The sequence below is a fragment of the Bradyrhizobium sp. CCBAU 51745 genome (assembly GCF_028128715.1).
Taxonomy (GTDB): Bacteria; Pseudomonadota; Alphaproteobacteria; order Rhizobiales; family Xanthobacteraceae; genus Bradyrhizobium; species Bradyrhizobium manausense.
The window spans coordinates 230687-342035 of the sequence record NZ_LBJP01000091.1 but is presented as its reverse complement, the minus strand read 5'-3'; the positions used below and the strand labels follow the sequence as shown (position 1 = coordinate 342035).

116 protein-coding genes and 2 pseudogenes (2 of these 118 cut by a window edge) are annotated in these 111349 nt (G+C 64.6%); 45 read left to right on the top strand and 73 right to left on the bottom strand.

All coding sequences use genetic code 11. The annotated features are described in order from the left end of the window. The 7 genes from der to XH98_RS34465 all read right to left on the bottom strand — a co-directional run. A protein-coding gene (gene der / locus XH98_RS34495) for a ribosome biogenesis GTPase Der (RefSeq protein ID WP_271621220.1) crosses the window boundary here: on the bottom strand, positions 1-174 show its 5' portion. The gene continues 1209 nt to the left of window position 1, outside the view; only the first 174 of its 1383 coding nucleotides appear in the window; the start codon lies at positions 172-174; its stop codon lies beyond the left edge, outside the window. A 52-nt stretch (positions 175-226) separates the two neighbouring features. Then, the gene (locus XH98_RS34490) at positions 227-787 is read right to left on the bottom strand and encodes a hypothetical protein (RefSeq protein ID WP_271621219.1); all 561 of its coding nucleotides are present in this window, start codon (positions 785-787) and stop codon (positions 227-229) included. Positions 788-837: 50 nt separating this feature from the next. Further along, complete coding sequence (locus XH98_RS34485) at positions 838-1491, bottom strand: tetratricopeptide repeat protein (protein ID WP_271603048.1); 654 nt, start codon at positions 1489-1491, stop codon at positions 838-840. Between the two features lie 168 nt (positions 1492-1659). Next, the gene (locus tag XH98_RS34480; protein ID WP_271621218.1) at positions 1660-3246 is read right to left on the bottom strand and encodes a class I adenylate-forming enzyme family protein; all 1587 of its coding nucleotides are present in this window, start codon (positions 3244-3246) and stop codon (positions 1660-1662) included. Positions 3247-3319: 73 nt separating this feature from the next. After that, positions 3320-3901, bottom strand: coding sequence for an NnrU family protein (locus XH98_RS34475; protein WP_271621217.1), 582 nt, complete (start codon positions 3899-3901; stop codon positions 3320-3322). Positions 3902-3971: 70 nt separating this feature from the next. Next, a complete protein-coding gene (locus tag XH98_RS34470) occupies positions 3972-4550 on the bottom strand; it encodes a hypothetical protein (protein ID WP_057758028.1) in 579 nt (192 codons plus the stop codon). A 253-nt stretch (positions 4551-4803) separates the two neighbouring features. Next, entirely contained in the window at positions 4804-6426 is a 1623-nt protein-coding gene (locus XH98_RS34465; RefSeq protein ID WP_220006322.1) for a peptide chain release factor 3, read from the bottom strand. A gap of 166 nt (positions 6427-6592) precedes the next feature. On the opposite strand from XH98_RS34465, the gene sugE reads away from it, so the two are divergent. Continuing rightward, complete coding sequence (gene sugE / locus XH98_RS34460) at positions 6593-6907, top strand: quaternary ammonium compound efflux SMR transporter SugE (protein WP_057758032.1); 315 nt, start codon at positions 6593-6595, stop codon at positions 6905-6907. Here sugE and XH98_RS34455 read toward each other — a convergent pair. The 7 genes from XH98_RS34455 to XH98_RS34425 all read right to left on the bottom strand — a co-directional run bounded on the left by XH98_RS34455 (position 6900) and on the right by XH98_RS34425 (position 13531). Next, positions 6900-7916: an inorganic phosphate transporter gene (locus XH98_RS34455; RefSeq protein ID WP_271603051.1), complete on the bottom strand. Its 1017-nt coding sequence runs from the start codon at positions 7914-7916 to the stop codon at positions 6900-6902. The genes sugE and XH98_RS34455 overlap by 8 nt on opposite strands. A gap of 99 nt (positions 7917-8015) precedes the next feature. Further along, positions 8016-8660, bottom strand: coding sequence for a DUF47 domain-containing protein (locus XH98_RS34450; RefSeq protein WP_271621216.1), 645 nt, complete (start codon positions 8658-8660; stop codon positions 8016-8018). Positions 8661-8817: 157 nt separating this feature from the next. Next, on the bottom strand, positions 8818-9786 hold the full coding sequence (locus XH98_RS34445) for a branched-chain amino acid ABC transporter permease (RefSeq protein ID WP_271621215.1): 969 nt from the start codon (positions 9784-9786) through the stop codon (positions 8818-8820). 1 nt (position 9787) lies between these two features. Beyond that, positions 9788-10651 carry a branched-chain amino acid ABC transporter permease gene (locus XH98_RS34440; protein WP_057758041.1) on the bottom strand — a complete coding sequence of 288 codons (864 nt, stop codon included), beginning with the start codon at positions 10649-10651 and terminating at the stop codon, positions 9788-9790. A 72-nt stretch (positions 10652-10723) separates the two neighbouring features. Further along, positions 10724-11947: an ABC transporter substrate-binding protein gene (locus XH98_RS34435; RefSeq protein ID WP_271603053.1), complete on the bottom strand. Its 1224-nt coding sequence runs from the start codon at positions 11945-11947 to the stop codon at positions 10724-10726. A gap of 89 nt (positions 11948-12036) precedes the next feature. Further along, positions 12037-12783 carry an ABC transporter ATP-binding protein gene (locus XH98_RS34430; protein ID WP_220006316.1) on the bottom strand — a complete coding sequence of 249 codons (747 nt, stop codon included), beginning with the start codon at positions 12781-12783 and terminating at the stop codon, positions 12037-12039. Then, positions 12776-13531, bottom strand: coding sequence for an ABC transporter ATP-binding protein (locus XH98_RS34425; protein WP_063983735.1), 756 nt, complete (start codon positions 13529-13531; stop codon positions 12776-12778). Before XH98_RS34425 ends, XH98_RS34430 begins: the two co-directional genes overlap by 8 nt. Positions 13532-13839: 308 nt before the next feature. On the opposite strand from XH98_RS34425, the gene XH98_RS34420 reads away from it, so the two are divergent. After that, on the top strand, positions 13840-14520 hold the full coding sequence (locus tag XH98_RS34420) for a hypothetical protein (RefSeq protein ID WP_271621214.1): 681 nt from the start codon (positions 13840-13842) through the stop codon (positions 14518-14520). On the opposite strand, the gene XH98_RS34415 is transcribed toward XH98_RS34420, so the two are convergent. Next, positions 14517-14882, bottom strand: coding sequence for an ArsC family reductase (locus tag XH98_RS34415; RefSeq protein ID WP_271603055.1), 366 nt, complete (start codon positions 14880-14882; stop codon positions 14517-14519). The two genes, XH98_RS34420 and XH98_RS34415, sit on opposite strands and share 4 nt — an antisense overlap. 107 nt (positions 14883-14989) lie before the next feature. Between XH98_RS34415 and XH98_RS34410 the strand changes: the two genes are divergently transcribed. The 3 genes from XH98_RS34410 to XH98_RS34400 all read left to right on the top strand — a co-directional run bounded on the left by XH98_RS34410 (position 14990) and on the right by XH98_RS34400 (position 16967). Further along, a complete protein-coding gene (locus XH98_RS34410) occupies positions 14990-15361 on the top strand; it encodes a tRNA-binding protein (protein ID WP_271621213.1) in 372 nt (123 codons plus the stop codon). Between the two features lie 193 nt (positions 15362-15554). After that, positions 15555-16187 carry a TetR/AcrR family transcriptional regulator gene (locus XH98_RS34405; protein ID WP_271603057.1) on the top strand — a complete coding sequence of 211 codons (633 nt, stop codon included), beginning with the start codon at positions 15555-15557 and terminating at the stop codon, positions 16185-16187. A gap of 3 nt (positions 16188-16190) precedes the next feature. Further along, positions 16191-16967, top strand: coding sequence for a sulfite exporter TauE/SafE family protein (locus XH98_RS34400; RefSeq protein ID WP_271603058.1), 777 nt, complete (start codon positions 16191-16193; stop codon positions 16965-16967). A gap of 2 nt (positions 16968-16969) precedes the next feature. On the opposite strand, the gene XH98_RS34395 is transcribed toward XH98_RS34400, so the two are convergent. The 3 genes from XH98_RS34395 to XH98_RS34385 form a co-directional block, all read right to left on the bottom strand. Continuing rightward, the gene (locus XH98_RS34395; protein ID WP_271603059.1) at positions 16970-17674 is read right to left on the bottom strand and encodes a glutathione S-transferase family protein; all 705 of its coding nucleotides are present in this window, start codon (positions 17672-17674) and stop codon (positions 16970-16972) included. Between the two features lie 103 nt (positions 17675-17777). Next, entirely contained in the window at positions 17778-17921 is a 144-nt protein-coding gene (locus XH98_RS34390) for a hypothetical protein (RefSeq protein WP_164934179.1), read from the bottom strand. Between the two features lie 115 nt (positions 17922-18036). Next, positions 18037-18702 (bottom strand): DUF429 domain-containing protein, encoded by a 666-nt coding sequence (locus XH98_RS34385; RefSeq protein WP_271621212.1) that lies wholly within the window; start codon positions 18700-18702, stop codon positions 18037-18039. A 1154-nt stretch (positions 18703-19856) separates the two neighbouring features. Here XH98_RS34385 and XH98_RS34380 point away from each other — a divergent pair. Further along, positions 19857-21182: a TROVE domain-containing protein gene (locus XH98_RS34380; protein ID WP_271621211.1), complete on the top strand. Its 1326-nt coding sequence runs from the start codon at positions 19857-19859 to the stop codon at positions 21180-21182. 106 nt (positions 21183-21288) lie between these two features. Here the strand turns inward: XH98_RS34380 and XH98_RS34375 are convergent, their stop codons facing one another. From XH98_RS34375 to XH98_RS34335, 9 genes are all read right to left on the bottom strand, one after another. Continuing rightward, positions 21289-21636: a carboxymuconolactone decarboxylase family protein gene (locus XH98_RS34375; protein WP_271603062.1), complete on the bottom strand. Its 348-nt coding sequence runs from the start codon at positions 21634-21636 to the stop codon at positions 21289-21291. A gap of 3 nt (positions 21637-21639) precedes the next feature. After that, entirely contained in the window at positions 21640-22161 is a 522-nt protein-coding gene (locus XH98_RS34370) for an RNA polymerase sigma factor (RefSeq protein ID WP_271621210.1), read from the bottom strand. Continuing rightward, on the bottom strand, positions 22158-22367 hold the full coding sequence (locus XH98_RS34365; RefSeq protein WP_271621209.1) for a YgaP family membrane protein: 210 nt from the start codon (positions 22365-22367) through the stop codon (positions 22158-22160). Before XH98_RS34365 ends, XH98_RS34370 begins: the two co-directional genes overlap by 4 nt. A 177-nt stretch (positions 22368-22544) precedes the next feature. Beyond that, a complete protein-coding gene (locus tag XH98_RS34360) occupies positions 22545-23237 on the bottom strand; it encodes a GNAT family N-acetyltransferase (RefSeq protein ID WP_271621208.1) in 693 nt (230 codons plus the stop codon). A gap of 4 nt (positions 23238-23241) precedes the next feature. Beyond that, entirely contained in the window at positions 23242-23589 is a 348-nt protein-coding gene (locus tag XH98_RS34355) for a Lin0512 family protein (RefSeq protein ID WP_271621207.1), read from the bottom strand. Between the two features lie 207 nt (positions 23590-23796). Next, a complete protein-coding gene (locus XH98_RS34350) occupies positions 23797-25461 on the bottom strand; it encodes an acetolactate synthase large subunit (protein ID WP_271603067.1) in 1665 nt (554 codons plus the stop codon). Positions 25462-26279: 818 nt separating this feature from the next. Further along, positions 26280-26951 (bottom strand): O-methyltransferase, encoded by a 672-nt coding sequence (locus tag XH98_RS34345; RefSeq protein ID WP_271621206.1) that lies wholly within the window; start codon positions 26949-26951, stop codon positions 26280-26282. Positions 26952-26967: 16 nt separating this feature from the next. Next, positions 26968-27594, bottom strand: a complete 627-nt coding sequence (locus XH98_RS34340; RefSeq protein ID WP_271621205.1) for a PadR family transcriptional regulator — start codon at positions 27592-27594, stop codon at positions 26968-26970. A gap of 166 nt (positions 27595-27760) precedes the next feature. Further along, on the bottom strand, positions 27761-28654 hold the full coding sequence (locus XH98_RS34335; RefSeq protein ID WP_271621204.1) for a LysR family transcriptional regulator: 894 nt from the start codon (positions 28652-28654) through the stop codon (positions 27761-27763). Positions 28655-28756: 102 nt separating this feature from the next. On the opposite strand from XH98_RS34335, the gene XH98_RS34330 reads away from it, so the two are divergent. The 3 genes from XH98_RS34330 (at position 28757) to XH98_RS34320 (ending at position 30684) form a co-directional block, all read left to right on the top strand. After that, positions 28757-29497 (top strand): SDR family oxidoreductase, encoded by a 741-nt coding sequence (locus tag XH98_RS34330; RefSeq protein ID WP_271621203.1) that lies wholly within the window; start codon positions 28757-28759, stop codon positions 29495-29497. Between the two features lie 32 nt (positions 29498-29529). Then, positions 29530-29745, top strand: coding sequence for a tautomerase family protein (locus tag XH98_RS34325; protein ID WP_271603072.1), 216 nt, complete (start codon positions 29530-29532; stop codon positions 29743-29745). 66 nt (positions 29746-29811) lie between these two features. After that, the gene (locus tag XH98_RS34320) at positions 29812-30684 is read left to right on the top strand and encodes a bifunctional helix-turn-helix transcriptional regulator/GNAT family N-acetyltransferase (protein ID WP_271621202.1); all 873 of its coding nucleotides are present in this window, start codon (positions 29812-29814) and stop codon (positions 30682-30684) included. A 14-nt stretch (positions 30685-30698) separates the two neighbouring features. On the opposite strand, the gene XH98_RS34315 is transcribed toward XH98_RS34320, so the two are convergent. Then, entirely contained in the window at positions 30699-31424 is a 726-nt protein-coding gene (locus XH98_RS34315; protein WP_271621201.1) for an SDR family oxidoreductase, read from the bottom strand. 106 nt (positions 31425-31530) lie between these two features. On the opposite strand from XH98_RS34315, the gene XH98_RS34310 reads away from it, so the two are divergent. Both XH98_RS34310 and XH98_RS34305 read left to right on the top strand, forming a co-directional pair. Then, a complete protein-coding gene (locus XH98_RS34310; protein WP_220006301.1) occupies positions 31531-32421 on the top strand; it encodes a LysR family transcriptional regulator in 891 nt (296 codons plus the stop codon). Between the two features lie 17 nt (positions 32422-32438). Then, positions 32439-32825: an ester cyclase gene (locus XH98_RS34305; protein ID WP_271621200.1), complete on the top strand. Its 387-nt coding sequence runs from the start codon at positions 32439-32441 to the stop codon at positions 32823-32825. 18 nt (positions 32826-32843) lie between these two features. Here the strand turns inward: XH98_RS34305 and XH98_RS34300 are convergent, their stop codons facing one another. Together XH98_RS34300 and XH98_RS34295 are read right to left on the bottom strand one after the other, a co-directional pair. Further along, entirely contained in the window at positions 32844-34070 is a 1227-nt protein-coding gene (locus XH98_RS34300) for an MFS transporter (protein WP_271621199.1), read from the bottom strand. A 236-nt stretch (positions 34071-34306) separates the two neighbouring features. Beyond that, positions 34307-34450, bottom strand: coding sequence for an alpha/beta hydrolase (locus tag XH98_RS34295; RefSeq protein ID WP_333932793.1), 144 nt, complete (start codon positions 34448-34450; stop codon positions 34307-34309). Here XH98_RS34295 and XH98_RS34290 point away from each other — a divergent pair. After that, positions 34429-34841, top strand: a pseudogene (locus XH98_RS34290) (Lrp/AsnC family transcriptional regulator). The gene XH98_RS34295 and the pseudogene XH98_RS34290 overlap by 22 nt on opposite strands. Before the next feature lie 20 nt (positions 34842-34861). Here the strand turns inward: XH98_RS34290 and XH98_RS34285 are convergent. Beyond that, on the bottom strand, positions 34862-35449 hold the full coding sequence (locus tag XH98_RS34285) for a DUF308 domain-containing protein (protein WP_271621198.1): 588 nt from the start codon (positions 35447-35449) through the stop codon (positions 34862-34864). Positions 35450-35549: 100 nt separating this feature from the next. Continuing rightward, the gene (locus XH98_RS34280; RefSeq protein ID WP_271621197.1) at positions 35550-36134 is read right to left on the bottom strand and encodes a TetR/AcrR family transcriptional regulator; all 585 of its coding nucleotides are present in this window, start codon (positions 36132-36134) and stop codon (positions 35550-35552) included. A gap of 77 nt (positions 36135-36211) precedes the next feature. On the opposite strand from XH98_RS34280, the gene XH98_RS34275 reads away from it, so the two are divergent. Beyond that, the gene (locus tag XH98_RS34275) at positions 36212-36709 is read left to right on the top strand and encodes a peptide deformylase (protein ID WP_271621196.1); all 498 of its coding nucleotides are present in this window, start codon (positions 36212-36214) and stop codon (positions 36707-36709) included. Positions 36710-36822: 113 nt separating this feature from the next. After that, positions 36823-37236 carry a GFA family protein gene (locus tag XH98_RS34270; RefSeq protein WP_271603078.1) on the top strand — a complete coding sequence of 138 codons (414 nt, stop codon included), beginning with the start codon at positions 36823-36825 and terminating at the stop codon, positions 37234-37236. Between the two features lie 72 nt (positions 37237-37308). Here the strand turns inward: XH98_RS34270 and XH98_RS34265 are convergent, their stop codons facing one another. Genes XH98_RS34265 through XH98_RS34255 form a run of 3 tightly spaced genes read right to left on the bottom strand, consistent with a single transcriptional unit; the run spans position 37309 to position 39138 of the window. Continuing rightward, on the bottom strand, positions 37309-37827 hold the full coding sequence (locus XH98_RS34265; protein ID WP_271621195.1) for a hypothetical protein: 519 nt from the start codon (positions 37825-37827) through the stop codon (positions 37309-37311). Positions 37828-37839: 12 nt separating this feature from the next. After that, the gene (locus XH98_RS34260) at positions 37840-38685 is read right to left on the bottom strand and encodes an MFS transporter (RefSeq protein WP_271621194.1); all 846 of its coding nucleotides are present in this window, start codon (positions 38683-38685) and stop codon (positions 37840-37842) included. Between the two features lie 27 nt (positions 38686-38712). Then, a complete protein-coding gene (locus XH98_RS34255; RefSeq protein ID WP_271621193.1) occupies positions 38713-39138 on the bottom strand; it encodes a hypothetical protein in 426 nt (141 codons plus the stop codon). Between the two features lie 92 nt (positions 39139-39230). Between XH98_RS34255 and XH98_RS34250 the strand changes: the two genes are divergently transcribed. Then, the gene (locus XH98_RS34250) at positions 39231-40202 is read left to right on the top strand and encodes a LysR family transcriptional regulator (RefSeq protein WP_271621192.1); all 972 of its coding nucleotides are present in this window, start codon (positions 39231-39233) and stop codon (positions 40200-40202) included. A gap of 14 nt (positions 40203-40216) precedes the next feature. On the opposite strand, the gene XH98_RS34245 is transcribed toward XH98_RS34250, so the two are convergent. Further along, entirely contained in the window at positions 40217-41098 is an 882-nt protein-coding gene (locus tag XH98_RS34245; protein WP_271621191.1) for an AraC family transcriptional regulator, read from the bottom strand. Positions 41099-41372: 274 nt separating this feature from the next. Between XH98_RS34245 and XH98_RS34240 the strand changes: the two genes are divergently transcribed. After that, positions 41373-41765, top strand: a complete 393-nt coding sequence (locus tag XH98_RS34240; protein WP_057758091.1) for a VOC family protein — start codon at positions 41373-41375, stop codon at positions 41763-41765. Between the two features lie 50 nt (positions 41766-41815). Here XH98_RS34240 and XH98_RS34235 read toward each other — a convergent pair whose 3' ends face one another. The 3 genes from XH98_RS34235 to guaA all read right to left on the bottom strand — a co-directional run bounded on the left by XH98_RS34235 (position 41816) and on the right by guaA (position 44200). Continuing rightward, entirely contained in the window at positions 41816-42253 is a 438-nt protein-coding gene (locus XH98_RS34235) for a type II toxin-antitoxin system VapC family toxin (protein WP_271621190.1), read from the bottom strand. 3 nt (positions 42254-42256) lie between these two features. Then, a complete protein-coding gene (locus XH98_RS34230) occupies positions 42257-42499 on the bottom strand; it encodes a type II toxin-antitoxin system Phd/YefM family antitoxin (protein WP_271621189.1) in 243 nt (80 codons plus the stop codon). Between the two features lie 102 nt (positions 42500-42601). Beyond that, positions 42602-44200, bottom strand: a complete 1599-nt coding sequence (gene guaA, locus XH98_RS34225; protein ID WP_271621188.1) for a glutamine-hydrolyzing GMP synthase — start codon at positions 44198-44200, stop codon at positions 42602-42604. Positions 44201-44348: 148 nt separating this feature from the next. Between guaA and XH98_RS34220 the strand changes: the two genes are divergently transcribed. From XH98_RS34220 to XH98_RS34210, 3 genes are all read left to right on the top strand, one after another. Beyond that, the gene (locus XH98_RS34220; protein WP_271621187.1) at positions 44349-44720 is read left to right on the top strand and encodes a nuclear transport factor 2 family protein; all 372 of its coding nucleotides are present in this window, start codon (positions 44349-44351) and stop codon (positions 44718-44720) included. A gap of 169 nt (positions 44721-44889) precedes the next feature. Beyond that, on the top strand, positions 44890-45222 hold the full coding sequence (locus tag XH98_RS34215; protein ID WP_271603092.1) for a DHCW motif cupin fold protein: 333 nt from the start codon (positions 44890-44892) through the stop codon (positions 45220-45222). 262 nt (positions 45223-45484) lie between these two features. Next, positions 45485-45694 carry a cold-shock protein gene (locus XH98_RS34210; protein ID WP_027532363.1) on the top strand — a complete coding sequence of 70 codons (210 nt, stop codon included), beginning with the start codon at positions 45485-45487 and terminating at the stop codon, positions 45692-45694. A 212-nt stretch (positions 45695-45906) separates the two neighbouring features. Here the strand turns inward: XH98_RS34210 and XH98_RS34205 are convergent, their stop codons facing one another. Both XH98_RS34205 and XH98_RS34200 read right to left on the bottom strand, forming a co-directional pair. After that, positions 45907-47208: an RsmB/NOP family class I SAM-dependent RNA methyltransferase gene (locus XH98_RS34205; protein WP_271621186.1), complete on the bottom strand. Its 1302-nt coding sequence runs from the start codon at positions 47206-47208 to the stop codon at positions 45907-45909. A 34-nt stretch (positions 47209-47242) separates the two neighbouring features. Next, positions 47243-47665: an MAPEG family protein gene (locus XH98_RS34200; RefSeq protein ID WP_271621185.1), complete on the bottom strand. Its 423-nt coding sequence runs from the start codon at positions 47663-47665 to the stop codon at positions 47243-47245. Positions 47666-47823: 158 nt separating this feature from the next. Here XH98_RS34200 and XH98_RS34195 point away from each other — a divergent pair, with 158 nt between their 5' ends. From XH98_RS34195 to XH98_RS34150, 10 genes are all read left to right on the top strand, one after another. After that, positions 47824-48441: an acriflavin resistance protein gene (locus tag XH98_RS34195; protein ID WP_271603094.1), complete on the top strand. Its 618-nt coding sequence runs from the start codon at positions 47824-47826 to the stop codon at positions 48439-48441. Between the two features lie 68 nt (positions 48442-48509). Beyond that, positions 48510-49352, top strand: a complete 843-nt coding sequence (locus tag XH98_RS34190) for a metallophosphoesterase family protein (protein WP_271621184.1) — start codon at positions 48510-48512, stop codon at positions 49350-49352. Positions 49353-49495: 143 nt separating this feature from the next. After that, positions 49496-50791: an amino acid deaminase gene (locus XH98_RS34185; RefSeq protein WP_271621183.1), complete on the top strand. Its 1296-nt coding sequence runs from the start codon at positions 49496-49498 to the stop codon at positions 50789-50791. A gap of 10 nt (positions 50792-50801) precedes the next feature. Further along, entirely contained in the window at positions 50802-51461 is a 660-nt protein-coding gene (locus XH98_RS34180) for an amino acid ABC transporter permease (protein ID WP_271621182.1), read from the top strand. Between the two features lie 10 nt (positions 51462-51471). After that, the gene (locus XH98_RS34175; protein ID WP_271621181.1) at positions 51472-52122 is read left to right on the top strand and encodes an amino acid ABC transporter permease; all 651 of its coding nucleotides are present in this window, start codon (positions 51472-51474) and stop codon (positions 52120-52122) included. After that, the gene (locus XH98_RS34170) at positions 52109-52837 is read left to right on the top strand and encodes an amino acid ABC transporter ATP-binding protein (RefSeq protein WP_271621180.1); all 729 of its coding nucleotides are present in this window, start codon (positions 52109-52111) and stop codon (positions 52835-52837) included. Before XH98_RS34175 ends, XH98_RS34170 begins: the two co-directional genes overlap by 14 nt. Positions 52838-52884: 47 nt before the next feature. Continuing rightward, complete coding sequence (locus XH98_RS34165; RefSeq protein WP_271621179.1) at positions 52885-53682, top strand: transporter substrate-binding domain-containing protein; 798 nt, start codon at positions 52885-52887, stop codon at positions 53680-53682. 52 nt (positions 53683-53734) lie between these two features. Continuing rightward, entirely contained in the window at positions 53735-54079 is a 345-nt protein-coding gene (locus XH98_RS34160; RefSeq protein ID WP_057758116.1) for a RidA family protein, read from the top strand. Between the two features lie 61 nt (positions 54080-54140). After that, positions 54141-55166, top strand: a complete 1026-nt coding sequence (locus XH98_RS34155) for a succinylglutamate desuccinylase/aspartoacylase family protein (protein ID WP_271603101.1) — start codon at positions 54141-54143, stop codon at positions 55164-55166. A gap of 41 nt (positions 55167-55207) precedes the next feature. Further along, positions 55208-56272 carry a LacI family DNA-binding transcriptional regulator gene (locus XH98_RS34150; RefSeq protein WP_271621178.1) on the top strand — a complete coding sequence of 355 codons (1065 nt, stop codon included), beginning with the start codon at positions 55208-55210 and terminating at the stop codon, positions 56270-56272. 9 nt (positions 56273-56281) lie between these two features. Here XH98_RS34150 and XH98_RS34145 read toward each other — a convergent pair whose 3' ends face one another. From XH98_RS34145 to guaB, 3 genes are all read right to left on the bottom strand, one after another. After that, positions 56282-56581, bottom strand: coding sequence for a hypothetical protein (locus XH98_RS34145; RefSeq protein ID WP_271621177.1), 300 nt, complete (start codon positions 56579-56581; stop codon positions 56282-56284). A 194-nt stretch (positions 56582-56775) separates the two neighbouring features. Further along, positions 56776-57798, bottom strand: coding sequence for an NADP-dependent oxidoreductase (locus tag XH98_RS34140; RefSeq protein ID WP_271603104.1), 1023 nt, complete (start codon positions 57796-57798; stop codon positions 56776-56778). A gap of 243 nt (positions 57799-58041) precedes the next feature. Then, positions 58042-59535 carry an IMP dehydrogenase gene (guaB, locus tag XH98_RS34135; protein WP_271621176.1) on the bottom strand — a complete coding sequence of 498 codons (1494 nt, stop codon included), beginning with the start codon at positions 59533-59535 and terminating at the stop codon, positions 58042-58044. Between the two features lie 371 nt (positions 59536-59906). Between guaB and XH98_RS34130 the strand changes: the two genes are divergently transcribed. After that, entirely contained in the window at positions 59907-61397 is a 1491-nt protein-coding gene (locus XH98_RS34130) for an MFS transporter (RefSeq protein WP_057758124.1), read from the top strand. 4 nt (positions 61398-61401) lie between these two features. On the opposite strand, the gene XH98_RS34125 is transcribed toward XH98_RS34130, so the two are convergent. Together XH98_RS34125 and XH98_RS34120 are read right to left on the bottom strand one after the other, a co-directional pair. After that, the gene (locus XH98_RS34125; RefSeq protein ID WP_271603106.1) at positions 61402-62079 is read right to left on the bottom strand and encodes a response regulator transcription factor; all 678 of its coding nucleotides are present in this window, start codon (positions 62077-62079) and stop codon (positions 61402-61404) included. Further along, entirely contained in the window at positions 62054-64618 is a 2565-nt protein-coding gene (locus tag XH98_RS34120) for an ATP-binding protein (RefSeq protein WP_271621175.1), read from the bottom strand. Before XH98_RS34120 ends, XH98_RS34125 begins: the two co-directional genes overlap by 26 nt. Positions 64619-64936: 318 nt before the next feature. Here XH98_RS34120 and XH98_RS34115 point away from each other — a divergent pair, with 318 nt between their 5' ends. From XH98_RS34115 to XH98_RS34105, 3 genes are all read left to right on the top strand, one after another. Beyond that, positions 64937-66751 (top strand): autotransporter family protein, encoded by a 1815-nt coding sequence (locus XH98_RS34115; RefSeq protein WP_271621174.1) that lies wholly within the window; start codon positions 64937-64939, stop codon positions 66749-66751. Positions 66752-66826: 75 nt separating this feature from the next. Continuing rightward, positions 66827-67018: a hypothetical protein gene (locus XH98_RS34110; RefSeq protein ID WP_271621173.1), complete on the top strand. Its 192-nt coding sequence runs from the start codon at positions 66827-66829 to the stop codon at positions 67016-67018. A gap of 228 nt (positions 67019-67246) precedes the next feature. Continuing rightward, positions 67247-69724: an autotransporter family protein gene (locus tag XH98_RS34105; protein WP_271621172.1), complete on the top strand. Its 2478-nt coding sequence runs from the start codon at positions 67247-67249 to the stop codon at positions 69722-69724. 20 nt (positions 69725-69744) lie between these two features. Here the strand turns inward: XH98_RS34105 and XH98_RS34100 are convergent, their stop codons facing one another. Next, entirely contained in the window at positions 69745-70437 is a 693-nt protein-coding gene (locus XH98_RS34100) for an RlmE family RNA methyltransferase (RefSeq protein WP_271603112.1), read from the bottom strand. Position 70438: 1 nt separating this feature from the next. Continuing rightward, positions 70439-71524, bottom strand: coding sequence for a Ppx/GppA phosphatase family protein (locus tag XH98_RS34095; RefSeq protein WP_271603113.1), 1086 nt, complete (start codon positions 71522-71524; stop codon positions 70439-70441). Positions 71525-71738: 214 nt separating this feature from the next. Between XH98_RS34095 and XH98_RS34090 the strand changes: the two genes are divergently transcribed. Continuing rightward, a complete protein-coding gene (locus XH98_RS34090; protein WP_271621171.1) occupies positions 71739-74111 on the top strand; it encodes a xanthine dehydrogenase family protein molybdopterin-binding subunit in 2373 nt (790 codons plus the stop codon). 165 nt (positions 74112-74276) lie between these two features. On the opposite strand, the gene XH98_RS34085 is transcribed toward XH98_RS34090, so the two are convergent. Further along, positions 74277-75077, bottom strand: coding sequence for a hypothetical protein (locus XH98_RS34085; RefSeq protein ID WP_271621170.1), 801 nt, complete (start codon positions 75075-75077; stop codon positions 74277-74279). 106 nt (positions 75078-75183) lie between these two features. Here XH98_RS34085 and XH98_RS34080 point away from each other — a divergent pair, with 106 nt between their 5' ends. From XH98_RS34080 to XH98_RS34070, 3 genes are read left to right on the top strand one after another with little or no spacing between them, the layout of a single operon-like run. Further along, on the top strand, positions 75184-75675 hold the full coding sequence (locus XH98_RS34080) for a YaiI/YqxD family protein (protein WP_271621169.1): 492 nt from the start codon (positions 75184-75186) through the stop codon (positions 75673-75675). A gap of 2 nt (positions 75676-75677) precedes the next feature. Beyond that, a complete protein-coding gene (locus XH98_RS34075) occupies positions 75678-77489 on the top strand; it encodes an ABC-F family ATP-binding cassette domain-containing protein (RefSeq protein WP_271621168.1) in 1812 nt (603 codons plus the stop codon). 3 nt (positions 77490-77492) lie between these two features. Continuing rightward, positions 77493-78572 carry a D-TA family PLP-dependent enzyme gene (locus XH98_RS34070; protein WP_271603117.1) on the top strand — a complete coding sequence of 360 codons (1080 nt, stop codon included), beginning with the start codon at positions 77493-77495 and terminating at the stop codon, positions 78570-78572. Positions 78573-78669: 97 nt separating this feature from the next. Here XH98_RS34070 and XH98_RS34065 read toward each other — a convergent pair whose 3' ends face one another. The 8 genes from XH98_RS34065 to XH98_RS34030 all read right to left on the bottom strand — a co-directional run bounded on the left by XH98_RS34065 (position 78670) and on the right by XH98_RS34030 (position 87904). Beyond that, entirely contained in the window at positions 78670-79899 is a 1230-nt protein-coding gene (locus tag XH98_RS34065) for an NAD(P)/FAD-dependent oxidoreductase (RefSeq protein ID WP_271621236.1), read from the bottom strand. Continuing rightward, positions 79896-80813 carry an SDR family NAD(P)-dependent oxidoreductase gene (locus XH98_RS34060; protein ID WP_271621167.1) on the bottom strand — a complete coding sequence of 306 codons (918 nt, stop codon included), beginning with the start codon at positions 80811-80813 and terminating at the stop codon, positions 79896-79898. Before XH98_RS34060 ends, XH98_RS34065 begins: the two co-directional genes overlap by 4 nt. A gap of 119 nt (positions 80814-80932) precedes the next feature. Further along, on the bottom strand, positions 80933-81412 hold the full coding sequence (locus XH98_RS34055) for a MaoC family dehydratase (RefSeq protein ID WP_271621166.1): 480 nt from the start codon (positions 81410-81412) through the stop codon (positions 80933-80935). A 128-nt stretch (positions 81413-81540) separates the two neighbouring features. Continuing rightward, positions 81541-83259 carry an AMP-binding protein gene (locus XH98_RS34050; RefSeq protein ID WP_271621165.1) on the bottom strand — a complete coding sequence of 573 codons (1719 nt, stop codon included), beginning with the start codon at positions 83257-83259 and terminating at the stop codon, positions 81541-81543. Then, complete coding sequence (gene mmsB / locus XH98_RS34045; protein ID WP_271621164.1) at positions 83259-84149, bottom strand: 3-hydroxyisobutyrate dehydrogenase; 891 nt, start codon at positions 84147-84149, stop codon at positions 83259-83261. The genes XH98_RS34050 and mmsB overlap by 1 nt, the downstream gene beginning before the upstream one ends. A gap of 23 nt (positions 84150-84172) precedes the next feature. Continuing rightward, positions 84173-85243, bottom strand: coding sequence for an enoyl-CoA hydratase/isomerase family protein (locus XH98_RS34040; RefSeq protein ID WP_271621163.1), 1071 nt, complete (start codon positions 85241-85243; stop codon positions 84173-84175). After that, on the bottom strand, positions 85240-86385 hold the full coding sequence (locus XH98_RS34035; RefSeq protein ID WP_271603123.1) for an isobutyryl-CoA dehydrogenase: 1146 nt from the start codon (positions 86383-86385) through the stop codon (positions 85240-85242). Before XH98_RS34035 ends, XH98_RS34040 begins: the two co-directional genes overlap by 4 nt. Before the next feature lie 22 nt (positions 86386-86407). Then, positions 86408-87904, bottom strand: a complete 1497-nt coding sequence (locus tag XH98_RS34030) for a CoA-acylating methylmalonate-semialdehyde dehydrogenase (RefSeq protein WP_271603124.1) — start codon at positions 87902-87904, stop codon at positions 86408-86410. Positions 87905-88006: 102 nt separating this feature from the next. On the opposite strand from XH98_RS34030, the gene XH98_RS34025 reads away from it, so the two are divergent. Further along, entirely contained in the window at positions 88007-88915 is a 909-nt protein-coding gene (locus XH98_RS34025; RefSeq protein ID WP_057758154.1) for a LysR family transcriptional regulator, read from the top strand. Positions 88916-89025: 110 nt separating this feature from the next. On the opposite strand, the gene XH98_RS34020 is transcribed toward XH98_RS34025, so the two are convergent. Then, positions 89026-89646 (bottom strand): TetR/AcrR family transcriptional regulator, encoded by a 621-nt coding sequence (locus tag XH98_RS34020; RefSeq protein ID WP_271603126.1) that lies wholly within the window; start codon positions 89644-89646, stop codon positions 89026-89028. Between the two features lie 59 nt (positions 89647-89705). Further along, positions 89706-90245: a PaaI family thioesterase gene (locus tag XH98_RS34015; RefSeq protein ID WP_271621162.1), complete on the bottom strand. Its 540-nt coding sequence runs from the start codon at positions 90243-90245 to the stop codon at positions 89706-89708. Between the two features lie 153 nt (positions 90246-90398). Here XH98_RS34015 and XH98_RS34010 point away from each other — a divergent pair, with 153 nt between their 5' ends. The 3 genes from XH98_RS34010 to XH98_RS34000 all read left to right on the top strand — a co-directional run bounded on the left by XH98_RS34010 (position 90399) and on the right by XH98_RS34000 (position 94062). Then, the gene (locus XH98_RS34010; protein WP_271621161.1) at positions 90399-91169 is read left to right on the top strand and encodes an enoyl-CoA hydratase; all 771 of its coding nucleotides are present in this window, start codon (positions 90399-90401) and stop codon (positions 91167-91169) included. A gap of 285 nt (positions 91170-91454) precedes the next feature. Continuing rightward, positions 91455-92651 (top strand): acetyl-CoA C-acyltransferase, encoded by a 1197-nt coding sequence (locus tag XH98_RS34005; RefSeq protein ID WP_271621160.1) that lies wholly within the window; start codon positions 91455-91457, stop codon positions 92649-92651. 115 nt (positions 92652-92766) lie between these two features. Beyond that, positions 92767-94062 carry an MFS transporter gene (locus XH98_RS34000; protein ID WP_271603130.1) on the top strand — a complete coding sequence of 432 codons (1296 nt, stop codon included), beginning with the start codon at positions 92767-92769 and terminating at the stop codon, positions 94060-94062. A 95-nt stretch (positions 94063-94157) separates the two neighbouring features. On the opposite strand, the gene XH98_RS33995 is transcribed toward XH98_RS34000, so the two are convergent. Next, positions 94158-94463 (bottom strand): hypothetical protein, encoded by a 306-nt coding sequence (locus tag XH98_RS33995; protein ID WP_271603131.1) that lies wholly within the window; start codon positions 94461-94463, stop codon positions 94158-94160. Positions 94464-94489: 26 nt separating this feature from the next. Beyond that, entirely contained in the window at positions 94490-95584 is a 1095-nt protein-coding gene (locus tag XH98_RS33990; protein ID WP_271603132.1) for an alpha/beta hydrolase, read from the bottom strand. Positions 95585-95885: 301 nt separating this feature from the next. On the opposite strand from XH98_RS33990, the gene XH98_RS33985 reads away from it, so the two are divergent. Continuing rightward, complete coding sequence (locus tag XH98_RS33985) at positions 95886-96335, top strand: c-type cytochrome (RefSeq protein WP_271603133.1); 450 nt, start codon at positions 95886-95888, stop codon at positions 96333-96335. Positions 96336-96522: 187 nt separating this feature from the next. Continuing rightward, positions 96523-97998 carry an FAD-binding oxidoreductase gene (locus tag XH98_RS33980; RefSeq protein ID WP_271621159.1) on the top strand — a complete coding sequence of 492 codons (1476 nt, stop codon included), beginning with the start codon at positions 96523-96525 and terminating at the stop codon, positions 97996-97998. Positions 97999-98022: 24 nt separating this feature from the next. Here the strand turns inward: XH98_RS33980 and XH98_RS33975 are convergent, their stop codons facing one another. From XH98_RS33975 to XH98_RS33965, 3 genes are all read right to left on the bottom strand, one after another. Next, entirely contained in the window at positions 98023-98373 is a 351-nt protein-coding gene (locus tag XH98_RS33975) for a hypothetical protein (RefSeq protein ID WP_333932792.1), read from the bottom strand. A gap of 537 nt (positions 98374-98910) precedes the next feature. Next, positions 98911-100470 (bottom strand): acyl-CoA carboxylase subunit beta, encoded by a 1560-nt coding sequence (locus XH98_RS33970; RefSeq protein WP_271621158.1) that lies wholly within the window; start codon positions 100468-100470, stop codon positions 98911-98913. Further along, entirely contained in the window at positions 100400-101374 is a 975-nt protein-coding gene (locus XH98_RS33965; RefSeq protein ID WP_271603136.1) for an IclR family transcriptional regulator, read from the bottom strand. The genes XH98_RS33970 and XH98_RS33965 overlap by 71 nt, the downstream gene beginning before the upstream one ends. A gap of 95 nt (positions 101375-101469) precedes the next feature. Between XH98_RS33965 and XH98_RS33960 the strand changes: the two are divergent. Together XH98_RS33960 and glsA are read left to right on the top strand one after the other, a co-directional pair. Further along, a pseudogene (locus tag XH98_RS33960) lies at positions 101470-101690 on the top strand (acetyl-CoA carboxylase biotin carboxyl carrier protein subunit). Between the two features lie 138 nt (positions 101691-101828). After that, complete coding sequence (gene glsA, locus XH98_RS33955; protein WP_271621157.1) at positions 101829-103676, top strand: glutaminase A; 1848 nt, start codon at positions 101829-101831, stop codon at positions 103674-103676. A gap of 143 nt (positions 103677-103819) precedes the next feature. On the opposite strand, the gene XH98_RS33950 is transcribed toward glsA, so the two are convergent. The 9 genes from XH98_RS33950 to XH98_RS33910 all read right to left on the bottom strand — a co-directional run. Beyond that, entirely contained in the window at positions 103820-104122 is a 303-nt protein-coding gene (locus tag XH98_RS33950) for a nucleoside triphosphate pyrophosphohydrolase family protein (protein WP_057759035.1), read from the bottom strand. Between the two features lie 26 nt (positions 104123-104148). Then, positions 104149-104676 carry a carboxymuconolactone decarboxylase family protein gene (locus tag XH98_RS33945; protein WP_271621156.1) on the bottom strand — a complete coding sequence of 176 codons (528 nt, stop codon included), beginning with the start codon at positions 104674-104676 and terminating at the stop codon, positions 104149-104151. Positions 104677-105332: 656 nt separating this feature from the next. Beyond that, positions 105333-105692: a Zn-ribbon domain-containing OB-fold protein gene (locus XH98_RS33940; protein WP_271603140.1), complete on the bottom strand. Its 360-nt coding sequence runs from the start codon at positions 105690-105692 to the stop codon at positions 105333-105335. Next, a complete protein-coding gene (locus XH98_RS33935) occupies positions 105689-106825 on the bottom strand; it encodes a thiolase family protein (RefSeq protein ID WP_271621155.1) in 1137 nt (378 codons plus the stop codon). Before XH98_RS33935 ends, XH98_RS33940 begins: the two co-directional genes overlap by 4 nt. A gap of 122 nt (positions 106826-106947) precedes the next feature. Continuing rightward, positions 106948-108147 carry a CaiB/BaiF CoA transferase family protein gene (locus XH98_RS33930; protein ID WP_271603142.1) on the bottom strand — a complete coding sequence of 400 codons (1200 nt, stop codon included), beginning with the start codon at positions 108145-108147 and terminating at the stop codon, positions 106948-106950. A 112-nt stretch (positions 108148-108259) separates the two neighbouring features. Next, positions 108260-108466: a hypothetical protein gene (locus XH98_RS33925; protein ID WP_057758191.1), complete on the bottom strand. Its 207-nt coding sequence runs from the start codon at positions 108464-108466 to the stop codon at positions 108260-108262. A 129-nt stretch (positions 108467-108595) separates the two neighbouring features. Then, positions 108596-109765, bottom strand: a complete 1170-nt coding sequence (locus tag XH98_RS33920) for an acetyl-CoA acetyltransferase (protein ID WP_271603143.1) — start codon at positions 109763-109765, stop codon at positions 108596-108598. A gap of 60 nt (positions 109766-109825) precedes the next feature. Further along, positions 109826-110476, bottom strand: coding sequence for a bifunctional 4-hydroxy-2-oxoglutarate aldolase/2-dehydro-3-deoxy-phosphogluconate aldolase (gene eda, locus XH98_RS33915; protein ID WP_271603144.1), 651 nt, complete (start codon positions 110474-110476; stop codon positions 109826-109828). 40 nt (positions 110477-110516) lie between these two features. Then, positions 110517-111349 carry the 3' portion of a sugar kinase gene (locus tag XH98_RS33910; protein ID WP_271603145.1) on the bottom strand. Its footprint extends 133 nt past the window's final position, so 833 of the gene's 966 nt are visible here — the last part of the coding sequence; the start codon falls outside the window, past its right edge; it ends in the stop codon at positions 110517-110519.

Genomic DNA, 111349 nt, shown 5'->3' with positions numbered 1-111349 from the left:
GGCGGTGTCGATGATGGTGAATTCGAGATCGCCGAGCCTGGCCTCACCCTCGCGGCGGTCGCGGGTGACGCCGGGCAGATCATCGACGAGCGCGAGCTTCTGTCCGACCAGGCGGTTGAACAGCGTCGATTTGCCGACATTGGGCCGGCCGATGATGGCGATTGTAAAGGACATCGATCATTCGTGCGCCGCGGAGGCTGCGCCTGTCAATTCAGGGAAACAAATATCAGCGCGAGAAAGCGCCGCTGGGCAGCGGAGCCGGGAACGCTCCCTGCGTCTGCTGTTGCTGGGTGGTCTGCTGCGCCGGTGGCGCCGGCTGCTGGGCGGATTGCTGGTCCGGCGGCGGCGCGGTGGTGCGCTTGCGGACGATCTTGTGCTTGGGCGCCGGAGCAGCGGGCGCCGGCGCAGCATCGGGCTGGACCTCGCCGTCGACCTCGCCGGCCGGCGCAGCAGCGCTGGGGGCCGACTGCCTGGTCTTCTTGCCCTTGGCGGACTTCGCCGATTTCGGTGCCTCGGCGGGCGCCGGCTCAGCCGGCAGCGCCGCGACGGCCGGCGCATTCGGGTCCTGCTGCTGCTGCGCTCCCTTGTACATCTCCTTCGGCACGCCCTGCTCGAGGCCAGGCACGCCCTCGGGGAAAACAGGCTTGCGCTCGCCCGGCAGCTTCTTCTTCGTATCGAGGAAGTCCATCAGGTCGCTCGGATCGAATCCGCCGCTGGAGCAGCCGCCCAGGAGGCCCGTGAAGGCGATCAGGACGGCGACTGCAATCAAACGTGGCGTGCGGCGCATATCGATATCTCGTCTAAGCTCTCAGGACCGTCAGCTCGGCTGTTCTCAGTTCAGCTTTTGGCGACGGGCGGCAGCAGGGCCTGGAGCGCCTCGGCGCGCGAGCGCAGGCTAGGCGGCGTTTCGCCGTCCTCGGCGATCGCGTCGACCCATTTGCGGGCTGCGGTCATGTCGTTGTTGCGCCAGGCCGACAGCGCCAGCAATTCGCGGGCGCTGTGGCGGAAGGTCGATTTGGGCTCGGCGGACGTTTCCAGCCGCTGCTGGATATCAGCGTAGCTTGCGCTGTCCACCAGCAGGCTCGCCGCGCGGATCTTCGCCAGATCCTGCCACTCGCTGCCGACGCTGCGGTCGGCGACGATGTCGTCATACATCTTTGCCGCAGCCTTGGGATCGCGGGCCGATGTCTCCGCCGCGGCGCGGAGGCGCGCCAGGGTGCGGTAGCCAAACGGGGCCTTGGCAGCGAGATCGGCAAAGGCCGACTCGGCCTCGGCGTGCTTGCCCTGCTCCGACAGTTCGACGGCCTTTTCGAACGTGGCGCCCGCCTCGGCGGCCTTCTTGGCCTCCAGGTACTGGTAGCCGCGCCAGCCGCCCACGGCCGCCACGATCAGCACCATCAGGGCGATGAAGTAGAGCGAATATTTGTCCCACAGCTTTTTGAGCTGTTCGCGACGTACTTCCTCGTCGACTTCGTCAAATAATTCAGACACTTAAGATAATCCCATGCCCGGCCGGGAGCACGCGCCAGATCGCGCGCGTCGAAAACCCGTCCCCATTTGGCGGCGGCGATACCCTATCGATATGGCGGTGGCAAGGCAAAGCAAGGCCGATCAAGGCGTTAACGGCCAATCCGGGATAGTCCGGAGCTGCGGGAGACCCTACCAGAGCTCCCGCAGATGTCGCTTCAGGACCTTTCCGTTGGCGTTGCGCGGCAGGGGCTCGGCGGTGATCACCATTGTCTCCGGCACCTTGTAATCAGACAGTCGCTCGGCGCACCAGGCCCGCAAGTCGTCGCTGCCGACCTGTGCGCGCGTGACCACGACCGCGTGGACGCGCTCGCCCAGCACCGGGCATGGCTTTGCGATGATCGCGCTCTCGACCACGGCGGGATGGCCCGCCAGCACGGATTCCACCTCGGCCGAATAGATCTTGAGGCCGCCGCGATTGATCATGTCCTTCTGCCGGTCGAACACGCGGACGAACCCATCGGCATCGACCGAACCCAGATCGCCCGAATGCCAGAAGCCGGCGGTAAAGCTTTCGGCCGTGGCCTTCGGATTGTTCCAGTAGCCCTTGATGACAGAGGCACTCTGAATCCAGAGCTCGCCGATCTGGCCGGGTGGAAGCTCGCGGCCATCCGTCCCCATCGCGATGATCCGCGCACCCGGACACGGCAGGCCGACGCTGTCGAGATGGCTCGCCGTCAGCTCGCCCGGCATGATGGTCGACGGCGACGTCGTCTCGGTCGCGCCGTAGCAATTTGCGAGCTTCAGGCCAGGAATTGTTGCCTTGAGCCTCTCGATGGTCGCGACCGGCATCGGCGCGCCGCCGAAGCCGCCAATGCGCCAGCTCGAGAGATCATAGCTGTCGAAATCCGGCTGCAGCAGACAGAGATTGTACATCGCCGGCACCATTACGGTGTAGGTGACGCGCTCGCGCGCCGCGAGCTTGAGGTAATCGGCCGCCTTGAATTCCGGCATGATGATCAGAGCGCCGCCGCAGCAGATCATCGTCGTGATGTTGGCGACGACGCCGGTGACGTGACCGAGCGGGACGGCTGCGATCGAGCGGTCGGCCGCCGTCAATTCCAGGCAGGAGACGAACACCATCGAGGAATGCACGATGTTGCAATGGGCGAGCATGGCGCCTTTCGGCTTGCCCGTTGTGCCCGAGGTATAGAGGATCATCGCGGTGTCCTCCTCGTTCGTCTCGATCGGCGTTGGAGCCGGCGCGTTGTCGGAGAGCAAGGAGAAGCGCGAAAGCTTGGTGTCATCATCGATCGCGATGCGGTGGATCACTTCAGGGACATCGCGCGCATCCGGCAGCCGTTCGGTGAGCGCCGCCTCGTGGATCAGGATCGTGGCGCCGCAATCAGCGAGCACATAAGCGATCTCGGGTTTCTGCTGGCGCGTGCTGAGCAGCACCGTAACCAGCCCCTCATGCGCGGCGGCGAACAGCAACAACGGAAATTCGATGCGGTTGCCGAGCAGGATCGCAACGCGCTCACCGCGTTGCAGGCCGAGCTTGCGAAAACCTGATGCAATCCGCGCGGCCTGCTCCGCCGTTTGCCGCCAGCTCAGCCGGACATTGCCGCAGACGAGCGCTTCGCTGTCGCCGTTGCGCGCGGCGGTCTCCGCAATCATTGCCCACAAGCTCGAAGGCCGATCGACGAAGGCCGGCACCACCCGATCGCCAAAGCGCGCCTCGAGGTGCATCGGCGGAATCTGAGATTGCGACCAGTCCATCGGCAGACCCTCATCTTCTTGCTTTTGTCTCCTTCCGCGCATGAGCACGGAGGCGATGTCTTGCGTTGACCGGCTATCCCATCACGGGAACACCGATCACGACAGGATGGAATGCAAAGGCCAGCGCCAGATAGGCGACAATGCCGACGGCGACTGCAATCAGATCGTTGGTGACACCGCCCACCGGAATCGGCGGCCCGCCGCTATCGGTGCGATGCTTCAGCGAGATACGGTCATACACGCCCCAGCCCAGGAACGAACCGAACAGGATGATGGAGCCGAGATCGCCGTTGGCGAGCAGATGCGCAAACGCCCAAAGCTTCACGCCGGCGAGCATCGGATGCTTCAGCGTCGCATAGATGCGCCCGCGCAAATAGGAGGCGACCACCAGGATGACGGCAGGCAGCATCAGCGCGACCGTAATGTGCTTTAGCGCCCTGGGCGGATACCAGACGTCGATCCAGCCGGTCGAACGATAATGGCCAAAGCCCCAGACGATCAGCGCCAGCCCTGCAAGCGAGACGACCGAATAGAGGATCTTGTAGGTCCCCTCACCCAGCTGCGCGATCGCCTGCGCGCGTGCGTCTCGCTTCGTTGTGAAAACATGGGCGGCGAAAAACAGCACCAGCCCCAGGATCATGACCAGCAGACCCACGACATCCTCCCCTTAACCAGCGTCCCGCCTCTGAGGTATCATCCATTGGCCGCCGATCGCAACTGACGCGCTACTTTCCGGGCTCTCGATTGTCGACGTAGCGGATTGCAATTGGCCGTCCGGCCAAAGCACCACCGAGGCCGCTGGTGAACTTCAGCGGCAGACAGGCGTTCAGAGACGAATTGATCGCGTTGAGGTAGGTGGTTCTGATATCGGCGGGGACGCCAGCGGTCGCAAAGGTCAGCCGCGGCGGGCCGATCAGGCCGCCGGCTTTGTTGAAACTGAAGCGGACGGCCATCTGCATGCCTGCGCGCACATTGTCGGACGGCGGCGACCAGCACGTGCGCAGCTCGGCAAAGAGGTCGCCGATCGTATCGAGATCGTGATCCGGCTTTTGATACTTGGCCCGCTCAGCCTCCGCCGGCACGCTCTCGATCGTGAGCTGAAGGTTCTCGCCGTAGGGATAGTCGATCTCGGGAATGCAGGGACCAGGCTCGAGCGGACTGCAATAGGACGGCGTGCAGGGCCTGAAATCGAGCACACTGCACGGCTCATGCGCAAACGGAACTGGATTGATCCGGCGACGCTGCGCGTCAGCGGCAACGGTCGATATCGCCAACAGCAGGAAAAGGAGGATGCCGCGCCACATGCTTTAGGCCCGCGAGGTCATGTGAGCGAAACGTGGCACCGTCTGTGGGACCGTCAAGCCCGCGGGCGTTCACATGCTCGCGTGTGCCCCGCTGTCGTCGTCCGGCTCGACCGGGCGACCCAGTACTCCGAGACGGCAGTGATTGAATCGATGGGCTGCGGCCTACTGGATGCCCCGGTCAAGCCGGGGCATGACAGCGGAGGGTGTGGCTGCGCAGTGTGTGTCCCCCCGCGGCGGTGGGCGCAGGAGCACCCTACCCCTTCTTCTTGACGTCCTTGACGTTGGTGAACTCGATGCCCTCGGCACGCTCCTTGGTGTAGCCGAGATAGAACTCGTTCCGGGCGAGGTACACGGGATCGCCGTCGACGTCATCGGCGATGCTGGAGGTATTGGCGGCGATGAAGGCGTCGAGTTTCTTGCGATCCTCCGAGGAGACCCAGCGCGCGAGCTGGAACTCGCTGACCTCGAACTCGACCGGCAATGAATATTCCGCCTCCAACCGCGCCTTGAGCACGTCGAGCTGCAGCGCGCCGACCACCCCGACCAGCGCCGGTGCGCCGTCGCGCGGACGGAACACCTGCACGACGCCCTCTTCCGACATCTGCTGAAGCGCTTCCTTCAGCTTCTTCGCCTTCATCGCGTCGGTGAGACGGACGCGGCGAACGATTTCGGGTGCGAAGCTCGGCACGCCGACGAAATTGAAGTCCTCGCCTTCGGTCAGCGTATCGCCGATGCGCAGCGTGCCGTGATTGGGAATGCCGACGACGTCGCCGGCAAAGGCCTCGTCCGCCACCGAACGGTCCTGGGCAAAGAAGAATTGCGGGCTCGACAGCGGCATGCTCTTGCCGGTGCGTACCAGCTTTGCCTTCATACCGCGACTGAGCTTGCCGGAGCAGAGGCGCGCGAACGCGATGCGGTCGCGGTGGTTCGGATCCATGTTCGCCTGGATCTTGAACACGAAGGCGCTCATGCGCGGATCGGTCGCCTCGACCTTGCGCTGGTCGCTGTCCTGCGCGCGTGGCTCGGGAGCGAACTTGCCAAGACCTTCGAGCAGGTCGCCGACGCCGAAATTGCGCAGCGCGCTGCCGAAATAGACCGGCGTCAGATGGCCCTCGCGGAATGCCTCGAGCTCGAACGGCTTCGAGGCCTCGGTGACGAGCTCAAGCTCCTCCTTCACCGCAGACGCATCGAGATTGGCGTTGAGCTTGGCGAGCTCGGCAATCTCGATCTGCTGCGCAGCGCCAGTCTTGGCGCCCCCGCCTTCGAGCAGACGCACACCGCCGTTGATGACGTCATAGGTACCGAGGAAGTCGCGTCCCCGGCCGACCGGCCAGGTCATCGGCGTGGTGTCGAGCGCCAGCGTCTTCTCGATCTCGTCGAGCAGCTCGAACACGTCGCGGCTCTCGCGATCCATCTTGTTGATGAAGGTGATGATCGGGATATCGCGAAGGCGACAGACCTCGAACAGTTTTCGCGTCCGCGCCTCGATGCCTTTGGCGGCGTCGATCACCATGACCGCGGAATCCACCGCGGTGAGCGTACGGTAGGTGTCTTCCGAAAAGTCTTCGTGGCCTGGCGTGTCCAGCAGGTTGAACACGAGGCCCTCGAACTCGAAGGTCATGACCGAGGTCACGACCGAGATGCCGCGCTCGCGCTCAATCTTCATCCAGTCCGAGCGGGTGTTGCGGCGCTCACCCTTGGCCTTGACCTGGCCGGCGAGATTAATGGCGCCGCCAAACAGCAGCAGCTTTTCGGTCAGCGTGGTCTTACCGGCGTCCGGATGCGAGATGATCGCAAAGGTGCGCCGCCGCGATACTTCAGCGGCAAGCGGGGAACGGGCCGGCGATTCGGCTGCGGTGGCGGCAATGTCGGACATGGCGGGAGCGTTTGGCAGGGAAAATGGCCCGGATCAAGCCTGATGTGGTGATTGCGCAGCCCTTCGGCCAGCCCCATATCGGCCCTGGCCAAATTGGTTTGGGGGAGGACGGCCTTCCTGCTCATCAGCCTAGCGGGGACGGCCCTGCCGTGAATGGAGGGTCGTCATGGCCTGGAGCATCCTGTTCGTCGCCGGTCTTCTCGAGATCACCTGGGCGATCGGCCTCAAATACACCGAGGGTTTTACCAGATTGGTTCCCTCCGTCATCACGCTCGCGGCCATGGCCGGCAGCGTGATCCTGCTCGGCATCGCCCTGAAGTCGCTGCCCGTTGGAACTGCCTATGCGGTCTGGACCGGCATCGGCGCGGTCGGCACGGCAACGCTTGGCATCTTCCTGTTCGGCGAGCCGGCCACGGCGCTTCGCCTCGGCAGCATCGGGCTGATCGTGGCGGGCATCGCCGGGCTGAAGCTCGTTACTTGAAGAGCTGGACCGCCCACCAGCTCAGTGCCGCGACGACGGCTGAGGCCGGGATCGTGATGACCCAGGCATAGACGATCGAGCTCGCCACGTTCCAGCGCACCGCCGAGACGCGGCGCGCTGCACCGACGCCGACGATGGCGCCGGTGATGGTGTGGGTGGTCGAGACCGGCACGCCGAGGAACGTCGCCATGAACAGCGTCGCCGCGCCGCCAGTCTCGGCGCAAAAGCCCTGCATCGGCGTCAGCTTGGTGATGCGCAAGCCCATGGTGCGGACGATACGCCAGCCGCCCATCAGCGTGCCGAGAGCCATCGCGGCCTGGCAGGACAGCACCACCCAGAACGGCACCGAGAATTCGCTGCCGAGTTGACCCTGCGAATACAGCAGCACGGCGATGATGCCCATCGTCTTCTGCGCGTCATTGCCGCCGTGGCCGAGCGAATAGAGCGAGGCCGAGGCGAATTGCAGAATGCGGAAGGCGCGGTCGACCGCGAACGGCGTCGAGCGTACCGAGAGCCATGACACGACCGCGACCAACATCATTGCGAGCAGAAAGCCCACCAGCGGCGATAGCACGATCGCAAGCACGGCCTTGGACAGACCGCTCCACACCGCCGCCGAGATTCCCGCCTTGGCCATGCCGCCGCCGACAAGGCCGCCGATCAGCGCATGCGAGGACGAGGAGGGAATGCCGAGCCCCCAGGTCACGAGATTCCAGACAATGGCGCCGACCAGCGCCGCAAAGATCACCTGGGCGTCGACGATGGCGGGATCGATGATGCCGGTACCGATGGTTTGGGCGACGTGCAGGCCGAACACCATGAAGGCGACGAAATTGAAAAACGCGGCCCAAAACACCGCGAATTGCGGCCGCAGCACCCGGGTCGAGACGATGGTCGCGATCGAATTGGCGGCGTCGTGCAGGCCGTTCAGGAAGTCGAACAGCAGCGCGACGGCGATCAGTCCGACCAGGACGGGAAGACCCAGAGGGCCCAAGACGGCAGCATCCACGGCGCGGCCCCTGCTCTAAGCTTTGCACATGATCTCCGCGCAAACGCATTCCGCGTTTGTCGCGAAGGAAAACCGCTGCACACTTTTCCGGATCATGCGCTACACTTGCTCAATGACGATGCTGTTGATCTCGTTCGCGACATCGTCGAAGCGATCGGCCACTTTTTCAAGGTGATCATAAATCTCGACGCCGACGATGAAATCCATCGCGTTACCGGTGCGATGCTTGAGGAACAGCTCCTTCAGGCCGATGTCGTGGAGATCGTCGACACGGCCCTCGAGCTTGGTCAGTTCCTCCGTGATCGCGGTCAGCATTGCCACGTTCTTGCCGATCTGCTGCATCAGCGGCAGCGCGCGGCCGACCAGATTGGCGCATTCGATCAGCAGCGCGCCGATCTCGCGCATCGGCGGCTCGAAGATGCGGACCTCGAACAGCATCACGGCCTTGGCCGTTTGCTGCATCTGGTCGATGGCATCGTCCAGCGAGGTAATGAGGTTCTTGATGTCGCCCCGGTCGAACGGCGTAATGAAGGTGCGGCGCACCGCCGTCAGCACCTCGCGGGTGATGTTGTCGGCATCGTTCTCGAACTGGCTGACGCGCTGGCAATAGACCGGCGTCTCCTCGCCGCCGTTCAGCACGCCCTGGAGCGCGATGGCGCCCTGGATAACGGTCTGGGCATGGCGGTCGAACAGGTCGAAGAACCGTTCTTCCTTGGGCAGGAAAGCGCGAAACCAACGCATCATGGGGATAGTCTACCTGGTGCAAATGACCCGGTCCGGGCGGACCGTCACGCAACCGTCATAGACCATTTTCGCCTCGTGCGCGTGTCATCTCACGCCCGCCAGGCGGGATCATCCACCGGATTTACTTCCACATGAAAACTTATGTTATATCAGTATCTTAGAGAGATCTCCGAAAGTAATGCGCGATTTCGCCGATGACGCCACGGCGGAAGGTGAGCACGCAGATCACGAAGATCGAGCCTTGGATCACCGTCACCCACTGGCCGAAGCCGGCCAGATATTGCTGCATGGCGATGATGACGAAGGCGCCGACCACGGGACCGAAAATGGTCCCGAGACCGCCGACAAGCGTCATCAGCACGACCTCGCCGGACATCGACCAGTGCACGTCGGTGAGCGAGGCGTTCTGCGCCACGAACACTTTCAGTGCACCGGCGAAACCCGCCAGCGTCCCCGACAGGACGAACGCCAGGAACTTGTACTGGTCGGTCCGATAGCCCAGTGAGATCGCACGCGGCTCGTTCTCGCGGATCGACTTCAGGACCTCGCCGAAGGGCGAGTTGATGATGCGGTAGATCAGCAGGAAGCCGGCGAGGAAGCCGACCAGCACGACATAGTAGAGCACGGTCGGCTTGGACAAATCGAGCACGCCGAACATGTGCCCCTGCGGGATGCCCTGGATGCCGTCCTCGCCATGGGTGAACGGCGCCTGGAGGTAGATGAAATACAGCAGTTGCGACAGCGCCAGCGTGATCATCGAGAAGTAGATGCCCTGGCGGCGGATCGAGATATAGCCCGTGACGAGCGAGAGCGCGAAGGCCGCGACAATGCCGACGAGGATGCCGAGTTCCGGCGGCAGTGCCCACACCTTCAGGGCGTGCGCGCTGCAATATCCGGCGGTGCCGAGGAACATCGCGTGTCCGAAGGACAGCAAGCCGCCGTAGCCGATCAACAGGTTGAAAGCGCAGGCGAGCAGCGCAAAGCACAGCGCCTGCATCACGAAGAACGGATACACGCCCGTAAACGGCACCGCAGCCAGCAGCAGCGCCATCACCGCGAACAAGACCATCTCGTCACGCATGGCGCGCGGCGTGACCCGCAGTGTATCGTCCGTCAAGGCTGTCATGTCAGGCTGCCCTTCCCGTCAATCCCGTTGGCTTCACCAGGAGCACAAGCACCATCAGCACGAACACGACGGTGTTGGAGGCCTCGGGGTAAAAATACTTGGTCAGGCCCTCGATCACACCGAGCGCAAAACCGGTGATGATGGAGCCCATGATCGATCCCATGCCGCCGATCACCACCACCGCAAACACAACGATGATGAGGTCGGCGCCCATCAGCGGCCGCACCTGGTTGATCGGCGCCGAGAGCACGCCGGCGAGCGCGGCAAGGCCGACGCCGAGGCCGTAGGTGAGCGTGATCATGCGCGGCACGTTGATGCCGAAGGCGCGGACCAGCGTCGGATTTTCGGTTGCGGCGCGCAGGTAAGCGCCAAGCCGCGTCTTCTCGATCAGGAACCAGGTGGCCAGACACACCACCAGCGAGAAGATGACGACCCAGCCGCGATAAACGGGTAGGAACATGAAGCCGAGATTCATGCCGCCCTTGAGCTGGTCCGGAATGGCGTAAGGCAGGCCGGAGGAGCCGAAATAGTTCTGGAACACGCCCTGCACGATCAGCGCGATGCCGAAGGTCAGCAGCAGGCCGTAGAGGTGATCGAGCCCGGTCAACCACTGCAGCATGGTCCGTTCCAGGATCATGCCGAAGATGCCGACGATGACCGGCGCCAGCAGCAGCGCCCACCAGTAACTGATGCCGCCGATGTTCAGCAGGAAATAGGCGACGAAGGCGCCCATCATGTAGAGCGCGCCGTGGGCGAAATTGATGATGTTGAGCATGCCGAAGATCACGGCAAGCCCGAGACTGAGCAGCGCGTAGAACGAGCCGTTGATCAGTCCCACCAGTAGCTGTGCGTAAAGAGCCTGCATCGATCTCGCACCCGGTCCCTTCGGCGTTCCCAAAGTAGCGCCCGCCGGCTTACGGCCGGCGAGCTGTTGGTCTTACTTCTTGAGCAGCGCGCACTTGCTCTCGGAGAGCGGCGTGAAGGCCTGATCGCCCGACACCGTGCCGACGAGCTTGTAGAAGTCCCACGGTCCCTTGGACTCGGAGGGCTTCTTCACCTCGAACAGATAGGCGTTGTGGATGGTGCGGCCGTTGGGCTGGATCTCGCCCTTGCCGAACAGATCGTCCTCGGTCGGCATCGACTTCATCTTCTCGACGACCTTGACGCCGTCATGCGGATTACCGCCAAGCGCCTCCAGCGCCTTGAGATAGTGGCGTACGCCGGCATAGACGCCTGCCTGCACCATGGTCGGCGGAGCGCTGTTCTTCATCTTTGCGGCAAAGCGCTTGGAGAAGGCGCGGGTCTTGTCGTCCATGTCCCAGTAGAACGTCTCGGTGAAGTTCAGGCCCTGCGCGGTCTCCAGACCAAGCGCCTTGACGTCGGTGAGGAACAGCAGCAGCGCTGCGAGCTTCTGGCCGCCCTTGCCGATACCGAACTCGGCAGCCTGCTTGATCGTGTTGGTGGTATCACCGCCGGCATTGGCAAGGCCGATGATCTTGGCCTTGGAGGCCTGCGCCTGGAGCAGGAACGAGGAGAAGTCCGGCGTGTTGAGCGGATGCTTGACCCCGCCGACCACCTTGCCGCCATTGGCGGTGACGACCGAGGTGGTATCGCGCTCCAGCGCCGCACCGAAGGCGTAGTCCGCGGTCAGGAAGAACCAGGTGTCGCCACCGGCCTTCACCAGCGCCTGGCCCGTGGTGTGGGCGAGCATGTAGGTGTCGTAGGTCCAGTGCACGGTGTTCGGCGAGCACTGCGCGTTGGTGAGGTCCGAGGTCGCCGCACCGGAATTGATGTAGACGCCGTTCTTTTCCTTGACGACGTTGTTGACGGCGAGCGCCACGCCCGAATTCGGCACGTCGACGATGACGTCGACCTTGTCGACGTCGAACCACTGCCGCGCGATCGCGGTGCCGATGTCCGGCTTGTTCTGGTGATCGCCCGAGATCACGTCGATCTTCCAGCCCTTCGCGGCGAGGCCGGAATCCTCAACTGCCATCTGCGCGGCGAGCGTCGAGCCGGGGCCGCCGAGGTCGGCGTACAGGCCGGACTGATCGGACAGCGCGCCGATCTTGACGGCCTTGTCCTGCGCGGACGCTTCGCCTGCTGCGGCGAAGGTGAGCGCGGTGGTCAGCAGCAATGACGCAATCGACCTGGTCTTCATGCAACTTTCCTTTTTGAATTTTCTCGTTGGCAGTTCTTCGGCTTCAGCATGGTCTCTTCGGAGAACGCTACGCACTTCCTGATCATGCCCTAAACACCGAGATAGGCGTGGAGCTTGTCCATGTTGGCGGCAAGCTCCGAATTGGAAAATCCGTCAATGATCTTGCCGTGCTCGACCACATAATAACGGTCGGCGACGGTGGACGCGAAGCGGAAGTTCTGCTCGACCAGAAGGATCGTGAAGCCTTCCTTCTTGAGCCGCGCAATGGTGTGACCGATCTGCTGGATAATGACGGGTGCCAGGCCTTCGGTCGGCTCATCCAGCATCAGAAAGCTTGCGCCCGTGCGCAGGATGCGCGCGATCGCAAGCATCTGCTGCTCGCCGCCGGACAGCTTGGTGCCCTGGCTGCTCAGCCGCTCCTTCAGGTTCGGAAACAGGTCAAAGATCTGCTCGAGCGGCAATCCGCCTGCTCGAACCACCGGCGGCAGCAGCAGGTTCTCCTTCACGTCGAGGCTGGAGAAAATTCCCCGCTCCTCCGGGCAAAACGCGATTCCCATGCGCGCGATCTTGTCGGAGGTCGCGCGGATGATCTCCTGATTGTTGAATTTGATCGAGCCGGTCCGCTTGCCGATGATGCCCATGATCGACTTCAGCGTGGTGGTCTTGCCGGCGCCGTTGCGCCCGAGCAGCGTGACGACCTCGCCCGCGTTCACGTCGAAATTGATCCCGTGCAGGATGTGGGACTCGCCGTACCAGGCCTCCAAGTTGCGGACCTGGAGGATATTGCCGCCGGTTGCACCCTTCATTGGGGCCTCGGCCATTGCAGTCTCAGGCATGACCGGCCCCCAGATAGGCTTCCTTGACGCGCTCGTCCTTGGTGAGCTCGGAATAATGCCCCTGCGCGAGCACCTGCCCGCGCGTCAGCACGGTGATGATGTCGGAGAGATTGGCGACGACGCTCAAATTATGCTCGACCATCAGGATGGTATATTTCGCCGAGATACGCTTGATCAGCGCCGCGATCTTGTCGATGTCCTCGTGGCCCATGCCGGCCATCGGCTCGTCCAGAAGCATCATTTCCGGATCAAGCGCGAGCGTGGTTGCGATCTCGAGCGCGCGCTTGCGCCCATAGGCCATCTCGACCGCAGGCGTATTGGCGAACTCGCTGAGGCCGACATCGTTCAACAGCTCGCGCGCCCGGTCATTGAAGCGGTTGAGCACGGACTTGGAGCGCCAGAAATCGAAGGACGAGCCATGCTGGCGCTGAAGCGCGACACGAACATTCTCCAGCGCGGTGAGATGCGGAAACACCGCCGAGATCTGGAACGAACGCACCAGCCCCAGGCGTGCCACGTCGGCGGGCGCCATCGCCGTGATGTCCTGTCCCTTGTACAGGATTTTTCCGGCAGACGGTTTCAGGAACTTGGTCAGAAGATTGAAGCACGTCGTCTTGCCCGCACCGTTCGGGCCGATCAACGCGTGGATACTGCCACGGCGAACCTTGAGCGCAACGTCGCGGACGGCGAAGAAGCCCGCGAACTCCTTGGTCAAGCCTTCCGTTTCGAGAATGAACTCATCGGCCAAACAGATTTCCCCCTGCCCGCACAATGCGCGTGGCTATCCTTGTTGCTTCGGCTTTCCGGAGGCCTTGGAGCCCGTCCCGGAACGCCGCCTCCGGGCGCGGAATATGCCGGAGGTGACGGGGGTTAGGCAAGGCGGAAAGCTGAGCAGATCAGGCCTTTGGCGGGGAGCCTTATGCTCCCTTAGTTGGAGGCTTGGTGTTGTCGCCCTGCCGGCTTCCCGGCTCGCAAGACACCGGTCATCAAGTCGTCGTTAACGGTCTTTGCTTCCGCGCGCCAGCCTTCATCAAAAATTTTCCCGCGAGCGAGATCATGCGCCGGTTCATTCGCCGGACTATTGTTTTGGATTTCTCCAGCGCTGCTCCCTCCGTCGTCAAGTCAATCAAGCAACGTGACCTGCTCAACACGTGGCTGCGACTTTATCCGCGCCATCGGACTGCCCCTGCGATCTGGGAGTATCAGCCCGCGCGGCTCGAGGAAGAACTGTCCGATCTCATCTACTACACGGTGGACCATTCGACGTCGACGCCGCGCCTGACCATCCAGAGCGAAGGCACGCGGATCTCCTGCGCCTATGGCCATACCGGCAAGGGAGTTCTGCTCGACGACTATGTCGGGCCCCGTCTCGCGCCATTCGTGATGCCGGTCTATCACGAATGCGTCGCGCGCGGACTTCCAGTCTACAGCATCGCCGATGTCGAGGATATCTACGGCCGCGTCGTGGCCTATGAGCGGCTGCTGCTGCCTTTCCTGACCGACGACAAGGTCAGCCACGTCATCGCCTCGCTCAAGACCTTCTGCGAGGACGGCGGCTTCGAGATCAAGAATCTGATGCGCGGAAATGACGCGCCACCGCGGCCGAAACTGGGCACGGTGATCGACCACGACCTGTTTCACCGCGCCCCTGGCCGCATCGCGGCCGCCGACGTCGTGGAATTTGCCGATCAGCCCGGTGCGCCCGGAGTTACCGGCGAGATCATCGAGCTGAACTAGCTCTTGCGCGCCTTTGCGCCGACTTCCTTGTCGTAAATGTCAGGCTTGAACCCGACCAGGAGCTTGCCGCCGATTTCGAGCACCGGTCGCTTGATCATCGATGGTTGCGCTAGCATCAGCGCCAACGCCTTCTTTTCCGTCAGGTCCTCCTTATCGGCGTCCGGCAACTTCTTGAAGGTCGTGCCGGCGCGATTGAGCAATGTCTCCCAGCCGAGCTTGTCGCTCCATTGCTTGAGCTTGTCCTTCTCGACGCCTGCGGCCTTGTAGTCGTGGAACTCGTAGGCGACGCCATGGCTGTCGAGCCAGCTTCGCGCTTTCTTCATGGTGTCGCAGTTCTTGATGCCGTAGATGATGTTGGGCAAGACGGTCCTCGCGCATGTGTCGTGACGTGCTGTGGCGTTGTACGCAACTCCTGATCGCGCGACAATGTTGCGAACGACGCTTTCGACCTCTTCCCAATGGATACACCATGCACGTCACGCACGATCTCACTGCTGCCGCCGCGCCGACCATCGACTTCAATACGTTCCTCGCAGTCGATATCCGCGTCGGCACCATCGTCGACGCTAAACCGTTTCCTGAGGCACGCAAGCCGGCCTGGCGGCTGTGGATCGACTTCGGCGCGGCCATCGGCGTGCGCAAGAGCTCAGCGCAGATCACCGAAAACCATCCGCTCGAAACGCTGGTCGGGCAGCAGGTCGCTGCCGTCGTCAATTTCCCACCGCGCCAGATCGGACCTGTGGTGTCCGAGGTGCTGACGCTCGGCTTCCCCGATGCCGACGGCAAGGTCGTGCTGATGCAGCCGAGCAAGCCGGTGCCGAACGGCGGACGGCTGTTCTAGCCGGAGACGCCTTCGCAAGCCGCCTATCGCTTCATCCTCCTCATCTACGGCCCAGCGGCCGGGGCTTGACCTAAACCCTGTTCGCAAATATAAATGACTGACTGATCGTTTTTTATATTGATTAACTTGATTTACCTGGCTCCTGGCAGCTTCTTAAAACGATCGATCTGTCAGTTATTTATGGACCGGACGGATGCCCAAGATCAGCGACAAAAAGCGTGAAGACCGGCGACAACAGATCCTCGAAGCGGCCCTTTCCTGCTTCTCCGAAGACGGATTTCACCAGACCGGCATGGCCGACATCGTGCAGCGATCGGGACTGAGCCATGGCGCGGTCTATCTCTACTTCCAGAGCAAGGACGATCTGATCGAGGCGCTCGCCGATGACCGGCATCGCCGCGAGGCCGTCCTCAACTCGGTCGCGCAAGGGTCTGGCGATCCGATCGAGGGACTGCACGCGCTGGTGCGCGTCTATGCGCAATGGCTCACCGATCCCGCAGGCGAAGCACGGCGCCGTGTCGGCATCCACGGCTGGGCCGAGGCGCTGCGCAACCGCCGCGTTCGCGCCAGCGTCGTCGAAGGCATCGACCTGCCGCGCGCGCTGATCGTGACGCTGGTCGAGCGCGGCCAGCACGACGGCCTGATCAAGCGCGATATCGGCGCGGATGCGATCGCGCGCGTGCTGATCGCGATCTTCCAGGGCTTTGTCCTGCAAAAATGCTGGGGCGAGGATTTTGACATCGCGGCTTGCATGGCGGCCGTCGCCACCGTGATCGACGGCTTTCGCACGGCCAAGCCCGGCATCAAGCGACGGACGAGGGCGTGAGCGATGTCCTGGGTTCACGAGCTTCTCGCCGGCGGCGGTGTCGGCCTTGCCGCGGGGCTGGCTTCGGGCTTCAGCGGCACGAGTCCGGGCGGGGGCCTCGTCATCTTCAGCGTGTTGCTGCTCGGCGCTGAGCAGCACGTCGCGCAGGGCACGTCGCTCCTCACCCAGATTCCGCCGACGGGCCTCGCCGGCGTGCGCCGCTACTGGCAGAACGGTAACCGCAGCCCCCTGGCATGGATCGTCTGGATCGGCATCGGATTTCTGATCGGCGCTGTGGGCGGCGGCCATGCCGCAGCCGCCGTCTGCGATGCGGTGTTGCAATCGAGCTATGTCGTCTATCTTGTCGCGCTGATCGCGCTTCTGATCCTGCGTCGCGACCGCAAGGACGCTGGCGCCGGTGATCGCGAGCGTTTGCCCTGGCCTCCCCTGCTCCTCATCGGCGGACTTGCGGGCTTTTCCTCCGGCTTCATGGGCATCGGCGGCGGCCTCGCGATCACGGTCGGCCTCGCCGCGGGCTTGCGCGTGCCGCAGCATCAGGCGCAACTCGTCAGCCTGATCTTCTCGGTGATCCCGACCAATATCCCGGCCGCCTGGATCTACTGGAGCAAGGGCCTGATGGTCGGCTGGCCCGCCATCATCGGCATCGTTGCCGGCCTCTGGGTCGGCACCGATCTCGGCGCCCGCGCGGCCAACGGCGTCAGCAAGGCAGTGCTGCGCCGGAGCATGATCGCCCTCGTCGCCCTGATGGCGCTCTACATGACCTACAAGGCGCTGAGCTAGCTTCAAGGGCGCTTCGGAATGTTCAAGCCACGCTGCACGGCCGGACGCGCCAGCCCGCGCTCGAGCCAGGCACCGACCGACTTGAACCGGCTGAATTCAACGAGGTCGCCGGCGCCGTAGAAACCGATGAGGTTACGCACCCAGCCGAGCATCGAAATGTCGGCGATGGTGTAGTCGTCATCCATGAACCATTGCCGGCCGGAAAGATGCGCCTCCATCACGCCGAGCAGGCGCTTGGACTCGCTGACGTATCGCTCCAGCGGCCGCTTGTCCTCAAAATCCTTGCCGGCGAATTTGTGGAAGAAGCCGACCTGGCCGAACATCGGCCCGATCCCGCCCATCTGGAAATGCACCCATTGGATGGTCTCGTAGCGCCGGGCGGCATCTTGCGGCAGCAGCTTGCCGGTCTTCTCCGCGAGATATTGCAGGATCGCACCGGACTCGAACAGCGGCAGCGGCTTGCCGCCGGGACCGTTGGGGTCGAGGATCGCCGGGATCTTGCCGTTCGGATTGAGGGAGAGGAATTCCGGAGTCTTCTGGTCGTCCTTGCCGAAATCGACGAGATGGACCTCGTACGGCAACCCGATCTCCTCCAGCATGATCGAAACCTTCACGCCGTTGGGCGTCGGCAGCGAATAGAGCTGAAGCAATTCGGGATGCTTGGCAGGCCAACGCCTGGTGATCGGAAAGGCGGATAAATCAGACATCGTGGCCCCGGGCGCTTGCGAGAGATTCTGATTAATCTAGGCGGGCCGGGACATGGCGCAAGGCCGGATCGTCATTACACCGATCTCTGTCGAGGAATCCCGATCACAATGGCCGCAGCAAATGGCTGGTGGCGTAGACCGCGTCGCGCTGGGCGCGCTGCTCGATGAAGAGCTGCCCGGTGACGAGCAATGCTCCGACGAAAACGAGCGCGAGCATGGCGGTCGCGAACTGACTGGCATCATTCATCGCACGAGCTTCTCTCAATTCGGTTCGCACGGGGAACGCAGACCGGCTGTCGCCAGTTCCTTTGTGGTTCAAATAATTTGCCTGTTTTTCCCGGATGCATGAGCGGCCAGCCGCTTCAGTAGTTGATCTCCATCCGCAGACCACGCGGATCGATCTCATCGCCGCCCAGACGCTCCGTGCTGTCGCGCGCCGCTACCGCGCAAGCGCAGGCATCGATGAGGTCGTCGCGGCCCATGCCGGTACCATGGCGTTGCGTCAGCCATTTCGGCAGGCGCGTGAAGCCGCGCCGCACCAGCAGTGCAATGCGCTGCTCGCAGCCTTCCGCCGACGTCTTCGTCGCAAGCCGGACTCCCCCGGCGAGATTCCGGAAGATCAAATCCGGATGCGCCTCGCCGATTGTCGCCTGCCGTGCCGGCGTCATGATCTCGTCGACGTCCCTGATCTTGTCCCTGATATTCCAGAGCTGCGCAGAGACGCCCCTGCCCTTGCCTTCGCGCTCCCAGTAATGCCTGTTCGCCGCCGCCATGTCGGGAAACGTCCAGAGATCGCGGCGGGCCCCTAGAAACACGGCGGGGCCGATCAGTTCGCGCGCATGCAAATCGCATGTCCGATAGCCGCTCGGCATCAGCCCAATCGGCATGTCGATCATCGCGCGCGCATGCGGCATCGCGAGCAGACGCGCCAGGCCAGGTGCATAATCGAATCCATGCTGGCCGCGCTCATCGATCCACGCAGCAACCCAGCCGAACCGAAATCCATCGAGACCGAGATAATTTGGCACGTCACGTCTCCACGTCTTGCAAATTTTCACATTCGCTTCGCTTGACATCTGCAAGTTGCGGGCGTATGTCCCGCGCCCTCGCGAACACTTCCGTTCGTGAAAGCATGAACCCAGTGATGAAGCACAGCTACGAAAGATTGGCGCGACTGTCGAATGGCCTCCGGCCAATCGATTGCGCATGCCCGGCTCATGGGAGCGATCTTGCCTGACCGCAAGATCGACAGTCCGCTTCTGACGGACCCTCCCGAGCCTGCCGCTCCGGAGGGTTTTTTGTTGCCCACAGCGCGGCCCCGTCGAACATCCCGGCCTTGGCCGGAACGAGAGACCCGGATCTCGGGGCTCGCGCAATCGATGCGCGTGCCCAAGCGCGCGGGGCCTGCCGGAGGGAACGAGGCGATGAGCCGGACACCGATGGCAGAGCGAACCCCGAGGGTTCGCAATTGGCGGCGCGTCGACAGCGCCGCGACAGAGATTTCGTAACTTGGTTTGCCGCGACGATCGCGGCTCAACCGACGCTGGTGGTGAAGATGTCGGATACTTCCTCCACGGTAAAGCGGGTTCGAATCCCGCCCTTGACACACGCACCGGGATGCGGCCTCGGACAAGGTTCGCACGCGGCCCGGCGCAGGATCCGTCCGCAAGGATGGCGCCTGTGTTGTCGTCACTGAGAGCCGATATCGCCCGTTCCCCAGCGTACCCATCAACGGCCGGTGCGAAAGCATCGGCCTGGCGGTGGTGAAGATGTCTGTTACTTCGTCTGTGAAACGACCGCCCCTTTGGGGCAGCAACAGCATCGCCCGTTCCCCGCCACCCCCATCACGATCCGCGGTGAAGATCGCTGTTACTTCGACTGATAATCGAGAGGTCGCGGGTTCGAATCCCGCCCGGTGTACTGTGCACCGGTAGCTCAGCAGGCAGAGCGCTACCTGGCTTGCAGGGTAAGCTGCAAGCTGGGGTCTCAGCATCGCCCGTTCCCGGATCGTGACGTCTTCGTCCCCACCGCCGGTGGTGAAGAGCGCTGTTACTTCGTGATCGGCGATGCCTCGTTTCCATTCGGAAGTGAGCTCGCTCAACGTGGCCCTCAAAGGGCAGTGCAGCCTCGCTTGTTCCCCGGCACCTTTTTGCATTCTACCATCAACAGAGAGGAGGCCGTCATGGTCAGGCTCAACAAGATCGTCCGCGCCTTCACGCGTGAGGGCGCGCGCGCCGACCGTTTCACGCCCGAGATGGAGCTGAAGCGGGCGCTGATGAACTGCCTCCTGTGGGAGGACCAGTTCTACGAGGACGGCGTCGCCATCGCCGACCGCATCAAGGCGCTGGTGCCGAAGGTCGCCGCTGCCCGCGTGGCGCAGCTCGCGATCGAGGCGCGCGAGGTGATGAAGCTGCGGCACGCCCCGCTGCTCGTCATCCGCGAGATGGCGCGTAGCGAAAAGCACCGCGCCCTCGTTGCGGACACGCTTGCCCAGGTGATCCAGCGCCCCGACGAGATGACGGAGCTGCTTGCGATCTACTGGGCGGATGCGCTTGGGCCGATGCAGCAGCGCAAGCGTCAGCCGGTCTCCGCGCAGGTCAAGAAGGGCCTTGCCCGCGCGTTGACCAAGTTCGACGCCTACCAGCTCGCCAAGTACGACCGCGACGGCGCGGTGCGGATCCGGGACGTGCTGTTCCTGGTTCACGCCAAGCCGAAGGACACCGCGCAGGAAAAGGTGTGGAAGCAGCTCGTCGACGGCGAGCTCGCCTCCCCCGATACCTGGGAGGTCTCGCTCTCGGCCGGCAAGAGCAAGCGCGAGACCTTCGAGCGGCTGATCGCCGAGCGCAAGCTCGGTGGCCTGGCGCTGCTGCGTAACCTGCGGCTGATGCAGAACGCAGAGGTTCCGCGCGAGACCATCGCAGGCGCGATCGAGGCGATGCGGACGGATCGTATCCTTCCCTATCGCTTCACCACGGCGGCGCGCTATGCGCCCGATTTCGAGCCCGAGCTCGAGACCGCGATGCTCAAGTCGGTCAAGGACCATGTGCGGCTTCCCGGCCGGACGCGACTCCTGATCGACGTGTCGGGCTCGATGTTCACGCCTCTCTCCGCGCAGTCGGAAATGACGCGGGCGGAGGCGGCGTGCGGTCTTGCCATCCTCGCGCGCGAGATCTGCGACGATGTCGAGGTCTTCACCTTCAGCAATGAGGTCGTGAAGGTCCCGCCCCGCCGCGGCTTCGCGCTTCGGGACGCGATCATCAACTCGCAGCCGCACGGGGCGACCTATCTCGGCAAGGCAGTGGCGGAGATCGACCGCAAGGGCGATCGCCTCATCGTCTTCACCGACGAGCAAAGCCACGATTCTGTGCCGGAGCCCAAGGCGCGCGGCACGATGGTGAACGTGGCCTCGTATCAGCACGGAGTCGGCCACGGCGCCTGGACCCGCGTCAACGGCTTCTCCGAGGCCGTGGTCGCGTGGATCGCAGCGTCGGAGACGGCATTGAACTGACGCCCGACGACAACGGCCCCGGACGCAAGACATCGCGCCCGGGGCCATCGAAGGACTGAAACGATCCGCCTGCCCCGGCTATGGTAATGGGCTGCATCTGCATTGGTTACTTTTCTCTCCCACTCTCACGCTGCTCAAACAGCCGCTGCGCCAGCAGCGCGTGGCCGAGCGTGCCGCCGGCGCGCACCGCCGCAGCGATCAGCGCGGCCTCCGCGACCTCCTCGCGCGTCGCGCCTGATTTCGCCGCTTGCGCCGTATGCACGTCGAGGCAATAGGCGCATTGCGTGGTGAGCGCGACGGCGAGCGAGATCAGCTCGCGATACTTTGGCGGGATCAGCCCGTCCTTGCGCTCGACCGCGTGGTTGAACGCGAGGAACGCGTTCGCCTCGACCGGCGCCAGCGCGACGAAAGCGGGTATCGATTTTAAATCGTCAGAGTTTTGATAGTTTGTCACGGTTCATCTCGTCAGATATTCCCGCATCAAGGCGCGGGCGCGGTGCAGCCGAGCTTTCACGGTCTGCCTGGACGCACCGAGGGCATCGGCGATCTCATCAATGGTCATTTCCTTGACGTCGCGCATCAGCACGACGTCGCGGTAATGCGGCGGGAGTGCCTCGAAGGCTGCGGCGACGTCCAGCCGCAGATCGGCCTCGGGCCGCGCGAGCAATGCGGCCTCCGCCTCGCTCTCCTCGATCGATGGCACCAACCCCACCCTGCGCGCCAGGCGCAAGCACTCGCGGCGAACCACGCTGAACAGCCAAGCTGAAAATGCCAGCATCGAGCGAATTGTGCCGACGCGCCGGAACAGGATCCACAGCGCTTCCTGCGCTGCGTCCTCGGCATCCGCCGAGCTGCGGCAGGTAGCGCGCGCGTAGCGACGGATGTCAGGCTGCGCCGTTGCAAGCAACGACGCCATCGCCTTGGGATCACCGAGCCGCGCGGCCTCGAACAAGTCTGGCGAGATCGCGGCCGCACTCACGACACGCCTCCCCGGCCGATGCCCGCCATCGCGCACATCGGGCAATAGCCGACAAGGCCGGTCAGCGTGAGGCCGGCGCCGCCGAGCGCGACCAGCCAGGCCGGCGCGCCGGTGAGATAGACTGATGCCGCGACCGCCACTGCGATCCCAGCGGCAATCCGCACCGCCTGGTGCAGGCCGCCGATATTCTTCCTGTAAAATGCCATCGCATCCTCCCAGATGAGCCGAGGCTGACTGCCTCGACCACAAGGAGGGCGCACTGACCGAAAAGGATTCGCGGGGTGCGCAATTTTTTCCCGGCCGGCCTCCGACGCCGCGCTTGAACTTGGCGGGGATGGGTATAGCGCGCATTCGCCGGAAGTGAAGGCCATCACTGCGGATGGCTATTCCAGCTTCATCAGCGCCGTCACGTGCAGGCGGCGGCGGAGGCGCATCCCCTGCCGCTCATAGAGCGCGATGGCGGATGTATTGTTAGAAAACACGTGCAGAAACGGAATTTCGCCGCGCGCCTCGATCCGGCGCGCGACGGCTGCGAGCAGCGCCTGCGCGTAGCCGCGCCCGCGATAATCGGGGTGAACGCAGACCGCGGTCATCTCGACGAACTTGCCCGGCTTCATCCGCTCGCCCGTCATCGCGACCAGCTCGCCGCCGGCACGAATGCCGAGGAAGGTGCCGAGCTCGTGCGTGCGCGCGGCGAACGGCCCTGGCTTGGTCAGCGCCGTCAGCGCCATCATCGCTGATACGTCGGCCTTGCCGAGCGTGACGATTTCGGCGTCGCGGAGCGGACTGTCGGCGGGCGAGCCGATCATCTGGTCACCGCTCTCGGCCAGCACCACCTTGAACCCGGCGGGAACGTCGACCGCATCAGGCGTGAACAGCGCGGCAACCTGCGAAGGCGACATGAGATCGCCAAGCGCTGCAAAACTCTCCGCCGACATGTCGATCATGTCGGCGAACGGGGTCATGTCCACGGGATAGCGCCGCGCCCGCGGGCCGCCTTCGGCCAGATGTTGATGGCTCGTCGTCAGCGCGCTCCAGATCGGACGATCCAATAGCGCCTCGTCGCTGAAGGACACCGGCTCACTCCCTGTCGAAGCTGACGATGACGGCGGCGTTGGCAATCAGGATCGGATCGTTGGCCACTTCCGTTGCCGGGGGAATTTCCAGTCCGCCCTTGACCGCGGTGACAGTCACCGTGCCGTAAGGAAGCTCCTTGGCGACCGCCTCCCTGTCGACGGCCTCGGGGTTGGGCACACCGATGGTGACATCGACGAACATGTCATTCGCGGTCTTGCCGATCATCCGGAAGAAGCCGAGGCTCGAATGCCTGATGGCATCCGACACCGCGCGCTTCGCCGCCTTGGTGGCGTCGCGGCCGTGAACGTCGACGCCCATGCCCATCTCGGTCACACAACGAACGCGAGTCATCTTTTCATTCCTGTGATTGGTTGGATGCTGAGTGTCGGCGATCGGGGATCGCGGCACAAGTGCAGTTATCATACGCAGGCGCGGACTTCGCCACATGCTCCGTCATTGCGATCGCAGCGAAGCAATCCAGGATCTTTCCGCGGAGACAGACTGGATTGCTTCGATGCGCTCGCAATGACGATGTGGAGATAGCTTCGCCTTGTCAATTCACGCCTTTGCCTTCTCATGCGCGCGCAGCTCGTCGACCAGCACGCGCACGTTCTCCGAATAGTCGATCGGGATCGAGACGAGGTGCACGCCCCCCTCCTTGAAGGCGGCATCAAGCGTGGGGCCAAAGCTGTCGATGCTTGCGATCCGATGCCCCTTGGCGCCATACGCCTTGGCGTAGAGCGCGAAGTCGGGATTGCCGAAGGTCATGCCGTAATCAGCAAAATGATCGACCGCCTGCTTCCAGCGGATCATGCCGTAGGCGTTGTCCTCCAGCACCAGCACGACCAGATTGAGCTTGAGTCGGACGGCGGTCTCCATCTCCTGGCTGTTCATCATGAAGCCGCCGTCGCCGGCGACCGCCAGCACGCGGCGGTCGGGATAAAGCATCGCGGCCATCATCGCCGACGGCAGGCCGGCGCCCATCGTCGCCAGTGCATTGTCGAGCAGCAGCGTGTTGGCGACACGGGTGCGATAGTTGCGCGCGAACCAGATCTTGTACATGCCGTTGTCGAGCGCGACGATGCCGTTCTCCGGCATGACCTGACGGATGTCGTGCACGATCCGCTGCGGCGTCGGCGGCCAGCGCGTCTCGGTGGCGCGGTCGGCGATGTGGTTGAGGATCCCTTCGCGCAGCGGCAACAGCGCGGCCGCCTGCGGCAGCTTGCCTTCGAGCCGGTCGGCGAGAAGCTCCAGGCTCGGACCGACGTCGCCGACCACTTCGGCATCAGGGAAATAGACCAGCTCGACGCTGGCCGAGGTATAGCTGACGTGAATGACCTTCGGCCCCGACGGACCCATGATGAAGGGCGGCTTCTCGATCGGGTCGTGGCCGATCGCGATGATCAGGTCGGCGGCATCGATGGCATCGTGGACGTAGTCGCGCTCCGACAGCGCCGCGGTGCCCATGTAGAGATTGGTGCCGCCGGGCACGGTGCCCTTGCCCATCTGGGTGGTGAAGAACGGAATGCCGGTCCTCCGTACGAAGCTTGCGATGCCGTGCGTCGAACGCGGCCGGCTGGTCGCGGCGCCCATCATCACCAGCGGACGCTTTGCAGCCAAAATCATCTCGGCCGCGCGATCGAGCGCGGCGCGATGCGCGACGGGGATCTCGATCGGATGGACCGGGATCACCGCAACAGCCTCGACCTCGTCGCCGGCGATGTCCTCGGGCAGTTCGAGATGCACCGGTCCCGGGCGCTCCTCCATCGCCACACGGAAGGCATCGCGCACCACGGTGGGGATGCTGGAGGCGCTGACGATCTGCCGCGACAGTTTTGTCAGCGGCTTCATGGTCGCGACCACGTCCACGATCTGGAAGCGCGCCTGCCGGCTGCTCATGATCGGTTTCTGCCCAGTGATGAGGATCATCGGCATCGCGCCGAGATTGGCATAGGCCGCACCGGTGGAGAGATTCAGCGCGCCGGGGCCCAGTGTGGAGAGGCAGACGCCAGGCTTGCCGGTCAACCGGCCATGGGTCGCGGCCATGAACGCGGCGGCCTGTTCGTGCCGGGTCAGGACCAGCTCGATCCTGGAGGTGCGCAGCGATTCGACAAGGTCGAGGTTTTCTTCACCGGGCACGCCAAAAATACGGTCGACGCCCTCGTTCTCGAGCGCCGCGACGAACAGGTCCGATCCCTTCACTTTCCGTTCCTGCGCGCTCATGTTGCCTCCGCTTGCTGCTGGCTCCGTGTTCCGGGAGCGGGTGCATGGTAGCGGTTGGCGGCGCAAGCACAACTCACAAAGAGGCGCACAATTGCATCAACATCGTCATTGCGAGCGCCGCGAAGCAATCCAGAATCTTTCTGCTGAGGCAGTCTGGATTGCTTCGCTACGCTCGCAATGACGGTGCATGTGAGTGACAACGGGGGTCCGTGGCTGGCATTTCCGTCGCAGACACACCTTTGCATTCTCGCGGCTCATTTCGCCCGAGCTTTGCTCTGCAACGTCACCCTCAACTGAAAGAGGGCGCAGGGACGACCGGGTGCCGGCTGGCACCCGCGGTCCACTGTGCGATGAGTTGCGCTACAAGAATTTGCACAGCGGCATACAGGTGAAGCCAAAACATCCGGCCTTCCCTGCGCAGTGGTTTGACGGCTTATGTCGTGATCTCCCCGGGGAGCGATGCACTATTGCCCCCGTCGTCTCGCAGAAGACTGATGCGCGGACCCGGTCGGGTCACATGCATCACTACGAGCCTTGGCGCACAGACTCCGGGCGCCAGGACCACACGATTTGCCGTACGCGGATCACACCGGTCGTGTGCGCGACGGTCTCGCTCACGGTTGCCCGCCCTGCAAAACCTCATCGCGCCGATGTGACTAGCGTCCACCGCCATCCGGCCCGCGTTCGTGACGATCGCGATACGCCCCTCTTCCTTGGGCCGGGTTACCGCGACACATACGCCGTTTCCGAATTTCGGTAAAGTGGAATATTTTTGGCGCCGCGCGTTGACCGGCGGGTTGGGTGTTTTGCCCGTCGGGTCACGCAAGGGATTGTGGCCCGCAGCCCTCACTCACCTTCAGCGACAGCTCCGTGCCGCCTTTGAGCGGCAGCGTCATCGACACGAAACCGTTGTTGGGATCGCGGATGTAATCGAGATAATCCGGCTCGGCGTTGTCGTTCATGACGTAGCCGCCGACGAGCAGTTGCGGCGCGATGATCTCGATCACCTCGCGGGCGAGCGAGGGCCCGCCCTCACCGGGCCAGCCGTCGATCAGCACGAAGTCGACGGGGCCTGCGAGATCGCGCAGCGTCTTGCGTGCATCGCCTTCGCGGATCTCGGCATAGTCGGCAAGGCCGGCCTCGGCGAGGTTGCGTTTGGCGGCCTCGACCTTGGCCGGCACGATCTCCGAGCCGATCACGGTACCGCCGCCATTGTCGCGGATAGCCGCCGCGAAATAGAGCGTCGACATCCCGACGGACGTGGCGAACTCCGCGACGCGGGTGGCGCGCAGGCCGCGGCACAACAGGTAGATCAGCTCGCCCTGCTCGGGATGGATCGAAAAGCCCAGCCCGGCATAGGCGTGGGGATCGCGGCTGCCGGAGGCACCGCGTGGGCCCCCGTCGGAAGGCCGCTGCCGCGCGCCTTGCAGGCGCGCGATCACGGCATTGACGCGCGGATCTTGAATCGGGCTGTGCGGCCGATCAGTCATGTCATGCTTTCCTTGCCTACTTGCCGAGGATTTCCGCAGCGGCGCGCTCAAGAATCGCGGCGATGCGACGAGCTTCAGTGGAATCACTGCCTTGCCTGGACCGTAGCGCGCGCTTGAGGTTGTGGCGGGCGCGGTGCAATTCCTCCGAGGCATCCGCATCGAGATCGCTGATCCCGGCAAAGGCCTCGCGCACCTCGTCCATGCGGCGTCCGATCCGCGACAGCGCCTGGAGGATCGCATCAGCGGTGCCGCGCTGCTCGGCAAGATAAGCCTCGCCTTGCGGCGTGATGCTGTAGAGCTTGCGGCCGCCATCCTGCGCCACGCTCGCATGACCGACCTCTTCGAGATAGGTCAGGGCCGGATAGATCACGCCGGGGCTCGGCGTATAAAATCCCTCCGACCGCTCCTCGATGATCTTGATCAGCTCGTAGCCATGCGCAGGCTTGTCGGCGAGCAGCGCCAGGATCACGAGTTGGAGGTCCTGCGAGGACAGCCGCCGCGCGCCCGGAAATTCGTCGCCGCCGCGGCCGAAGAAACCATGCCCGCCGCGGCCGAAGCGATGCCGTCCGCCGTGCCGGCCCATGGCGAAATGGGCGAAATGCCCGAAGTGGAAGTCCCTGTGGTCCCCGTGCTTGCCGAACATATCGTACGTCTCCTTCTCAAAACATATCTTACGATATAGCTTGCGATAAGAATGAGGCAAATCACGGGTCCGTGATTACCCCCCCCGACCTGGAGCTGGACCTTCGTCGCGCGCCGATATCAAGCTGATCCGGCCCGAAGGCTGGTCTGAATCCGAATAAATGAGTTCAGAGCTTCGCCTCGGCAAAAATGCCCGAGATCCAGTCGAGAAAGACGCGCAGGCGCAGCGCAAGCTGGCGGTTTTGCGGATAAAGCGCGGAGAGCGGCGTCGGCGACGGCGGGTGATCGGCGAGCACCTCGACCAGCGTGCCGCTGGCGAGGTCCTCCGCGAAGCGATAGCGCGGGGCCTGCGCGAGGCCGAAGCCGAGCCGGGCGAGGTCAGCCATGGTGTCGGAATTGTTCACCCGAACCCGGCTCGGCAGCACGATGTGGCGCAGCGTGCCCGCAACGGAAAATTCCAGCGGCATCACATCGCCCGTCCGTGACGAGACGAACGCGACCATCTGATGGCCGTCGAGCGCATCCGGCGTCGCGGGCATGCCGTGCTTCGCAATATAGGACGGACTCGCCACCGTGATTTCCGCGATCGTCCCGAGGCGGCGCTGAATCATGCCGCTGTCGCCGGGATCGCCCGACCGGATCACGCAATCGACGCCTTCGCGTACGAGATCGACCAGCCGGTCGCCCTGCCCGATCTGCAATTGGAGCTGCGGATGCCGCGCCAGGAAGGCTGGCAGATACGGCAGGATGAAGGTTCGGGTCAGCAAGGGATGCGCGTCGATGCGGAGCAGACCGCGCGGCTCTGAATCGCGCAACGCCCCTTCCGCTTCCTCGACCTCGGCGAGGATGGCGACACAGCGGCGGTAATAGTCTTCACCGTCGAGCGTCGGCGCGACATGCCGTGTCGTGCGCTCGAGCAGGCGCGCGCCTAGGCGCGCCTCGAGGCCGCGCAAGACCTCGCTCGCGGTCGAGCGGGGGATGCCGAGGTCCGCGGCGGCAACCGTAAAGCTCTGCCGCTCAACGAGGCGGACGAACAGGCGCATGGCGTCAAAACGGTCCATGGCGATTGTTCACCACAGCCGACAGGTGATGGCAAGTTTCGGATGATTATCCGAGAAGAGCGATCAGCTATCTCATGGGCCGCAAGCATTACGGAGGTCCACATGACCACTCAACAGCAGCGCGCCGCCATCGTCACAGGCGGCTCCCGCGGCATCGGCGCGGCCATCGCCCGCCGGCTGGCGCAAGACGGCATCGCGGTGGCAGTCAACTACGCCACCGGCAAAGCGGCTGCCGACGCGCTCGTCGAAGAAATCCAAGCCGCCGGCGGGCGCGCCCTGGCGGCGCAGGCCGATCTTGCCGACCCAACGACCGCGGTGCAGCTGTTCGATGCGGCCGAGAATGCCTTCGGCAAGATCGACATCCTCATCAACAATGCCGGGGTGATGGAGCTCGCCCCGCTCGCCGAAATGAGCGATCAGGCGTTCGCCAGGCAGATCTCGGTCAACCTCGAAAGTGTGTTCCGATCATTGCGCGAAGCGGCGCGGCGGCTCCGCGACGGCGGCCGCATCGTCAACTTCTCCTCCAGTGTTGTCGGACTGTATCAGCCGACCTACAGCGTCTATGCTGCGACCAAGGCAGCGGTCGAAGCCATGACACACGTCCTCGCCAAGGAGCTCGGCAGCCGGCGCATCACCGTCAACGCGGTCGCTCCCGGACCGGTCGAGACCCGGCTGTTCCTCGACGGCAAGAGCGAGCAGCAGGTGCGCGCCATTGCAGCGATGAACCCGTTCGGCCGGCTCGGCCAGCCCGACGAGATCGCCGGCATCGTCGCCTTCCTCGCAAGCCACGATAGCGGCTGGATCAACGGCCAGATCATCCGCGCCAATGGCGGCGTGATCTGACGCGACACGGATTTTTCACTCGGAGAGACCTCATGCCTTTCGCCAACATCAAGATCCCGCAAGCCGCGCTGTCGCGGAGCCAGAAGACCGAGATCGTGCACCGCCTCACCGCACTGTTCGCCGAGTATTTCGGTGAAGCGGCGCGGCCGCACACGATGGTCCTGATCGAGGAAGTCCCCGACGGCGGCTATGGGCGCGCCGACGAGGTGTTCATCGTTCCCGACGCTTATCGCGCCAGCGACGCATGACGCAGCAGTCGCTTCGTCAAGCGAAGCCAGGTTGACCGCGACACGATACCTGACTAAAGTCAGATAATGCTCGATCCGGTTTCCCGCGTCCGCCGCTTCAACCGCGCCGTGACCTCCGCCGTTGGCGCGCTCGATACGTCCTTCCTCGGGCGCGGGCGGCCGCTCGGAGCGGCGCGTGTGCTCAACGCGATAGGACATGGGCGCTCCGAAATCGGCGAGATCCGCGATTATCTCGGCCTCGATTCCGGGTTGATGAGCCGGCTGTTGCGCAGCCTGGAAGACGAAGGCCTGATCGAGACGCACGCGCATGAGGATGATGCGCGGCGCCGCGTTGCGAGTCTGACGCGCGCGGGCAAGCGCGAGTTCGCAGCCTATGAAGACTTATCGAACAGTCAGGCCGAAGGGTTTCTCGCCCGCAATTCGCAACGCGAGGCACTGCTGGCGGCGATGGATCTGATCGCTTCCGCGCTGACACGCGACCGCATCGCGCTCACCGAAATGGACCCGCGCAGCGACGAGGCCCGCTATTGCCTGGCCGAGTATTACGCCGAGCTCGGCCGCCGCTTCAAACAAGGTTTTGACGTTTCGCTCTCGCGCGATCCTGACGCCAAGGACATGCGCCGGCCGCGCGGCAGCTTCATCGTCGCGGTGTCGGACACGCTGCCGATCGGCTGCGTCGGCCTGAAGGGCACCGATCACGGCTACGCCGAGATCAAGCGGCTCTGGGTCGCCCCTTCCGCGCGCGGCCTGGGGCTCGGCAAACGCCTGATGGATGCAACTGAAGATGCCGCGCGCACGCTCGGCATCAGTCTGTTGCGGCTCGACACCAACAGCGCACTGCCGGAAGCCGGCCGACTCTACCGCACCAGCGGCTGGCGCGAGATTCCGCGCTTCAACGACGACCCGTATCCGGATCTGTTCTTCGAAAAAACGCTTTGAAGCCGAACATATGCTCATGTGGTCCGCATGGGGCGTATCACGATCTCATTGACATCGACATCATCGGGCTGCGCGATGGCGTAGCGCACCGCGCGCGCAATGGCGTCGGGCTGAAGCGCGATCGCGCGGTAGCTCTTCATCGCTTCAGCCGCGACCGGATCGGTGATCGAGTCGGCAAGTTCGCTCTCGACCACGCCTGGATGAATGCAAGTGACCCGGATGTTATCGTGCTCCTGCCGCAAGCCGTCCGAGATCGCCCGCACCGCATATTTGGTCGCGCAATACACCGCCGCCGTCGGAGACACGCTCAACGCCCCGATCGAGGCGATGTTGATGACATGGCCTGCGCCGCGCGCCACCATCTCCGGCAACACGGCTGCGATGCCGTAGAGCACGCCCTTGATGTTGACGTCGACCATCCGGTCCCACTCATCCACCTTGAGCGAGGCCATCAACGACAAGGGCATCACGCCGGCATTGTTGACGATGACGTCGACACGGCCCCAGACGCCACGCGCAGCGTCGGCAAAAGTGGCTACGCTGGCGCGATCGGTCACGTCGAGCGGATGCGCTTGCGCCGTGCCTCCTGCGGCCTTCAACTCGGCCGCGAGATCCTTCAGCCGATCCACGCGCCGTGCCCCCAGCAGGACCTTTGCGCCGGCTGCAGCGAGTTCGCGCGCGATCCCGGCGCCGATGCCGCTGGAGGCACCGGTGATGAGAACGATTTTATCCATTGGCATGAACGGGTCCTTCCTCGCATTCGCTGTGATGACGCAGACCATGGACCCGGCTCGTTGTCGTGATAAGACGACGATCCCTAATCAACTTGGTAAGCCAGACTAACCAATGGAACCGGATCTCAATGCCCTCGCCGTCTTTGCGCTGGTGGCCGAAGAACGGAGTTTTCGCGCCGCCGCCGACCGGCTCGGCGTGACCCGCTCAGCCGTGAGCCAGACCATCCAGCGGCTGGAGGAAGGTCTCGGCATTGCGCTGGTCCAGCGCACGACGCGCAGCGTCAGCCTGACCGAGGCCGGCGAACGGCTGAATGCCGAGGTCGTGCCCGCCATTGCGGATATGCGCGCCGCGCTCGATGGAGCGCTGGCATTGCGCGGGCAGCCGCGTGGATTGCTGCGCCTTGCCGTCTCTTCAATCGCCGAGCATTTTCTCTCGGGCCCGTTGCTTGCGTCCTTCGCCGAAGCGAATCCGGAGGTGCAACTCGACATCACCGTAACCGATGCGGAATTCGACATCGTCGCCGCAGGCTTTGATGCCGGCGTCCGCCTCGGCGAGGTCATCGAGCAGGACATGATCGCAGTGCCGATCGCCGGAGACGAGCGCCAGCTCGCGGTCTGCGCGCCGTCGTTTCGCGACCGCTTCGGCGTTCCCTCGCATCCATCCGAGCTCGCGTCGTTTCGCTGCATCGGCTGGAGGCCAGCGCCGAAGCTCAGCCCCTATCGCTGGGAGTTCGCCGATGGCGCCAAGGAGTTCAGCGTCGCGGTCACCCCTGACATCACGACCAACGACATGGCGCTGATGATCAAGCTGGCGATCGCCGGTGCCGGCATCACCTTCGGCATGGAGGCGAGCTTTCGCCCTGCGATCGAGCGCGGCGAGCTGGTGCCGATCCTCGAAGACTATTGCCCCGTGTTCGCCGGCTTCTATCTCTACTACCCGAGCCGCCGCAACGTTGCGCCGAAACTGCGAGCGCTGGTCGAGCATTTGCGGCGGCGCGGATGAGGCGGAAGGAACATGCCATGGCACGGGAGGAACTTGCCGATATCTATCGCGACTACATCGCCTGCTTGAATCGGCAGAATTGGGCCGCACTCGGCCAGTTCGTGCATCATGACGTCGCTCACAATGCGCGGCCGCTGGGGCTATCAGGCTATCGCGCGATGCTTGAGCAGGATTTTCGCGACATTCCGGATCTGCATTTCGACATCGCGCTGCTGATCTCCGAGCCGCCGTGCATCGCCGCAAGGCTGAGATTCGACTGCAGACCGGCCGGGACATTTCTCGGGCTTGCCGTCAACAGCAAGCGGGTGTCCTTCTGCGAGAACGTGTTCTACGAATTCAACGGTGGCAAGATCCGGCAGGTTTGGTCGGTCATCGACAAGGCGGCGATTGAGGCGCAGCTCTGAGGCTGCGCCTCAATCTCGTCACGCCGCGACCGGTGCCGGCTCAGGCGCGGCTTGCGGCTTCGGGAACGGGCGGAACGTCATCGCCATCAGGAACGCGCCGAGGCCCATCGCCCAGGAGCCGATATAGAGCCAGGCGTAGCTGGAGAAGGCGTCGTAGATCATGCCGCCGGCAAGCGGGCCGGTCGCCATGCCGAGGCTGCCGGCCATCGCGGTGCCGCCGATCACGGTGCCCATCATGCGCAGCGGAAAGTTTTCGCGGACGATCACCGCATAGAGCGGCATGGTGCCGGCATAGATGAAGCCGAACACCATCGCGACCGCGTAGAAGGTCGTGAGCTGATGGGCGAAGACATAGGCGAGTGCGCCGAAGGCTTGCGCGAGCAGGCCCGAGACCAGCACGCGCTTGGCACCCAAACGATCGCCCATCAGGCCGAAGGCGATGCGGCCACCGAGGCCGGCGAGACCCTCGACGCTGTAGATCGTCACGGCCGAGATCAGCGGAATGCCGCAGCTCACGGCATAGCTGACGGTGTGGATGATCGGGCCGGAATGGGTGGCGCAGCAGAAGAAATTGGTGGCGAGCAGGATCAGGAATTGCGGCGAGCGCAGCGCTTCGCTCCTGGTCATTTCAGCCTGCGCGCCGCCCCCGCCTGCTGCCGCCATCGGCGGATTTGCAAGCGCGGGCGGACGGCGCACCAGCAGCGCGACCGGAATCATGATGGCGCCGACCACCAGGGACACGATCTGCATCGCGGTGCGCCAGTCATGGTGGGACACCAGCCAGGCCGCGAGCGGCGCCATCGTCATCGGCGCCACGCCCATGCCCGCCGACACCAGCGACACCGCAAGGCCGCGATGGGTGTCGAACCAGCCGGTGACGGTCGCCATCATCGGTGCGAAGATGGCGGCGCAGGAGGCGCCCACCAAGAGGCCGAACACGAACTGGAACGCGATCAGCGAGGTGGCGTGGCTCGCGGCGAACAGGCTCAGCGCCAGTACCGTCGATCCGGTCAGCACCACCGGCAGCGGCCCGAATTTGTCCGTCAGCGTGCCCCAGATCATGCTGCTGAATGCCATCGCCAGGAAGCCGATGGTCATCGCGCTGGAGATGCCCGTCACCGACCAGCCGGTGTCCTTGGCGATCGGCTGCAGGAACACCGGCAGCGAAAACATGCCGCCGATGGCGACGCATCCGAGCACGCCGCCGGCGGCGACGATCACCCAGCGATAGTTGGAAGCAGACATTTTTGTCTCCCGTCAGGTCTGTCTGGGTGGAAGACGATTGGGAACGGCGAAAGCAGACAGAGCGAGCCTAATTTATTTCCCGGGTTCTCGCGACCTGTGACCGCGTATAGTTCCGCAACAAGCACCTTTGGCCCGCCCTGCCCGCACGGCATACGGGCTGGCGGCAGATGTCAGGAAGGTCCCGCAGGCCGAAAACAACCCCATGCACAGTAGACGGCCGCAGCGGGATCAGTGACTTACGACCCAGTCATCCGCGCGCGAAATTCCTTGAGGATCCGACGCCCTTCCGGCCAGTCACCGAGGTTGCTCGCGCCATTGATGTGGCCGTTGGCATCGATGTTGACGAGCTCGCTGCCCCATTGCGCGGCCCTCGCCTGCACGTAGGACCGAATTGGGACGCAAGGTCGGCCTGTCGCAGCCGGCCACCTCGGAGCGGCTGAAGCGGCTCGAGGAGCGCGGGATCATCAGGGCGTATCGCGCGGTTGTCGATCCCGCCTCGGTCGGCCTCAACATGATGGCGATCATCCGCCTGCGGACGACGCACGAGCACATCAAGGCCTGCCTGAGGCAATTCGCCGAGATGCCTGAGATCATCGAAGTGCTGAGGCTGACGGCGAGGATTGCTTTCACCTCAAGGTGATCGTGCCTTCGCCCGCGGAGCTCGAGGGCATCGTCGATGCGATCGCGCGATACGGTTCTGTCACCACCGCAATCGTGCTGCGGAGCGAACCGCCGAAGCGTATCGGGCGCGAGCTGATCCAGAGAGGCTAGCGCTCGACACTTCGATCGCATCACCCCTGCTGCATCCGCCTGGCGCGGCGGCGCCAGTCGCTGACGGTGAGCCAGGCCGCCGAGACCAGGAAGTAGAACGCGCCGACCGCGGCATACCCAGCGACGTCAGCGATCGACGGAACTGCCGTCATCGTGGCCTGAAAGATGAAGAAGCCGCCCGCGAGTGCCGACTGACCACCGCTGAGCACCATGGCCCATTGCGCGCCAAAACTTGTCCAGCGCCGGATCGCCGTTCCCAGCTGGAGCAGGCCGGCGAAGATCGCCCAGGCCCCGAAGACGCCGAGCACCCCATTCATGCTCATCTGCAAGGCGACGATGACCGCAACAGTGGTCGCGAGGCTGACCAGGACGTTCAGCGCCTGCGTGCGGTTTTGCGAGAGGCCGCCGCTGCGCAAGGCGTCTACCAAATTGGCTGCGGCGTCCCAGGCAGGATAGAGCACGAGCAAGACGCCGGCGATTACCGGAGATGACGATGCAACGGCGAAGGCCGCAACGACCCAGGCGACGGAGAACGCCGCGCGGAGGAAATAGTATTGTTTGAGCCATTGCGCGCGATCGTCGAGAGCGAGTTGATTAGCCAGGGCCATTGCCTTCTCCTTTACCTACTAGTTGGTAGTTTTGGCGACACCGAAGAGCGTTCGCCCGGCATGCGTGCCGGGCGCCGTTGTCGCCTCGCCGATCTCTCTCTCAGTGCTTCGTGGACAGCCGCTCCAGCAGCGGCGCGGTGATCACACCGAACATTTTGGGATCGCCATAGGCGCGCGCCGACAGCATCGCGCCGTGGATGGTCGCCATGAATCCTTCAGCCTCGATCTTCGCTGTGCTGGCGAGATGCAACTGCCCCTTCCGCCTGCCGCGCTCCATCACCGAGGCCAGCCACGACGCCAGCGCGCGGAAATGCGCGCGGACTTCCAGCGCAACCTCCTCCGGCAGGATCGGGAGCTCGCTGGCCAGCAGCGCACAGACGCAGAAGGGTGCCGTCGCATCGCTGATGCACGCCGCCCAGTACCCGACATAGCTTTTGAGCTGGTCGCGAGGGTCCGTAACATTGCGCTCGAGCGCCGCCAGCCCGGCCTCGGCCTCCGCGCGATAGCGTGACACCAGGGTGCGGACCAGATCGACCTTGCTGGCAAAGTGATGGTGGATGCTCGGCTTGCGGATGCCGACGACTTCGGCGACATCGGCATAGCTGAAGCCGTTATAGCCGCCCGCGATGATCAGGGTGCGGGCACAGGCCAGAATGTCGTCGGCGGTGGAGGAAGGGTTGGTCATGGCAGTTAACTACCTTCTAGTTGGTAGACCGTCAAGAACGGGATGCTTCAACCATTCGTGAGTGGTAGGAGCCTTGAATGACCCTTCGCCCGATCGTCCGCTACCCCGACCGCCGGCTCGCCGTGCCCGCCCGCCCCGTCACCGCTTTCGACGACGGCTTGCGCGCGCTTGCAGCGGATTTGCTCGACACCATGCGCGCCGCACCCGGGATCGGCATCACGGCGCCGCATATCGGCGTGCCTCTGCGCGTCGTGGTGCTCGAGCTCGACGCCAAGGCGGGGCCGCAGACCTACGTCAATCCCGGGATCGTATGGGCCTCGCCCGAGATGATCATGCATCGCGAAGGCAGCGTCTCGATGCCCGGCGTCAATGACGAGGTGCAGCGCCACGCGCGCGTGCGGATCAATTATCGGGATCTCGACGGTATCCCGCAGACCGAAGAGTCCGAGGCGTTGCGCGCCGTCTGCCACCAGCATGAGATCGATCAGCTCGACGGGATATTCTGGATCCAGCGGCTGTCACGGCTGAAGCGCGAGCGGCTGGTGAAGAAGTTCGAGAAGATGTCGCGCGGGTGAGCGCGCAGTCCAGGATCGAGCCTGTTCGAACCGGCGCCGGCCGTTCGATGTGGAGAAACGTGTCCGGGCTGATATGATGGCAATCCGTCGACTTCTTCGCGGGAGAGTGACGAATGAATTTTTCCGGCCGCTGCGCCTGCGGCGCGGTTCGCTACACCATCGCTGCCGCGCCGATCCGCGGCTTTCAATGCCAGTGCACGGACTGCCAGCGCGATACCGGAAGCGGCCACAGCTCGGTCCTGGTGTTCGCGCGCCAGGCCGTTTCCGTAACGGGCGCGGTGCGCGAAATCGCACGCACCGCGGACAGCGGCGCCGTCAAGCGCAAAGGCTTTTGTCCGAACTGCGGTTCGCCCATCTACAACAAGCCGGAGGAGAAGCCTGACTACATCGGCATCTATGTCGGCACATTGGACGATGCCAGCACGTTCAAGCCGTCCGTCGTGCTGTTCTGCTCGCGCGGCTATGCCTGGGACTACCTCGATCCCGAACTGCCAAAGCTGCCGGAATGGCATCCGGGATCGAGATAGCGGCTTCGAAGCAACCGTTCCGCGCTCGGCCGCTTCGCGCGGGTGAATCGCCGGCTAAAGGCCGGCTTCGACTCAAGCCGCCCCGGCCAGCGCCACCGCATCGGTGCCGACCCGAGGGCGCGCCAGAAGATAGAATGCGGTGATATGCGTGATCATCAGCAGCGGCACATAGATGATCGGGATCGCATAGGTTGAGGCAAACCATTCCGCATGTGCGGCAAGGCCGGACTGGATGGCGTCGTAGTAATCGACGATGATGTCGACCGCTCCTGCGAGATTGAAGGCGACGACGAACAGCCAGAACAGCGCGCGTATCCTCATCGTGAGAAGCGCCAGCATGGCGAGCACCCCGGTCGCGAAGTCGCCCCAGGCGGCAAAGGTGGCAAAGCTTGCCGGCAGGTCCGGGCTGACGACGCCGGGAAGGATGAAGACGAGCCCGAAGAAGCGGAAGCTGTGCAGCGTTGCGATGGCGCGGTGCGCCTCCAGCCTGTCCATCACCTTGAGCCGGGGCCAGACATACGCGCCGAAGCAAAGCAGCCAGGCGACATAACCAAGGATGAGATGGGTCCGGAACAGAGTTTCTGTCGTCATATTCGTCTCCGATCAGATCGCGACATCGCGGGCCCGGCTGCGGCGACGCAGCTGGCGCAACGACAGGGCGTGCAGCAGGATCGAGCTCGGCACCACGAAAGCCGGGGTCAGCACAGTTGGATAATTGTCCAGTCCGACGTTCGGACCTTGGGGAATGATCAGCTGGAACGGACCGGGCGTGATGAGCATCCCCAAGGTGATCGCGACGACGAAATCCGCGATGCCGAAGATGTTCCAGAGGATCGCCGCTTTGCGCCCCTCAGCCGTCCCTGATGCCAAGGCCATTGCCGCCGTCACGGCGAACAGGCCGGTCAGCACGTCGCCGCTTCCTGCCGGCAGGGCCCACAGGCCGGGCAGCTGCCCAAGCAGCCAGTACGCGAGCCATTGGCTGCCGACGATTCGATAAAGCTGCAGGGCGACCAGCCAATTCGTCGGCATGGCATCGAGCAACTGCCCCACCCGCTTCGACAACAGCAACAGCGGAGCGCCGATAACGACCGGCAGGAAGATCGCGGCCGGCAGCAACGGCAGTTGAGAATAGCCCGTGCGAAAAACACCGTTGATCGCCGCAGACCAGGCGGCGGCAGCCCACAGCGTGAAGGGCACCATGATCGCGAGCCAGGTCGTGCGCCGCTGGGCGGGCGCGAGGTCGGTGCGTTCAAGGCCGAGCCACGCGCCGAGCACGATGAGTCCATAGGTCGCCAGCCGGGCCGCCAGGGCTGGAAGCCCGCTCTGCAGAAGCGCGGGTTGCGCGTAGAGTAACCCGGTCCACAGGGCCGTGAGCGGGACGGTCCAAAGCAGGCTGTCCCAGGCGCGAAGCGGCGGGACGATCGCAGCGGGAGCAGCTTCTGATGTCATCGGCCGTTCTCCATCCGGGTCTCGCCCTTATTGCCGACGCTCGGGACCAGCCATCAGCAGCCGAAGCGGCAGAAGCGGACCGATGGCGATGTACTCGTGGTCCATCAGATCCTGCTTGGCCAATGGCAGGTCTTCCATGATCGCCTTCGCCGCGGCGACATCCACGACATCGACGACGAAAACAACGCCGCGTCCGTCGCCGCGCGAATACCACTCGCGAATTTTCCCGCCGAGATAGAGCTGCAGGGTCTCCTGGATCTCGGCCGGCATGACCGCCATGACCTGCTCGCGCGTGACGCCCGCCTTCGCGGTCAGGATGACCATCACTCCGGTGATTGTGGGCGAGAAGGCTTGCGGGGCGGATTGCGCCTGGGCAACGGATGGTCCGGTCATGGAAGTCGCTCCCATCAGGGTTAGGGTGAGCATGACGACAAGTTGGCGCATCATTTTCATAGGTCTCGTCTCCCGCAGCGATGCTCCTGATCTGCGAGCCAGGGATACGATCGATTGTCGCCAGCGACTATTCGGGATAATGTTGACGGGCTATGAAGCAGAACTTCACAGTCAGGCAAGGCGCGCTCGACGGCGTGGAAGCGTTCCTGAGCGTCGCCCAGCACCGCAATTTCCGCCGGGCAGCCGCAGACCTCGGCGTGACGCCCTCCGCCATCAGCCAGGCGGTCCGTACGCTGGAGGCGCGTGTCGGCGCAGCCTTGTTCATACGCACGACACGCAGCGTCGGCCTGACCGAGGCCGGCGCGCAGTTCCTGTCGCGCGCCAAGCCCGCTTTCGAGGAGCTCCTTGCTGCGAGCAACGTCGCGCGCGATCTTGGGCAGCGGCCGTCAGGATTGTTGCGTCTCACAGTGCCGCGCGCAGTGGTGCCGATCCTGCTGGAGCCGCTGATCGCCTCCTTCTGCCAGGCTTATCCCGAGGTCGAGGTGGAGATCTCCGCAGCCGAGGAATTGGTCGACCTCGCGGCACGAGGGTTTGATGCCGGGGTCCGGATGGGCCAGTTCGTCGCCTCCGACATGGTCGCGGTCCGGCTGACGCCTCCCTTCCCGTTCGTGGTCGTCGGCAGTCCGGACTACCTGCGCCGACACAAGCGGCCCGAACGGATCGACGATTTGCGCCAGCACGCCTGCTTGCGCATTCGCCGCAGCAACGGATCGATCGCGCCCTGGTCCTTTGTCGATGGCAACAAGACCATTGAGGCGATCGTCTCGGGACCGCTGATCGCGCACGATTTTCCCACCATGCTTGGCGCAGCCGTGGAAGGCATGGGCCTTGCGCAAGTCCCCGCGCCGATCGCCGCCAACCTGGTGAAGACGGGAAAGCTGGTGCAGGTCCTGAAATCGTTCGCGCCAACGACGCCGGGCGTGTTTCTCTACTATCCCAGCCGCCATCAGATGATGCCGAAGCTGCGCGCCTTCATCGATCACGTGAAAGGCCGCCAGGTCGCGGCCGGAAAAACGCGCGGCCACGCCGATGACGGGCGCACGCGCGGGACGAAACCGCGCTGACGCGGGGAAGCGCGCTATTTCAGCGGCAGAAACACGTCGGCTTCAGTCTCATGCTCCGGCACCTCAGGGAAGAAGCTCAGCCGCTGGCAATAGATCGGGAAATCGCGCGCTTCCTCGCCGCTGGCCGGAAGCCAGTCGCGATAGAGATAGAGCGCCGCGGGCTCCAGATTGTCGGTGTAGCCGACGACGCGGAGCACCGCGCAGCGCCCGCCGGGAATCTCGCCTACCTTGATCTCTTCGCCATCAGCCTCGATCGGCCGGTCGGTGCCGACGCAAAGGTCCGTGCTGTAAGCGGCCGGCGAGGACGGACGCCGTTCGGAGCGCCAGACAGTGAAGGTCGGACTTGTCCGGGGATGCAGCCCGGCGGCCTTGCGCCAGGCGATGAACCGCCTGACAGTGTCGCCGAGCCTTGCCGGGTCGCCCCGATGCTCCATGATCGCCACCCGCGTGGGGGGCACATCGTGGATCATCACGTCGTCGGTGGTATAGCTTGTCTTCATGAGCTTGCTCCTCGCTTCGTCGAGAGGCCCGAAGGCCACAAGCCACGGCTCCCATTCGGGCGCGTTGCGGAACGACGACGGCAATTGCCCGAACCGTTGCCGAAAGGCGCGGGCGAAGGCGTCAGGTGCATCGTAACCGGCATCCATCGCAATGTCGGTGACGCTGTCAGCGTCACTGTAGGCCAGCAGGTAGGACGCGCGCTTCATGCGGGCCAGCTGGACATAGCGATGCACGGACAATCCGAAGATCGCCGTGAACTGCCGATGGAAATGAAACCGCGAGAAGGCGGCAACGCCGCTCAGGGTTTCCAGATCCAGATCGGCGTCGAGATGCCGGTCGATATAGTCCAGCACCCGCCGCATCCGGTCCTGATAGTTTCGCAGCGCCGCCGTCATCGTCGTTCCTTTCGTGGCGGCATGAGTTAGGCCGGAGTGGCCGCGAGGCGCTCGACCGATCTTGCGGTTTTGAGCACACTGTCGTCGCCCGGCTCGACCGGGCGACCCAGTACGCCGCGGCGTCTCGATTCAACCACGATCGTCTCTGGAATACTGGATCGCCCGACTAAATCGGGCGATGACAGCGAGCGTATGGCAGCAGGGCAACCTGCATCTTTTCTTCCAATAGGCTATCCTTTGTCAAAAGACCGCCTGGTCGATCGAGGCCCCTCTCATGAACAGCTTGGACAATCTGGAGTGCGTGACCCTGTTCGTCGCCGACCTCGCCCGCACGAGGGCATTCTACGAGGCCGTGTTCGACGCGAGGCCGATCTATTCCGATGCCGTCTGCAGCGTGATCGGGCTCGGCGGCGTCATGGTCAATCTGCTGCAGGCGACGGAGGCGCCGCAGCTGGTGCAGCCGGTGGTGCCGGCCCCTTCAAGCACTGGGCCTCGCATGCTCATGACCATTCGCGTCGCCGATGTCGATGCGGCCTGCGCGAGACTCCGGCAAAGCGGCGTGGAACTGGTCAACGGCCCCATCGATCGCCCGTGGGGTCGTCGCACCGCCGCCTTTGCCGACCCATCCGGTCATATGTGGGAGATCGCGCAGGAGATAGGCTCGTAGAGGCCCGCGCGGCGCACATCCGACGCAAGTGCTGGCCACTTACGCACACATCAGGGCAATCGAATTTTGCTGAATGGATCGAGCACAGGAACGCCCAGCGGCTCGAAGTGCCTGACATTGCGCGACAGGATCGTCAGCGCGTGCTGGCGCGCCGTGGCGGCAATAATGATATCGGCAAATCCAGGCGCATGCCCCTGCCCGCGAGCCCTGTCAGATAACTCTCCCGCGAGCCGCGCGGCCGCCGTGTCGAACGGCAGAATTCGGTCGCCATAGAGATGCAACACGGCATCAAGCCATTGCGCCAAGTCCCTGCTTCTGCGCGTGGCCTTCTCGCGCCGCAGCTTGGCAATTCCGTCCTCGACTTCCGCAATCGTCACGGCAGACAAGAACAACGAGCCGGATTGCGCGTCCATCCATTCGATCAGCGCCGCAGGCGCTAGCCGGTTCGGCGAGACCGCGGATATGACGTTGGTATCGACGAGATACACGTCTCAAAAATCGTTCTTGCGCATCTTGGAACGATTGCGCGCCGGCAGATCTCCTGCCCTCACGGGGGCTGCCATCAACAGACGTCCGAAGCTCGGGACCTGCGACAGCCGGCGCCATTCCTCGTAGCTCAAGACCACCACCTGCTTCTTGCCGTGGCGCGTAATCACGGCCGGCTTGCCGTCGATTGCCTCGTCGACGACAGCGGAGAGGTTGGCCTTGGCATCACGAAGCTGGATTTCGCGCATGGAGTACCTATATGACCACAGTAGTCATATACCAGGATGGCCGACAATTCAAGCGAGCAGCCGTAATGGCGGGTCAGCGAAGCGCAACGAAGGCTAAGCCCTTCACTCCCACTCAATCGTCCCCGGCGGCTTGCTGGTCACGTCATACACCACCCGGTTCACGCCCTTCACCTCGTTGATGATGCGCGTGGCGGTCTCGCCCAGGAATTTCATGTCGAACTGGTAGAAGTCCGCGGTCATGCCGTCGGTGGAGGTGACGGCGCGCAAGCCCACCACATAATCGTAGGTGCGGCCGTCGCCCATGACGCCGACGGTCTTGACGGGGAGCAGCACGGCGAAGGCCTGCCAGATCTCGTCGTAGAGACCGTGCTTGCGGATCTGGTCGATGTAGACCGCGTCGGCCTTGCGCAGGATGTCGAGCTTGTCCTTCGTGATCTCGCCGGGGCAGCGGATGGCGAGGCCCGGGCCCGGGAACGGGTGGCGGCCGACGAAGATTTCGGGCAGGCCGAGCTCGCGCCCTAACTTGCGGACCTCGTCCTTGAACAGCTCGCGCAGCGGCTCGACGAGCTTCATGTTCATGCGCTCGGGCAGACCGCCGACATTGTGGTGCGACTTGATGGTGACCGAGGGGCCACCGGTGAAGGAGACGCTCTCGATCACGTCAGGATAGAGCGTGCCTTGCGCGAGGAAGTCGGCGCCGCCGATTTTCTTGGCCTCCTGCTCGAACACCTCGATGAAGAGGCGGCCGATGGTCTTGCGCTTGGTTTCGGGATCGGTGACGCCTTCGAGCTCGCCCAAAAATTGCTTGGACGCGTCCACGTGCACGAGCGGGATATTGTAGTGGTGGCGGAACAGGTCGACCACCGTCTTGGCCTCGTCAAGACGCAGCAGGCCGTGATCGACGAACACGCAGGTGAGCTGGTCGCCAATGGCTTCGTGGATCAGCACGGCCGCAACGGCGGAATCGACGCCGCCGGAGAGGCCGCAGATCACCTTGCCCTTGCCGACCTGCTGGCGGATTTTTGCGATCTCCTCCTCGCGGAAGGCGCGCATGGTCCAGTCGCCGGTTAGGCCGGCGATCTTGCGCACGAAATTGCGGATCAGCTTGGCGCCGTCGGGCGTGTGCACCACTTCGGGGTGGAACATCAGGCCGTAATATTTGCGCGTCTCGTCCTGAATGATCGCGAAGGGCGCATTCGGCGAGGTGCCGGCGACGGAGAAGCCCGGCGGCATCTTGGTGATGCGGTCGCCATGGCTCATCCAGACCTGGTTCTTGCTGCCTGATGTCCAGACGTCCTCGAACAGCTTGCTGTCGGCCTTGACCTCGACGTCGGCGCGGCCGAATTCGCGGTGATGGCCGCCCTCCACCTCGCCGCCGAGCTGGGCCGCCATGGTCATCTGACCATAGCAGATGCCCATCACCGGCACGCCGGAGGCGAAGATCGCTTGCGGGGCGCGGGGCGAGCCGGCCTCATGCACCGACTCCGGCCCGCCGGAGAGGATCACCGCTTTCGGCTTCATCTCCTTGAAGGCGGTGTCCGCCTTGTTGAACGGGACGATCTCGCAATAGACGCCGTCCTCGCGCACGCGACGCGCGATCAGCTGCGTCACCTGGCTGCCGAAGTCGACGATGAGAATCTTGTCGTGCGCCGAGGCCACCGAAGGCGTCGACGCGGAGCGGTCGTTCTGTGCTGCTGTCATGGCAAGCCAATACGCGATGAGCCCCCGGCCCGCAACCGCGCGTCTGCGCGCGCCCACATGCTTCTTTGGGCATGGACAAATGGATATAGGTAAGTATTATTGACCTAATTTGCCCCGCCACGAAGCAGGGCCAATCAGGGAGAACGCCATGTCGAAATTTCATCCGCCATCAGCCCTCGCCGCGCTCGGCCGCACCTGGGTCGAGGCCTGGAACGCGCGCGATCTCGAGCGCGTGCTCGCGCTCTATGACGATGCCACATTGATGACCTCGGACCGCATCCCCGCGATGGGGTTCGATGCCAGCGGCACCGTGCGCGGCAAGGACGCGTTGCGCGCCTATTGGAGCAAGGCGCTGGGGCTGCTGCCGGAGCTGCACTTCTCGCTCATCGAATTGTTCGTCAGCCCGGACAGCGTGGTGGTGTTTTACCAGAACGAGCGGGGCAAGAAGATCTGCGAGTATTTGCGGGTGAACGATGCGGGGCTGATCGTGCAGGGATCGGCGAACCATCTGCCGCATTGAGTGCTGCTCCCGTTCATTGCGAGCGCAGCCCTCGTAGGGTGGGCAAAGGCGCGCTTGCGCCGTGCCCACGATCTCTTTCAAGATCGCAGAGAGAACGTGGGCACGCTTCGCTTTGCCCACCCTACGGGGCGAACACAGACACCGCCGGCATCAAAACAGGATCCTCCCCATGAAACTGCCCACCTCGCCCTTCACCGTAACCGACTGGAGCAAGGTCGAAGCCACCACGCACCCCGGCGAGACCGGGCACGCGCTGTGGCGCACGCTGAACATTGGCGATCTCCGCGTGCGGATGGTGGAGTATTCGCCGGGCTATCTCGCCGATCATTGGTGCGATCGTGGGCACGTGCTCTATGTGCTCGCAGGCGAGCTCGACAGCGAGCTGCGCGACGGGCGCAAGTTCAAGCTGACGCCTGGGATGAGCTACCAGGTCTCGGATTTCGGCGATGCCGCGCATCGCTCGTCGACATCAGTGGGCGCGACGCTCTTCATCGTGGATTGATGGAACTATGGATTTAGTGTGCAGCGCAAAATAGCAAAGTGGTGGCGGCTCGCTGTCCACGGGCACTGCCTTGCTCTGGCCCCATTATTTCGCTAGATTGTGAACCATCGATCCTTGGCCGAACGACTGGGCCGCGACGCCTCATTTCCAATGGGCGAGCACGTTTCAGGTATTTCTCCAAAATCGACCAATCGGGACGAAGGGCGCGAAGATTCGCGCTTCAATCCCCCTGAGTGCATCGTCAATTGAAAAGGAAATGACTATGGCAATGGGCACCGTGAAGTGGTTCAACAACCAAAAGGGCTTTGGCTTCATCCAGCCGGATGACGGCGCAAAGGACGTCTTCGTTCACATCAGCGCCGTCGAGCGCGCTGGCCTGTCGACCCTCAACGAGGGCCAGAAGGTTTCGTTCGACATCGTCGCGGACCGCCGCAGCGGCAAGTCCTCGGCCGACAACCTCCGCGCCGGCTAGTCGCCGCGCTGACGCTCTGACCACGGACGTACCGGCAGAGTGTTGAGACAAGAAACCCCGCGACCGGGATCCGGTTCGCGGGGTTTTTGTTTGCGCTGTCATTTCGGGGCTCGCGACGCGGGAGCCCGGAATCCATTGATCCGCAAAGTATGCCGCGCGATGGATTCCAGGCTCGCGCCGGATGGCGCGCCCCGGAATGACGGCGGAACGGATCAGCCGACCTTTTTCAGAACGGACACGAAGAACCCATCCGTGCCGGTGCGCCTTGGCGTCATCAGCCAGCCCTCAGGCGATTGCAGCGCGGCTGCCGCAAACGCCTCGGCCTTGTCCCAGAGCACGCTTGCGGTCTGCTCCGGCGGCACGACTGCAAACTCCGGATGCCCGGCGATGAAGGCCCTCACCTGCTCGCCGTTCTCTTCCGTCAGCACCGAGCAGGTGATGTAGGCGATGCGGCCACCCTGCTTCACCAGCGGAACTGCCCGTGCGAGCACCTCGGCCTGATCTTTCAGGCGGATCTCGAGCGCACCCGGCCGCATGCGCCATTTGGCATCGGGGTTGCGGCGCCAGGTTCCGGTTCCCGTGCAGGGCGCGTCGATGACGACGAGGTCGGCGGTGGCGCTGATGTCTTGAAGCGGATCGGCCTCGCCCTTGGGCGTGCGGACGTCGGCATTGTGAACGCCGGCGCGCGACAGGCGCTCGTGGATCGGCACGAGCTGACGCTTGTCGCGGTCGGTGGCGATGAGCCGGCCCTTGCCCTGCATCAGCGCGGCGAGCGCCAGCGTCTTGCCGCCGGCGCCGGCGCAGAGATCGATCACCTGCTCGCCCGGCTTTGCCGCGGTGAACAGGGCCGCAAGCTGCGATCCTTCATCCTGCACTTCAATGCCGCCCTTGATGAAGTCCTCTTCCGCCTGGATGCCGGGGTTGCGCGCATCGGCCGAAAGCTCGATGCGAAGGCCGTTTGGCGACCAGGGCGTCGGTTTCGCATGAAGATGAGCAAGCGCCTTCAGCACCTTGTCGCGATTGGATTTTAGCGTGTTGACGCGCAGGTCCAGCGGCGCCCGGCTCGCCATCGCCACCGCTTCCGCCGCGCGGTCCTCGCCGAACACTTTTGCCAGATGGGAATCGAGCCATTCGGGATAGTCGCCAGCGATCGCGGCGGGCGCATCCTTGAGGGAGCGATGGCTGAGCGCCGCCTGCTCGGCGTCCGTCAGCGGCGTCGGCGCAAACCGGCTGCCGTCGAACATCGCGGCCATGGTGGCGGTGTCCATGTTGCGCTCCAGGCGAAGCATGCCGATCAGGCGGGCACGGGCGGTGTCGGAATCCATCAGGAACGCACTCGACGCGTAGCGGCGCAGCACGTCCCAGACCAGGCCGGCAATGGCGGCGCGGTCGCCGGAGCCGGCAAAGCGGTGCGCGGTGCCCCACTCTTTCAAAGCCTTGGCCGCGGGCACGCGGTCCTTCTCGATGATGTCGATCACTTCGATGGCTGCGGACAGCCGGGCAGCGGGAGTCATTTGCATCTTTCAGGTGAGATCGGACCAGCAAGGGTCAGATCAGCAACAGGATTTTCAGTGCGAAGTAGATCCACATCGCCAGCAGCACGAGCACGCCGGCGAGCCAGACCGTGGAGCGGCGGCCGAGATCGTTCGAGGTGACGAACACGCCGGCATGGGCAAAGCGGCTCACCACGAACACCCAGGACATCAGCACGATGAAGAGATCGGCATGGCGCAGCGGCAGCGCCAGTGCGATCAGGGCGTAGAACAGCACCGGCAGCTCGAACTGGTTGCGGTAGCAATTGGCGATTTGTGTGGCGCCCTTCGGCCAGTTCGGCTCGCCCAGCGCGATGTCGCGGATCTTGGTCTCGCCCGAGACCAGCGCCTTCCGGCGCCCGAACACCATGCCGATCAGCAGCGTGAAGGTGAGCCCGATCTGCACGAAAACAGGCAGCAGGACCATTTGAACTGACATCGGAACTTTCCCGTCGATCGCGGCATGCCGCGGACCGTCATTAGCCGCGACTTCTCGCGCTGACAATCAGGGAGTTGAACCGGCGTTCCCGATTCCGCGACCAACCACCGATTGTTAAAGCGATTTTGCCCCATTGCGGGCCCTCGAGGCGAGCCGCCATGAACATCCTGTCCAGCCTTTGGACCGACTCCGCCGACGCCCAGCTCGGCATCTGGATGTCGGCGCTCTCAGGCGTCGCGGCGGCGCTCGCCGTCGCGCTGGCGATGACGGTCTATTTCCGCCTCGCCTACCGCACCTGGCGCGATGTCGCCAGGCACGGACTGGCGATGCTCGCGGCAGCAGCCCTGCTCGCGTTCGTTGCCTTCGACATGCGTCACGCCGCGCTCGCTTTTCTCGGACTCAACCCGTCCAAGCCGGCGGTGGAGTTCGAGATCCGGATGCCGCGCGAAATCCTGACGGCCGTATCCGGCGACACCCAGATCGAGCTGCACACCGACCGCAACCAGACCCTCGCGCTCGTCGACAGCGTCGACGACCTCACCGATGGACGCGCGGTGCTGCGCGGCGCGGTCGTCCTCACCCATCGCACCGCCGACCGCATGCTGGTGGTGAACCTGCCGGGCAAGGGCACGTTCGAGTTCCGCCTGCGCCTGCCCGCCGAGCCGCATCGCACCGAGCAGTTCGGGCCCTGGCATCTCGCCGACCGCATCGCCTTGCCGCTCGCAAGCGGCATCGCGCAGCAGGATGCCTACTCGATCCGTTATCGCGTGCTTTAAACTTTGTTTCATCACGGATTTTGCGCTGATGTCATCGTTCCGACGTTTGGCCGCGCGATAGTTCGCGCATGTCCGAATTTCGCATCACGCAGATTTCCGACACGCATCTCGGCCGCCGCTTTCCCGGCCTGATCGCGAATTTCCAGGCGGTCAGCGAGCACATCGATGCAAGCCGGCCCGATCTCGTCATCAACACCGGCGATGTATCGTTCGACGGGCCGAGCAGCCGCGACGATGTCGAATTCGCGAAGAGCCTGCACGCCGCCCTGCCCGTCGACTGTCGCTACATCCCCGGCAATCACGATATCGGCGACAACCCGACCGCGCTTGGGCCGGCGCCGAAGCCGCCGGTCAGCGAGGCGCAGCGCCAGCAATTCCGCGACATCATCGGCGAGGACCATTGGTCGTTCGAAGCCGCCGGCTGGCGCTTCATTGGCCTCAACTCGCTGGTGATGAATTCAGGGCTCGCGTTCGAGGCCGAGCAGTTCGACTGGCTCGCTTCGGAGATCGCTGGTGTCAACGGCAGGCCGGCCGCGCTGTTCATCCACAAGCCGCTGTTTCTCAGCCTGCCCGAAGATCCTGAGCTTCCGGACACCTCGATCCGCTACGTGCCGCAGCCGGCGCGCGCGCAGCTGATCGACATGTTCGCGCGCGTCGATCTTCGCTTGATCGCCAGCGGTCATGTGCACCAGCGCCGCGACTTTACGTTCCGCCATATCAGGCATGTCTGGGCGCCGTCGGTCGGCTTCAAGATCAACGATTCACGCCAGGACCGGATCGCGATCAAGGAGACCGGCCTCGTCGAGTACCGCTTCGCGTCAGACAGTTTTGAAGTCCGCCACATCCGCGCGCCGGACCAGGTCGATATCGATATTGACGAGGTCCTCGCCCAGATGGGCGACGAGGACTAGCTTAGCCGGCGGGCACCTTTCCTTACCCCAATACCCTATCGCACCAAATTTGACCTCGGGATGCTCATTTTTGGCAGATGACAACGTTGTCATTCCCTCATATCGTCCTCTGCGCGGCCTTGAGCCGCGCGAGGGAGCGACCGATGCAGTTCTTGGCCCGGTGGGATAACGAGCGCCTGTCCGCGACGACGCGGGGCATTCCGCTTGTTGATGGCATTGCCACCGACGACATCGGCACCCGGGGCTGGCGACCTTCACGCGGAGATCTTGCCCTTCCCGCCCTCACCCTCGATGAGACCGCCTTCGCCGCCAATCGCGACCTCTTCCTGCGTTGGTGCAGGAGCAGCGGCGTTGTCGTTGCCCCGCACGCCAAGACGCCGATGTCCCCAGAGCTTGCGCGCTCGCTGCGCGAGGCCGGCGCCTGGGGCACGACTGTTGCGAACATCCAGCAGGCCGCTGTGCTGCTCAGCCATGGCGAGCGGCGCATTCTGCTGGCCAACGAGATCGGCGGACTTGCGGCTGGCCGACGGCTCGGCGCGCTGCTGAGCGCCTATCCCGATGTCGAGCTTCATGCCTTTGCGGATTCACCTGAGGCGGTCGCAACGCTGGCCGAGGCGGCGCGTGTTGCCGATAGGCGCGAGCTGTCCGTGCTGATCGAGCTCGGCGCAGGCCGCGCCGGCGCGCGCGATCGCGCCGCCGTCGAGGCGACGATGGCCGCGGTGCTGGCCGCCGATCGCCTCACCCTTGGCGGCGTTGCCGCCTACGAAGGTGCGGTCGCAACGGCCGACGCCGACGAAACCCTGCGCGCGATCGCAGCGCTGATGAAGCGCACCGTCGAGGCTTTCACCATGGTCCGCGCCGCTGCGCCTCGCCGGCCGCTGATCCTCAGTGCCGGAGGCTCCGCGTATTTCGATGTCGTGGCGCGCGCGCTCGCACCTTGCGCGCAGGCCGACGGCAACGCCACCATCGTGCTGCGCTCCGGCGCGCTGTTCTTTGCCGATCACGGCATCTATGCCCGCGCCTTCACCGAGCTCGACCGGCGCGGTGGTCTCCTCATCGACGGTACGCATCACTCGGCGGCGCAAAGCTTTCGACCGGCGCTGACGCTGTGGGCCGAAGTGCTGTCGCGTCCCGAAGCCGGACTGGCGATCGCAGGCTTCGGCATGCGCGATGCCTCCTTCGACCAGGGATTGCCGGTGCCGCTGAGCGTCTTTCGCGACGGCGTCGAACAGGATGGGCTCGCCGGGCGCCTGTCGGTCACGCGTCTCAACGACCAGCACGCCTTCCTGAACGTTGCGCCCGATAGCCCGCTCGCAGTGGGCGATATCATCGCGCTCGGTATCTCGCATCCTTGCACCTGTCTCGACCGCTGGCGCGTGATCTTCGGCCTCGATGCCGACGGCGTCGTGAGGCGCGCCCTTCCCACCCAGTTCGGCTGAGAGCACTACGATGAATTTCCTGCCGCTCTGGCGCTATCAGAACCAGCTCATCGACGGGGCCATGGTCACGCTCGAGCTGACGGTGATCTCGGCGTTGTGCGGACTCCTGATCGGCGTTGCCGGCGCGGTCGTGCTGAAGGGACGCAGCGCGCCGCTGCGTTTGATGGTGCGCGGCTACATCGAATTGTTCCGCAACACGCCCTCGCTGATCCAGATCTTCATCATCTTTTTCGTGCTGCCGAGTTTCGGCCTGAAGCTGCCAGCGTTCGAATCCGCTGCGGTCGCGCTGTCGCTGTATTTCGGCGCCTATTCGGTCGAGATCATCCGCGCGGGGCTCGATTCCATTCCGCCCAGCCAGGTTGAGGCCGGGCAATGCTTGGGGTTGTCAGGCTGGCAGGTGTTCCGTCACATCGTGCTGCCGCCGGCGCTGCGCAATGCCTATCCGGCCGTGACCAGCCAGTTCGTGCTGCTGCTGCTCGGCACCTCGCTCGCCTCACAGGTCGCGGCCGACGAGCTGTTTCATGTCGCCGGCTTCATCGAGAGCCGCACCTATCGCAGCTTCGAGGTCTACGCGGTGATCTGCGTGGTCTATTTCGCGATGGCGATGGCGTTCAAGGCGCTGTTCGCGATCATCGCGGCGGCCGCCTTCCGCTGGCCGCGACGGCGCTGAGGGACAGGCGATGCGCTCCTTCACCCTCATCGACTTCGTCTCGCTGTTTTCGGCCCTGCGCTGGACCGTCGCGTTGGTCGTGCTCGCGCTCACCTTCGGCGCGCCGCTGGCGCTCGGCCTCGCAATGGGTCGCATCAGCCGCTTCAAGGGCCTGCGCTGGGCGATGGCGGCGCTGATCCAGACCATCCAGAGCGTGCCGCTGCTCGGGCTGTTGTTCTTCTTCTATTTCGGCATGCCCGTCTTCCTCGGCATCCAGGTGCCCGCGATCATCGCGGTCACAGTCGCCTACACGCTCTACACCGCCGCCTTCCTCGGCGAGATCTGGCGCGGCGGGCTCGAGGCCGTGAAGCAGGCGCAGTGGGAGGCCGGTGCCTGCCTCGGCCTCTCCGCCTGGCAGCAGTTCCGCCACATCGTCGCGCCGCAGGCGCTGCGCCTGTCACTGCCGCCGACCGTCGGCTTCCTGGTGCAGCTGATCAAAGGCACCTCGCTCGCCTCGATCCTCGGCTTCGTCGAGCTCGCCCGCGCCGGGCAACTGGTGAGCGCGGCGACGTTCCAACCGCTGCTCACCTATGCGCTGGTCGCTGCGATCTATTTCGCGCTGTGCCTGCCGCTCACGCTCTGGTCCCGCTCCCTGGAGGCCCGCCTCGATGGCTCTCGTTGAAATTCGCGACGTGCACAAGACATTCGGCAAGACCGAGGTGCTCAAGGGCGTCTCGCTCGACGTCGAGGAAGGCGAGATCGTCACCATTATCGGCCGCTCGGGTTCGGGCAAGTCGACACTGCTCCGCTGCATCAACGCGCTGGAGAGCGTCGATTCTGGCGAGATCCGCGTCGAGGGCCAAAAGGTCCACGCCAAGATGCCGGACCTGAAGAAATTCCGTCAGCGCGTCGGCATCGTATTCCAGGCCTTCAATTTGTTTCCGCATCTGAAGGTCGAGCGCAACATTACGCTCGCCCCGCTGCTCACCGGCCGTATCGACAAGTCGAAGGCCCGCGCACTCGCCGAGGACGTGCTGACCCGCGTCGGCCTCGCCGACAAGATCGACGCCTGGCCGGAGCAGCTCTCTGGCGGCCAGCAGCAGCGCGTTGCGATTGCGCGGTGCCTGGCCATGGCCCCTCACCTCATGCTGTTCGACGAGGTGACCTCCGCGCTCGATCCTGAACTGGTCGGCGAAGTCCTCAAGGTGATGGAGGCGATGGCGAGGCAAGGCATGACCATGGTCCTGGTCACGCACGAGATGGGCTTTGCCCGCAACGTCGCCAACCGCATCGTCTTCATGCATCAGGGCCGCGTCTGGGAACAGGGCCCGCCGGCAAAGCTGTTCGCCAGCCCTGAAACACCCGAGCTCGCAAGCTTCATCGGTTCGGCGAAATGAACGTCGTCTCACCAATCCGGCCATCGTGCCGCCACCAGGAGAAAGCCATGAGAAAGCGGAAGTCCCTCTTCACGGTCGTAGCCGCGGCACTTGCCGTCCTCGCTGCGACAAGCCTTGCCAAGGCCGACAAGCTCCAGGACGTGCTCGGCGCGGGCAAGCTTCGCGTCGGTATCCTCACCGATGCCGCTCCCTGGGGCTTCAAGGACGACAAGGGCGAGATCGCAGGTCTCGATGCCGATCTCGCCAAGCTGATCGCGGCCGACATGGGCGTGAAGCTGGAGCTCGTCCCGGTGACGGGCCCGGCGCGCATTCCGAGCCTCTTGTCCGACAAGATCGACATGCTGATCGCAGGCCTCGGCGCCACACCGGAGCGCGCCCAGCAGGTGATGTTCTCGCAGCCCTATGCGGTGGTGAATCTCGGCGTCTACGGTGCGAAATCGATTCCCGCTGCCACCGGCAAGAAACCCGACAATCTGGAGGGGCGCACCGTCGCAGTCGCCAAGGGCACGACGCTCGACGTCTGGCTGACCGACAATGCGCCGAAGGTGAAGCTGGTGCGCTTCGAGGATACGCCGGCCGCGCTCGCCGCGTTCCTGGCGGGACAGGCCGACACCTTCGCCGAGAACAGCGCCATCGCGATCAAGGCGCAGGAGCAGAACCCGACCAAGGAGATCGAGCTCAAATTCCTGATCCGCCAGTCGCCCGCCCATGTCGGCGTGCGCCAGGGCGAGCAAAATCTGCTCAACTGGATCAACACCGATATCTTCACCAACAAGCTCAATGGCAAGCTCGGCGCGCTGCAACTGAAATGGTTCAAGGAAGAGCAGACGCTGCCGACGCTGTAAGTTCAGACCGGCTCCCGCGATTCTGCGGGAGCCGCCCGTAGGAGAATTCGAGATGATCAAACGTTATGTCGTCGGCTCGCGCATGAGTCAGGCCGTCGCGGCGGGCGGCATGGTGCACATCGCAGGTCAAGTCGCCGATGACCGCAAGGCGGGCATCGTGTCGCAGACGCAGCAGGTGCTCGCCAAGATCGACGCGTTGCTGAAGGAAGCCGGCTCCAACCGCTCCAGGCTGATCGCGGTCAACGTGTTCCTGCCTCACATCACCGACTTCGAGACCATGAACTCGGTCTACGACGCCTGGATCGACCCGGCCAATCCGCCGGCGCGTGCCTGCGTCGAAGCCCGCCTGGCCGATCCCGATCTGCGCGTCGAGATGACCGCGGTCGCGTTGCTCTGAGCGCCGTTCTTTTGTTCAACCTTTGGCCGCCACCGGCGACGGTGCGGCCGCGAGGCAAACCATGCATACCGGACTTTTCCACGAGATCGATTTCGAGAAGGACCAGAAATGGTCGGGCCATCTCGGCATTCCCTTTTCGATCGATCGATCGCCCTACTTCCAGCTCAAGATTCCGATCTTCCGGATCAAGAACGGTGCCGGCCCAAAGCTGCTGCTGATGGCCGGCAATCATGGTGACGAATATGAGGGCGAGATCACGCTGACGCGGCTGTATCGCCGGCTCGATGTTACGGCCGTCAAGGGCGAGATCACCATTCTTCCGTTCGCCAATCTGCCGGCGGTGATGGCGGCGCGCCGCCGCTCGCCGCTCGACGAGGGCAATCTCAACCGCGCCTTCCCCGGCGATGCCGGGGGCACGCCGACGTTCCGCCTTGCGCATTTCCTCGAGCACGAGCTGTTTCCGCGCCATGATGTCGTCTTCGACATCCATTCCGGCGGCACGTCGATGGCGCATGTGCCCTGCGCACTGATCGAGCGGCAGGGACCGCCCGAGATGTTCGGCCATGCGCTGCGCCTGATGGAAGGGCTTGGCATGCCCTTCGCCTTCGTCGCCGAGAACGGCGCCGCTGCACCGACCTCGATGGCCGCTGCCGCGCGTGCCGGCGCGATCGGCCTCTCGGGTGAATTCGGCGGCGGCGGCACCGTCACGCCGCAGACGATGGCGCTGACCGCGCGCGCCGTCGACCGCCTCCTGCTCGCGCTCGGCCTGGTTCAGGCACCTGTGCTCGGACCGCACGCGCCGGTCGAGCGCGCCAGCGAATTGCTGGCGCTGCAAAGCCACGCGCAGGCGGTGTTCGCGACACGCCGCGGCTGGTTCGAGCCGGCCGTCACCGTCGGCGCGCGGGTCAAGGCCGGCGACATCGCCGGCTGGTACCATGATTTCGAGCGGCCGGAGCTGGCGGAAGAGGTGCTGCGCTTCCCCGCCGACGGCATCGTGATCTCGCAACGCCTGCACACCGACAGCCAGAGCGGCGACTGCCTGGTCCAGGTCGGCCGCGGGCTCTCTCGCGACGAGGTAACGCGCTGAGCTTTGGAGAGACCACCGACTTCGACTAACCTTTGGAACCGATGACCGATCCGGCCAAGCCGAGCTATGACGATGTGGTGCGCATTCCGGCGCCGCCCGGCCGCAGCAATGCGACCGGGCGGCCGCCGCGCATCGAGGAGGTCGCGGAGCGCGCAGGCGTGTCGCCGATCACGGTGTCGCGCGTGCTGCGCCACCCCGAAAAGGTCAATCGCGAAACGCGCGAGCGCATCCTCGAAGTGATCGAAGCGACCGGCTATGCCTCCAACCCACATGCGCGCGCGCTGCGCTCGGGCCGCTCGAACGTGGTCGTCGCCTTTGTCTCCAACATCCTCAGCCAGCAGTTCGGCCTTGCCGTGCGCAGCTTCGCCGCAACGCTCGAGCCCGAGGGTTTTGAAGTGCTGGTCGGCCAGACCTCCTACTCCTATGCCAAGGAGGTTGCGATGATCCAGTCGCTGCGCGGCATCAGGCCCGCGGCGGTGATGTTCACGGGCGTGATCGAGCTCGAGGAGAATCGTGCCGCACTTGCCGAACTCGGAATTCCCGTGATCGAGACCTGGGCCTATCCGCGCGATCCCATCGACATGCTGGTCGGCCTGCCCAATGCCGATGCCGGCGCGATGGCGGCGCGCAGGCTGGCGACCGCCGGGCACCGCCGCGTCGCCTTCATCGGCCGCAGCAGCGGCCGTGGCGCGCTGCGCCGCGACGGATTTCGCGCAGCGGCGGCGCAGCTGGGGCTCACTGTTGTGCACGAGATCAGCGTCGGTGAAATCACCGGGCTCGTCGACGGTCGCGCCGCGTTCACCGCCCTGCTCGAGCGCGGCGACCGCGTCGATGCCGTGTTCTGCGCCAACGATCTGCTCGCAACCGGCGCGCTGATCGAGGCCCGCGCCCGCGGGCTCTCGGTGCCGCGCGATCTCGCCGTGCTCGGCTTCGGCGACAACGACGTTGCCGATCAGATTACGCCGGGACTCACCACCATCTCGTTCGATGCCGGGGCAGTGGGTCGTATCGCGGGCGAACTGCTACTGGCGCGGCTATCGGGCACGCCACGCGGCGCGCAGCAGCTGGCCGTCGATCTGTTCCTGATTGAACGCGGCAGCGTCTGAGCGGGCCGCTCAGGCGACGCTCTTGAGATCCTGCTGGATCGCGGCCAGCAACGACTGCAGCGCATCGCTGCTCACTGGCTTGGCCGCCGGATCATTGGCCTGCACGATCTTGGTTGGCTGGGCTGGCTTGACTGGACGACTGGGAAAACGCGGAGGAGGTGTCGGCATTGCCGGAGCGGCGAAGTCGCCCTCGTTCTCGCTATGCACGAACTTGCCGTGGATGACGTCGTCATGGCGGCCCATGACATACATGGCCGCCCAATAGCCGGCAGCCAGCAGGATTACGCAGAAAATACCGATCTCTAACATCGCAACACCCTAAATATGCGCGATGATTCAATGCCTTCACCCCCGGCGTCAATGAACCCTCGGTCACACATTGCGACTTTTACGGGCAGGTGTGGCCGATCGGTAACTATTCGTTAACCATCAACGTCTGGCGTGTGGCGGCAGCGCAACTCCAGGACGCTCCAAGCCTCCTGGAGACGCCAAAAGCCCAGGCTTTAGGCCTTGTCCGGCCCGACCCGGACCAGCTGCTTGCCGAAATTGGCGCCCTTCAGGAGCCCGATGAAGGCGCCGGGAGCGCTCTCCAGGCCCTCGGTGACGAATTCCTTGTACTTCACCTTGCCGTCACGGACCCACCCGGACATGTCGCGCAGGAAGTCGCCATGGCGCGAGGCGAAATCGGAGACGATGAAGCCACGGAAGGTCAGCCGCTTGGTCAGCGTCGCGCGCATCAGCGATGCGGCCCATTTCGGCGGCTTGGCTTCGGTGTCGTTGTAATGCGCGATCAGGCCGCAGACCGGCACGCGCGCGAAGGGATTGAGCAGCGGGAACACCGCCTCGAACACGGCGCCGCCGACATTCTCGAAATAGACGTCGATGCCATCAGGGCACGCGTCCTTCAGCTTCGCCGCCAGATCGGGATCGCGGTGATCGATGCAGGCATCGAAGCCGAGCTCCTTCACCACGTAATCGCACTTGTCCTTGCCGCCGGCGATGCCGACCGCACGCGCGCCCTTGATCTTCGCGATCTGGCCGACGGCGGAGCCGACTGCGCCTGATGCTCCGGCGACGACGACGGTCTCGCCGGCTTGCGGCTTGCCGATGTCGAGCAGGCCGGTGTAGGCGGTCATGCCGGGCATGCCGAGCACACCGATCGAGGTCGAGATCGGGCCGAGCCTGGGATCGACCTTGATGAGGCCCTTGCCGTTCGAGATCGCATGCGTCTGCCAGCCGGTGCGTGCGCGCACGATATCGCCTACCGCAAAATCAGGATTGTTGGAGGCTGCGACTTCGCTCACCGCCTCGCCTTCCATCACGCCGCCGACCGGCACCGGCGCGGCGTAGGACGGACCATCGCTCATGCGCCCGCGCATATAGGGATCGAGCGACAGCCAGATCGTGCGCAGCAGAACCTCGCCAGCGCCGGGCGTTGGCACTGCGAATTCCTCGATGCGGAAATCGGACGGCTTTGGTTCACCGACGGGACGCGCGGCGAGAACGATGCGTTTGGCTTGGGACATGGCTTCCTCCTGACTGCTTGTTGCAGTCATTTAGGAGGTAGGCGGGAATGAAGCAAATCCCAACACGCGCTGTCATGCCCCGCCTAGTGCGCAATTGCGCACGGGGGCGGGGCATCCAGTACTCCGAGACGATAGTGATTGAACCGGGAAGCCGCGGCGTACTGGATTCCCCGCCTTCGCGGGGAATGACGCCGCCGGTGAGGAGAGTGCGCCCAAACAAACGCGCAGCCGCGAGCGAAGCGCCTAACCCCCGCCCGGATAATTCGGCGCCTCGCGCGTGATGGTGACGTCGTGGACGTGGCTTTCGCGCAGGCCCGCGCCGGTGATGCGGACGAACTGCGCCTTCTCGTGCAGCTCCTTCATGTCCTTGGCGCCGACATAACCCATCGCCGCACGGAGGCCGCCGGCGAGCTGGTGCATGACGTTGCCGACCGGGCCCTTATAGGGCACCTGGCCTTCGATGCCTTCAGGCACGAGCTTGAGCGAGTCCTTGATGTCCTGCTGGAAGTAGCGGTCGGCAGATCCCCGCGCCATCGCGCCGACCGAGCCCATGCCGCGATAGGCCTTGTAGGAACGGCCCTGCCACAGGAACACTTCGCCGGGAGTCTCGTCGGTGCCGGCGAGCAGCGAGCCGACCATGGCGACGTCGGCGCCGGCGGCGAGCGCCTTGGCGAGATCGCCGGAGAACTTGATGCCGCCGTCGGCAATGACGGGAATGTCGGACTTCTTGGCCGCCTCGACCGCGTCCATGATCGCGGTGAGCTGCGGCACGCCGACGCCGGCGACGATGCGCGTCGTGCAGATCGAGCCCGGGCCGATGCCGACCTTGATGCAATCAGCGCCCGCATCGATCAGCGCCTGCGCGCCGTCCGAGGTCGCGACATTGCCGGCGACGACCTGCACCGAATTTGAGAGACGCTTGATGCGGTTCACCGCATGCAGCACGTGGCGGGAATGGCCGTGCGCGGTGTCGACGACGACGAGGTCGACGCCGGCATCGATCAGGCGCTCGGTGCGCTCGAAGCCGGTGTCACCGACGGTGGTGGCGGCGGCGACGCGCAGGCGCCCTTGCGCGTCCTTGCAGGCGAGCGGATGGGCGACCGCCTTCTCGATGTCCTTGACGGTGATCAGGCCGACGCAGCGATATTGATCGTCGACCACCAGCAGCTTCTCGATGCGGTGATGATGCAGCATCCGCTTGGCTTCGTCCTGGCTGACATTCTCGCGCACCGTGACGAGGTTCTCGTGCGTCATCAGCTCGGAGACTTTTTGCCGGCGGTCGGTGGCAAAACGCACGTCGCGGTTGGTGAGGATGCCGACCAGCTTGCCGGGCGTCGCCTTGCCTGCACCGGTGACGACGGGAATGCCGGAGATGCCGTGATCGCTCATCAGCTTGAGCGCATCGTCGAGCGTGGCCTCGGGGCTGATGGTGAGCGGGTTCACCACCATGCCCGACTCGTACCGCTTGACCTGCCGCACCTGGGCGGCCTGCCCTTCCGGATCGAAATTGCGGTGGATGACGCCGAGGCCGCCGGCCTGCGCCATGGCGATCGCCATGCGGGCCTCGGTGACCGTGTCCATGGCGGAGGCCATGATCGGGATGTTGAGCGGGATGGCGCGGGTGACGCGGGAGCGGATGTCGACCTCGCCCGGCATGACGTCGGACAGGCCCGGCTTGAGCAGCACGTCGTCGAACGTAAATGCTTCGCGGATGCCCTGAAGTTGCACCGTGGCCATATGCCAACTCCTTCCTGCGGCCCTGCCGCAAATGAGAATGGATGAGCGCCGCCCTCGGCGTACCTTGCGGCATCGCCTTGAGAATCGGAGCCCATCGGTGGGGTTGACGCGGGTCGATAGCATGTCCGCGTGACGAATCAAAGCAAATCGGCCCGCTGGCCAGCCATGCACAGGCTTTTTACGTGAATTTAGCGGGGATTGCCCAGCGCCCCCCGGTCATTCCGGGGTGCGTCGAAGTCGCGAGCCCCGGAATGACGTAGGAGCGAGCGCAGGATTTAGGTGCTATGCGTCGATCTGCAATGGTCCTGCCGGGGTGGCGGTGATAAGCCGAAATTCTCGCCCTCCCACCCCATTTCCATGACCAACCCGACATGATCGACAAGCAACGCATCATTCCGCTGATCGTGGCCACGGCTCTCTTCATGGAGAACATGGATTCCACCGTCATCGCCACCTCGCTGCCGGCGATCGCGGCCGATATCGGCACCAGCCCGCTGACGCTGAAACTCGCGATCACCTCGTACCTGCTGTCGCTCGCCGTGTTCATCCCCGCGAGCGGCTGGACCGCTGACAGGTTTGGCGCGCGTCTGGTGTTCGCGATCGCGGTCGGCGTGTTCATGATCGGCTCGGTCGGCTGCGCGCTGTCAGGTTCGGTCACCGGCTTCGTGTTCGCACGCATCCTGCAAGGCATGGGCGGCGCGATGATGACGCCGGTGGGACGCCTCGTGCTGCTGCGCTCGGTCGACAAGAGCGCGCTCGTCAACGCGATGGCCTGGGTGACGGTCCCTGCCCTGATCGGTCCCGTGATCGGCCCGCCGCTCGGCGGCTTCATCACCACCTACGCGTCTTGGCACTGGATCTTCCTGATCAATATCCCGATCGGGCTGCTCGGCATCTTCATGGCCTTGAAGTTCATCGATCCGATCAAGAGCGAGACGCAGGAGAAGTTCGATCTCTACGGCATGGTGCTCGCCGGCGTCGGACTTGCAGGCATCGCCTTCGGTCTTTCGGTCGCAGGCCTCAATTTGTTGCCGTGGAGCACGGTGGCGGCCCTGGTCGCCGGCGGCGCGATCTCGATGACGCTCTACGTCATCCATGCCCGGCGGACGGGCTCGCCAGTGCTGGATTTCTCGCTGCTCAGGCTGCCGACGCTGCGCGCGGCGATTATCGGCGGGTTCCTGTTCCGACTCGGCATCGGCGCCCTGCCCTTCCTCTTGCCATTGTTGATGCAGATCGGCTTCGGGCTCACGCCATTCCACTCCGGTCTCGTCACCTTCTCCTCCTCGCTCGGTGCCATGGGCATGAAGACGCTGGCGGCACGGCTCATCCGCGCCTTCGGCTTCCGCAACCTGATGACGGTGAATGCGATCGTCAGCGCGTTCTTCCTCGGCGTCTGCGCGCTGTTCACGGTGACGACGCCGCTTCTGATCATCATGGTCATCCTGGTGGTCGGCGGTTTCTTCCGCTCGCTGGAGTTCACCGCGATCAACACCGTGGCCTATGCCGAGGTCGAGAGCCCGCAGATGAGCCGGGCCACCACGCTGGTCAGCGTCAACCAGCAGCTCGCCGTCTCCGCCGGCGTCGCGGTCGGAGCCGCCTCGGTGGAGACGACGATGTGGCTGAACCACGTCAGCGAGCTCAACGCCACCGTGTTCATGCCGGCCTTTGTCGTGGTGGCGCTGACCTCGGCGGCATCGAGCTTTTTCTTCTGGCAGATGCCCGCCGATGCCGGCCACGAGATCTCCGGCCGCAAGGCGATCGAGGTTGCAAGCCGCAAGGGCGCGGCGAAGAGCGCCGCGAGCGCCGCGGTCAAGGCGGCGACGGAAGACACGCAGGACATGCGGGATCAGCGGCTGGGGTGAGGACCTATGCCTGGAGCGGCATCAGCGCATAGCCGACGCCGCGGATGGTTGCGATCGGAGCGGCCGTTCCCTCGTACTGCATCTTGCGACGCAGCCGCACGATCAGATTGTCGACCGTGTGCTCGCTGATCTCGCGCGGATCGCGATTGGAGATGACGTCGAGCAGGAAATCGCGGCTTAGCGGCCGCGTCATTTGCGCGGCAAGAGCCGCGAGGATGTTGAATTCACCCGAGGTCAGCTTGACCATGCTGCCGTCGGGCCGAAACAGCTCGCGCCGGACCGGATCGAGAATCCATCCGTCGAACGTAATGATCTTTTCCTTGGTCCGCCGCAATACGCTGCGGATGCGGGCAAGCAGCGTTCGCAGATTGATCGGCTTGGAGATATAGTCGTCACCGCCAGCCTCGAGCCCGGACAGAACGTCGTCATCGGAATCGCGGCTGGTGACGAAGATCAAGCCGCATTGCTCCCCGAGCCGCAATTCACGCGCGAGCGCAATACCGTCAGCGTCCGGCAGGTTGATGTCGAGCAGGACGATGTCGGGCCTGAGCGCAGCGAGCCCCGCACGCAGCTCGCCGCCGGTCGCCATGCCGTGCGTAACCATGCCCTCTTCCTGGAGGAACGACGTCAGCATCAGCCGGATCTCCGGCGCGTCCTCAACCACCAGTATGATCGTCGACATTGGTTCCTTCGAACGCGCGGTTGGTTGAAGCGGGCGCCAGCCTGCCCTGAGCGGCGACATCCAGCTCCCGCAGCACGAGCCTGATCTGCCGCCTGAGCGCCTTCACGGCTTCGTCCCGGTCGCCGCGGCTCACCCCGGCAGTCTTCGCCGCCAGCAGCGCGTCATCGGCGCGCGCGGCGAGTTCAGGCATTCGTAGGTTTGCCGCGCTCCCCCTGATGCGGTGGGCGATGCTTGCGAGATCCTTCGGCGCCAAGTCGCGGCGCGCCAAGTCGCGGTCGAGTTCCACGAGGCTGTCGGCGAACAGCCCCTGCAATTCATCGATGCGATCACGCTCAAACACCTCTTCGAGCGCGAACGATCCGTGCGCCTGCGGCGGTGCCAGAAACGCCTCGATCCTCCAGACGATGTCATCAGCGGCGAGCGCGGGCGCCAGCGCGAGATCGGCGCCCTCCTCCAGCAGCATCGCGGCTTGGCCATCGGAGGGAATGCCGATGATGAACATGCCTTTGCCTTCCCCTGCGGTGCGCTCGCGCAGCGATCGCAGAAATCCCGAGGGCGGGGCGACCGCCACCAGCGCGGCGAATTCCCGCGCAGACACCATCGTGCCGGCCGCCTCAAACGATTGGGCCGGAAAAACGCGAAATCCGAGTTGCTGGAGCGGAGCGTGCGCTGCCTTGCGTTCGTCGCCCACCACGAGAACGTCGCCACCAGCTTTCAGGGAAATGCTCGGGCCGGATACCGGCCAGCGCCGGGATTGCAGCGCGGCCTCGATCGCCGCGTGCAGGGCGGCGACGTCGATCGGCTTCGCCAGATGTCCGTCCATACCCGCGGCGAGGCACGCGGCGACATCCTCCGACATGACGTTGGCGGTGAGCGCAACGATCGGAACCCGGCTGTGCGGAGGCGCCAGGGCGCGGATTCGACGCGTCGCCTCGAGCCCATCCACGTCAGGCATCTGCATGTCCATCAGGACCGCATCGAATCGCGCGCACTGCACGAGTTCGATCGCCTGCTCGCCCGATTTGACCAGCGCGATGCTGTGGCCAGCCTTTTCCAGAATCCCGCGCGCGACCATCGCGTTGACGGGAAGGTCCTCGACGAGCAGCAGATTGAGCCGCCTGACATGTAGAGCCGCCGCCTCGACCACATCGCGCCCCACCGGCTCACGGGTTGCCGGCAGCGGCAAGCTGAAGCGAAAGCGGCTGCCCCGCCCCGGCGTGCTCTCGACGTCGATCTCGCCGTTCATACCGTCGACGAGCCGCTTGCAGATCGCAAGTCCAAGTCCAGTGCCGCCGAAGCGACGCCGGATCGACGCGTCCGCCTGGCCGAACGCCTGGAAGAGGTGCGCCCGTTGCTCCGGCGTGATCCCGATGCCGGTATCCGACACGCAGAACGTGGTCCGTGCCTGCTGGTCCGGTCGAGCGGCCGTGACTTCGATGGTGACGCTGCCCTGGCTGGTGAACTTCAGGGCGTTGCCGATCAGGTTGAACAGGATCTGCCGCACCCGCGACGGATCGCCGAGCACCCATTGCGGCACCAACGGCGAGAGCACCAGTTGCAGGCTCAATCCCTTTTCCTGCGCCCGCGGCGTCATCAGATTGACGATCTCGCGCAGGCTCTGCCGGAGATTGAACGGCGCGCGCTCATAGAGCTCGGCTTGCCGTTCGAGCTTGGAGATGTCGAGAATGTCGTCGAGGATGTTGAGGAGCCCCTCCGCCGACGATTTGATGATCGACAGACGCTTGCGTTGCGAGGGCGGTAGCGGCTCGTCGAGCGCCAGTTGCGCCATGCCGAGGATGCCGTTCATGGGCGTGCGGATCTCGTGGCTCATGACCGCAAGGAAGTCCGCCTTGACGTTCGCGGCCGCTTCCGCCGCATCCTTGGCCTCGCGCAAATCGAGGTTGATCTGCCGCTCGCGCGCGATACGCAGATATTCCTCGCGCCGGAGCCGGTTGAACTGTGTACGCGCCACGGCGCCGACGACGTAGCCGACCAGCACGATCAGCATGATGATCGTGAGATCGAGCGGGCTCTCCGGATCCGGCCTCAGCACGGCCCAGAACAACAGGCTGACGATCGGCGCATAGGCGCTCATCAATGCAACCCAGCGAAATCGCCCGGGGACGCACAGGTTGAGCGCGATGGCGATCAGCGGCAGCAGCAATCCGCCGTGACGAGTAAGGCTAGGATGGTTGAAGACCAGAGCGTTGAGCGTGAAGAACGCAATCTGATGCAGATGCGTGATCGCGACGATGCGGGCATAGCGGTTCGTCCGCAGCAGCGCCAGCACGGCGGCAGCCGCCGCGAGCCCGATCAGGACCCGCACCTCCACGAAGAAAACCAGCCGAGGGCCGGTCAGCATCAGGAAATCCAGCGGCGCGAAGGACAGGCTCGCGACCGTCTCGGCGAGGACACATAGCAGGGCCATCGCGCGCGCCGACTGCCAGACGCTCGCGGAGAACGCCTCCTCCGTCGTGCTGTCGCGAAACTCGCCGGTCTTGCCGATCAATCCGGGAAGGTCAAATTCTACCGCCGGCATCCCGGCCTATCCTCACGCTCGTCACTTGCGGCCTTCAATTGCAGAAGTGATCGGCTCTCGTCCAGAGCCAATGTCGATGCAGCTTCTTCACTTCAGGCTAGCAGGATTCCGGCGCGGTACGACCCCGCCGTCGCAAAGATCAACCCGCATTGATGGTCGTTTCCCGCCCTTTCGCCTAGGAGCCATTTTCAGTCGATCCCAGACACCTCCGACGTCGCGTCGCCGGGCTCTGCGGTCGTTGACCGGCCGCGCCGTCAGTGCGGTCCCGCATCAAGGTCAGTCTTTCGGCAGCGATGCGGACAGGTTGGGGATTGGGGTATGATTTTCTTTGTTAACGCCGCGCGCGCAGGCCTTGCCCGCGTCAAGCAGGTCACCTCGGCGGCGGCACTGGCTGTATCCCGCCTGGTCGTGCTGCTCGCGCTCGCCCAGGCGATCGGCGTCGGCTCGGCCCTCGCGGCGGCCACCTGCGCCGACATCAATGGCGGCGCGTTCAATTGGAGCGGAGACAACCAGTCCACCACGGTGTCGCTGACCGCCGGCGACATCATCACGCTGAACTACACCTTTGTCGTCGACACGACGTTCTTCTACGGCATCGAATTCGGTGTCGGCGGTCATTATGCCGATGGCTCCGGCACGGTATCGGGCTCGCTGCATGTCACGGTGACCACGACGGGCACACAGACGTTCAGCTGGCGCTCACTGAGCGAAGGCATACCGTCCCAGATCGATGTCACCGTGGCTTGCACGGCTGCGCCCAGTCCCGGCCCCGTGGTGACCAGCACCAATCCGGCGTCGGGTCCGGTCGCCGGACAGCAAACGACGATCCTGATCGGCCAGCATCTCACCGGCGCCACATCGATCAAGTTCGGCGGCGTCAACGTGCTCAGTTTTACGGTACTGAGCGCGACGCAGATCTCGGTGGTGACGCCGCCGCATGCGGCGGGCGCAGTCGACGTCACCGTCACGACGCCGCTCGGCTCGGCCACGGGGACGGCCATCTATCGCTATGCCGCCATGCCGGATCCGACCGCAGATCCGACGATCAAGGCGATGGTCGACTTCCAGGTCCACACCGTGCAGGTGATGGGTCAGCAACAGATGGACAACGTGCAGGACCGGCTGACCGAGTTGCACAATGACGACGTGCCCCTGGTGAGCAACAGGGCCTCGTTCGCGCAGATGCCGGCCCCGCAGCGTCAGTATGGCTTGCCGGCGGATGCAACGCCGACGATAGGCTCCGCATCCGATACAGCGCGGCGAAGGTCGAAAGACGGACAGGCTGAACCCGTGGTGGCCGCTCCCGATTCGTCGCTCCGCTACTGGACTGCCGGCGCGCTGCAATTCGGCCGGGACACGACTTACGTCGATGCCAAGTACAACGTGTCCTCGACCGGCATGACCGCCGGCGTCGACACGCGCCTCGCCCCAAATCTGAAAGCCGGCGTTGCCGCGGGCTTCGGCATCGATCACGCCACGATCGGCAGCAATGGCTCGCGCATCGATGCCAATGTCTGGTCGGCGCAGGCCTATGCCAGCTACCGCGTGGCACCGCTCTGGTTCATGGATGGCGTCCTCGGCTATGCGAGAGGCCGGCTTGCAAATTATCGCTACGACAGCACCGCATTGGCGTTCGGCGCCGGAGACCGGTCGGCCGGCGACCTGTTCGGCTCGCTGTCGGTGAACCACGAGATCAAGATCGATCGCTGGAAGATCGCGCCCTACGCGCGGCTCGACCTGCAATGGATCTGGCTCGACGGCTACGCCGAGACCGGCGCGGGCATCTACAATTTGACCTTCGACCGGACGTCGGCCGTCGATGCCGCCGGCGTGCTCGGGACGAAGTTCAGCCATATGATGGACACTTCGGCCGGCGCCCTTAAATCGAGCCTCGAACTCGCCTATCGCCACAGCTTCAATGGCGCCTACACGCAGATTGCCTATTACGGCTTCGATGCGGCGACGACCTACAGCCTGTTCGGTCTGGCAGAGAAGCACGACCATGCCTTGATCGGTCTCGGCTTCGAGCTGCAAGTGAACAAATCACTCAGCCTCACCGCACGATTCGACGAGCTGCTTGCAAATCAGGCGAGAAGCGAGCGCGCCCGGGCGCAGGTCAAGTTCGCGTTCTGAGGAAGCGTTATTGCCGGCTCGGTCCGAATCTCACGCACACCGGACGATTTTCACCAGTGATCAGGAGGCCCAGACATGATCGATGCAAGCAGTCCTGCGCGCGCCAGGTTGACCAGCCGGCGCCCAGCCCAGAACGAAACGGCCTGGCTGCTGGCCGTAGCCGCCGCATTTCTCTTCGTTCACGTCGTCGCCTTGACGATCCTCCAGCGCGCCTTCGCAGCCCATACGGCTGCCGGGCAATCGGCGATATCGGAGCTGTGCGACTGACCTGGCTGGCGCCGACACCGAATGTGGAGCAAGCCGGCCCAATCTCCAGCATCAACGCGCGTTGATGGTGGATTCCCCGCCCTTCGCCTAACTGGGCATCAGTCGATCCAGACACGCAAGGTCGTGTGTCGCGCGAATTTGCAGGCCGTTCGAAGGCCGCACATCCCGCCCCTGGCGGGTCCGCCGAAACGAATGCTCGGCCTGGGTCCGAACGAGGGGGCGGGTAGAATGATCTCTTTTTATTTCGATATGCTTGCGCGCCGCAACCGGCTTCGGTTGAGGCAGTCAAGCTTCGCCACGATGCTGGCCATCTTCGCGTTCTTCATCATGCAAGGCACCGCCCGTGCAGATCGGATGCTGCCGAACGCAACGGTCGGTACGGCATATTCCCAATCCGTCACGGTCTATACCGACACCGTCTCGTGCAACCCACAGGCCTGGGGGTTCAACAATTTTCCCGGCATCACTTTCACCAACACCACCAACCCTTTCGGTTCGAAGACCTGCTCCTTCTCGCTGACTGGCACGCCCACCGCGGCAGGGACGGTCACCGGCTTCTTCACCTTCTTGACCGGGTCGTCGAACCACCCGCCGGATTCTACGACGGGCGCGAGTTTCACCCTCTATTATCAGCTCACGATCGACAAGACGTCACCGTCGCTCTCCGTCTCGCCCTCGCCTTCGCCGGTCGCCTATGCCAGCCCGCTCACGCTGACCGCGACGTTGGGCAACAGCTACTCGCCGACCGGAACGGTCACATTCTACGATGGCGGGACCCCGATCGGCACAGCGACCGTCTCGGGCACGACCGCCAGCCTGACATTGAGCAACCTTTCGGTCGGCTCGCATACGATCACGGCGAGCTATGATGGCGATTCCAACAACAATCCCGCGACGGGCGGGACGACAGTACCGGTCACACGAGCGACGCCCTCGATCGCAGTCAACGCCTCCTCGACGGCCGCGAGCAACGGCATGTCGGTCGCCGTGGTCGCGGCAGTGACTGGCGCAGGTTCCCCGACCGGCACCGTGACTTTCTACGAAGGCTCGACACAGCTCGGCAGCGCTGCCCTCTCGGGCTCGAGCGCCATCCTGATGCTCTCCTCTTATCCACTGGGCTCGCACACGTTCACCGCGATCTACAATGGCGACATCAACAATGCCTCTGTGAGGTCGGCGGCAGCCACAATGCCGGTCGTCAAGGCGGCAACGACGCTCTCGGTCTCGAGCGCGACGACATCACCTGCCGCCGCGCAATCGGTCACCCTCACCGCGACGCTGTCGAGCGCAATTTCGCCGACCGGCGCCGTCACGTTCAAGGACGGCACGGCCGTTTTGGGGACCGCGACCCTGTCGGGCACGACTGCGATTTTCACGACGCCGGCCCTGGCGATGGGTGCACATTCGATCACGGCCGTGTATGCGGGCGATAGCAAAAATGCGGGGGCGACCTCGAGCGCGATCACACTGACCGTGGGCCGCTCCGATCCGACCGGCGACGCGACGGTGCGTGGGCTGGTCGGCTCCCAGGCGTCGAGTGCCGTGCGGTTCGGCCAGACCCAGATCGACAACGTCTTCAGCCGTTTCGAGGCGCTGCATGATGAGGGCGACGGCGAGGCGCACGCCGGCGGCAGCAATAGTCAGGCTTCTCGGAGCGGAGCTGCAAACGGAATGGTCGCCTCCGCGGGCGGCCTCGGTGGCAACCGCACGGCCGCCGCGCTCAACAGCCAGGCGGATGCGGCATCAGCCCTTGCCTATGACAGTGACCTGCCGATTCACAGTCCCGCGACGCAGAGCGACGCCGGCCGCGCCATCAGCCAGCTCTCGGCGGCGCTGCCGCAAGCGATGGACGCGCTCAACAAGACCAATGCGCTGCCGTTCCATGTCTGGGCCTCCGGCACTGTCGGCTTCGGCCGTCTGCGCAGCGACGACAGCTTCGACAATCGCTTCACCTCCTCGGGCCTGACGCTCGGCTTCGACCGCCACATCACGGATGGACTGAAGGCGGGCGCCGCGCTCGGTTTCGGCCTCGATCGGAGCGAGATCGGCAGCGACGGCTCGCGGGTCGATGCACGCAATTTCGATGCGACGCTCTACGCGAGCTGGCGCTTCCTGCCGCGCACCTATCTCGACATCGCCGGAGGCTATGGCGTCCTCCGCTTCGACAGCAAGCGCTGGTCGAACGACTGCAACGTCATGCTAGCAGGAACACGCTCGGGCAACGACGTGTTCGGTACGGTCGGGGTCAGCGACATCTCCCAATGGGACCGCCTCAAGCTCTCCTCCTATGGCCGGCTTGACCTCGTCAGAGCCGCGCTCGAGGGTTACGCCGAGACCGGTTCGGGCACCTGGGCACTGGGCTACGACAGGATGACGACGACGAGCATCGCCAGCGTGCTCGGCGGCCGCCTCACCTACCCAGTGCTGCAGAGCTGGGGTGTGCTGACGCCAACCGCGCGCGCGGAATGGCGGCACGCCTTCGACGGAGGCTACGTGCAGGGCCTGAACTATGTCGATCTCGTCGGCCTGAGCTCCAACTACTCGATCTCAGGCACGTCCACGGCGCGTGACACACTCACCGGCGGGCTTGGCTTGCGGGCCGAGGTCGGCGGCGCGCTCAGCCTCGATCTCGAATATCTGCTGACGAGTTCGGTGAGGGGGATCGAGAGCCAACGGGTGCGCGGCGCGATGAAGTACGGCTTCTGAGAGGAAGGGACGTGCCCCGCCTAAGCCTCGCTCCTCGCTGCACCGCGAAATCCGGTCGCCAGCACATAGCGCTCGGAGGAATCCTGCCGGCTCGCGGCGGGCTTGACATGTCGCACCGTCGCAAAGTCGCGCTTGAGCTGCGCGAGCAGATCGGCGTCGGCACCGCTCTGGAAGGTCTTGGCCAAAAACGTCCCGCCGGGCTTGAGCACATCGCAGGCAAAGGCTGCCGCCGTCTCGACCAGGCCGACGATGCGGAGCTGGTCGGTCTTGCGGTGGCCGGTGGTGTTGGCGGCCATGTCGGACATCACGACATCGGCGCCGCCGCCCAGCATCGCGGTGAGTTTTTCCGGCGCGGCATTGTCCATGAAGTCAAGCTGGGCGAAGTCGACGCCGGGGATTTCAGGCATCTCCAGCAGGTCGATCGCGACGACCTTGCCCTTGCCGTCGACCGAGCCGACGCGCTTGGCGGCGATCTGGCTCCAGCCGCCGGGCGCAGCGCCGAGATCGACCACGGCCATGCCTGGCTTCAGCAGCCGAAACTTGTCGTCGATCTCGAGCAGCTTGAACGCCGCCCGCGAGCGATAGCCCGCGGCCTTCGCCTTGGCGACATAGGGATCGTTGAGCTGCCGCTCCAGCCACAGCTTCGACGACAGCTTGCGCTTGCCGCCGGTCTTGACCTGAACGTGCAAGCGGCCGGTGGTGTCTTTCGCCATCTCACCAGCTCCTGAGCGCGCCGTCCTCGCGCATCATCTCGACCAGCATGCCCTCGCGCAGGCCCCGGTCGGCGACGCGCAGGCGCGGCAGCGGGAAGGCGTGCCTGATGGCATCGAGGATGGCGCAGCCTGCCAGCACCAGATCGGCGCGCTCGACGCTGATGCAGCTGTTGCCCGCGCGGTCCTCGTAGCTCATGCCGAGCAGCTTGTTGATGGTCGCGGTGATGTCGGTATCGTTCATCCAGATGCTGTCGATGCGGCGACGGTCGTAGCGGACGAGATTGAGATGGATGCCGGCGAGCGTCGTCACCGTGCCCGACGTGCCGAGCAGATGCATGTCGGTGAGATCGCGGCCGTGCTCCGCGGCGAAGGGCGCAACGTGACCCGCGACCTCCTGCTCCATCGCGGCATAGATCTCCGGCGTCACGTCACGACCACCAAACTGCTCGGCCAGTGTCACGACGCCAAGCGGGATCGACATCCAGGCCTTGATCCGCGGCTCCGGATTGGCGGGATCGCGCTCGATCCGCACCAGCTCGGTCGAGCCGCCGCCGATGTCGAAGAGGATGGCGCCGCGGCCCCTGGGATCGACCAGCGGCGAGCAGCCGAGCATGGCGAGCGAGGCCTCGGTCTCGCGGTCGATCACCTCGAGCTCGATACCGGTCTCGGCCGCGACGCGGCTGCGAAAACCTTCCGCATTCGAGGCGGCGCGGCAGGCTTCAGTGGCGATCAGCCGCAGCCGCTTGGCCTTGCGCAGGTTGATCTTGTCCCGGCAGATGCTGAGCGCGGCGATGGCGCGATCGATCGCGGCCTCGCTGATGCACCCCGTGGCCGAGACGCCCTCGCCGAGCCGGATGATGCGCGAGAAGGAATCGACCACGCGAAAGCCGTCGTGGGTCGGACAGGCGATCAGGAGCCTGCAATTGTTGGTTCCGAGGTCCAGCGCCGCATAGACTCCGGTTCCCGGTGCCCGCGCAGGGACCGCAGGCTCGATGGCCAACGCCACCGCCGCCATCGACCCCTCCAGCTCGCCGTGCGGCCCATGTTGGCTTACATGGCCGTCGCGGAGCCGCGTGTGGTCATTCATACAAACTGTCTTTCCACGGCCCCTAAGGGGCCGATCCGGAATTGATTTTTCGCCTGAAACATTAGCAGCGCGGCTGACATGCGCAACATCGCATCACATAGGACCATGTCCATTCGTGCGTTGTCGTGAACGGGACCGTGGGCTATTTTTGCAGGGTCCGGCCCTTCAGGCGCCCCCCAAAACGCGCAATTGCCGGCTTTTCAGGTCAATTCCCATGCAAGAACACACCAAATCGTCCACGCTCGAAAACGCTATTGCACTGCAAAAATATGGCGTCGGGCAACCCGTCCGCCGCAAGGAGGACGACACCCTGGTGCGCGGCAAGGGCCGCTACACCGACGATTTCAACCTGCCGGGCCAGGCCTATGCCGTGATCGTCCGCTCCACCCATGCCCATGGCGTGATCCGCGGCATCGGCATCGACGCCGCCAAGGCGATGCCGGGCGTGCTCGGCGTCTGGACCGGGACGGATCTGAATGCCGCGGGCTACGGCCCCTTCACCTGCGGCCTGCCGCTGAAAAGCCGTGACGGCTCGCCCCTGATCCAGACCAACCGCCAGCCGCTGGCCACCGACAAGGTGCGCTTCGTCGGCGATCCCGTCGCCTTCGTGGTGGCGGAAACGCTGGCCCAGGCCCGCGATGCGGCCGAGGCGGTCGAGCTCGATATCGAGCCGCTGCCGGCGGTCACGGATCCCGAGGAAGCTGCCAAGCCCGGCGCGCCGCAGCTCTATGACCACATCCCCAACAACGTCGCGCTCGACTATCACTATGGCGACACCGAGAAGGTGAACGCGGCCTTCGCCAGCGCCGCCCATGTCACAAGGATCGACATCGAGAACACCCGTGTCGCCGTGGTGTCGATGGAACCGCGCGTCGGGCTTGCCTCGTACGACAAGGCCACCGAGCGCTACACCATCCAGATGCCGACGCAGGGCGTTGCGGGCAACCGCGCCAACCTCGCCAAGAATTTGAAGGTGCCGAACGAGAAGGTGCGCATCCTCACTGCCAATGTCGGCGGCTCGTTCGGCATGAAGAACGTCAACTATCCCGAGTATATGTGCATCCTGTACGCGGCGAAGGCGCTCGGGCGCCCGGTGAAGTGGCTCGACGAGCGCTCGACCAGCTTCCTCTCCGACAGCCACGGCCGCGCGCAGAAGATCCATGCCGAGCTGGCGCTCGATGCCGAAGGGCACTTCCTCGCAGCAAAACTGTCCGGCTACGGCAATCTCGGCGCCTATATCACCGGCGTTGCGCCCAGCCCGCTCTCGCTCAACACCGGCAAGAACTTCTCCAGCGTCTACCGCACGCCGCTGATGGCGATCGACATCAAGACGGTCTTGACCAACACGACGCTGATGGGGGCCTATCGCGGCGCCGGACGGCCCGAGGCCAACTACTACATGGAGCGGCTGATCGACCGCGCCGCCGACGAGATGGGCATCAACCGGCTGACCCTGCGCAAGCGCAACTTCATCAAGCCGAACCAGATGCCGTTCCCGGCCTCGTCAGGCGTCACCTATGACAGCGGCGACTTCCAGGCCGTGTTCAACAAGGCGCTCGAGATCTCCGACCACGAGAACTTCCCCAAGCGCAAGAAGGAGAGCAAGAAGGCCGGCAAGCTGCGCGGCATCGCGGTCGGCTCCTATCTCGAGGTCACCGCGCCGCCCGGCGTCGAGCTCGGCAAGATCGTGTTCGATCCTGATGGCACTGTGCAGCTCATCACCGGTACGCTCGACTACGGCCAGGGCCATGCCACCCCGTTCGCACAGGTGCTTTGCGCGCAGTTAGGGGTTCCCTTCGAGAGCGTGAAGCTCGTCCAGGGCGACAGCGACATCGTCCACACCGGCAACGGCACGGGCGGCTCGCGCTCGATCACGGCAACCGGCATGGCGATCGTCGAGGCCGCCAAGCTCGTCGTCGAGAAGGGCAAGCGCGCCGCCGCGCACCTGCTGGAGGCCTCCGAGGCCGACATCGAGTTCGCAGACGGCAGCTTCACCATTGCCGGCACCGACCGCAGCATCGACATCATGGAGCTTGCCAGAAAGCTTCACGACGGCAAGGTGCCCGATGGCGTGCCTGACTCACTCGACGTCGATCACACCAGCGAGCCGGTGCCCTCGGCTTTTCCGAACGGCTGCCATGTCGCCGAAGTCGAGATCGATCCGGACACCGGCGTGGTGCAGATCGTGCGCTACAGCGCGGTGAACGATTTCGGCACGGTGATCAACCCGATGCTGGTCGCGGGCCAGCTCCATGGCGGTGTGGTCCAGGGCATTGGCCAGGCGCTGATGGAGCACGTCCGCTACGACGAGAGCGGCCAGCCGATCACGGGCTCGCTGATGGACTACGCCCTGCCGCGCGCGGAGGACGTGCCCAACATGACGGTCGGCGATCATCCGGTGCCGGCCACGACCAATCCGCTCGGCAGCAAGGGCTGCGGCGAAGCCGGCTGCGCCGGCAGCCTGTCGACGGTGGTCAACGCCGTGCTCGATGCGCTTTCCGACTACGGCATCAAGCACATCGACATGCCGCTAACCCCGGAGCGGGTGTGGCGCGCAATCCAGGATGCGAAGCGGAAGGCGGCGTAAGGCTGCCCTTCCGCCTCCACAAGAATGCTGTCATCGCCCGGCTTGACCGGGCGATCCAGTACTCCGAGACAGCAGTAATTCACCGAAGGGCCGCGGCGTACTGGATGCCCCGCCTTCGCGGGGCATGACACCGTATTTGATTTGACGCGCTTGCCTCTTCCTGTGCTACGCCGCCGCCTGCTCGCGCGGCTGGTAGATCGCAATGTGCTGGCAGCGTGCAATCGGCGTCGTGCCGTTGGCCACGACCAGCGCGTCGAACTCGACGAAGCGGTGGCCTTTCTTCTCGTAATTCGCAGTGACCTTCGCCCGCGCGACAATCTCGTCGCCGATGCGTGCGGTCGACAGCAGCTGCATGCGGCTGCCGACATGGATCCATGGGCCGAGGATGGTGTTGTCGACCAGCACGCGGTTCATCACACGCTGGATCAGGCCGGGATGGCCGAGGCCCTCACGCACGAAAATCGGATCCGTCTCCCTGATGTCGGCGAGATAGTCGCTCGCCGCCTGCCCGGCCCAGCGGCGCGGCGCCGTGCCCAGCCACTTGCCGACTTCAAAGGTCGAAGGGCTGACCGGCTTGCGCTCGGCGATCGCGGGCACTTCGACATAGTCGCCTAGTGACACCGCAGGCGCTGCCGCCGGCAGCGAGGCCGTTCCAGTGGCGCAGAGTTCGGTGCGGCTGAACACCTCGATCGTCAGCAGGCCGTTGTGCTCGGTGGCGTCCACATCCGCGACCTCGCCGTCATAAACCGGCTTGATGAAGCGGGCCTCGACCAGGCCGCGGGCAAGAAAATCGCGGCCCCAGCGCGCCACCGGCACGTGCATCATGTAGGCGAAGACATCGACGCCGGGGACCAGCCCGCCGGCAAAGCCGAAGCGGCGCGCCACCGCGTCGTCGTGCATCTTGTTTTCGGACTGTTTGGCGGTGTTGTAGGCCTCGACGCGCCAGGTTTCGAGCCGGTTCGGCATGGCTTGGCTTCCCCAATATTCTTGTTGTTCAGGGCTGATCGTAGGCTCCGGGGAACAGGGGTCAATCCCCTCGCCTTTGCGGCCCGAATGCGGTACCACGCGGCCAATGACAGACACTTCCACCCGCATCTATGTCGACGCCGACGCCTGCCCGGTGAAGGACGAGATCTATCGCGTCGCGCTCAGGCACGGCGTGCCCGTCAGCGTGGTCGCCGGCAATTTTATCCGCGTGCCGCAGGAGCCCCTGATCGAACGCATCGCTGCCGGCGCCGGCATGGACGCGGCCGACGACTGGATCGCAGAGCGGGCGAGGCCCGGCGACGTCGTCATCACGTCTGACATTCCGCTGGCGAGCCGCTGCGTCAAGGCGGGGGCCGACGTGATCGCGCCGAACGGCAAGCCGTTCACGGAGGAATCGATCGGCATGACACTGGCGGTGCGCAATCTGATGACGGATCTGCGCTCGGCCGGCGAGGTCACCGGGGGCCCACGCTCGTTCGCGCCGCGCGACCGATCCGCTTTCCTCTCGGCGCTCGACCAGACGTTGCGCCGGATCCAGCGCCGCCGCGCCGATCAGGCTGCTACGAGCCAGGGCTGACGATGGCGCCGCCGCTGATCCAACTCAAGGACATCAAGCTGACCTTCGGCGGCACGCCACTGCTGTCGGGCGTCGAGCTCAATGTCGCGCCATCGGAGCGCGTCTGCCTGATCGGCCGCAACGGCTCCGGCAAGTCGACGCTGTTGAAGATCGCGGCTGGCCTGGTCGAGCCCGACGACGGCACGCGCTTCGTGCAGCCGGGTGCGACCATTCGCTATCTGCCGCAGGAGCCTGACTTCGGCGAGCACAAGACCCTGCTCGCCTATGTCGAGGCCGGTCTCGCGCCCGGCGACGACCCCTATCAGGCGCGCTACCTGATCGAGCAGCTTGGGCTGACCGGCAACGAGAACCCGGCGAACGCCTCCGGCGGCGAGGCGCGCCGCGCCGCGCTCGCGCGGGTGCTGGCGCCCTCGCCCGACATCCTGCTGCTGGACGAGCCGACCAACCATCTCGACCTCTCCACCATCGAGTGGCTGGAAAAGGAGCTCGACTCCCGGCGCAGCGCGCTGGTCATCATTAGCCACGACCGCCGCTTCCTCACCAATCTCTCGCGTTCCACCGCCTGGCTCGACCGCGGCAAGATCAAGCAGATCGATCGCGGCTTTGCCTCGTTCGAGAGCTGGCGCGACGAGGTGCTGGCGGAAGAAGAGCGCGACCAGCACAAGCTCGACCGCAAGATCGTCGACGAGGAGCACTGGCTGCGCCACGGCGTCTCCGGCCGGCGCAAGCGCAACGTCAAGCGGCTCGCCAATCTGCACGCGCTGCGCGACCAGCGCCGCAACTATCGCGGCACCGCCGGCACCGCCAGTCTCGCCGCGGCGGAAGCCGAGCAATCCGGCAAGCTGGTGATCGAGGCCAAGGGGATCACCAAGTCGTTTGGCGATCGCGTGATCGTCGACAATTTCTCCACCCGCATCCAGCGCGGCGACCGGCTCGGCATCATCGGGCCAAACGGCGCCGGCAAGACCACGCTGGTCAATCTGCTCACCGGGGGCATGCAGCCTGACACCGGCACGGTGCGGCTCGGCGCCAATCTGGAGATGGCCACGCTCGACCAGCACCGCGAAAGCCTCGATCCCAAATCGACACTCGCGGAAGCGCTGACCGGCGGCCGCGGCGACCACGTCATGGTCGGCGGCAAGCCCAAGCACGTCGTCGGCTACATGAAGGACTTCCTGTTCGCGCAGGAGCAGCGCGGCACCCCGCTGGAGGTGCTCTCGGGCGGCGAGCGCGGCCGGCTGATGCTGGCACGCGCGCTGGCGAAACCGTCCAACCTGCTGGTGCTGGACGAGCCCACCAACGATCTCGATCTCGAAACCCTCGACGTGCTCGAGGAGATGCTCGGCGATTACGAGGGCACGGTCATCCTGATCAGCCATGACCGCGACTTCCTCGACCGCGTCGTCACCTCGGTGATCGCGCCCGACGGCGACGGCAAGTGGATCGAATATGCCGGCGGCTACAGCGACATGCTGGCGCAGCGCGGTGCGGACCTGAAGCGCGAGACGGCCAAGGCGCAGGCGCCAGCGGAGAAGAAAGAGGAGCGTGCTGCGGCCCCCACTGCCACGCCCAAGCGCAAGCTGAGCTTCAACGAGAAGCACGCGCTGGAGACGCTGCCGCAGAAGATGGAGACGTTGCACGCCGACATCGCCAGGCTGCAGCGCGTGCTCGACGATCCAAATCTGTACGCCAGGGATCGCAAGACATTCGACGACACATCCGCCGCCATCGCCAAGGCGCATGAAGAATTGTCAGCCGCCGAAGAGCGCTGGCTCGAACTTGAAATGCTTCGCGAAGAGATAGAACAGGCTTAACCCATGACAACGACCCTTGCTGCAAAGATCGCCCGCGAATATGGCACGCCCTGTGCCGTCATCGACATGGACAAGGTCGAGCGCAACATTGCCCGGATCCAGAAGGCCTGCGACGACGCCGGGATCGCCAACCGCCCGCACATCAAGACCCACAAGAACCCGACCATTGCGAAGATGCAGGTCGCGGCCGGCGCCAAGGGCATCACCTGCCAGAAGATCGGCGAGGCCGAGATCATGGCCAATGCCGGGATCGACGACATCCTGATCAGCTACAATCTCTTGGGCGAAGAGAAGATGGCGCGGCTCGGCGCGCTCAATGCCAAGACCAGGATGACCGTGGCGGCCGATAACTCGACGGTCGTTGCGGGCTTGCCGAAGGCCGCCGAGGCGTCGGGCCGTCCGCTCTCGGTCGTGGTCGAATGCGACACGGGTCGCAAGCGCGCGGGCGTCGAGACGCCGGCGGAAGCGATCGCGCTGGCGCGCGAGATCGCCGCGTCCAAGGGGCTCGAGTTCGCCGGCTTCATGCTATATCCGACCGAGACCGGCTGGGCCGATGCGCAGAAATTCTACGATGAGGCGCTGGCCGGCGTACGCGCGCACGGGCTGGACGCAAAAATCGTCTCGACCGGCGGCACGCCCAACCTCGTCAATATCGGCAAGCTCAAGGGCGGCACCGAGCATCGCTTCGGCACCTACATCTACAACGACCGCATGCAGGTCGCAGCCGGCGTCGCCAGCTGGGACGATTGCGCGCTGCATATTTATTCGACCGTGGTGAGCCGCGCGGCTCCCGAGCGCGGCATTCTCGATGCCGGCTCGAAGACGCTGACATCAGACACCGGCGGGCTCGACGGCCACGGCCTGATCCTCGAGCATCCCGAAGCCAGAATCGCAAAATTCGCCGAGGAGCACGGCTTCCTCGACCTCTCGCGCAGCAACACCCGGCCGAACGTCGGCGACGTCGTCCGCATCGTGCCGAACCATGTCTGCGTCGTCGTCAATATGATGGACGAGGTGGTGATGGTGCGCGGCGATGAGATCATCGGCACGCTGCCGGTGGCTGCGCGCGGGAAGCTGCGGTAGGGCACGCTGCCGTAGGGTGGGCAAAGCGAAGCGTGCCCACGACTTCTCGTCGTAACTGCGAAGATGGTGGGCACGGCGCTTCGCGCCTTTGCCCACCCTACGATTTCTGCAACTGGGCGAGCCACGCCAATACACCCCTGCCCGCCGCCACACCTGTCGCAAACGAGGCCTGCAGCAGATAGCCGCCGGTCGGCGCTTCCCAATCCAGCATCTCGCCAGCGGCGAACACGCCGGGCAGCTTGCGCAGCATGAAGTGATCGTCGAGTTCGTCGAAGGCAATCCCGCCCGCAGTCGAGATCGCGCGCTCGATCGGCGCGACGCCGGTCAGCTGAAGCGGAATCGCATTCGCCAGATGCGCCAGCTCCGCCGGCGAGAACGAGGCCAGCTGCCGGCCTGATCCGATCGCCGCCTCCTGCATCAGACCAATGCCGACGGGCGACAATTGCGCCGCCTTGCGCAGGAAGTTTGCGAGCGACTGCTTGCCGCGCGTGCCTGACAGCCGCATGGTCAGCGCGGCGGTGCCGAGATCCGGCCGCAGCGCGATCGTCAGCGTCGCCTGCCCGATCCCCAGCACCGCCTCACGCAGCTCCGCCGACAGTGCGTAGATCGCGCCGCCTTCGATGCCGCTGCGCGTGATCATGGCTTCGCCGCGCACAGTGTGCGGACCGACCGTCAGCGCCACGCCCTTGAGCGGCTGGCCTTCAAAACGATTGCGGAAGACATCGGACCATGCAACCGCGAAGCCGGAATTGGCTGGCCGAAGCTTCGAGATGGAAATACCTTTTGCAGCCAGGATATCGACCCAAGCGCCATCGGAGCCCAAACGTGGCCAGCTCGCACCGCCGAGTGCGAGCACCGTTGCACCAGCGGCGATGGCAAGCGTGCCGTCCGGCGCGCGAAGCTTGAGCCGTCCCTCCGCGTCCCAACCGATCCAGCGATGGCGAAAGGCGAACTGCACACCCGCCGCATCGAGCCGCCGGAGCCAGGCGCGCAACAATGGCGAGGCCTTGAACGTCTTTGGAAACACCCGTCCGCTGCTGCCGACGAAGGTCAGCTGTCCGAGGCCCGCGCTCCAGTCGCGCAGCGCGTCGGGCGTGAACGCCTCGACGGCGGCGCGCAAGTGCGGCATCGCCTCCCGGTAACGCGGGAGGAAATCCGCCAGCGGCTCGCTGTGAGTGAGGTTGAGCCCGCCCCGGCCCGCCATCAAAAATTTGCGGCCGGCCGACGGCATGGCATCGTAGACGGTGACGCGGGCGCCGCCTTGCGCCAGCACCTCCGCCGCCATCAGCCCGGCGGGACCGGCACCGATGACGGCGACGTCGGTCAGAGCTTGATCCCCGCCCGCACTGCTGCCTGCGCGACATACTTTTGCGTCTGCTCGAACGCACCGGCAAGCGCCTTGGCCTTGGACATGTCGCTGATCTCGGCGAAATGCGCCGCAATCGCGTCCGGGGTCCAGTCGGACTCGGGCAGGTTGATGCCTTCGCTCTCGACGATCTTGATCACGGCGAAGGAGCCGGCGCCGGCACCCATGATGGTGCGGGTCGGCGCGTCCTCGCTCAGCATGTATTCGACCGCCGGCGTGATCGCGTTCGGCTTCATCAGTTGCAGCGCCTGCGGCGGCAGCAGCTCTTCCGTCATGCGGGTCGCGGCGGTCGGCGAGATGATGTTGACGCGGATGTTGTTCTTGCGGCCCTCTTCCGCGAGCACATTCATCAGCCCGACCATGCCCGACTTGGCCGCGCCGTAATTGGCCTGGCCGAAATTGCCGTAGAGGCCGGAGGAGGACGTGGTCAGCACGATGCGGCCGTAGTTGCGGTCGCGCATGCCGGCCCACACCGCCTTGCAGCAATAGAAAGTACCGACCAGATGCACGTCGAGCACCTTCTGGAAGTCGGCTGCTTCCATCTTGCCGAACGACTTGTCACGCAGGATGCCGGCATTGGCGCACATGATGTCGACGCTGCCCCACTCCTTGGTGGCGCGCTCGACCATGGTGGTTACCTGCTCGAAATTCGAGACGTCGGCGCCGTCGGCCATGGCGGTGCCGCCGGCTTTGCGGATCTCCTCGACCACGGCCTCTGCCGGCGACAGCGAGCCTCCGGTGCCGTCACGCGCGCCACCGAAATCGTTGACCACGACCTTGGCGCCGCGGCTGGCGAGGCCCAGCGCGTGCGCCTTGCCGAGACCATTGCCCGCGCCGGTGACGATGGCGACGCGTCCGTCGAACCTGATTGCCATGAGTGCGCTTCCTGGATGTTAGACCGTCATGGCCAGGCTTGACCCGGCCATCTATCAAAATCGACAGGCTTTTGAGCAGCGATGGGTGGCCGGGTCAAGCCCGGCAACGACGCCTCAAGTCAGGCGAAATAGGTCAGGCCGAGCCACTCGGCGACCAGCGCCGGCTTTTCCTCGCCTTCGATCTCCACCGTCACGTTGGTGCGGGTCTGAAATTCGTTGGGCTTGCGCAGCTTGGCCTCGGCCAGCAAAAATCGACCGCGGACGCGCTTTCCGGAACGCACCGGCGAGATGAAGCGCAGCTTGTCGAAGCCGTAGTTCACGCCCATCGTGGTGCCGGCGATGACCGGCATCACCTCATAGGACATGACTGACAGCAGCGACATCGTCAGAAAGCCGTGCGCGATGGTGGTGCCGTACGCCGTCTCCTGCTTTGCCCTCTCGGGATCGACGTGGATGAACTGGTGATCCTCGATCACGTCGGCATAGGCGTCGATGCGGGGCTGGTCGATCAGGTGCCAGGACGACACGCCGATCTCCTTGCCGACTAGGGCCTGATAGGCCTGAAGCGTGATCGGCGGCTTCTTCCAGATTTGGTTCATTGGTAACTCCAAATACCGTCATTTCGGGGCGATGCGCAGCATCGAACCCGGAATCCATTATGCCGCAGCGCTGTTGCTGAATGGATTCCGGGTTCGTGCTCCGCACGCCCCGGAATGACAAGCTTCACCTAAGTCTCACTTCTTGTTCTCGGCAGCTCCGGAAAATCCTCCTCGCGGAATTCCCGGCCGCGCAGCGGATCGTCGCGATCGTTGTCGCGTTCGAGCCGTCGTAGCTGCACGCGGCGGATTTTGCCAGAGATCGTCTTCGGCAGCTCGGAGACGATTTCCAGCCGGCGGATGCGCTTGAACGGCGCAAGCCGGGTGTGCAGGTGCTTGAAGATGGAAAGCGCCGTCTCCGGTGTCCGCTCGGCGCCCGCGGTCAGCAGCACGAAGGCCTTGGGAATCGCGAGCCTGATGGGATCGGGGCTCGGCACCACCGCGGCTTCCGCGACGAGCTCATGCTCGAGCAGCACGCTCTCGAGCTCGAAGGGGCTGATGCGATAGTCGGAGGATTTGAACACGTCGTCGGAGCGGCCGACGAAGGTGAGATAGCCGTCCTCGTCTGCGAAGACGACATCGCCACTGCGATAGAGCTGGCCTTCCGCGCCCGACAGCTTACCGTCGTCGCCCTGATAGCCTTGCATCAGGCCGGCGGGACGAGCAGCGCCCAGCAGCAGCGCCACCTCACCTTCCTTGGCTGGATGGCCGTCGGCGTCGCTGACTTGCACACGGTAGCCCGGCAGCGGCCGGCCCATCGAACCAACCTTGATCTTTTGCCCAGGCGAGTTGCCGGCAAGCGCAGTCGTCTCGGTCTGGCCATAGCCGTCGCGGATGGTCAGACCCCAGGCGGCCTGAACCTGGTCGATCACCTCAGGATTGAGCGGCTCGCCCGCGCCGCAGGCTTCGCGCAAGGCAACCTTGAACGAGGACAGGTTCTCCTGGATGAACAATCGCCACACCGTCGGCGGCGCGCACAGCGTGGTGACGCCGCAGCGGCCGACGGTGGCAAGCAGGCCCTTCGCGTCGAAGCGCGGCTGGTTGACCACAAACACGGTCGCACCCGCATTCCACGGCGCGAAGAAGCAGCTCCAGGCGTGCTTGGCCCAGCCGGGCGAGGAGATGTTGAGATGGACGTCGCCGGGCTTTAGCCCAATCCAGTACATGGTCGACAGATGCCCGACCGGATAGCTGCGCTGGCTATGCCGCACCAGCTTCGGCTTTGCCGTCGTGCCCGAGGTGAAATAGAGCAGCATCGGGTCGTCAGCGTTGGTCGGGCCGTCGGGCGTGAAACTCACAGGCGCCTTCGCCGCTTCGTCGTAAGCGAGCCAGCCCTCGGACGTCTCGCCCACAACGATGCGCGCGACACCATCGACGCCAAGGCTGGCAAACTTCGCGACCTGATCCTGTGCAGCCACCACCGCCTTCGCCCTGCCGCGATCGAGCCGGTCGCGCAGCTCGTCGGCCGTGAGCAGCGTGGTCGCGGGGATCACGACGACGCCGAGCTTCATTGCGGCGAGCATCGTCTCCCACAACGGAACCACATTGCCGAGCAGCAGCAGGAGATGATCGCCGCGCTTCAGGCCCTGCGCACGGAGGAAGTTGGCGACCTGGTTGGAGCGCTGCGAGAGCGCCGCAAAGGACAGTTTCGTCTGCTTGTCCTGCGCAGCATCGACAATCCAGAGCGCGGGCCGATCCTTGCTCTCCGCATTCGTCGCCAGCTCGGCGTCGAACCAGTCGAGCGCCCAGTTGAAGGGATCAGGATCGGGCCAGCGGAAATCCCTGACCGCTGTCTCGTAATCCGTGCGGTGCTGAAGCAGAAACGCGCGCGCTTCCTGAAATGTCGTCATCAAGATTTCCCGGCCAGCTCCCTAACGTGCTTGATAATTCCGGAAAAATCCACCCCGCCATGGCCGGCTGCGTCGAAAGACCGGTAAATCTCCTGCGCATGTTTGCCGAGCGGCGTCACCGCGCCGGCTGCCTTGGCGGCATCCTGCGCCAGGGTCAGGTCCTTCACCATCAGCGCCGAGGCGAAGCCCGGCTTGTAGTCGTTGTTGGCCGGCGAGGTCGGCACCGGGCCCGGAACCGGGCAATAGCTCGTCAGCGACCAGCACTGGCCCGACGAGGTCGAGGCGACGTCGAAGAGCGCCTGATGCGAGAGGCCGAGCTTCTCAGCCAACGCAAAAGCTTCGCTCACCGCGATCATGGAAATGCCGAGGATCATATTGTTGCAGATCTTGGCCGCCTGGCCAGCTCCGGCGCCGCCGCAATGCACGATCTTCTTGCCCATCTTCTCCAGCACGGGCTTTCCTGCCGCGAACGCGCCCTCCTCGCCGCCGCACATGAAGGTGAGCGACGCGCCCTTGGCGCCACCGGTGCCGCCGGACACCGGCGCGTCGACCGAAAGTACACCGTGTTTGGCTGCGAGCGCATGGGCGGCCCGCGCGCTCTCGACATCGATGGTGGAGCTGTCGATGATCAGCGCGCCCTTGGTCATGACAGGTACGACCTCGTTCCAGACGGCGAGCACGTGCTTGCCGGCCGGCAGCATGGTGACGACGACATCGGCGCCTCTCCCCGCGCCCGCCGCACTGTCGGCGATGCTGGCGCCATCGGCCTTGGCCTGGCTGCGCGAGGCCTCGACGAGGTCAAAGGCCACGACCTTGTGGCCGGCCTTGACCAGATTGGCCGCCATCGGGCCGCCCATGTTGCCGAGACCGATGAATGCGATCGTAGCCATTGTCGTTTCCTCCACTTCGATCGTTATTGGTTGAATTTGAGCTCGTCGGCGCCGATCTCGGCAAAATACGGTGCAAGCATCTCCGGCGTCACATCCTCGATGCGCGGCGGCGACCAGGTCGGGTTGCGGTCCTTGTCGATTACCGCGGCACGCACGCCCTCGCGGAAATCATCGCTGCGGAAGACCTCATTCGCGGCGCGATATTCCCGCACCAGGCATTCTTCCAGGCTCGACGCGGTGCGCGCCAGCCGCAGCAGCTTCAGCGTCACCACCATGCCGCGCGGCGATTTTTCATTGAGCGTCTTGAGCGTTGCCAACGCAAGGTCCGAGCCGTCGCGCTTGAGCGCGGCAAAGATGTCTTCCATGCGGTCGAAGCCGAACAACGCATCAATCACCGGCTCCTTTGCCGCGACCGGCCCCGCGGTCTCGCCGGTCGCAAAACGGTTGATGAGCCTGCTGATATCAGCCGCGGTCGCGCCCGCGCGCACCTTGGTCAGCGCCCCGCGCAACTCCGGCAATTTTGCTGCAGGAACCACCCAATCGGCAAATCTCGCGTGGATCGCATCCGGCCCGTTCATGGTCTGGCCGGTCAGGCCGAAGAACGTGCCGATCTCGCCGGGCGAGCGCGACAACAAATAGGTGCCGCCGACATCGGGAAAGAAGCCGAGCCCGACCTCCGGCATCGCCAGCTTCGTGCGATCCGTAACGACCCGATGGCTGGCATGCGCGGACAAGCCGACGCCGCCGCCCATGACGATGCCGTCCATGAAAGCGACATAGGGCTTTGGAAACTTCTTGATCCGGGCGTTGAGGATATATTCCTCGCGCCACAGGATCTTGCCGAGATCGCCGCCAGCCTTCGAGCTTTCCCAGAGCGTGCGGATGTCGCCGCCGGCGCACAGGCCACGCTCACCGGCGCCTTCCAGCAGGATCACGGCGACGGTGGGATCGCTCTCGAAGCGGTCGAGTGCCTTCTCGATGTCGCGAAACATTTCCAGCGTGACGGCATTGATGGCCTTGGGACGATTCAGCCTGATCACGCCAGCCCCGCCCTCGACGCGGGCGACCAGATCGCCCTCCTCCGCTTCGTTCATCGCGCGCCCTCGATCAGTTTGCGCGCCACGATGAGCCGCATGATTTCATTGGTACCTTCGAGGATCTGATGCACACGCAGATCGCGCACGATCTTCTCGATGCCGTATTCGCTGAGGTAGCCGTAGCCGCCGTGCAGCTGCAGCGCATGATTTGCGACCTCGAAGCCGACATCGGTGCCGAAGCGTTTTGCCATCGCGCACAGCATGGTGGCGTCGGGGTCCTTGCGATCCAATGCGGCCGCGGCCCGCCACAGGAAGGTGCGCGCGGCCTCAAGCTCGATCGCCATATCGGCGAGCTTGAACTGCAAGGCCTGGAATTCGTCCAGACGTTTTCCGAACGCCTTGCGCTCCTTCATGTAGGCGCGCGCCTTGTCCAGCGCCGTCTGTGCGCCGCCGAGCGAGCACGCCGTGATATTGAGGCGGCCGCCGTCGAGGCCGGCCATCGCGATCTTGAAGCCGACCCCCTCCTCGCCCAGGCGGTTGGCAACAGGCACGCGGGCGTTCTCGAACATCACGGCGCGGGTCGGCTGCGCGTTCCAACCCATCTTGCGCTCATTGGCGCCGAAGGAAACACCCGGCGTCTTGCCGTCGATGACGAGGGTCGAGATGCCGCCCGGGCCATCACCGCCGGTGCGCACCATCGCGACCAGGAGATCGGTGCCGCCAGCACCGGAGATAAACTGCTTCTGGCCGTTGAGGACGTAGTGATCGCCGTCGCGCACTGCGCGCGTCCGCAGCGCCGCTGCATCGGAGCCGGCGCCCGGCTCGGTCAGGCAGTAGCTCGCGATCAGCTCCATCGAGCAAAGTTTTGGCAACCATTGATGGCGCTGGGTGTCGCTGCCGAAGGCATCGATCATCCATGACGCCATGTTGTGGATGGAGATGAAGGCCGAGGTGGTCGGGCAGCCCGTCGCCAGCGCCTCGAAGATCAACGCGGCGTCGAACCGCGTCATGGCGGAGCCGCCGACATCGTCGCGGATGTAGATGCCGCCCATGCCGAGGGTTGCGGCCTCGCGCATCACATCGACCGGGAAATGCTTCTCTTCGTCCCAGCGTAGCGCATGCGGCGCGATCTTCTCCGCCGCAAACGCCAACGCCATGTCGCGAACCGCGATCTGATCCTCGTTCAGAGCGAATTGCATGATCGCCTCGCTCTAAACAGAATTACTTCATCAGCGGGATCGAGAACTCCGCACCTTCCTTGACGCCGGACGGCCAGCGCGAGGTCACCGTCTTGGTCTTGGTGTAGAAGCGGACCGAATCCGGACCGTGCTGGTTGAGGTCGCCGAAGCCCGACTTCTTCCAGCCGCCGAAGGTGTAATAGGCGATCGGCACCGGGATCGGCACGTTGATGCCGACCATGCCGACATTCACCTTGGCCGCGAAGTCGCGCGCGGCGTCGCCGTCGCGGGTGAAGATGGCAACGCCGTTGCCGTAATCATGCTCGGACGGCAGCGCCAGCGCCTCCTTGTAGTCGTGCGCGCGCACGACCGAGAGCACGGGCCCGAAGATCTCTTCTTTGTAGATCCGCATGTCCTTGGTGACGTTGTCGAACAGCGAGCCGCCGAGATAGAAGCCGTTCTCGTAGCCCTGCATCTTGAAGCCGCGGCCGTCGACGGCGAGCGTCGCGCCTTCCTTGATGCCGATGTCGATGTAGCTCTTGACCTTTTCGACCGCCTCGCGCGTCACCAGCGGCCCGTAATCGGCCGACGGATCGATCGAGGTGCCGATCTTGAGCGACTCGACGCGCGGGATCAGCTTTTCCATCAAGCGGTCGGCAGTGGACTTGCCGACCGGCACCGCGACCGAGACCGCCATGCAGCGCTCGCCGGCCGAGCCGTAGCCCGCGCCGATCAGCGCGTCGACCGCCTGGTCCATATCGGCGTCAGGCATGACGATGGCGTGGTTCTTGGCACCGCCGAAGCACTGGCAGCGCTTGCCGGTCTGGGCGGCGCGCTCGTAGATGTACTGCGCGATCGGCGTGGAGCCGACGAAGCCGATGGCCTTGATGTCAGGGTCGTCGAGGATGGCGTCGACCGCTTCCTTGTCGCCATTGACGACGTTGAGAATGCCGGCCGGCAGGCCCGCCTCCATCATCAATTGGGCGAGCAGCATCGGTACGCCGGGGTCGCGCTCGGATGGTTTGAGGATGAAGGCGTTACCGCAGGCGATCGCGGGCGCGAACTTCCACATCGGGATCATCGCCGGGAAATTGAACGGTGTGATGCCGGCGACCACTCCCAAGGGTTGCCGCATCGAATAGATGTCGATGCCGGGACCGGCGCCTTCGGTGTACTCGCCCTTCATCAGATGCGGGATGCCGCAGGCGAACTCGGCGACTTCGAGGCCGCGCTGGATGTCGCCCTTGGCGTCGGGCACGGTCTTGCCGTGCTCGCGCGCCAGCAGCTCGGCGAGCTTGTCGTAATCGCGCTGCACCAGCTCGACGAACTTCATCATCACGCGGGCGCGGCGCTGCGGGTTGGTCGCGGCCCATTCCGGCTGTGCAGCGCGGGCGTTCTCGACGGCGGCGCGAACCTCGGCCTTGGACGCCAGCGCGACCTTGGCCTGGACGTCACCGGTCATCGGCTCGAAGACGTCGGCGGTGCGGCCCGAGGTACCCTTGACCTCCTTGCCGCCGATGAAATGTCCGATTGAGCGCATGGAATGATCTCCTTCAGGCCGAGCTTGGACGCTTTGACAAATCCTATTGACCTGCATTTTATAGGATTCAAGTCTGAGATAATGCACCATAGATGTGCGAAAATGCTGGATCAAGGCGCCATCGACTGGGATGACTTCCGCTTCGTGCTGGCCATCGTGCGGGGCGGCTCGGTGTCGGCTGCCGCAAAGCAGCTCGGCGTCGACCATGCCACCGTGATCCGGCGTGTGGACCGGCTGGAGAAGCATCTCTCGGCCAAGCTGTTTGACCGGCGAAAGACCGGCTACCTGCTCACCGAATCCGGCCAGCGCGTGGCCGACAGCGCGGAGGCGATGGAATCCACCATCGTGGCCAACCAGGAGCAGGTCGGCGGCTCCGTGGCGCGGTTGACCGGCACGGTGCGGATCGGCGCGCCCGATGGCTTCGGCACCGCCTTCCTGGCGCCAAGGCTCGCCCCGTTCGCCGACCGCTATCCCGACCTCGATCTGCAACTTGTGGCCACCGCGCGGCTGTTCAGCCTCTCCAAGCGCGAGGCCGACATCGCGATCAGCCTGACCATGCCGAAGGAAGGCCGCATCGTTGGCCGCAAGCTGCTCGACTACCGCCTCGGGCTCTACGCCGCTCCCGCCTATCTCGATCGTTTCCCGAAAATCGTCTCGCGGCAGGACCTGCCGCAGCACCGTTTCGTCGGCTACATCGAGGAACTGCTGTTCACGCCGGAGCTCGACTATTTGCCGCAGGTGTCGCCGCGGATCTCCGCGCGCTTCCGCAGCGCCAATCTGATCGCGCAGCTCAACGCTACGCTCTCAGGCTTCGGCATCGCTGTGCTGCCGCACTTCATGGCGAGCGACTATCCGCAGCTCGTGGCGGTGCTGCCCGAGGAGATCTCGATCACAAGGACGTTCTGGATGCTGATGCACGCCGACAGCAAGGACCTGGCGCGGATCCGGGCGGTGGCGGATTATATCGGGGAGATCGTGGAGCGTGAGCGGGCGTTGTTTGCGGGGCGATAAAAGCCGGGCTCGTAGGGTGGGCAAAGCGAAGCGTGCCCACGCATTTTTGTGACCGAGAGAGATGGTGGGCACGGCGCTTACGCGCCTTTGCCCACCCTACGGCACCTCGCCTAGTTTTGCTTCGCCTTCTTCGCAGCCGCCACCTTCGGCTCCCGCCTCGCGCCCTCGAGCGCGCTGTCCCGGCCTGCCTTCAGCACCTCATCCGACAGCTCGCTGGAGCCGGCGATGCGCGCCAGCAGCATGGTGCCGGCCATGGTCGCCAGCGTGGCGATCGCCTGCTTGCGCGCGGCCTTGCGCGGAACGTTCGGGATGAAATCGGTCATCATCTCGATCATCTCGTCGAGCTTGCCAGCAAAGGCTTTTCGCGTCTTCGGGCTCTCGCGGGCGATCTCGGCGCCGAGCGCTGGGATCGAGCAGCCCTGGCCGGGATTGTCGCGGTGCAGCACCGAGAGATAGGTTTCGACGATCTGGGTGAGCTGCCTCTCGGGCGCAACCTGATCGGACTGCTTGCGCCAGTGCTCCATCGAGCGGTCCATGGCGTAGGCAAAGGCTTCGATCACCAGCGCCTCGCGCGAATCGAAATGGGCGTAGAAGCCGCCATGAGTGAGGCCCGCCTCCTTCATGAGGTCGGCAACGCCGATACCATGGGCACCTTTTTCGCGCAGCCGCACGGAGGCCTTCCTCACGATGCGGTCGTGGGTTTCCTGCTTGTGTTCCCGAGAATAGCGCATGCAGCTCTCATTGGATGTCGGAGGTCATCTCATAACACGAATATCGGCCAAGCGGCGCATTAATTCCCGGCAAAGATGTTGCCGACCATGGAAAAAGTTGCAGTTGCATGGACTGCGAGTGCCCCTTTACCATCGCGCACAAACCCTTCGGTATAGCTGGTCTGGCGCCCAAGCTTGATGATCTTGCCTTCGGCCGAGATCAGTCCGGACCGGACCGAGAGCGGCCGCAGGAAGGTGATTTTCAGGTCGAGCGTCACCGACGACTGCCCGGCCTCCAGCCGCGTCGAGATCGCACAGCCCATGGCGGTGTCGAGCAGAGCCGCCGCGGTCGCCCCATGCAGAAGGCCGATGGTATTTTCGAGATCCTCGCGCGGCTCCAGTTCCATCACGATCCGACCAGGTTCGACCACGGCCATGACAAAACCGATCAGCCTGGCGAAGGGCGGCGGTGGCAGCCGACCATCGCGGATGCCAAGCATGGCGTCCAGGCCTGATAGCCCCATGGCCACTTTCGCGACCGGCGCAGGCACCTGCCAGTCGACCACGCGCTCGCGCCGCTGCGCGGACGAAAACAAATCGACTTGAGCGGATTCCGTCATGATACCCTCTTTATAATATTATGATAATCATACTATGCGACGGACTTCATGCTGGCAACACCGTCGCATCCGCTTGACAAGCGCGGCGTTTCGGCCCGGAAGTAATGCCGACGGCCGCGCCTCGCGCCCGTCCACAAAGCTTCGAGACATCAGATGGAAATGCTCAACGACCACTGCGGCGTAACACGCGATGCGCGCGGCGTCGTTCATGTCGCAATCAGCAACGCCGGCTCCCTGAACATTCTGAGCTCGCACGTGACCGACGCAGTCCGCGAAGGGCTCCAAAAGCTCGCCACTGACCGCAGCATCCGGGTCGTGGTGCTGCGCGGCCAGAGCGAGAAGAGCATGATCGGCGGCGCCGACATCAAGGAGATGGCCAAGCTCGACCAGACGTCCGCGGAGGCCTTCATCAGTCGCCTGCGCGATCTCTGCGAGGCGGTGCGGCAATTCCCTGCCCCGATGATCGCCCGCATGCCGGGCTGGTGCCTCGGCGGGGGGCTCGAGGTCGCAGCGGCCTGCGATTTCCGGATCGCGGCGCACGATGCGCATTTCGGCATGCCGGAGGTGCGCGTCGGCATCCCCTCGGTGATCCACGCCGCGCTGCTGCCGCGCCTGATCGGCTGGGCCCGTGCGCGTTGGCTGGTGATGACCGCAGAAAATATCGATGCGCCGACGGCGCTGTCCTGGGGACTGATCGACAAGGTCGCGCCGGCAGGCGGGCTGGATGCCGAGATCGAGCACTTGGTGAGCACGCTGCTCGAATGTGGCCCGGAGGCGTTGCGCTCGCAGAAGGCGCTACTGCGGCAATGGGAGGAATTGCCACTCACGCAGTCCGTCGACCTCAGCGTCAAGGTGTTCGGCGAGTCGTTCCTGACCGACGAGCCGACCCGGCTGATGCAGGCGTTCGTGAACAGGAAGCGGTAGGGCCCACTCCAAAGACGCTGTCATGCCCCGCGAAGGCGGGGCATCCAGTACGCGGCGGCCCCTCGATTCAACTACAAGCGTCTCCGAGTACTGTATGCCCCGGTCGAGCCGGGGCATGACACCATCTTTGGAGGGACGCCCTCGTTCCTCGCGCCAACCGACTTCGCTCGCACGACCAAATCTCATCTGGACCACGACATTTTCTCATGCCGGTCGCGGTTGCATTTTTTGCGGCGCATCATATGATGTTCATAATTTAATAGACCGTCGCCAGGGAGTTCTGTCATGGCCGAAGCCGCCGATTCCGTCGTCATCGTCTCCGCCGCCCGCACCCCGCTCGGCCGCTTCATGGGCGAATTATCGCCGCTTGCCGCGCACAAGCTCGGATCGCACGTGATCAATGCAGCGTTGGAACGCGCCGAGCTCGCGCCCGAGAAAGTGGACGAGGTCTTCATGGGCTGCGTGCTGCCGGCTGGCCAGGGCCAGGCGCCGGCGCGGCAGGCGGCGCGTGGCGCCGGTCTGCCCGACGCGACAGGGGCTACCACGGTGAACAAGGTTTGCGGCTCCGGCATGAAGGCGACCATGCTGGCACACGACATCATCCGTGCCGGCTCAGCCGAGATCGTCGTCTCCGGTGGCATGGAGAGCATGAGCAACGCGCCCTACCTGCTCGCGAAGGCGCGTGGCGGCTATCGCGCCGGGCATGACCGCATCATCGACCATATGATGATGGACGGCCTTGAAGACGCCTACGAGACCGGCCGCTCGATGGGCGATTTCGGCGAGGCCACGGCCGAGGCTTATCAATTCACCCGTAAGGATCAGGACGCCTATGCGATGGAGACGTTGAGCCGCGCGCGCAAGGCGGTCGAGGGCGGTGCGTTCAAGGCCGAGATCGCGCCTGTTACGCTGACCGAGAAGGCTGGCCCGCGCGTGATCGCCAATGACGAGCATCCGCTGAAGGTCGATCCCGACAAGATCCCCGGACTGAAGCCGGCGTTCCGTGTCAACGGCACCATCACGCCGGCGGCCTCCTCCGCCAATGCCGACGGTGCCGCAGCGCTGGTGCTGACGAAGCGCTCGCTCGCCGATCGCAACAACCTTCCTGCCATCGCCGAGATCAAGGGCCACGCCACCCACAGCCAGGAGCCGCAATGGTTCACCACGGCGCCGATCCCGGCGATCAGAAAACTGCTCGATAAGGTCGGCTGGAGCGCGGGTGATGTCGACCTCTTCGAGATCAACGAGGCCTTCGCCGTCGTCGCGATGGCGGCGCAGCGCGATCTCGGCATCCCGCGCGAAAAACTCAACATCAATGGCGGCGCCTGCGCGCTCGGGCATCCGATCGGCGCGACCGGCGCGCGGCTGATCGTGACGTTGCTGCATGCGCTCGAAGCCAACAACCTCAAGCGCGGCGTCGCGGCGCTCTGCATCGGCGGCGGCGAGGCCACCGCGATCGCGGTGGAGCGCCTGACGTCCTAGCCATCGCAACGTCCGAAATTGAGGGAAGTCCGTCATTTCAGACTTCCCGTTTTCGTGTCAGAACTGCAACAATGACGCGGGCCTGCCAAAACCCGCCAACCTGGATTGAGGCGCAATGATCTCGAACTGGCTCTCGGCCGCGCTCGGCCGTCGCAACATCCATTACGGCTGGGTGATGGTCGGAGTGACCTTCTTCGCAGCACTGATCAGCGCCGGCACGGTCGGCGCGCCCGGAGTGTTCATCGTTCCGCTTCAGAAGGAGTTCGGCTGGAGCACGGCCGAGATCTCCTCCGCGCTGTCGATCCGCTTCATCCTGTTCGGGCTGATGGCGCCGTTCGCGGCCGCCCTGCTCAACCGGTATGGCCTGCGCAACGTCACGCTGACGGCGCAGCTCATCGTCGTCTCGGCTCTGGTTCTCTCGCTCGGCATGACGCAGGTCTGGCAGCTCGTGATGCTGTGGGGCGTGGTGATCGGCATCGGCACCGGCATGACCGCGCTGGTGCTGGGCGCCACCATCGCGACGCGCTGGTTCACAGCGCGCCGCGGCCTTGTCATCGGCATCATGACCGCGAGCGTCGCCACCGGCCAGCTCGTATTCCTGCCGCTACTGGCGAGCCTGACCGAACGTTTTGGTTGGCGACCGGCGCTCGGCTTCGTCTGCATCATGCTTGGCGTTTCCGCAACCGCGGTCATGCTCATCATGCGCGACCGCCCAAGCGATGTGGGCCTGCGCCCATTCGGCGACGAGGGCAGCGAGCCCCTGCCCGCACCTCCGGTGAGCCACGGCTCGATCACGGCGGTGGCGCTCGGCACGCTGCGCGACGCCTCGAAGTCGAGCGCGTTCTGGATCCTGTTTGCGACCTTCTTCGTCTGCGGCGCCTCCACCAACGGCCTCGTGCAGGTGCATTTGATCCCAATGTGCCTCGATTTCGGCATCCCGCAGGTGCAGGCGGCGAGCCTCTTGGCGGCGATGGGCATCTTCGACTTCTTCGGCACCATCATGTCGGGCTGGCTGTCGGATCGCTACGACAATCGCTTCCTGCTGTTCTGGTATTACGGCCTGCGCGGCCTGTCGCTGATCTTCCTGCCCTTCAGCGATTTCTCGTTCTATGGCCTGTCGATCTTCGCGATGTTCTACGGCCTCGACTGGATTGCGACGGTGCCGCCCACGGTGCGGCTCACCGCGCAAAAGTTCGGCCCCGAACGTGCCAATCTGGTGTTCGGCTGGATCTTCGCCGGGCATCAGCTCGGCGCCGGCACTGCCGCTTTCGGCGCCGGCCTGTCGCGGACGCTGCTGCAGAGCTATCTGCCCGCCTTCTTCATTGCCGGCGCGCTCTGCGTATTTGCCTCGCTGATCGTGCTGGCACTGTCGCGACAGCCGAAGCCACAGGCAAAACCCGCGATGGCCTAAAGCGATCGCGGCGGTGAATCAGCCGATCGGATCCGATGTGCCTCACCGCCGCCGAAAAGGAGCTGTTGACACGCTCGCCAGTGATGGCATCGCCGTCAACGCTCGGCCGGGGACCGGCTTTCCCATTGCTCAAGGCGGTCGATCGACGCCTGCCGTTCGTGCTGGCCCAGCCAAATCGTGAGGAGAACCAGCGCACCAACGAGAGCGCTGATGCCGAAATAAAGGTTCTTCATACGCGTTGAATGCAGCGCGGCGAAAATCGTTCCTGGCATCGCGGCGCGAACAGCGTTACGGATCGAGAAGTGGTCGCGGAAGCCCCGAATACCGGCGTCAGGCCACCATTGGACATCCGACGAGCGAGCGAAGACCTTCCCGGACCAGATCCTCCACTCACCGATCAACCGGACGCAGCCGGGAGCAAGCCGGGCTAACGGGAGGCCGTTCTTGAAGCGTCCTCGCCAAGTTGCTGGCCCTGCGCGAGTCTGCGCTCGACCATCCCCATGACGGAGCTCACCTCGTCGAAGGCTCTGGAGTGGGAATCGTCTCCACCAAGCTGGGTGAGGTCGAACACCAGGATCTTCTGCTGCGCCAACGCACTTCTGTACGGCTCTTCCTGCGGATTGATATCACCGAGGCGAATTGTCCCTCCGGCAAGCGACTTCGAGATTTTGAGAGCGACATCATCCTGCGACAGGAACAGGCCGATGCGGGGGCGCCGCGGCCCCAAAGCTCCGACCGCGCTGATGAACTCGTCGAAGCCGATGTCCGGCGCCACCAGCGCGGCATTCTTCAGCTTCGGCACCGATCCAGCCCGCGATGCCCTGCTCCGCAGCGCGTCGAGCGTCACCAGGCAGCCCATGGAATGGCAGACGAACGTGATCTCCTTGATGGTGGGATTGGCGCTCACGGTCTCCAGCAGTGCTGCCAGTGCGGCGCCCGATTGGCCCGCGACCTTGCGGTCGTGGTCGTATGACCCGAGATTGCCTGCCCCCTGCGACGGCCATGAAAACAGGATGGGAATGACGGGAAGCCGGCCGTCATGGACGAATTGCGCGTAGCGATACACCGCATCGTCAAAACGGTTGTTGAACCCGTGCACGAAGACCATCGCCTTGTTGCGATGCGTGGCCTTCACCGCTTGGGTGATGGCAGCATTGAATTCGGCGCGATCCAGATAACCAGCCGATGCCGTGACGAACTCCTTGCGCGGATCGCCGGGGGGCGAGAGCGGCCACTGGATCTCTCCGACCTTGCGCGATCCATCCGGTGGAATCGACACCGTGACCTGGGCAAACGCCATCTCGGTCGACGGCTCCCGGCTGAACATCTCCCCGGGATCGCCGCTTGAACGCGCCCGTGTCGTTCCGATCAGAACAGGTATTTGGGAGCTCGCTTCAACAGCCTCACTGCTCGGGACCAGCACGCCTTGCAGGGGGCGCATCGTGCAGGAAGCGCAGGCCAGCATGGTCAGCACAACAGCAGCAACATGCAGGGAAGTGACGGTACGGCTCCGAGGATGCATCCGGTTCTCCTTCCGGCGCACACAATGGGGTCCGGAGCAGTCTTACAATCGCCTGTTGCCGGCCCCGATTTTGACGCCGCCGGGCGGGTGCATCCGGCAAGCAAAGGCAGCTGCATGCTGTTCCGATTGATCCAGATCAACCCTCCAGTCCGGCAAGCCGGCTCCCGAGGACGCGATGATCCCTTGCCAGAACTCCGGCCCAAAGGCTTCTATGCCGGAGACCAGTCTTGATGTGCATCAAACGGTCGGGGAACGAAGCGGCTAGGAAATGAGGCCTAACTCGCCGGCGTCGGAGCGCGACATGGGAAAACATGCTGTCAAGTGTTTGATAATTGCCGGTCTTACCGCTGGTTTCGCCGCCGCGGCCCAGGCTGAAGACGTCGACGTCGGCAAGTCAGAGTTTCAGTCGTCCTGCGCGAGCTGTCATGGTGCGGATGCGAGGGGCAAAGGACCGGTCAGCAACCAGCTGAGGACACCACCTGCCGATTTGACGATGCTGGCCAAGAACAACAACGGCGTGTTTCCCGCGGACGCCATTTACGAAACAATAGAGGGAATGAAAACAGTTCCCGCTCACGGCTCTCGTGAGATGCCGATTTGGGGCGAGCGGTTCAATCCCATCGTCAACCTGCCGCACTACGTTGATCCGTCATATTGGGAAAAGGCCGGGCCGGAAAAGAACCCTGAGGTCGTGGTGCGAAAGCGCATCCTCTCTGTTGTCGATTATCTCAGCCGGATTCAGCAAAAGTAGCAGCCGGCAAGGATCGAGATGACCGGCCCCCGGCGCTCGGCGGCCCTCCAGAGCGGCCCGCCGCCCAATGCCTCCCACCCCTGGCTCGGGGCATATTGCCGTTAGACTTGGCGGCCCAAACGTGGACAATGCGACCTCAAGCGCTTCGCGCGCGCAGTGCACACCAAGATGCGCCAGAGGAAACAAGATGCCGACTGCCTTCCCGTCGCCCGTCCCCACCATTCCGACCACTCCCCTGACTGCCCAGCTCCGCGACGCGATGCGCGCGATCGTGGGCGAGAAGGGCTTCATCGAGGACGAACACGGCATGCAGCCGTTCATCACCGATTGGCGCGGGCTGCTGTTTGGCCGCGCCGGCGCCGTCGTTCGTCCCGGAAGTACCGAGGAAGTCTCAAAGGTCGTCCGGCTGTGCCATGAGCATGGCGTCGCCATTGTGCCCCAGGGCGGCAACACCGGGCTGATGGGTGGGGCCACGCCCTGGCCTGCGCACACCGGCATCGTGTTGTCGCTGGGCCGGATGAACCGCGTGCTCGACGTCGACCCCGTCGGCTATGCCATGACGGTCGAAGCCGGCTGTGTGCTGGAAACGCTTCAGGAGACAGCTAGCCGTCACGACAGGTTCCTGCCGCTCAGCCTGGGTGCCCAGGGCTCCTGCATGATCGGCGGCAATCTCTCGACCAATGCCGGCGGCGTGCAGGTGCTGCGCTATGGCAATGCCCGCAATCTCGTGCTCGGGCTCGAGGTCGTGCTGCCCAATGGCGACGTCTGGAATGGATTGCGCGCGCTGAAGAAGGACAACACCGGCTACGACCTCAAGCACCTCTTCATGGGCGCCGAGGGAACGCTCGGCATCATCACCAAGGCCGTGCTCAAGCTGTGGCCGGCGCCGAAGGACGTCTGCACGGCGTGGCTGGCCGTTCGCGATCCGCGCGCGGCGCTGGAGATCCTGTCCGAAGCGCACGCGGCGTCCGAGGACAATGTCGGCTCTTGCGAGCTCTTGAGCCGCGCGGCCGTCGACCTCGTGATGCGCCACATTCCCGGTGTGCAGGATCCGCTGAAGGCGGACACGCCGTGGTACCTGCTGCTGGAATGGTCGTCCTCGCGCCCGCGGCAGGACGGGGCCGACGGCATGTCGGAGAAGCTGGAGGCGTTTCTCGCCGACCAGCTCGAAGCCGGTCGCGTACTCGATGCGGTGATCGCGCAGACCGTCAGTCAGTCACGCAACATGTGGCGCATCCGGGAAGCCATGGCCGAGGCCTCCCGCGCCGAGGGGCCGGGGATCAGCTATGACGTGTCGGTGGCGATCTCGGGGATCCCCGAGTTCATCGACAAGGGCCTCAAGGCCGTGCTCGATATTCTCCCGTCCATTCGCCCCTATCCGCTCGGGCATATCGGCGACGGCAATCTGCATTTCTCGTTCATGGGACCAATCGGCATGGATCAGCAGACGCTGAACCAGTATACCGCCGCCATCACGCGGGCCGTGAACGACCTCATCACCTCCATGGGCGGCTCGATCTCGGCGGAGCACGGCATCGGCATCGAAAAGCTCGACGAGCTCAGCCACTACCGCTCGAAGACCGAGCTCGACATCATGCGCACCATCAAGCGCGCGCTCGATCCGCAGAACATCATGAATCCAGGCAAGGTGCTGCGGGTGTGATGGGCCGAGCACCTCGCCGTTTCCTCAGCCGTGCGGGTTGACGATGGTGTAGCCCCGCAGCGAACGCGCGTGCATGCGTGTGGCGTGACCGCCCGAGTTGGCGTCGTACGCCATCCACATGTCGCCGCCGAGAGACTGCTCGAGAACGAAGACATGCCCCCGTCGCGCCGCGACCATGCCCGGCGCCGGCGCCGCGCGCGGAAAGCGCAGCCAGTTGGATGCAAGATTCAATTCCGGCACGACATGACCGAACACGCGCAGCGCCGCGCCGCAGCCACAGAACGACAATGGGCAACCGGCGGGCCGGCCTCCGATGATGCGCTCGCCGGAGACGCTGATCGTGGTGGCCGTGGCGCCGGCATCGGTCACCGTCATTTGCGTTGAGCGATAGGCCTGCAACGGCCTGGGAGCCCGCTCGCGTCGCGTGGGCGAATAGGAGAAGTCGCAGGGCATGGTGACGTTGCATTCAGAGGCTTGGACAGCGCGATAAGGCCGCGCGTCGGCAACGGCAGAACTGGCGACAACAAAAATACACGCAGAAAGAACTGTCTTGATCATTTGCAGGACTCTGAGTTGGAGGGTCCTGCCCCGCTGCAAAAAGACCAATATTGGTTTGGCTGAAATGAGCCTGAAGAGCGGCGGAAAAGGGCGTGCGATTAACCTGAGTTAACTCTCCGACCCGGGCACGGACGCACTCGCGCGACAATCATCATTGCGGACAAGCAATCCCGACCGTTTCCTACGTGCCCCGGACGCACCGTAGCGCGCCCCTGGCGATGCGAAGCATCGTCCGGCGCGGCGTGATGCGTTGCAGAGCCGGGGCCCATCCCTCGGCAATCTCGTGTGTGGCTTTTCTGGGTCCCGGCTCAGCGCAGCGACGCTGAAGCGTTGCGGCGCGTCCGGGACACGGGCTCACGGCCTGATCGAGAAATTCTCCGGCGGCCCCGCTTTGCGCAGCGGCTCGGCGAGACGTGCGAACTCGCACAGCAGCGAACGCGTCTTGCGGGGATCGATGATCTCCTCGACCCAGAATTTCTCGGCCGAGCGGAACGGCGAGCGCAGTCTGTTGAGTCGCTCCTCGATCTCCTTCAGCTTGGCTGCCTTGTCCTCGGCGGCATCGATGTCGGCGCGGTAGGCAGCTTCGATGCCGCCTTCGAGCGGCAGCGAGCCCCAATAGGCGGACGGCCAGGCGTAGCGGATCGAGAAGCGGTCGGCGGGCTGGTGCACCACGCCGGCGACCCCGAAGGCGTTGCGCAGGATCACGGTGCACCAGGGCACGGTGGTCTGGTTGACCGCGGCCATGGCGCGGACGCCGTGGCGGATAGTCGCCGCCTTCTCGGCATCGAGACCGATCATGAAGCCCGGGCAGTCCATGAGATAGACGATCGGCAGATGGAAGGTTTCGGCGAAGTCGACCCAGCGCACCACCTTCTGGCAGGCATCGGCCGTCCAGGAGCCGCCATAGTGAAAACTGTCGCTGGCGAGCAGCATCACCGCCCTGCCCTCGAGCCGCGCGAGGCCGACGATGATGGGCTTGCCGAAATTACTGGCGACCTCGAAGAACGAGCCCTTGTCGACGACCGCTTCAATGATCGGCCTGACCTTGTAGACCTGCTTGCGGTTGCGCGGCACCGCTTTCATGAGCGCTTCTTCCATGCGCTCCGGATTGTCGATGCAAGGCAGGGTCGGCGGCAGCTCGTAGACCGACGACGGCAGATAGGACAGGAAGCGCCGGGCGCAGGCAAAGGCTTCTTCCTCGGTATCGACGGCATGATCGATCGCGCCGGCCTTGGTCTGAATATCAGCACCGCCGAGCTCTTCCTTCGAAAGGTTCTGACCGAGCGCCTTCACCACCGGCGGCCCTGCCACGAACATCGCGGACTTCCGGGTCATGATCGAATAGTGGCTGGCGGCAAGGCGCGCGGCACCTAAGCCCGCGACCGAGCCGAGGCCGAGCGCGACCACGGGCAGGCGCGACAAATTCTCCGTCGTGAAGCGATACCAGCGCGTACCGCCGATGCCGCCGGGCAGGTTCGCCGCGCCCTTGGTCTCGATGGTCTTGACCGAGCCGCCGCCGCCGGAGCCCTCGATGATGCGGATGATGGGCAAACGGAAGTCGTGCGCCATCTCCTCCGCCATCAAGGGCTTTGCCGAGATCGACGCATCCGCCGAGCCGCCGCGCACGGTGAAGTCGTCGCCGACCACCACGACGGTGCGGCCGTCGACACGCGCGCGGCCGAACACGCAGTTCGCCGGCGTCACGGTCTTCAGCTCGCCTTTGGGATCGTACTCACCGATGCCGGAGACGGCACCGATCTCGTGGAAGCTACCCTTGTCGATCAGTCTGTCGATGCGTTCCCGAACTGTCAGCCGGCCCTGGTCATGCTGTCGCTTGACCTTGTCAACGCCGCCCATCTCCCGCGCGAAGGCTTCGCGCCGGGCGAGCTCGTCGAGTTCCGGCTTCCAGTTCATTCACTCCCTCCGAACTCATCGGCTTGTTATTGTTATGCACTGATATTGCGACCGGCTTGCGCGAGATGCGGTTGTTGAAGGCATCGCCTTCGGCGCCTTCCATCAGGCTGCCGAGCGAGCGGCCGAGCGCCAGCATCAGCGGCGCGACCTCGGCATGCAGGCGCTGCTCGTCATACATCGCCGACAGAAGCCCGATCGTGACGACCACGAAGGTCTGGTACTGCGGCGACCAGATCGGCACCGCCAGGCCGTTGATGTGCGGGCTCCACAGCCCGCAAGCCGTGACATAGCCGCGCTCGCGCAGCGACTGCCTGTTGGCCTCGATGCGGGGCCGCAGGATCTTTGCAGCCTCCGGCGCTTCGCGCTCCATGTCGTTGATGAAGGCATCGCCGACCTGTGGCGCCAGGGCCGCGGTGTAGGCCGCGCCCGCCGCAGTCGAGGCCATCGAGATGCGGCTGCCGGTGCCCTCGTGTAGGCCGAGCGCAGAAGGCGAGCGTGCAAACTGGAGATAGACCAGATGGAAGCGATCGGGCACGACGAAGCCGACGGTGCCGGGCAGCTGCTCGGCGACTTCCTGAAGCCGCTGGCGGATCATGCTGCGCAGCTGCGCGCCCTTCATCATCGAGGCGCTCATCGCCACGGCGCTCGGACCGATTCGGTATTTCTGATCGCGCGGCAGATAGACGAGCTGCCCCATGCGCGTCAGCGTGTGCGTGAGCCGCGACACCGTCGAGCGCGGCAGGCCGCAGCGATTCGAAATTTCGAGATTGCCGAGCCGCGCCTCGTGGCCCTCGAAGCATCGCAACACGTCGAACGCGCGCGACACCACCTGGATGACATCACCCTCACCGGCATCGCCAGCGAGCGCACCTTGCCTGCTTAACCGCTCCGAACGTCGTCCCATGATCCCTACCGTTTGTTCCGCTCTGCGGAATTAAATTCCACTTTGTGAACGACGCTACCTCAGGCATTTTGCCACGACAACAAAAAGGCGATGGCATGCCAGAAATTAAGATCGTCACGGAGGTCGCCGGCCGCATCTGCGCAACTCCCGCGCAAGTTGGAGGAACTGTCGCCGATGGCGAGGACGTTGTGGTCGTCGAAGCCATGAAGATGGAGATACGGTGCAATCGCCTGCATCAGGCACGCTGACATCATTGCTCGTGAAGATTGATGACCTCGTTGCCGAGGGACAGGCGATCGCGATCGTCGTGAGCTGAGCGCGCGCCATCAGCGGCTTGTCGGCCACGACAATCTGAAACAGATGATATCGGAAGGGCGCGTGGCGTCTTGCGTTCGGGCGTCACCACGAGACCGGACGGGTTGCGCATATGCTTAATGCGTTGCACAAGGGAGCGATGATAGCGCAACCGTTGCACGCCTCCGCCTGGACCCGCTCGAAGCCGCCGCTGCTGCGGTTTCTCGACACATGCCTCAATGAATTCTCCGCGGAGACTGCAGGTCATGTCGCAGATTATATTCCCGAACTGAGCAAAGCCGATCCTGCCTATTTTGGCATCAGCCTCGCCACGCTTGACGGCCATGTCTACGAGGTGGGCGACTCCCGGGTGCCCTTCACCATCCAGTCGATGTCCAAGCCGTTCGTGTTCGCTTTGGCGCTGGATCTTTTGGGCGCGGGCAAGGTCGAGGGGGCGATCGGTGTCGAACCCTCGGGCGATCCCTTCAACTCGATCCGGCTCAACGCGGAAAACCATCCGTTCAATCCGATGGTGAATGCCGGCGCGATCGCCTGCACGGGGCTGATCTACGACAGCAAGGGATCTGAGGCCTTTGAGCAGATCCGGCTTGCGCTCAGCCGCTTTGCCGGCCGCGAGCTCGCCGTCGACGAGGCGGTTTACTCCTCGGAGAGCCAGACCGGCGACCGCAATCGCGCCATCGGCTACCTGCTCAAGACCAATGCGGTGATCTCGGACAATGTCGCTGAAGTCCTTGACGTCTATTTCCGCCAATGTGCCGTGCTGGTCACCGCGCGCGACATCGCGGTGATGGCGGCGACGCTGGCCAATCGCGGCATCAATCCGGTGACAGGCGAACAGGTGCTGACTCCGTATGCGATTTCGCGCACGCTGTCGGTGATGACATCGTCGGGCATGTATGATTATGCCGGCGAGTGGATCTACCGGATCGGCATCCCCGCCAAGAGCGGCGTCGGCGGCGGCATTCTGGCCGCGCTCCCGGCCCGTCTCGGGCTCGGCAGTTATTCGCCAAAGCTCGACAAGCACGGCAACAGCGTGCGCGGCATCAAGGTCTGCGAGGCGCTGTCCTCGCATTACGACCTGCACATGCTCAACCGCAGCGATGACGCCCGCAACGCCGTGATCGCCGACTACGACATCGGCAAGAGCCCGTCACGCCGCGTCCGCCGCCAGCAGGAGCGCGACATCCTTGCCGCGCACGAGCAGGCCGTGCGCGTGATCGAGCTGGTCGGCGTGCTGTCACTGTCGGCCGTCGACTATGTCTCGCGGCGGCTCGCCGGGCGACCGCGACCGCAAATCGTCGTGTTCGACCTGCACCGCGTCACCTCGACGACGCGCGCTGGCGCCCGCCTGATCGCCGAAGCCTTCGAGGAGCTCGCCGCGCTCGATGTCACCGTGGTTCTGTCAGGCGTCAGGCGCGCCTCCAGGGAATGGGACAGCTTGCGCGAATGGACCGCGGGGCTGAAGAACGTCCGCGACTTCTATTTGCTCGACACGGCGATCGAATGGGCGGAAGACCAGATCGTCTATCGCTACGGCGGCTCGATCGATTTTCACGAGACCACCGAGCTGTCCGAACAGCCGCTGCTCGACGGCCTCAGCGCGGAAGAGCTGACCGATCTCGCCTCGATCTGCACCATCAGGACCTATCAGTCCGGCGCAAAGATCGTCACGACGGGCGATCCGGCCGATGCGCTGTTCTTCCTGCGCAGCGGCGCGGTGCATGTCACCCTGCCCGACGGCGTGCGCCTGGCGACGCTGACCGCCGGCATGGCCTTCGGCGAGATGGCCCTGATCGAGACCGCCCGTACCGCCGACGTGTTCGCGGATATGGCAGCGACTGCGTTCGAAGTGCCGCTGAAGGACTTTGAGCGCTTTCGCAGGCAGCATCCGCGTGCCTCGGAGCGCATCATGCGCAACCTGGCGCAGCTGCTGGCCGATCGCCTGATCGTCGCCAACACCAAGGTGGATATTCTGACGTCGACGTGAGCGACCTTATGACAGGAGCTCGTCATGCCCGGGCTTGTCCCGGGCGTCCACGTTCTCCATGCGCCTGGCAAGGCGTGGATGGCCGGGACAAGCCCGGCCATGACGTTGTGGATGCCGTCAGCGCCCCCGAACGCGCACCTGCCTTAGCGGCTCGCCGCCTCGCTGATCCGCCGCTTGATCTTGGCGGCGCTGGCCTTGAGCAATTCGGACGGCTGCTGGCCGGTCGCGGCGCACAGGCAGGCCCAGTAGTAGATAACGTCGCCGAGCTCTTCGACGAGACCCGCCTTGTCGAGCCAGTCGTCACGCAGGAGTTTCTTGATGTGCTCGGCGACTTCGCCCGCTTCGCCGGCGAGGCCCAACCCGAGATAGGACAGCCGCTCGTTCGAGGGATGCTCATCGACTTTCGCAATGGTTGCAGCCCAGGCCGCATATTCATCGATCGTCATGACCATCCCCCGCAGCTCGCGTCTGATCAGCCCACCACTTCGGTGACGGGCTGGAGATCGATCTCAAACGTCTCCAAAAACTTTGACGTCATGATGTAGAATCCGACCGAGAGCTGCAACTCGACCAGTGCGGCCGGCGTCAGCTTCGCGGCGATTGCCCTGAAGGTCGCATTGGTCGGCTTCTTCAGCTTGACGATCTCGTCGGTGAAGGCGAGCGCGGCGCGCTGCGTCTCATCGAAACAGCCAGCGGCCTGCCAGTTCGCCAGCGCCTCGTTCTGCGCGTCTGTGACGCCGACATTCTTGCCGATGCGCTTGTGCGCGATGATCTCGTACGGCGCCTCGCACAGAATGCCGGTGCGCGTGATCGCAAGCTCGCGCAGAACAGGATCGAGTTCGCCCTTGTGCCTGATGGCGCCGCCGAGCCGGCAATACTGCTCAAAATAGCTCGGCGAATGCGCCATCATGCGGAAAATGTTGGCGTTGCGGTTTTTGTCGAGGATTTCGCGGGTGCGGTCGGACGCCTTGGACGGATCGCTGTAGTCGATACGGGCCATGATTTACCTTGGGTTTTTCCTGACGCCTTTGAGGTTTATTGTCGTTACCGGAATAAGTTCCGAAAAACTCTATTCGCAGCCCGACGCAGGAGCAACATTATCGAGTCAAATTGCCGCCGCATTGCTGATCGACGCTGGCACAGTCGATATTCGCCGCGTGGGGACTTAATTGCGGTGAATACTCGAAGTGGGGTGTTCCGAGTAAAAACAATTGACCGTCTTTGCGCTTGACCGCGCAACGATGAGTCATGCCCAAGTCTAGGGAGAAAACGGCATGAAGGAAGCCTCCAAGGGGGCAGCCTCGGAAGCGCTCGCGCATATGCTGGCGGTGATGGCGATGCTCGTCATCGCCAGCATCATGTTCTACGCGCGCTGAGTTCGAGGTTTACGGTTTTCGTCATTCCGGGGGGCCCCCTCGGGACCGCGCAAAGCGCGGCCCTGGCAGGCCAGGCCCAGAATTCCCGTTCCAGGCTCGGTCCCACGACCGCCCCCGAATGACGAAATCCCACGTTGGCTGCCGTAGCCCGGATGGAGCCAACGGGTCGGCGCGAAGCGCCGCCCGATGACAGGCTCCGCGCAATCCGGGAAAATCTATCCGCGAGGTGAGATTCCCGGATTTCGCTGCGCTCCATCCGGGCTACAGCATCCCAATCCCACTATTTCTCTTTGGCGAAGTACGGCACGAGCTTACCGGCAAACGGCCTGAAGCTCGCCGTGACCGCATCGCCGATGGCCAATCCGTTATCGCCATGGGCCATCATCCGAAATCCTTCGGCGCAATCGACGAGGAGGATGTTGTAGGGCACGTGCGCGCGCGTCTCGGGCGTGGCGGCGCGGCAGACCAGAGAGGTTGCGTAGACCCTGCCCTTGCCGCTGGCGCGCGCCTCGCGCGGACCTGCGGCTCCACACGCGGCGCAGAAAGCGCGGTGGAAATACTGGACATGACCGCACGCGGCGCAGGCCTGGTAGGTAATGGCCTCTTCGCCCCTGGTCCAATCAGCTAAGCGCTCGCTCATCGCACTTGCTCCAGAAACATGCTGACATGGGACGACAGCACGCCGCCGTCGCCGTGCAGCAGCGCAATCGAGGCGTCACGCACCTGGCGATTCGCTGCCCGGCCCGTCATCTGCAAATGCGCCTCGACCAGATGCGCCATGGCGCCGCCGACGCCGCAATGGCCGTAGCTGAGCAGTCCACCATGAGTGTTGAGCGGCATCTCGCCGTCGCGGCCGAAATGCCCCGATCGCACGCGCGCAGCCGCCTCGCCTCGTCCGGCAAGGCCAAGGTCTTCCAGCAGCATGGCCAGCGTGATGGTGAAACTGTCGTAGATCGCGGCGTAACGCACGTCTGATATTGCCAGCCCCGTAGCCTCCTTCGCGCGCGCGATGGAGATTTCGGCGCCGAGCTCGCTTAAGCCTGGTGCGGCGGTGACGTGCTGATGCGTATGCGCCTGCGCGCAGCCGCGGATCCGCACGCCCGCCTCGCCGGTTCGCTCCCGGCTGATCACAAACGCAGCGCCGCCGTCGGACACCGGGCAGCAATCCAGCAGCTTTAACGGCATCGCCACTGGCTTCGAGGCCATGACATCGGCCACCGTGATGGGATCGCGGAATTGCGCCCCAGGATGGGTGCAGGCGTGCGCACGCATCAGCACGGCGAATTCGGCAAGGTCTTCTTCGGTCACGCCGTATTCGTGCATGTACCTGCTGGCAACGAGGCCGTAATAGGCGGGGATGGTCGGACCGAGCGGCACCTCGTAGTCGGGGTGGCCGACCTGCGCCAGCGCCTGGATCGAGGCATCGCGGCTCTGCCCGGTCAGGCGGTTCTCGCCGGCGACGACGAGCACATTGCGGCAGACACCTGATACGACGAGGTGATGGGCTAGCATGGTCATCGCAAGGCCCGTCGCGCCGCCGACCTGCACGGCATGGGCGTAAGACGGGCGGATGCCAAAATGCTCGGCGAAAACAGTCGCCAGCATGATGTGCGGCGAGACGGTGGAATAGCCGCAGAGGATGCCGTCGATCTCGGCGCGCTTGAGGCCGGCGTCGTCGAGCGCAGCTCGCGCCGCCTTGGTCATCAGGTCGAGCGAGGACGAGCCTTCGTGCTTGCCGAAAGACGTGAGGCCAACGCCGGTGATGAAGCTCATGGCGCGCCCCCATCGTCATTCCGGGGCGGTCCGAAGGACCGAACCCGGAATCGCGAGATTCCGGGTTCTCGCTTCGCGAGCCCCGGAATGACGGCGGAGAGAGCCTTCGCCATATCTTCCCCCTACTCCGGTGCCGCGCGTGTGACGCCGTCGCGGACCATGGCGGCGATCTCGCCCTCGGAGTAACCGATCTCGCGCAAGATCTGCGCGCCGTGCTCGTTGAGGCGTGGCGCCAGCCGCACCGGCTCGGCCGCGGTCTCCGACCAGCTCGCCGTCACCTTCATGCTGCGGATCGGGCCTTCGGTCGGATGGTTGACGACGGGGAAGAAACCGGTCGCTTCGAGATGCTCGTCGTGCAGGATCGATGCGAGGTCGTGCATCGGCATGACGGGCACGTCGGCCCTGGTCAGCAGCTCGATCCATTCAGCCGTGGTGCGCGTCTCGAAGATGCGGGCGAGCTCGGCATAGACGACATCGATATTGGCGGCGCGCCCCGCAAAGGTCGCGAATTTGGGATCAGCGCGCAGGTCATCGCGCCCGGTCGCCTTGAAGAAATTCTCCCACTGCTTGTCGTTGTAGACGATGACGCTGAGATAACCGTCCGAGGTCTTGTACGGCCTGCGGTCGCGCGAGAGGTGGCGGGCATAGCCGCCCTTGTCGAGCGGCGGCTCGTAAGTCAGCCCGCCCATGTGATCGCCCATGACGAAACCGGCCATGGTCTCGAACATCGGGATGTCCAGACGCTGGCCGTGGCCGGTACGGTCGCGATGCACGAGGCTGGCACAGATCGCGCCGACGGCGGTGAGGCCGACGATGCGATCGACCAGCGCGTTCGGCACGTAGCGCGGCACGCCGTCGCCGGTCTGCGCCATCAAGGCCGGCAACGCGGTTGCGCCCTGGATCAGATCGTCATAGGCGGGTTTTGCCGCGTATGGCCCGTCCTGGCCGAAGCCGAACACACCGGCATAGACGAGCCGCGGATTGATCGCGGAGACCACGTCATAGCCGAGCTGCAGCCGCGCCATTGCCTGCGGTCGGACGTTGTAGACGAGAACGTCGGCATCCTTCAGCAACCGCAGCACGGCCTCGCGGCCAGCGGGCTTCTTCAGGTCGAGGCAGATCGAACGCTTGCTGCGGTTGGTGTTGAGGAACACCGGGCCCATGCCGGCATGCCGCATCGGGCCGATCAGGCGGGTGACGTCGCCGTCGAGCGATTCCACCTTGATGACGTCGGCCCCGTAGTCGCCGAGCATCTGGGTCGCATAAGGCCCCATCAGCACGGTGGTCATGTCGACGACCTTGATGCCCTTCAGCGGCCCCATTGGTTCGCTCCCGATTGCGCGGGCTCTCCCGCGATTTCGGTCCAGCTAAGGGGAGTGGTGGCGCATGCGCAAGGGCGGCCGGCGAATAGCCGCATGCGCGCGGACGCGGCCGCTATTTCTTCTGGCGGGATTCGCGGATCTTCATGAGACGCTCGAGCTCGTCGTTCTGCTGGTTGATGCGGTCGGCGATGCGCGACTCGTTCTGCTCGCCGGAGGCGGCGGCGGCCTGCTCGATCAGCTGGCGGATATTATCCTCGAGAATCGCGATGCGATCGTTGAGGGCTTCGATAGAGAGTGAATCTTCGTAGTTAGTGCTCATGATGCTTTTCCGCAAATCAATCAGGAGCCGTAGGGTGGGCAAAGCGAAGCGTGCTCACCATGATCTACCGCAAGGAAAATGGTGGGCACGGCGCTTTTGCGCCTTTGCCCACCCTACAAGAGTCGAACCTTACTTCAATGGCTCGAGAACCGAGACGTAGTTGGCAACGGCCGCGCCGCCCATGTTGAAGATGCCGCCGAGCTTGGCATTCTTCAACTGCATGCCCTCGGGCGCCTGCCCGGCCAGCTGCATCGCGGTCATCACATGCATGGAGACGCCGGTGGCGCCGATCGGGTGGCCCTTGGCCTTCAGGCCGCCGGACGGATTGACCGGCAGCTTGCCGTCCTTGAGCGTCCAGCCTTCCTTGATGGCGCGGGCGCCCTGCCCCCTCGGCGTCAGTCCCATTGCTTCGTACTCGATCAGCTCGGCCACGGTGAAGCAGTCATGGGTCTCGACGAAGGAGAGATCGGACAGCGTCACGCCCGCCTTCTCCAGAGCGCGCTGCCAGGCGACCGTGCAGCCCTCGAACTGAAGGATGTCGCGCTTGCTCATCGGCAGGAAATCCTGGGCATGCGCGGTGGCGCGGAAGCCGATCGACTTGCTCATGGTCCTGGCGGTCTCGGTGTCGGCCAGCACCAGCGCGGCGGCGCCGTCGGACACCAGCGAGCAGTCGGTGCGCTTCAGGGGACCGGCGACGTATGGGTTCTTCTCGCTCTCGGCGCGGCAGAAGTCGAAGCCGAAATCCTTGCGCATCTGGGCGAAGGGATTGGCGACGCCGTTCTTGTGGTTCTTGGCCGCGATCAGCGCCAGCGCATCGGACTGATCGCCGTATTTCTGGAAGTAGGAGCTGGCGATCTTGCCGAACACGCCGGCAAAGCCGCCGACGGTGTCGCCGTCCTCGGGCAGGTACGAGGCCTTGAGCAGGTTCTTGCCGATCTCCGGCCCCGGTGTGCGGGTCATCTGCTCGACGCCGACGACAAGCACGATTCTGGCCGCGCCTGCGGCGATCGCGCGCAGGCCCTGATGGACGGCAGCCGAGCCCGTCGCACAGGCGTTCTCCACACGGGTGGCCGGCTTGAAGCGCAGCTTCGGGTCGGCCTGCAGCACCAGCGAGGCGGTAAAATCCTGCGCCGAGAAGCCGGCGTTGAAATGGCCAAGCACGATCTCGTCGACATCGGAGGCCGAAATGCCGGCATCGGCCATCGCCTCATTGGCGACCCGGGTGACGAGGCTCTCGACGGTCTCGGTATCGAACTTGCCGAACGGCGTATGCGCCCATCCGACGATGCTGGCAGTCATGGTCTTCTCTCCCTGGCGGTCTCTTGCTGACCTAAGTCTTAGCCCAGGGAGGGCAAGACTTCACGCGGGTTTAAGGGCCTGGAGGGTGCGCTGGCAGATGGCAGTTATGCCGGCCCAGTTCCCGGCCCTGATCTCCGCCGTCGGGCACAGCCAGGAACCACCGACACAGACCACATTGGGCTCGGCGAGCCAGGTCGCCGCATTGGCCTCACCGACCCCGCCGGTTGGGCAGAACCGGACGTTCGGGAACGGCCCGCCAAGCGAGCGGAGACCCTTGATGCCGCCGGCCTGCTCGGCCGGGAAGAATTTTGCGACGTCGAAGCCGTAGGACAGCGCCGTCATGAGCTCGGAGGCGGTCGCGATGCCCGGTGCAAACGGCAGGGAGCTATCGGCGGCGACCTTGAGGAGGTCGGGGGTCAGGCCCGGGCTGATGCCGAAGGCGACGCCGAGCTTCTCGACCCGGGTGAAGTCAGCCGGATTGAGGATGGTGCCGATCCCGACCACCGCGTCGGGGACCTCGGCCATCATCGCCCGCGCCGCCTCGATCGCGACAGGGGTGCGCATGGTCACCTCCAGCGTGCGGACGCCGCCGGCCACCAGGGCTTTTGCCAGTGGCACGGCGTCCTGGATCCGCTCGATGGTGAGGACGGGAATGACGGTCGCCGCCTTGAACAGCGCGACGAGGTGGTTCTGTTGGGCGGCAGTGGGCATCTTCTGGGTCTCGTTGACTTGGTCGCGTGACTTCGTGGCTCTACTTCGTGGCTTGGCGTGTGGTCGCAGGCCGGTGCCGCTTCTTCGGCGGCATGGCATAGCCCGGAATGATGGCGCCGGGATAGCAGATCACGAGACTGGCGAGGCGATGGCCCGATTGGGCCGCCTCGACCGGATCGGAACCACCGAGGCGGGCCGCGATATAGGCTGCGGCAAAACTGTCACCGGCCGCCGTGGTGTCGACGACGGGCTTTGTCATGGGTTCAGCGCGGACCTCGCTGGTACCACCGGGGTAGCGCAGCCGGCTGACGGGCTCCGCGAGCCGGAACACCAGCTCCGGCGTCGGGATGCGCGCCATCAATTGCTCAGGACTTTCGCCAGGATAGAGCGCGAGCAGATCCTCGGCCGACGTCAGCACGATGTCGGCGGCGGCAAAGGCCGCAGAAAACACCTCGCGGGCGATGTCGCGATCGGGCCAGCCGCGTGCGCGGAAATTGGTGTCGAACACGAAGCGGGTGCCGAGCAGGCGGGCGCGCTTGATCGCCGCAAACAGGCGGTCGCGCCCGGCCTGATCGTAGATCGAGAGCGTGATCGCGGAGAGATAGACGATGTCGTAGCTCATCAGCGAGTTGAGCAGCTCGTCGGTCTCCGGCAGGCTCATGAGTTGCCGCGCCGCCGCGCTGTCGCGCCAGTGGTAGAACTGGCGCTCGCCCTTGGCATCGAGCTGGATCATGTAGAGGCCGGGCAGCTTGCCCGGCAGCCGCACCACGCGCCTTGTGCCGACGCCCTCGGCGTTCCAGGCCGCAATCATCTCCTCGCTCATCGCATCGTCGCCGAGCGCGGTGAAATAGTCGACCTTGACGTCGAGCCGCG

Excerpts from the sequence above, each read along its gene's own strand:
- XH98_RS34490 (WP_271621219.1), bottom strand. The coding sequence starts at position 787 with ATGCGCCGCACGCCACGTTTGATTGCAGTCGCCGTCCTGATCGCCTTC.
- XH98_RS34480 (WP_271621218.1), bottom strand. The coding sequence starts at position 3,246 with ATGGACTGGTCGCAATCTCAGATTCCGCCGATGCACCTCGAGGCGCGC.
- XH98_RS34470 (WP_057758028.1), bottom strand. The coding sequence starts at position 4,550 with ATGTGGCGCGGCATCCTCCTTTTCCTGCTGTTGGCGATATCGACCGTT.
- XH98_RS34465 (WP_220006322.1), bottom strand. The coding sequence starts at position 6,426 with ATGTCCGACATTGCCGCCACCGCAGCCGAATCGCCGGCCCGTTCCCCG.
- sugE (WP_057758032.1), top strand. The coding sequence starts at position 6,593 with ATGGCCTGGAGCATCCTGTTCGTCGCCGGTCTTCTCGAGATCACCTGG.
- XH98_RS34450 (WP_271621216.1), bottom strand. The coding sequence starts at position 8,660 with ATGATGCGTTGGTTTCGCGCTTTCCTGCCCAAGGAAGAACGGTTCTTC.
- XH98_RS34445 (WP_271621215.1), bottom strand. The coding sequence starts at position 9,786 with ATGACAGCCTTGACGGACGATACACTGCGGGTCACGCCGCGCGCCATG.
- XH98_RS34440 (WP_057758041.1), bottom strand. The coding sequence starts at position 10,651 with ATGCAGGCTCTTTACGCACAGCTACTGGTGGGACTGATCAACGGCTCG.
- XH98_RS34435 (WP_271603053.1), bottom strand. The coding sequence starts at position 11,947 with ATGAAGACCAGGTCGATTGCGTCATTGCTGCTGACCACCGCGCTCACC.
- XH98_RS34430 (WP_220006316.1), bottom strand. The coding sequence starts at position 12,783 with ATGCCTGAGACTGCAATGGCCGAGGCCCCAATGAAGGGTGCAACCGGC.
- XH98_RS34420 (WP_271621214.1), top strand. The coding sequence starts at position 13,840 with ATGCGCCGGTTCATTCGCCGGACTATTGTTTTGGATTTCTCCAGCGCT.
- XH98_RS34410 (WP_271621213.1), top strand. The coding sequence starts at position 14,990 with ATGCACGTCACGCACGATCTCACTGCTGCCGCCGCGCCGACCATCGAC.
- XH98_RS34405 (WP_271603057.1), top strand. The coding sequence starts at position 15,555 with ATGCCCAAGATCAGCGACAAAAAGCGTGAAGACCGGCGACAACAGATC.
- XH98_RS34400 (WP_271603058.1), top strand. The coding sequence starts at position 16,191 with ATGTCCTGGGTTCACGAGCTTCTCGCCGGCGGCGGTGTCGGCCTTGCC.
- XH98_RS34395 (WP_271603059.1), bottom strand. The coding sequence starts at position 17,674 with ATGTCTGATTTATCCGCCTTTCCGATCACCAGGCGTTGGCCTGCCAAG.
- XH98_RS34390 (WP_164934179.1), bottom strand. The coding sequence starts at position 17,921 with ATGAATGATGCCAGTCAGTTCGCGACCGCCATGCTCGCGCTCGTTTTC.
- XH98_RS34380 (WP_271621211.1), top strand. The coding sequence starts at position 19,857 with ATGGTCAGGCTCAACAAGATCGTCCGCGCCTTCACGCGTGAGGGCGCG.
- XH98_RS34365 (WP_271621209.1), bottom strand. The coding sequence starts at position 22,367 with ATGGCATTTTACAGGAAGAATATCGGCGGCCTGCACCAGGCGGTGCGG.
- XH98_RS34355 (WP_271621207.1), bottom strand. The coding sequence starts at position 23,589 with ATGACTCGCGTTCGTTGTGTGACCGAGATGGGCATGGGCGTCGACGTT.
- XH98_RS34350 (WP_271603067.1), bottom strand. The coding sequence starts at position 25,461 with ATGAGCGCGCAGGAACGGAAAGTGAAGGGATCGGACCTGTTCGTCGCG.
- XH98_RS34345 (WP_271621206.1), bottom strand. The coding sequence starts at position 26,951 with ATGACTGATCGGCCGCACAGCCCGATTCAAGATCCGCGCGTCAATGCC.
- XH98_RS34340 (WP_271621205.1), bottom strand. The coding sequence starts at position 27,594 with ATGTTCGGCAAGCACGGGGACCACAGGGACTTCCACTTCGGGCATTTC.
- XH98_RS34335 (WP_271621204.1), bottom strand. The coding sequence starts at position 28,654 with ATGGACCGTTTTGACGCCATGCGCCTGTTCGTCCGCCTCGTTGAGCGG.
- XH98_RS34330 (WP_271621203.1), top strand. The coding sequence starts at position 28,757 with ATGACCACTCAACAGCAGCGCGCCGCCATCGTCACAGGCGGCTCCCGC.
- XH98_RS34325 (WP_271603072.1), top strand. The coding sequence starts at position 29,530 with ATGCCTTTCGCCAACATCAAGATCCCGCAAGCCGCGCTGTCGCGGAGC.
- XH98_RS34320 (WP_271621202.1), top strand. The coding sequence starts at position 29,812 with ATGCTCGATCCGGTTTCCCGCGTCCGCCGCTTCAACCGCGCCGTGACC.
- XH98_RS34315 (WP_271621201.1), bottom strand. The coding sequence starts at position 31,424 with ATGCCAATGGATAAAATCGTTCTCATCACCGGTGCCTCCAGCGGCATC.
- XH98_RS34310 (WP_220006301.1), top strand. The coding sequence starts at position 31,531 with ATGGAACCGGATCTCAATGCCCTCGCCGTCTTTGCGCTGGTGGCCGAA.
- XH98_RS34305 (WP_271621200.1), top strand. The coding sequence starts at position 32,439 with ATGGCACGGGAGGAACTTGCCGATATCTATCGCGACTACATCGCCTGC.
- XH98_RS34300 (WP_271621199.1), bottom strand. The coding sequence starts at position 34,070 with ATGTCTGCTTCCAACTATCGCTGGGTGATCGTCGCCGCCGGCGGCGTG.
- XH98_RS34285 (WP_271621198.1), bottom strand. The coding sequence starts at position 35,449 with ATGGCCCTGGCTAATCAACTCGCTCTCGACGATCGCGCGCAATGGCTC.
- XH98_RS34280 (WP_271621197.1), bottom strand. The coding sequence starts at position 36,134 with ATGACCAACCCTTCCTCCACCGCCGACGACATTCTGGCCTGTGCCCGC.
- XH98_RS34275 (WP_271621196.1), top strand. The coding sequence starts at position 36,212 with ATGACCCTTCGCCCGATCGTCCGCTACCCCGACCGCCGGCTCGCCGTG.
- XH98_RS34270 (WP_271603078.1), top strand. The coding sequence starts at position 36,823 with ATGAATTTTTCCGGCCGCTGCGCCTGCGGCGCGGTTCGCTACACCATC.
- XH98_RS34265 (WP_271621195.1), bottom strand. The coding sequence starts at position 37,827 with ATGACGACAGAAACTCTGTTCCGGACCCATCTCATCCTTGGTTATGTC.
- XH98_RS34260 (WP_271621194.1), bottom strand. The coding sequence starts at position 38,685 with ATGACATCAGAAGCTGCTCCCGCTGCGATCGTCCCGCCGCTTCGCGCC.
- XH98_RS34255 (WP_271621193.1), bottom strand. The coding sequence starts at position 39,138 with ATGAAAATGATGCGCCAACTTGTCGTCATGCTCACCCTAACCCTGATG.
- XH98_RS34250 (WP_271621192.1), top strand. The coding sequence starts at position 39,231 with ATGAAGCAGAACTTCACAGTCAGGCAAGGCGCGCTCGACGGCGTGGAA.
- XH98_RS34245 (WP_271621191.1), bottom strand. The coding sequence starts at position 41,098 with ATGACGGCGGCGCTGCGAAACTATCAGGACCGGATGCGGCGGGTGCTG.
- XH98_RS34240 (WP_057758091.1), top strand. The coding sequence starts at position 41,373 with ATGAACAGCTTGGACAATCTGGAGTGCGTGACCCTGTTCGTCGCCGAC.
- XH98_RS34230 (WP_271621189.1), bottom strand. The coding sequence starts at position 42,499 with ATGCGCGAAATCCAGCTTCGTGATGCCAAGGCCAACCTCTCCGCTGTC.
- guaA (WP_271621188.1), bottom strand. The coding sequence starts at position 44,200 with ATGACAGCAGCACAGAACGACCGCTCCGCGTCGACGCCTTCGGTGGCC.
- XH98_RS34220 (WP_271621187.1), top strand. The coding sequence starts at position 44,349 with ATGTCGAAATTTCATCCGCCATCAGCCCTCGCCGCGCTCGGCCGCACC.
- XH98_RS34215 (WP_271603092.1), top strand. The coding sequence starts at position 44,890 with ATGAAACTGCCCACCTCGCCCTTCACCGTAACCGACTGGAGCAAGGTC.
- XH98_RS34210 (WP_027532363.1), top strand. The coding sequence starts at position 45,485 with ATGGCAATGGGCACCGTGAAGTGGTTCAACAACCAAAAGGGCTTTGGC.
- XH98_RS34205 (WP_271621186.1), bottom strand. The coding sequence starts at position 47,208 with ATGACTCCCGCTGCCCGGCTGTCCGCAGCCATCGAAGTGATCGACATC.
- XH98_RS34200 (WP_271621185.1), bottom strand. The coding sequence starts at position 47,665 with ATGTCAGTTCAAATGGTCCTGCTGCCTGTTTTCGTGCAGATCGGGCTC.
- XH98_RS34195 (WP_271603094.1), top strand. The coding sequence starts at position 47,824 with ATGAACATCCTGTCCAGCCTTTGGACCGACTCCGCCGACGCCCAGCTC.
- XH98_RS34190 (WP_271621184.1), top strand. The coding sequence starts at position 48,510 with ATGTCCGAATTTCGCATCACGCAGATTTCCGACACGCATCTCGGCCGC.
- XH98_RS34185 (WP_271621183.1), top strand. The coding sequence starts at position 49,496 with ATGCAGTTCTTGGCCCGGTGGGATAACGAGCGCCTGTCCGCGACGACG.
- XH98_RS34180 (WP_271621182.1), top strand. The coding sequence starts at position 50,802 with ATGAATTTCCTGCCGCTCTGGCGCTATCAGAACCAGCTCATCGACGGG.
- XH98_RS34175 (WP_271621181.1), top strand. The coding sequence starts at position 51,472 with ATGCGCTCCTTCACCCTCATCGACTTCGTCTCGCTGTTTTCGGCCCTG.
- XH98_RS34170 (WP_271621180.1), top strand. The coding sequence starts at position 52,109 with ATGGCTCTCGTTGAAATTCGCGACGTGCACAAGACATTCGGCAAGACC.
- XH98_RS34165 (WP_271621179.1), top strand. The coding sequence starts at position 52,885 with ATGAGAAAGCGGAAGTCCCTCTTCACGGTCGTAGCCGCGGCACTTGCC.
- XH98_RS34160 (WP_057758116.1), top strand. The coding sequence starts at position 53,735 with ATGATCAAACGTTATGTCGTCGGCTCGCGCATGAGTCAGGCCGTCGCG.
- XH98_RS34155 (WP_271603101.1), top strand. The coding sequence starts at position 54,141 with ATGCATACCGGACTTTTCCACGAGATCGATTTCGAGAAGGACCAGAAA.
- XH98_RS34150 (WP_271621178.1), top strand. The coding sequence starts at position 55,208 with ATGACCGATCCGGCCAAGCCGAGCTATGACGATGTGGTGCGCATTCCG.
- XH98_RS34145 (WP_271621177.1), bottom strand. The coding sequence starts at position 56,581 with ATGTTAGAGATCGGTATTTTCTGCGTAATCCTGCTGGCTGCCGGCTAT.
- XH98_RS34140 (WP_271603104.1), bottom strand. The coding sequence starts at position 57,798 with ATGTCCCAAGCCAAACGCATCGTTCTCGCCGCGCGTCCCGTCGGTGAA.
- guaB (WP_271621176.1), bottom strand. The coding sequence starts at position 59,535 with ATGGCCACGGTGCAACTTCAGGGCATCCGCGAAGCATTTACGTTCGAC.
- XH98_RS34130 (WP_057758124.1), top strand. The coding sequence starts at position 59,907 with ATGATCGACAAGCAACGCATCATTCCGCTGATCGTGGCCACGGCTCTC.
- XH98_RS34125 (WP_271603106.1), bottom strand. The coding sequence starts at position 62,079 with ATGTCGACGATCATACTGGTGGTTGAGGACGCGCCGGAGATCCGGCTG.
- XH98_RS34120 (WP_271621175.1), bottom strand. The coding sequence starts at position 64,618 with ATGCCGGCGGTAGAATTTGACCTTCCCGGATTGATCGGCAAGACCGGC.
- XH98_RS34115 (WP_271621174.1), top strand. The coding sequence starts at position 64,937 with ATGATTTTCTTTGTTAACGCCGCGCGCGCAGGCCTTGCCCGCGTCAAG.
- XH98_RS34110 (WP_271621173.1), top strand. The coding sequence starts at position 66,827 with ATGATCGATGCAAGCAGTCCTGCGCGCGCCAGGTTGACCAGCCGGCGC.
- XH98_RS34105 (WP_271621172.1), top strand. The coding sequence starts at position 67,247 with ATGATCTCTTTTTATTTCGATATGCTTGCGCGCCGCAACCGGCTTCGG.
- XH98_RS34100 (WP_271603112.1), bottom strand. The coding sequence starts at position 70,437 with ATGGCGAAAGACACCACCGGCCGCTTGCACGTTCAGGTCAAGACCGGC.
- XH98_RS34095 (WP_271603113.1), bottom strand. The coding sequence starts at position 71,524 with ATGAATGACCACACGCGGCTCCGCGACGGCCATGTAAGCCAACATGGG.
- XH98_RS34090 (WP_271621171.1), top strand. The coding sequence starts at position 71,739 with ATGCAAGAACACACCAAATCGTCCACGCTCGAAAACGCTATTGCACTG.
- XH98_RS34085 (WP_271621170.1), bottom strand. The coding sequence starts at position 75,077 with ATGCCGAACCGGCTCGAAACCTGGCGCGTCGAGGCCTACAACACCGCC.
- XH98_RS34080 (WP_271621169.1), top strand. The coding sequence starts at position 75,184 with ATGACAGACACTTCCACCCGCATCTATGTCGACGCCGACGCCTGCCCG.
- XH98_RS34075 (WP_271621168.1), top strand. The coding sequence starts at position 75,678 with ATGGCGCCGCCGCTGATCCAACTCAAGGACATCAAGCTGACCTTCGGC.
- XH98_RS34070 (WP_271603117.1), top strand. The coding sequence starts at position 77,493 with ATGACAACGACCCTTGCTGCAAAGATCGCCCGCGAATATGGCACGCCC.
- XH98_RS34060 (WP_271621167.1), bottom strand. The coding sequence starts at position 80,813 with ATGGCAATCAGGTTCGACGGACGCGTCGCCATCGTCACCGGCGCGGGC.
- XH98_RS34055 (WP_271621166.1), bottom strand. The coding sequence starts at position 81,412 with ATGAACCAAATCTGGAAGAAGCCGCCGATCACGCTTCAGGCCTATCAG.
- XH98_RS34050 (WP_271621165.1), bottom strand. The coding sequence starts at position 83,259 with ATGACGACATTTCAGGAAGCGCGCGCGTTTCTGCTTCAGCACCGCACG.
- mmsB (WP_271621164.1), bottom strand. The coding sequence starts at position 84,149 with ATGGCTACGATCGCATTCATCGGTCTCGGCAACATGGGCGGCCCGATG.
- XH98_RS34040 (WP_271621163.1), bottom strand. The coding sequence starts at position 85,243 with ATGAACGAAGCGGAGGAGGGCGATCTGGTCGCCCGCGTCGAGGGCGGG.
- XH98_RS34035 (WP_271603123.1), bottom strand. The coding sequence starts at position 86,385 with ATGCAATTCGCTCTGAACGAGGATCAGATCGCGGTTCGCGACATGGCG.
- XH98_RS34030 (WP_271603124.1), bottom strand. The coding sequence starts at position 87,904 with ATGCGCTCAATCGGACATTTCATCGGCGGCAAGGAGGTCAAGGGTACC.
- XH98_RS34025 (WP_057758154.1), top strand. The coding sequence starts at position 88,007 with ATGCTGGATCAAGGCGCCATCGACTGGGATGACTTCCGCTTCGTGCTG.
- XH98_RS34020 (WP_271603126.1), bottom strand. The coding sequence starts at position 89,646 with ATGCGCTATTCTCGGGAACACAAGCAGGAAACCCACGACCGCATCGTG.
- XH98_RS34015 (WP_271621162.1), bottom strand. The coding sequence starts at position 90,245 with ATGACGGAATCCGCTCAAGTCGATTTGTTTTCGTCCGCGCAGCGGCGC.
- XH98_RS34010 (WP_271621161.1), top strand. The coding sequence starts at position 90,399 with ATGGAAATGCTCAACGACCACTGCGGCGTAACACGCGATGCGCGCGGC.
- XH98_RS34005 (WP_271621160.1), top strand. The coding sequence starts at position 91,455 with ATGGCCGAAGCCGCCGATTCCGTCGTCATCGTCTCCGCCGCCCGCACC.
- XH98_RS34000 (WP_271603130.1), top strand. The coding sequence starts at position 92,767 with ATGATCTCGAACTGGCTCTCGGCCGCGCTCGGCCGTCGCAACATCCAT.
- XH98_RS33990 (WP_271603132.1), bottom strand. The coding sequence starts at position 95,584 with ATGCATCCTCGGAGCCGTACCGTCACTTCCCTGCATGTTGCTGCTGTT.
- XH98_RS33985 (WP_271603133.1), top strand. The coding sequence starts at position 95,886 with ATGGGAAAACATGCTGTCAAGTGTTTGATAATTGCCGGTCTTACCGCT.
- XH98_RS33980 (WP_271621159.1), top strand. The coding sequence starts at position 96,523 with ATGCCGACTGCCTTCCCGTCGCCCGTCCCCACCATTCCGACCACTCCC.
- XH98_RS33975 (WP_333932792.1), bottom strand. The coding sequence starts at position 98,373 with ATGACGGTGACCGATGCCGGCGCCACGGCCACCACGATCAGCGTCTCC.
- XH98_RS33970 (WP_271621158.1), bottom strand. The coding sequence starts at position 100,470 with ATGAACTGGAAGCCGGAACTCGACGAGCTCGCCCGGCGCGAAGCCTTC.
- XH98_RS33965 (WP_271603136.1), bottom strand. The coding sequence starts at position 101,374 with ATGGGACGACGTTCGGAGCGGTTAAGCAGGCAAGGTGCGCTCGCTGGC.
- glsA (WP_271621157.1), top strand. The coding sequence starts at position 101,829 with ATGATAGCGCAACCGTTGCACGCCTCCGCCTGGACCCGCTCGAAGCCG.
- XH98_RS33950 (WP_057759035.1), bottom strand. The coding sequence starts at position 104,122 with ATGACGATCGATGAATATGCGGCCTGGGCTGCAACCATTGCGAAAGTC.
- XH98_RS33945 (WP_271621156.1), bottom strand. The coding sequence starts at position 104,676 with ATGGCCCGTATCGACTACAGCGATCCGTCCAAGGCGTCCGACCGCACC.
- XH98_RS33940 (WP_271603140.1), bottom strand. The coding sequence starts at position 105,692 with ATGAGCGAGCGCTTAGCTGATTGGACCAGGGGCGAAGAGGCCATTACC.
- XH98_RS33935 (WP_271621155.1), bottom strand. The coding sequence starts at position 106,825 with ATGAGCTTCATCACCGGCGTTGGCCTCACGTCTTTCGGCAAGCACGAA.
- XH98_RS33930 (WP_271603142.1), bottom strand. The coding sequence starts at position 108,147 with ATGGGGCCGCTGAAGGGCATCAAGGTCGTCGACATGACCACCGTGCTG.
- XH98_RS33925 (WP_057758191.1), bottom strand. The coding sequence starts at position 108,466 with ATGAGCACTAACTACGAAGATTCACTCTCTATCGAAGCCCTCAACGAT.
- XH98_RS33920 (WP_271603143.1), bottom strand. The coding sequence starts at position 109,765 with ATGACTGCCAGCATCGTCGGATGGGCGCATACGCCGTTCGGCAAGTTC.
- eda (WP_271603144.1), bottom strand. The coding sequence starts at position 110,476 with ATGCCCACTGCCGCCCAACAGAACCACCTCGTCGCGCTGTTCAAGGCG.